Below are 115,343 nucleotides of genomic sequence, written 5' to 3' on the forward strand. Positions count from 1 at the left end.
ACTTATTACGAGTCACATACCAATCGTTGTAGAAATTGGCTCCAGAGTATAGGTACACAGTGCCCCACTCTGACAAGAGCCCTGCACCAATTCGTCGCTGAAAATGATTACCTGATGATGATGGGGTAGCACCTAAGCCATCAAAATTTGCATTAGTTAAATCCCTTACCGTCACAACTTTATAACCTCCTATTTTTTTACACAACGCACTTAATTCATCCAGTTTATTAACCCCATCACCGTTATTAACAAACCACTTATTTAACACAAAACCATACTTAACAACTTCGTTACCTCGACTGTCACGACCAATTAACTCGAAGGTCTGGGGTAGAGTCGGCTTAGCTATACGATTAGGATTCTTAGAATGCCATTGAGATGGCGGGATTACTGGACCGGTTAATGTAACGCGTAGAGTGGTATTGTTTAAATAGTACATATTCGCGGTTATACCCTCTCGTGAAACAGGCGCCCATGACAGCGGACCCACACCACCAATATCCAAATCAAAGTAAAAACCATGAGCACCCGTTGTAGGAAAATTTAAGTTATAAGATGATGGGGATGTTGACTGAATCCGAAAACCTTTATTACTGTCCCACAACCAATCTGGACCATTGTACTCTCTTCTCTCATGAACCACATTTGGCTTAACAAAACAAATCGCTGGCGGTAAATTAGGTTTAACATAATATGTTACACTTCCAGCACCATAGAAACGGCTATTAGGAACACCATAACGTGAACTCAATGTACTGAATGTATTACTTAATACAATTCGGTAGGGTGCATTACAAATATCCAGTACAGTATAACGTGAAACAGGTTGGTCGTTTTTATCAAAAATAGATAAATTTAAACTGCCTGTCGCAGAAATATCACCATCACCATCATCATCGCCCCAATAATTATACGGCCAACCGATAACGGTACTGAGCGCAACTGAATTGGTATTAGTTGGCACAAACATACTGATATCTGCAAAACTTTGCCCTACTATCGGTAGCACTATTGGAAAATTTGATGAGCTATTCGTTGACGGGGTATATCTCATTCCATTTGATAAAGTAATCCCTAGCAAACCGTCGGTATTAATTGCACGTGTGCGACCGCCATCAAATGTTAAATACGGAACATTACCATTAACAACATTTGATGTTTTAGATGTTAATGCATGGCCAGGAAAAGGATGAAAAGTAACCACCATTAACACTAAGAAGATTTGCCGGGATAATTTGGAACCACGAAAGAAGCATTGAAAAGCACTTCGCAATGAACAACGAAGCGCTCTTAAATTTTCGTGGATGAATAAACTGAAATGGAAAAATAAGCGTTGAATGCTTAAATTAAATGAATTTAAATGATAAATTGGCCTGTTTTGTCCATGTTTGAAATTATAATGCATAACTGCCATCCTTGCTGATTAATATTTTGATTTATATATCGTTTTACTCTTAACTGTTAAGTTTTATTCGTTTATCTAAAACAACTTAAAATGAATTGGTACTGTAAAAATACGGCTCATTAAAAATAAATCAGCCTCTATTTATGCACTCCACAACATCACTTTTTTGACATATTTTTCACTCTTTGAGTTAACTATCCTTTTAACGAGTTAATACTATTTTTACTATCTCTAACACCCGCTCACTAAATCAAAAGCGAAGGTTTAAGAACTAATCTGAAATGCAAAGACCTTTAATTTCATTTCCATCACGAGCAGGAAGAAGGGTTAAACTTCCTTGAGCCGCGTACACGGAAACATTGGCACTATCATAAACGTCACTAGTCCAATAAAAATTATTGCTGAAATTAGCTCCAGTGTAGTAGCTCATCATCCCCCACTCGCTAAAGAATCCTGCAGCAACTCGTCGCTGATAATAATCTCCTGATGATGGAGGTGAAGCACTAGCCACTATCACATCTGAACGAACAGCATTAGTTAAATCTCTGACAAGGGGAATTCGATAACCGAGACTATTACACCAAGAGACTGTATTAGAATAAGAGTAATTATCAGTGCCACGGTTGACAAACCACTTCCTTAATGTAAATTCATATTTGGCAACTTCGTTACCTCGACTGTCACGAGCTACTAACTTAAATTCTTGCGGCAAAACAGGTTTAGCAATACGCCCAGGGTTATCAGAATTCCATTGAGATGATGTTGCAACTGGACCTGTTAATCTAACAACAGCTTCATCAATTGATAAACCGCTTATAGTAGCCGTAATACCACTATGCGAAACAGGTGCCCAAGACAATACTTCACTACTACCTTCAATATTTAGTTTAAAGGACAAATTATTAGCGCCAGTTGTAGGAAAATTTATAGCATTGACTCTAGCTGTTCGAGTAAAAAAACCTTTTTTAGGATCCCATAAAGAAGCAGGACCAGCATATTTATTTGTACCATTTCTCAAGTTAGGAGTAACTAAACAAATCTCTGGCGTTCTCTTAGGAGTTATATAATATGTCACATTACTAGCATTAAAATTACGACTGCGAGGAACACCATAATTTGTAGCCAATGTACCATCTGTATTGCTTAGTTCAACCTTATAAGGTGCGTTACATATCGTTAATATAGTTTTACGAGATATAGGATTATTGTTTTTATCAAAAATAGATAAACTTATATTACCGGCTGCTTTAATATCATCATCACCATCATCATCACCCCAATAATTATAAGGGGGTTTGATCAGCGTACTTAAAGTGATTGAATAAGTATTAGTTGGTACAAACATACTAATATCGGCAAAACTTTGACCCACAACTGGTAGCTCAATTGGCGTTGTTGATGAATTATTAATTGAAGGTGTGTATTTAACTCCATTAGACAAAGATATCCCGAGCAAACCATCAGCGTTTACAATACGTGTACGCCCAGCATCTAAGGTTAAAAATGGAGAGTTACCATAGATAACATTCGATGTTGTAGATGTTAACGCATGGCCAGGAAAAGGATGAAAAGTAACCACCATTAACACTAAAAAGATTTGCCGGGATAATTTGGAACCACGAAAGAAGCATTGAAAAGCACTTCGCAATGAGCGGCAAAGCGTTCTTAAATTTTCGCGGGTAAATAAACTGATATGGAAAAATAAGCGTTGAATGCTTAAATTAAATAAATTTAAATAATAAATTGACCTGTGTTGTCCATGCTTGAAATTATAATGCATAGCTGGCATCCTTGCTGATTAATATTCTAATTTATATATTTTTCTATGCTTACTCATTAACGTAACTAAGGTGAAACACAAATACCTGTGCCTCCAGCATTCGAATTAACAACCATGCCATCGACAGCGCTCACGACAAAAAATACAGATTGTTTACTACTATCATAGAGGTCACTAGTCCCGTACCAATGATTGATGAAATTAGCGCTGGCGTAAGTGGTCGTATCGCCCCATTCCGTAAACAGCCCGGCACCAATTCGACGCTGATAATGATTATTCAGTGACGGAGGCGTCGCACCAACTACCCCTTGACACAAATTGGGAGAAGAATCCGCACCCTGACAAGATGCATTAGTTAAATCTTTAACCTTAGGCATCCGATAACCAAGGCTATTACACCAAGATAATGTATTTGAATAATCGTAATAGCTGGTACCTCGATTGACGAACCACTGTTTTAACTCAAATCCATACTTAACGACTTCATTACCTTGACTGTCTCGTCCAATTAACTCGAAAATCTGAGGTAAAGTAGGTATAGCAATACTACCAGGGGAATTAGATGCCCATTGGGATGAACTGGCAACAGGACCGGTTAAGGTAACGCGCACGCTTGTACGTTTGGAATTGGTCATCGTCGCGGTAATACCACCATGCGAAACCGGTGCCCAGGACAATGCCTCATTAATACCACGAATATTTAAATCAAAGTACAGATTATTAGCACCGGTTGTAGGGAAATTTAAACCATAAGATGACGACTCAAAAGACTGAGGGAGGAAACCTTTATTAGGGTTCCATATCGAAGCTGGGCCGGCATATTCATCAAAACCATCATCCAATTCAGGTTTTGCAAAGCAGACCACCGGTACCGCCTTAGGGCTTACATAATAAGTGACTTTACTTTCACTAAAAGTACGACTTTGAGGAACGCCATAGCGTGTGGTTAATGTGCCTTTTGTACTGCTTAATTTAACCTGATAAGGCGCATTACAAATCGTTAATACCGTGTCACGTGATACAGCTTGTTTGTTTCTATCCACGATAGATAAATGTAGACTACCCGTAGCTGTAATATCATCATCACCATCATCATCACCCCAATAATTATAAGGGGATTCAATGAGCTTACTCAATGTGATTGAATCAGTATTAGGTGGCACTAACATATTAATATCAGCAAAACTCTGACCTACATCAGGTAACTCTATTGGCGTTTTGGATGAAGTATTCGTTGATGGTGTATATTGCGTTCCATCTGATAAGGATATCCCTAGTAAATCGTCAGTGTTAACTACGCGTGTACGACCTCCATCGAAGGTTAAATACGGCGCACTGCCATGAATAATATTAGTTGTTTTAGAGGTTAATGCATGACTTGAAAAAGGGATCAAAAAAAACACCCCTAAAAAGATCGGCTGCGATAAATTAGATCGATAAAAGGATCGTTGAAATGATCCTAAAAAGGATCGCGCGAAAATTTTGGAAATTTCGCTGACTCTGGCGAAAAAATGAACTTTTGTAAAAAAAGAAGATTGAGTGCTTAACTTTAGCGAATTTAAATTAGAGGTTGGCCAAGTTGCCTGTTGCCTGTTGCCTGTTGAAAATTATAGAACATCTGCGACAATCCTGTCAAGTATATTTATGATTTATTTACTATTTTTCTATTTATTGTTTTAGCTATCCCGCTAAAATTATGTAAAAAGTATAGTGACTGAAAAAAACAGGTGCAATACTTTTTTTACTTTAGATCGTTAACTTTCGTAAAGATGATCATGAAAAAACATGATTAAAAAATAACTAACCATTGTTTTAATTAAAAATATAGCATTTACAAAACTTTAACAATTATAATTATTGATCCTGAAAAATTTTATCTTAGTATTTAAAATTAATGATCTTGATCATTAAATAATTTTTAAGTGAAATTTAGAAGATCCCATCTTCTCTTCAATTTTTTTACGATAAAACACTTAAAAATAACCCCATACCAGTGAAAGGATGGGCTACTTGTACAAGGCTTAATGACTTAACGCGGTCTTTCTTCTCCCTACTTATGGTCCTAAGGATTAAAGACAAAAAATAAAAACTAAGGATAGGCGCAAAGTCCATATTGGAAGCCATGGCTCCAAACCACATGACCGTTGTAGGCTTCCACAATAAACGGGGTCCTAACATTTAAGTCACTAGTCCAGTACCAACCACTTCGAAAGTCTGCTGAGTAATAATGATCAACAGAGCCCCATTCGGTTAAAAAACCTGCACTAATCCGTCGCTGGTAATGATTACCTGATGATGATGGGGTAGCACTAGGTATTACCACATCTGCATCAACAGCATTAGTTAAATCTCTAACCCGAGAAAGACGATAACCTATACTACTACACCAATACGATGTATTAGAATGACCATCTTGTTTATTACCACGGTTGACGAACCATTGCTTTAATCTAAACCCATATTTAACGATAGCATTACCATTACTATCTCGACCTATTAACTCAAAGGTCTGAGGTAAAGAGGGTTTAGAAATACGACCAGGATTGCTAGAATTGCGTTGGGATTGAGTTGCAACAGGACCTGTTAGTGTAACTCGAACCCTATTACTTGTAGAATAGCTCATAGTAGCGGTTATGCCACCACGAGAAACAGGCGCCCAAGACAATGTCTGATTACTACCACCAATATCTAAATCAAAGTATAAACCATGTGCGCCAGTAGTAGGAAAGTTTTGATAATAAGATGATGATCTAGTGGATTGAGTGAGAAAACCATTACGAGAGTCCCATATCTCAGCTGGACCTGCATATTGCCTTGTACTGTAATCCATATCTGGCCTAGCAAAACAAACCACAGCCGATGCTTTAGGATTTATATAATATGTTGCATTACTAGCGTTAAAATTACGACTACGAGGAACACCATAGCGTGTGGTTAATGTACCATTAGTACTAGTTAATTTAACCTGATAAGGTGCCTTACAAATTGTTAGCACAGTATTACGAGATACCGGTTCATTGTTTTTATCCACGATAGATAAACTTAACGTACCTGTGGCAGTAACGTTAGTATCACCATCATCATCCCCCCAATAATTATAAGGTGAACCAATAAGCGTACTTAATGCCACGGAGTTGGTATTGGTTGGCACTAACATGCCAATATCAGCAAAACTCTGACCGGTAACTGGCAACTGGATTGGTGTAGTTGATGAATTATTAGTTGATGGTGTATATTTAGTTCCGTTAGATAGCGTTATCCCTAGCAAACTGTCAGTATTAATGGCTCGAGTACGACCACCGTCGAAAGTTAAATAAGGCGCACTACCCTGAATATGATTTTTTGTAGTTTGTGAAGTTAATGCATGACTGGAAAAAGGAAAAAAAAACGCCACGGAAAAAACAATCTGCCAGGATAATTTGGAAAAACGGAAAGATCGAAAAAAGTATCCGAAAAAGGATCTGAAAAACGATCGCGGAAGCGAACGCTCGAAAATTCGCAGAATTTCACTTGATTGCGTGGAAAAATAAGCGTCAGTGAAAAATTTAAGTCGGGAGTTGAACTTAGACGAATCTAAAAGATAGGTTGGCCAGGTTGCCTGTTGCCTGTTGCCTGTTGAAAATTATAATGCATATGTGACAATCCTGTCAAGTAATTTTTTGATTAATTTAAAATTTTATACTTTTCTGCTAAATTTTAGCCTAGTAGCTAAAACCGTGTAAAAAGTATAGTGATTGGAAAAACACGATGCAACACTTTTTTTCACTCAATTACGTTAACTTTTGTAAATAGGATCTAAAAAGGATCTAAATTATAATTGATTATCTATTGTTTTAATTAAGTATACCATCATTACAAATCTTTAAAATTAGAGCAATTGATCCTCGAAAATTTTATTTTAAGGCTTTGGATTAGAAATTTAGTGATTTTGATTATTTAATAATTTTTAAGTGACATTTAAAACCTCCAAAACCCCGCTCCTCAACTTTTTTTGATGAAAAAACAGGGTTTCTAAAAAGCGCCACAGTTTAAAGCCGAATTATTTATTTGAGACAATATTTCAAAGCGAGATTTTGAACCCCAAAAACCCCGTTCCTCAACTTTTTTGATAGTTTTTTAGGATTAATAAAAAAGGTCGCAATTGCGACCTTTTGCTTTTAAGGTTAATTTTATCTAGCTTGTTTAACGGCTAATCCCAATTGCCATACAGCCATTGCATAATGTGTGCTATGGTTGTAGCGGGTGATGGCGTAGAAGTTCGGTAGTCCATACCAAAATTGGTAACTATCCCCCATGTCTAAACGTAATAAGCTGACTTCTTTATGACCGTCGATTGAGCTTTTTGGTTTTAATCCTGCTTTAGCTAAATATTCAATTGTATATTTGGTACTAAAGCCTGTATCGAGTTCGATCGCTTGACCATCAGCAACCACAGCAACTTTTTTGTTTCGTTGCCAGCCGTGTGCTTTGAAATAGTTTGCTACACTACCGATTGCATCAACCGGATCCCATAAGTCGGTATGACCGTCATGGTTGAAGTCGATAGCATGATTTCTAAAGGCTGATGGCATAAATTGTCCGTAGCCCATTGCTCCAGCAAATGATCCATTTAAATCAAACGGATCAACACCTTCATCACGACACATAATTAAGAAGTCTTCAAGTTCCTTAGCAAAGTATTGTGATCGTCTTGGGTAATAAAATGCTAGAGTTGATAGTGCGTCGATAATTTTGGTTTTGCCCATTACTCTTCCCCACCCGGTTTCAACGCCTATAATTCCGACGATAATTTCAGGTGGTACACCGTACTCTTTGTAAGCACGTTGTAGATCTTTGTCATATTTATTCCAAAATTCGACACCTTTAGGTAAGTTACCTGGGGTGATGAATTTATTTTTATAACGAATCCATGCGCCATTAGGTACGTTTGACGTCCCTGATTTTGGCGCTTGTTTGTCCATTAAACCAATAACCCAATCAAGTTTGTTGGTTTGTTCTAAAACATTGCGAAGTTGTTGGCGATTAAAGCCATGCTTATTTACCATCATTGTGATAAATTTTTCTTTATCGACCGATAAAGGGGCACTATTGGCTTTTGGTTCTTCGTGTTGTTTTTCTAGATAAACGCCACCCTTTACATTCGAATGTCCTCGATGCTGCTGCATTGGCGATTTCGATGATCCCCCACTCGAACAAGCTGTGAGCCATAAAACCATCATGACACAAATAACGATACGTTGCATAAATCATCCATATTCATTTAGTTAAAAAACGGCGACATATTAAATTATTTATTGTTATTTAACAATATTTTGACACTCTTTTCCTGCTGCTATTTGCGCTATATTATTTAAGGTTGTGTCAGAGATATTTAATAGTGCTTCTTGGGTTAAAAACGCTTGATGACCAGTAAAAATCACGTTATGACAGGCTGATAATCGACGGAATACGTCATCTAATATGACATCATTAGATTTATCTTCGAAAAATAGGTCTCGTTCGTTTTCATAAACATCCATACCTAGTGCACCGATTTTGGTCTGTTTTAACGCTTCGATTGCAGCGGTTGCATCCAATAAACCACCTCGGCTTGTGTTGATAATCATCACACCATTTTTCATTTTGTTGAATGACTCTTTATTTAGTAGATGATAATTTTCAGGAGACATTGGGCAATGTAAGGTGATAACATCTGATTTGGCATAGAGTTCGTCTAATTGAACATATTGTGCACCTAATTCAACAGCGATATCATTTGGATAAGGATCATAAGCAAGGATATTCATGCCGAATCCTTTTAAGATGCGGATCACTGCTTGGCCAATTTTACCCGTTCCAATCACACCTGCTGTACGATTATGCATGTTAAAGCCGGTTAGGCCGTCTAACGAGAAGTTAGCGTCGCGAGTACGTTGGTAAGCTTTGTGGGTTCTGCGGTTTAGTGTCATCATCAATGCAACCGCATGTTCAGCCACCGCTTCTGGAGAATAAGCTGGCACACGAACAACGGTGATCCCTAATTTTTTTGCTTCATCAAGATCAACATTATCAAAACCCGCACAGCGTAATGCTAAAATTTTAATACCATAATGAGCTAATTTTTGTAGAACTAATTTATCAACTTCGTCGTTAACAAATACACAAACAGCATCATAACCTTGCGCGGTGACAACCGTTTTATGGCTTAATTTATGCTCATAATATTCGATATCAAAACCAAAGTGTTTGTTGGCGATTTCGAGATGTTCTTTGTCGTAATGCTTACTGCTAAAAACAGCGACTTTGACTGTTTCTTTCATACTGCAATCCCCCTTATAGGCGTTTAATTAATGCATCTTTTAAGTTTTAGTGATGATTGAAACGCATTGTTTACTTGATATTTTTTTGGCGAATGTTGATTAAATGCTTACTTTTGAAAGTTGAGTTAAAAATTAACCTGTATAGTAAAACGCTTTATGTTAGCTTTAGCAATTATTTTTTTTATTAATATGCTATGATAGCACTTTGCTATATAACTGACCGATAATGTTAACTAATGAATAAAAAACAAGTTTCTCTTCTTAGGACTATCTTTTCCAATAAAATGCTTATTTGTATTTTTACTGGTTTGGCTTCCGGTCTTCCTTTTTATTTGTTAATTCAACTTTTACCTGCTTGGTTAACCAGTGAAGGGCTGAATATAAAAGCTATTGGTGCATTTTCATTAACTCAACTGCCCTATATTTTTAAATTTGTTTGGGCGCCATTTATGGACAATATTTCACTGTTTGGGATGGGGCGTCGACGGGGATGGATGTTTCTGTCGCAAATAATATTGCTCTTTTTTATTGCTATATTGGGGTGTTTTTCACCGACTCTGAATATTTGGATTATTGCTACACTCTGTTTCATTATTGCGCTGTTTTCAGCCACACAAGATATCGCTTTAGATGCATTTCGCCAAGAAATTCTTTCTGATGCTGAACTTGGATTAGGAAACAGTATTCATATTAACGTTTATCGTCTTGCCAGTTTGGTGCCCGGTTCATTATCGCTAATCTTATCTCATTTTTTACCTTGGAGTAGCGTTTTTATGGTCACGGCGCTATTTATGTTGCCCGTGATAATTATTACCTTGTTGATAAAAGAGCCAATTAATAAACAAATACCAAAATCCCATAATTTTGAAGATATTATTATCAATCCTTTTTTAGAATTTATTAAAAGAAAAGGCGTTAAATCTGCGATGATCATTTTGGCCTTTATATTTTTATATAAGCTAGGCGATAGCATGGCGACATCGTTAGCGACTACTTTTTATATGAAAATGGGATTCAGCCTACCAGACATTGGTTTGATCGCTAAAAATGCGCAATTATGGCCAGGGATATTAGGCGGGATTATGGGCGGCATTTTGATGATAAAAATAGGGATTAATCGCGCTTTATGGTACTTTGGCTTTGTTCAAGTCTTTTCTATTTTAGGTTTTGCCTGGTTATCAATTGAAGGCCCTTTTAATGATATTGGTGTCAGTGAAAAAATAATGTTAGCCATAGTGATCAGTGTTGAATCCTTGGGGGTTGGTCTTGGTTCGGCAGCTTTTGTTGCTTTTATAGCCAAAACCACGAATCCATTATATACTGCAACACAGTTTGCGTTATTTAGCAGTATCGCTTCTATTCCTCGAACATTGATTAATTCAACAACAGGAATTATGGTTGAATATTTAGGATGGACCAACTTTTTTGGTTTATGTACGCTATTAGCAATACCCGGCATGGTGTTACTGTTGAAAGTGGCACCATGGAATAAGAAATCTTAGGAGACATTATGGACAAACTATCGTTAGCTTTGGAGTTTAGACATGCTTGTAAACGGTTTGATGAATCAAAAAAGATTAGTCATAGCGATGTTGAAATTATTTTAGACGCAGGTCGTTTATCGCCTTCTTCGTTTGGTTTTGAGCCTTGGCATTTTGTCGTTGTCGATAATGCAGATATTAAAGCTGAATTGCGTGCTGCTTGTTATAATCAAGAACAAGTTACTAGCTGTTCACATTTTGTGATTTTACTTTACCGTAAAGCGAATAATTTTACTTTGCGAAGTCCTTATTTACGTCAGTCGATTGCAAGATCATTGCCCGATCAGAACGATCAAACGGCAATTGATAAAGCCAGCCAAGATTTTCTTAACTATATTGCCTATGGTTTACGAGAAGGTTTAAATGCTGATAGCTGGTCAGAAATGCAAGATTATATTGCTGCTGCAAATATGATGACCACAGCGGCTTATCATGGTATAGATTCTTGTGCCCTTGGCGGATTCCAATATGATAAGGTAATTAATATTTTAGAAAAACATATTCCAACATTTAGTCGTGATGTATTTGGTGTTGGGCTGTGTTTAGCGTTTGGTTATCGTATTGATGAGCAACCACCTCATATTCGTTGGTCACTTGAAGATATCACCACTTTCCTATCTTAATTATTATTAGTTTAATGTCGTCAACTGGCGGCATTAAATCTTTTTTTAACAATTATTCAGATGTGTTATTAAGCGTTTGCGCATCTGCTAATAGTGAATCTAAAATAAATTCAACACCCAATAATATATTTGCGATTTTTGGATCGTTATATTCTGCTGAGTTGAGTTTAAAATTTCTTTTACCCACGTAATTTTAGCCGATAGCATTTCCATTTTTTTGAATGGTGGCTTGTCGTATTTCGAGTGAAGGCGTTATCGTCTAATGATTAAAACAGTAATAATTAATTATTAAAACTTATAAAAACTTTAGATAAATAAAATCAATTTGTTAAAAACATAAATTAATTTAACAATTTGAAAATATAAGGAAAAGTAACATTACTCCGTGTTATTTATCACCTTCACCTATTGCTGTAATAAACATTTTTTTTACAAGAAAATAGTTGATAATGTTAGACTTATCATCTATAAATTGCGCTAATCATATTTTATTTAGCCAGAATAATAGGAAGGATACAAAATGAATACCAAACATGCCCGTTTATTAATTTTAGGGTCAGGCCCTGCTGGCTATACCGCAGCGGTTTATGCTGCGCGAGCAAATCTTTCTCCAGTATTAATAACTGGCACTCAGCAAGGTGGACAGCTAACCACCACGACCGAGATCGAAAACTGGCCAGCGGCAAATCCAGAATTAACGGGTCCTGAACTTATGGTGAAAATGCAACAACATGCCGAACGATTTGATACCGAAATTATTATCGACCATATCGATAGCGTTGATTTTAGCCAAAAGCCATTCAAACTATTTGGTAGCGATACGGAGTATAGTTGTGATGCGTTAATCATTGCAACTGGTGCCAGCGCACAATATCTTGGATTGCCTTCTGAAGAAGCCTTTAAAAGCAAAGGTGTGTCAGCCTGTGCTACATGTGACGGTTTCTTTTATCGTAATCAGAAAGTGGCGGTTGTCGGTGGCGGTAATACTGCTATTGAAGAGACCCTTTATTTGGCTAATATTGCCAGTGAAGTCCATTTAATCCACCGTCGCGATAGTTTTAGGGCTGAAAAAATCTTAATGAATCGTTTAGCTGAAAAAGTGCAAGAAGGTAAAGTCATTTTGCATACTCATCAAATCGTCGATGAAATTCTTGGCGATAATATGGGCGTAACGGGTGTAAGATTACGAAGTACTATCGATTCTGATCTAACCGAAGAGTTATCAGTAATGGGGGTATTTATTGCTATTGGTCATAAACCCAATACTGCAATTTTTGAAGGCCAACTTGAACTTGATAATGGTTATATCAAGGTGAAATCAGGTACTGAAGGTAATGCAACTCAAACTAGCGTAGAAGGAATTTTTGCTGCAGGCGATGTGATGGATCATATTTATCGACAAGCCATTACCTCGGCAGGAACAGGCTGTATGGCTGCGTTAGATGCTGAACATTATTTAGATAAATTAAAATGTCACTAGATAAAAAACGTCAAACATATTTACTTAGCTGGTTAAAACAGCACACAAAAATGCATAAGCCTGATTTGCGTGCTTCCGTTTTATTCGGTTTTTTGTTGAGTCTGTTAATGATCGGCCAAGCGGCTTTATTGGCGATTATTTTGCAGAAGTTGATCATCGATCAGACTCCTTTTTCCTCTGTTTTTCCCTATTTTTTATCTTTAATTGTCATCTTATTGGCACGTGGCTTGCTTATTTACTTTCGTGAAAAGATTAACTTTGCTTTAGGCCAAAAAATCCGACAACAAATTCGGCAAAAAATTATCGATCAGTTTGAATTGTTTGGTCCTGCATATTTAAGTCAAAGTACTACAGGAGCTTGGAGTACTTTAGTTATTGAGCAGGTCGATAATTTGCATGATTTTTTTGCTCGATATTTACCGCAAATGCGCCTGGCAAGTATGGTGCCGATATTAATTTGTATTGCTATTTTCCCTTTTAACTGGGCCGCAGCCGTGATTTTGCTTTGTACTGCTCCGCTAATCCCTATTTTTATGATTTTAGTAGGAATGGGAGCCGCGGATATTAATCGTCGTCATTTTAAAGCACTCTCTTATTTAAGTGGGCACTTTTTAGATCGCCTTAAAGGGCTGAGTACTATTCGCTTATTTAATCAAGGCAAACAGCAAACCGAGCAAATTGCCAAGGCGTCTGAAGATTTTCGAATTAAAACGATGCAAGTGTTAAAGATGGCGTTTTTGTCATCAGCGGTTTTGGAATTTTTTACGTCGATTTCGATTGCAATTGTGGCGGTCTATTTTGGTTTTTCGTATTTAGGGGAGTTTGATTTTGGTGCTTATAATGGCACAGTCACGTTATTTGCTGGTTTTTTTGCCTTAATTTTAGCACCTGAATATTTTCAACCACTACGTGATTTGGGGGTCTATTATCATGCCAAAGCCGAAGCCATTGCTGCAGCTGATAATATTGAAACTTTTTTAAATAAAAAATTGCCACTTGATAGCGTTGAGAAAAAAAACGAGTCTAATCAATCATCATCAACCATTCCTTCCGAAATAAAAGTTTTAAAAACAATTGAAGCGAAAGATCTTATCGTGTTATCTCACGAAGGTATGCCTATTGTTGGTCCGCTTAGCTTTTCATTGCAAGCACCATTTAAATTAGCGTTAATTGGTACTAGTGGTGAAGGTAAAAGTTCTATTATGCAAGTTTTGCTTGGCTTTTTACCTTATCAAGGTTCGCTAAAAATTAATGGTATTGAATTTAATCAGCTTGATTTAGTGAGTTGGCAACATCAAATCAGTTGGATTGGGCAAAATCCTTATTTGATTAATGGTTCGATTCGTGAAAATATTCTACTTGGTAAACCAATGGCTAGCGCCAATGAAATTGACGAAGTTATAGCAAAAGCGCAATTATCTGATGTTATCGCCCATTTACCAGAAGGCGTCGATACTCAAGTTGGTGAAGATGCGGTTAGATTATCAGTCGGACAAGCCCAGCGCGTCGCCCTTGCTAGAGCAATGCTGAAACCTTGCCAATTACTGATACTTGATGAACCGACCGCAAGTTTAGATAAGCAGACAGTTCAGCAGTTGGCACCCTATGATATTGCGACAAATAGTATCACTATCACCCATCAACATGATGATATGCATGAATTTGATCAAGTATGGAAATTGTCGAAAGGTCAACTTAACGCCATCAAGGAGAGCTTATGCTAGCGCTATTACGTCCCTATATTGCACTTTATAAGCACTACTTTTGGCAAATTGTTATTGGATTAGGTTTAGCTATTCTTACCTTATTTGCCAGTGTTTTTTTACTTTCTTTATCTGGATGGTTTTTAGCTTCAACCGCGGTAGTCGGTGTGGCGGGTTTATATACGTTTAATTATATGTTACCTGCTGCGGGCGTAAGGGCTGCTGCCATTATGCGAACGGCATCCCGTTATGCTGAGCGCTTGGTTGATCACAATACCACCTTTAAAATATTAGCGTATTTAAGAACATTAGCATTTAAAAAGATCCTTCCTTTAAGCGCTAACCAGTTATCCCAATATCAAAAAGCCGATCTGCTTAATCGTTTTATTGTGGATATTGATGCCCTTGATCATCTCTATCTAAAACTCTTTTCACCTATTGTAACGGCACTGGTAATTATTGTGCTCTTGTTTGTCGGATTAAGTTATATCAACTTTCCTATTGCATTAATTATCAGCATGGTACTAACTACTACTCTACTTGCTATACCGGTGATCTTTTATTATGCAGGTAAACAATTAGGCGAAATACTGGCTAAACAGCAAAGTGAGTATCGCGCATTGTTGGTTAATTATCTACAAGGCCAAGCTGAACTGACTTTATTTAATGCGCAAGATCGTTATCGTTCAAAACTCGACAAACTTGAATCAGACTGGCTTTATCATCAACAAAAGCAGTCTACCTTAATGGCTCTCTCGAGCGCGCTTGTGGTATTAATTGCTGGTTTTTTGACTTTGTTAGTGCTTTGGCTTATCACTCAATATACATTATCGCCTTTAGTTGCCTTATTTGTGTTTATCTGCCTTGCTAGTAGTGAAATTTTAGCACCAATCCCGACCGCATTTATTTTTTTAGGGCAAGTATTGGCGTCCGCAAAACGAACAACCGCTTTATTTGATCAAACACCAGATATCCAGTTTGTCGAGCAAGGCAGATCGATAGATTTGACTACCGCAAAACTGCGGTTTGAAGATGTTTGCTTTAGCTACCCAAATCAACCTTTTGCAGTTTTAAGTCATTTTTCATTAACAGTTGAAGCCGGTAAACATATTGGCTTAATTGGTAAAACCGGTTGTGGCAAATCCACATTACTTAATTTAGTCACGCGTGCGTGGGAACCCACTTCAGGTAATATCTTTATCAATGATATTCCGATTAATCAACTTGACGAGCCGACTTTACGTCAAGCGATTGCAGTGGTTCCTCAAGTGATTACGATTTTTAGTGACTCGCTTAGACAAAATTTGTTAATCGGTAATCCAAACGCTTCTGATCAACAGTTAATCGATATTTTACATCAAGTTGGGCTTTCCAAATTGCTCTCAACCGAGCAGGGATTAGATTTGCCATTAGGGCAAGGTGGCCGATCATTATCTGGTGGAGAAATTCGGCGAATCGGCATTGCTAGGGCTTTACTGCATAACTCACCATTAGTGTTAATGGATGAACCAACCGAAAGTCTTGATCATCAAACTGAACAGCAGATTATTCAACTGTTCAAAAACTACGATAAAACGTTATTGATGGTTACGCATAGATTAACGGATAGTCCCATGTTTGATCAGGTGGTTGAATTGTAAGATTTTGGGTGTCAAAAACCCCGCTCCTCAACTTTTTTTACTTAAAAAAGTGCGCTCCTCACATTTTTTGATATGCATTGATTGAGAGGTGCTAATTTCAAGGCGATTTTGAAAAAATATGCTATACTAGCGCTTTATGTATTTTAGTAGAGAGTATATTTTGCAACAATCACTACAAGACTTTATTATTGATAAAATTGATGATTTAAAAGGCAAGGATATTGTTACCCTTGATGTGCGTGGTAAGTCAAGTATAACTGACTATATGATTATTTGTACTGGAACTTCAAATCGTCATGTTTCGTCAATTGCTGGGCATCTGCTTGATGAAGCTAAAAAGCAAGGACATGTGGTATTAGGCAGTGAAGGCCAAAATGATGCGGATTGGGTCGTGGTTGATATGGATTCTGTGATTGTTCATATAATGCAAGAAGAGAGTCGACAATTATACGAACTCGAGAAACTTTGGAGTTAGTCACGTGAAAATACAGCTTATTGCTGTCGGCAACAAAATGCCAAATTGGGTGGCTACTGCTTTTGATGATTACCAATCTCGCTTCCCCAAAGATATGCCTTTAGAACTCATTGAAATCCCCGCAGGAAAACGGACTAAAAATGCCGATATTGCGCGTATTTTAGATAAAGAAGGTGAGCAGATGCTGGCCTCTTGTGGTAAAGGTAATCGCATTGTAACACTCGATATTCCTGGTAAGCCTTATACGACACATGATTTAGCTAAGCAGTTAGAACGTTGGAAGACTGATGGGCGTGATGTTAGTTTGTTAATTGGTGGACCTGAGGGGCTGTCTCCCGCTTGTAAGGCTGCTGCTGAGCAAAGTTGGTCGCTATCACCTTTAACGCTACCCCATCCACTAGTTAGAGTGATTGTGTCTGAAAGCCTTTACCGTGCTTGGAGTTTAACGGCTAATCATCCTTATCATCGTGAATAGGTTGGTATTTAAATGAATATTTTAGATTTGCAAATTGCCACCGAGCAGCAAGATAATCTGCCAAGTGAGCAACAAATTATGCAGTGGTTAGAGGTAATTTTACCGCAGTTTGTGGAGAATGCTGAAATCACTATTCGGATTGTCGATAAGGAAGAGAGTCAACACCTTAATCATACTTATCGCAATAAAGATAAGCCAACCAATGTTTTGTCGTTTCCGTTTGAATCGCCGGTTGAAATTGATGTGCCATTACTTGGCGATTTAGTGATTTGTAAGCAAGTGGTTGAAGCTGAAGCAATTGAGCAACATAAGTCGTTAACGTCACATTGGGCGCATATGATTGTGCATGGCTGTTTGCATTTATTAGGATATGATCATATTCTTGACGAAGAAGCCGAAGAAATGGAAAATATCGAAATCGATATAATGGCACAGTTAGGATTTGATAATCCTTATTTATTAATTGATTAGGTGACTAATTCTTAATAGTCTGTTTAATATAAAATTATAACTCAAAATACATTTGATATATGAAAGGAAGAGAGCAAATGAGTGATGATAATCACCGGAGACCCAAAAAAGGGTTTACATTATGGTTAAGTCAATTATTCAATTCAGAACCAAAAGATAAAGATGAACTGATTGAAGTGATTCGTGAAGCTGAAGAAAACGAACTTATTGATCCAGATACCCTTGATATGATCGAAGGTGTAATGGATATAGCTGATCAGCGCGTTCGCGATATCATGATCCCCCGCTCTCAAATTGTAACAATCAAAGATAATTTTTCCCTTGATGAATGTTTAGATATTATTTCTGAACACGGTCATTCACGCTACCCGGTTATTAGTGAAGATAGAGACCATATTGAGGGAGTACTTTTAGCTAAGGATTTACTTATTTATATTCGACAAGGTGTTAATGATTTTGACTTGAAGAAGATCCTTAGACCGACTGTTGTTGTTCCTGAAAGTAAACGCGTTGATCATATGTTAAAAGAGTTTCGTATGCAGCGCTATCATATGGCGATGGCCATTGATGAGTTTGGTGGCGTTTCAGGTTTAGTGACTATCGAGGATATTTTAGAACTTATTGTTGGCGATATTGAGGATGAATACGATGAGGTTGAAGATCGAGATATTCGTCGTTTATCACCAACTGTGTACTCCGTTCGTGCCCTTACGCCAGTCGAAGATTTTAATGAGATCTTTGGCACCTCATTTAGTGATGAGGAGATGGATACTATCGGCGGTTTGGTGATGCAACATTTTGGGCGTTTACCAATTCGTGGGGAGACGATTACTATTGATGGCTATCAATTTAAGGTAACCATTGTTGACCGTAGACGAATTATTCAATTGCATGTCACAATCCCTGAAGATGCAGTTGTTCCTAATTTAGAGCAAAATGCTTAAGCAAATTCTATTGAGCCTTTTTTTAGGCGCCATTGCCGTATTTAGTTACGCGCCCTTCCATTTTTGGCCAATTGCCTTTGTGTCTTTTGCTGGGCTTTTATGGTTAGTTGCTGATAAAACAAAAAAGCAAGCTATGCTAGTTGGCTTTAGTTGGGGTGTTGGCTACTTTTTAGCTGGTGTTCACTGGGTTTATATCAGTATTAAACAATATGGCGAAGTGCCAACGTCAGTTGCGATTATTATTTTGGGGCTGTTAGTTAGCTATTTAGCGCTCTATCCAATGCTATTTGCTTGGTTATTGAGAGCCTGTGACCGTTTTGCAACTAAGTGTTCAATGAAACAATTGGTTTTACTGGCACCAATTTTGTGGCAAGTTACCGAATTTTTGCGAGGCTATATTTTAACAGGATTCGCTTGGTTAGAATTAGGTTATAGTCAACTTGATAGCCCTTTACGAAATTATTTCCCGATCGTTGGAATTAATGGGGTAACGTTACTCTTTACTATATGCTGTGGATTGGGTGTTTATTATTTGTACCATTTCAAGCAATCAGCCTTTATAAAGCACACATTTGGTGCAATTGTCGCACTATTTGCGATCATTTTTGCACCAGTTTCACTCAATTCAATTAATTGGACAACCATTGATCATTCCCGGACAGCTAATTTCAGCTTAATTCAAGGAAATATTTTACAATCACTACGTTGGAGCAGAGAGCAGTTAGATAACACTTTACAAACCTACGCTTCATTAACCGAAAAGAATTTCGGTAAAGATAAAATTATTATTTGGTCAGAAGCCAGTGTTACTGATTACGAGATAAATCAGCAACCTTATTTACAGTTTTTAGATAATGAAGCCCGAGCAAATGGTAGTGAAATTGCAGTCGGTATTATTGATTATCGTATCGGAGATAATGATGCAAATCCAGATATTTACAATACGTTACTGGTTTTAGGCGAAAATACGCCATATCAATATCCTAATGCTAATCGATATCAAAAACATCATTTGGTGCCTTTTGGCGAATTTACCCCTTTTAGATTTTTATTAGATCCTATTGCCGATCTCCTTGATATTCCTATGTCGTCAATGCAAGAGGGAGCAGAAAAGCAACCTCAGCTTACAATGAAGGGATTTAAGTTTACTACTGCAATTTGTTATGAGGTGATTTTATCGAATTTGATGTGGAAGAATTTTGCACCTGATACAGATTTTTTATTGACCGTTTCAAATGATGCTTGGTTTGGTGATAGTATTGGGCCAAAACAACATTTGCAAATGGCGCAAGCTAGAGCGTTAGAGTTTGGTCGACCAATGATTCGTAGTACCAATACCGGCATTACAGCAATTATTGACCATCATGGTTATATTATTGAGCAGTTACCGCAATTTCAAACCAATGTTTTAAATTATACGTTATCTCCAACTGTTGGTTTGACTCCTTATGCTAGATTTGGCGATCTAGCTTATTATCTTATTCTTTCTTTGCTATTTATTTTGGTTTTTGTAAAAAAACGTCGATAATCAATTTTCTGGCATAAATATTGCTTGTATATTATTGAAATTCAAAAAATTGTCTGAGTTAAATTTTTGTGAAAATCTAGATAAACCTAGGTTGTAGCTTGTCCTTTTAATCGATAAATATACAGTAAAAAGTACTTTTATGATGAAAAATAAGTTATAATATACGCCCTTTGTAAAAATATTAAATTTATTTAATATGATACAAATTAAACAGTAGGAGATGAGTATGAACAAAAAGACAAAATTAACCAAATTAGTGTTATCATTAGCAATGCTTGGACTAATGAGTGGTGCCGCTGTTGCTGAAGAATTAAGTGGTACATTAGCCAAAATTAAAGATAGTGGTGTGATTGTTGTTGGTCATCGTGAATCTTCTATTCCATTTTCCTACTATGGTGAAAAACAAGAAGTTATTGGCTATTCACAAGATTATTCTAATTTAATTGTCGATGCAGTTAAAAAAGAGTTGAATATGCCGGATCTTAAAGTTAAATATTTACCGGTTACTTCTAAAACGCGTATTCAATTACTTAATAACTATACTTATGATTTTGAATGCGGTTCAACTACTAACAATCTTGAGCGCCAAAAGACAGTAAGCTTTTCTGATAGCATTTTTATTGTTGGTACTCGATTCTTAGTGAAAGCAGACAGCAATATTAATAGTATCGAAGATTTAAAAGGTAAAAATGTGGTAACTACTGCCGGTACTACCTCTGAAGTCCGATTAAATCAAATTAATAATAAAGATAATTTAGGTATTCGTATTATTACGCCTAAAGATCATGGTGATGCATTTAATGCCCTTGAAACAGGCCGTGCTGCTGCATTTTTAATGGATGATGCACTTTTAGCTGGTGAACGTTCACGCGCTATCAATCCAGCTGAATGGAAAATTGTTGGCGAGCCATTATCTTACGAATCCTATGGTTGTATGTTAAGAAAAGGCGATACCCAATTTAAACAATTGATGGATAAAGCTATTGCTGATGCACAAAAATCTGGTAAAGCATTAGAGTCTTATAACAAATGGTTTACTCAACCAGTTCCACCTAAAGGTGCGAATATGGCTCTTGAAATTTCACCTAAAATGGTTGAGCTTTTTGCAAATCCAAATGATAAAGCATTAGATTAATACTTTTCATATCTTTCTAATCCAATGTACTAAATGTTTTTGCATTTAGTACATAATCTAATTTAGTGAAATAAATATATTATGAGTTTCAATTGGACACTATTTTTTGAATCCACCCCTTATGGTGATGGAATTTACTTAAACTGGCTTTTTGACGGTATTATCGTTACCGTTTCATTAGCAGTAACAGCTTGGATTATTGCATTCATACTAGGATCACTAGTAGGGATTTGCAGAACGTTAGAAAATAAATTTCTAAATAGCTTTGCTGCCGGTTATATCCAGCTTTTCCGTAATATCCCATTACTTGTTCAGATGTTTTTATGGTATATGCTTTTTCCAGAAATTTTATCTGGTAGCTTAAAAACATGGTTTATTTCTGGCATTTCGCCTAATGTCAGCGCATTTATTACTGCGGCAATCGCTTTAGGCTTGTTTACTTCTGCTCGTATTGCGGAACAAGTTAGAACAGGTATTCAAACTTTACCTAAAGGTCAACGATATGCGGCAATTGCGCTTGGTTTAACCAATCGACAAGCTTATATGTATGTTTTATTACCTAATGCTTATCGTCGTATTATTCCACCATTAACATCTGAAATGACCAACATCATTAAAAACTCATCAGTGGCTTCGACCATTGGGCTTATTGATTTGATCGGTCAAATCGATCGTATTAATGATGCAACTAATAGTATTATTGAAATATTATGTGGCGTTACCATTGCGTTTATGTTGATAAACTATGCTGTGTTAACGATTATGCGTTTTGTTGAAAAACATACACGCTTACCTAATATGAATCATGGAGGTTAATATGCAAATTTTAAGTTGGATTGCAGATATACCTTCATTGGTTTTAAACAATTATCATTTATTGTTATCTGGATTATGGCTAACAACTAAGATCACCTTTACCGCTGTTGTATTCGGTATTATTTGGGGAACTGTGCTAGCTTTAATGCGTTTATCAAATAATAAAATTTTAAATATTTTTGCTAAATGTTATGTCAATTTATTCCGTTCCATTCCATTACTATTAGTGTTGTTATGGTTCTATTTAGCATTACCACAAGTTATTAAGCATGTATTTAATTTGCCACCATATGCTGATGTTAGGGTTGTTTCAGCAATGATTGCGTTTGCTTTATTTGAAGCAGCCTATTATTCAGAAATCATCCGAGCTGGTATTAATGCCGTTGCTAAAGGTCAGTATCATGCCGCTTATGCGTTAGGTATGACTAAAGGCCAGGCAATGCGTTTGATAATATTACCGCAAGCATTTAGATCAATGGTACCATTGTTATTAACTCAAGGTATTATCTTGTTCCAAGATACATCTTTAGTTTATGTGATGAGTTTAATTGATTTATTTGGTGCAAGTGTGACACAAATTGGTGTCGTTCAAGGTGGCACAGTTAAGTATTCAATGATTATTTTTGCAGCAATAAGTTACTTTATAATTTGTTATACTGCTTCTCGTTTAGTTAATTATTTCAAGAAAGGGATAAGTAGATGATCTCCTTAGAAAATGTATCAAAATGGTACGGAAAATTTCAAGTATTAAAAAACTGTACTACTAAAGTAGGTAAAGGCGAAGTTGTTGTTGTCTGTGGACCATCAGGTTCTGGTAAATCAACATTAATTAAAACCGTTAATGGCTTAGAGCCTATTCAGAAAGGTAAAATTACGATTGATGGTACTGAGATTACTGATCCATCGACTAATTTAGCAAAACTACGTTCTAAAGTGGGTATGGTGTTTCAGCATTTTGAGCTTTTCCCACATCTGACAATTTTGAAGAATCTGACACTAGCTCAAGTTAAAGTGCTTGGCCGATCAAATGAAGAAGCACGTGAAAAAGCCCTTTCTCTTTTAGATCGTGTGGGTTTGTTAGCACATGCCGATAAATTCCCTGCTCAACTTTCTGGTGGGCAACAACAACGTGTTGCGATTGCTCGTGCACTTTGTATGGATCCAATTGTTATGTTATTTGATGAACCAACTTCCGCACTTGATCCAGAAATGGTTAACGAAGTGTTAGACGTTATGGTTGAATTAGCCTATGAAGGGATGACAATGATGGTTGTGACCCATGAAATGGGCTTTGCTCGCAAAGTTGCGCATCGCGTTATTTTTATGGATGCCGGTGAGATCATTGAAGATACTTCTAAAGAACAGTTCTTTACTAATCCACAATCTGATCGTGCTAAAGACTTTTTAGCGAAGATCATCCATTAATATATAAAAAGCACCAGCTATTATTAGTTGGTGCTTGCTTAATCTTTTCTTTAATTCTTTTGCGAATAATTTGCTATTTGCTCAACTAATCCACTTTCCCGATGTATTTGACTTTTAACCACGCGCTCTAATATTTTGGCATCAGCGTAAATGGATACGGACTTTTTCGCCCTAGTGATTGCCGTATAGAGTAGAGAGCGATTAAGTAACGGTGAGAATTCAGTGGGTAGTATTATATTTACATGATCAAATTCAGAACCTTGTGATTTGTGTATTGTCATTGCATAGGCTGTTTCATGTTCAGGTAGTCGATAAGGTGAAAAACCTTTAATGACTCCATCCGAAAATGGAAAATAGACTCGCAATTTTGAAGTATCATGTTCAGCTGTTAGTGTAATTCCTATATCACCGTTGTATAAACCTAACGATGTGCTGTTACGTAAAATCATAACTGGTCGACCGATATACCATTGTTCACGTTGATTTAATTTAATCAATTTATGTTTGGCTAGTAGTAGTTCAATTTGTTTATTTAATCCTTCTACGCCAAATTTTCCTTCACGCACAGCACATAATAAACGGCATTGAGCGAATTTAGCTAAAACTGTAGCGATATCATTATTGGCGTGATGTCTAATGGCATTCAAGTAATCTTTATAGTGTTCAACACAGTCTTCCAATAGAACTTGGTAGATTTGATTTGATGAAAGTTCATAATAACTAACATCTTGTAATGTATTATCAGCAAGTAGCTTTTTAACATTATGATACTGCCCTTCTTTTACTGCATTTGCTAACAATCCAATACCGGACGATTCGTTAAATCGATAACTTTTTTTCAGTAAACAGATGCTATCAGCGATTGTTGTTACAGGTTGATCCGTGATTGGGATGGTATAGCCAGTTAACTTACTTAGCTCATCGGCTCTTGATTGGCTATACCCATTTGAAATAAAGTGACATAAGTCTCCAAAGACCGCTCCAGCCTCAACCGATGAAAGTTGGTCTTTGTCACCTAATAAAATTAATCGGGCAGAAGTTGGTAAGGCTTCAATAATTCTTGCCATCATGTTGAGATCAACCATTGAAGCTTCATCAATTACAAGAACATCGATATGTAATTGGTTGTTCTTATTATAACTAAACGAGCGATTATCAGTTTTTGCCCCCAATAGTCGATGAAGTGTTACCGCTTCGGTTTTAATATTTAATGATTCAAAAGATAGCTGTTCAATTGCTCGCCCTAATGATTCAGTTAATCGTGATGCAGCTTTGCCGGTTGGTGCAGCGGCTACGATTCGTGTTGCTGGGTTGTTTAATACGATTCCAGCTAGAATTTTAGCTACAGTAGTTGTTTTACCTGTTCCCGGCCCACCAGAGATGATGGCAACTTTTCGTGTTAATGCAACAGCAACAGCAATTTTTTGCCAGTCAATACTTGCGCTGTTGTGAGTAAAGAGTTGGTCGAGTATTTTTTTTAAGTCGATGCTCGACGTAATATCCAATTGAGTTTGATTGAAATATTGCGCAACAAAACGTTCATCTAACCACATGCGTTGAAAATAGAGTTTGTTTTCAATAAAAACTAAAGGTGCGAGTTGTTCACCAAAACTGACAACATGTTTATTAGACGCTAACTTAAGTACATTAACCCAATCGTTATTCGTCGGTGAATTAAGTTCTGACCAGATTTGTGGCTCAATATTTTCTAATCGAGTAAGATCAAGGCACACGTGCCCTGCTCTTACTTCCATACTTAAGGATAAAACTAAAAAAGCAAAACGTTTAGCAATGACTTCATCTTCACAATCAATTTTATTAACCAAAAATTGAGCCAAATGAAGATCTAATAAACTGATCTGACTATTTTGCTTAAATTGTTCTAACCACGTAATTAACATACTTTATTCTTTGTTTTATTCGGTTTATAAACCATATATATCTCGTTCTTTACCATCTGGATAAGTGATTTTAAAACTTAGATTAAGGTTTTTACTTTCACTTGGGTTTAAGGTGAATTGCCACGTTAATAATCCGGTTTGTTTGTCATATTTTGCGCCGTCATATTTGGCATCATTAAGTGTTACCGTTTTATTTAAGATAACAGGTAGTTGATCCTTCACCATAATATTTATTGGCAACGCTTTGGTATTTTTGACCTCAATAGTATAAGCATATTTTTCTGAAACATCATTACCAAATAGTGTAGGCGTCGAGGTCTCTTTTATATTACGATTTCGAGAAACTAAGATATTTTTATCACGCCCTAATGAAAAATCCAATGAGCCTTTGGTATTTTTGGTTGAAATGATAGTTTCCCCCATAAAATCACCACTGAAAAAGATATTGGCTTTTCCTGATAATAAATTCAGCTTATCCCAATCATTTATTTGCGCTAGTAAGTATACGCTACTATCAAATTTAGGCATTGAAACATATTGGTAATTTGCTTTAACATCTTTAGTTTGTAATGTGATTATGTTACTTTTACTATCGTTTTTGATTGTATAAGGTAATTTGATATCAAAATGGGTATTGATACCTAATGTATTAACATTGCCAATTTGACTAGGATTAACAAATTGCGATTTGACGTCACGTTCATAGTACTCTTGTTTTTCAGAGCTGGAAAAAAATAAACCGCTTTTTTCATAAACGTCAATGTACCATGGATTAAAATCTGGTGGAGTAATATCTTTGCTCGGATTAGATGTTGATAAACTAAAATCAACATCTTGCCAATCTAAACCCGTGTTTTGGTGGATTTCTGCTTTATATGTTAATTGGAGTGGCGAATTGATATCCGCTACTCGCACATCATAAGCTGGTTCCCAACCTGCTTTAGTTGTGATATATGAAAGCGTGATAGGTAGCGTTATATCTTTGTCAGAAGCAACTTTGACTATAACGGCATTGTGTAATTTTCCATTGCTAGTCTGATTTTCATCTAGTTGTTTTTCATATTCGCTTATCTGCCTGTCTAACTCATCAACTTCTTTTTGTAATCGATTTTGTTCATTTAACGCAGTGGTCAAATTGGTTTTCACAAAATCTAATACATTTTTCATTGCTGTTAAGTCATCAGGTCCCTTTTTAGCTAAAGTATCTAAACGGTTACCTTGTAAAAGCATAATTTGTTCATTAACAGCTTTGAGTTCGATTTCTAATGTATCGCGATCTTCATGTAACTTATTCATTTTTTTAACAGTTAATAGAGTATCTTCGCCGTTACGAATATTAGCCAGATAGTTATCACTAAATGATGTAGATAATACTCGGACGTCACTATTATTACCAAAACCTACATTGATTGTATTTGGTTTAACATCATTAGCAATACCTGTTAATACTATTTCACTTTCACCTTTAGTTAATGAAACAGTTGACTGACCTTGTAATTCTGCTCCCTGAATAAATAATGTCACTTTATTTAATTTAACGTTATTATCTGCCAAAGCACTACCTGAAATTAATGCAATTGCTAATGCAATTTTTTTCATTGAATTATTTCCTTATATCAATCTGATTTTATTTATTAAATTATAGATTTTACTTAAAATGAAGATTGCCCATTTTTTAAGATTATAAAAGTATCCCCTATTTTATATTTAATTACTATTAGATTTAAATTAATTAGATAAAATTATTTTATTCGTTTAATATATTGAACATTTATTAAAAATGATGTAAATTTGGTTCCAGATAAAAAACAAAAGGTAAGGAGGCGATATGAATGGTTTTAGTTATTTGAAAACTGCCATAAAACGCAAAAATTTATCGTTACAGACAGTTGCTGATGCCTGCCAAATGACCAAAGGTTATTTGAGCCAATTAATTAATGATAAAATCAAAAATCCTAGTGCTCAAAAATTACAATCACTACACCGTTATTTGCAAATTGATCCCAACAGTAAACATAAAAAGGTAGGTGTCATTTTTGGTAAGTTTTATCCATTACATACCGGACATATTTATCTTATTCAAAGAGCGATTAGCCAAGTTGACGAACTTTATGTGATTCTTTGTTCCGATACGATGCGAGATATGGCACTATTTAAAGAAAGCGCAATGTCACGCCAACCAACAATTAACGATAGGATTCGTTGGTTATTACAAACGTTTAAATATCAAAAAAATATCCATATTGAACTGTTAGAAGAAGACGGTATTCCTTCATATCCAAATGGTTGGAATGAGTGGAGCGATCGCGTTAAAAAGTTATTCAAGGAAAAAGGCATCAATCCTAGTTGCGTTTATTCGAGTGAACCACAAGATGTAGCGATGTATAAAGATTTATTCGATTTAGATACTGTGCTTATTGATCCTACCCGCCGATTTATGCAAGTTAGTGGTACACAAATTCGTCAAGCGCCTTTAAAAAATTGGCAATATATTCCAACTGAAGTTAGACCGTTTTTTGTACGAACTGTTGCTATTCTTGGTGGTGAATCGAGTGGTAAATCAACATTAGTTAATAAGTTAGCCAATATGTTTAATACCACTAGCGCTTGGGAATATGGTCGTGATTATGTGTTTTCTCAACTTGGTGGCGATGAACGAGCATTGCAATATGCTGATTACGATAAAATTGCATTAGGACATGCACAATATATCGATTTTGCTATCAAACATGCGAATAAAGTGTCGTTCATTGATACTGATTTTATTACCACGCAAGCATTTTGCAAAAAGTATGAAGGTAAAGAGCATCCATTTTTACAAGCCATGATCAACAACTATCGCTTTGATTTGGTTATTTTATTAGGTAATAACACACCTTGGGTTGCTGATGGCTTACGTAGTTTAGGAAGTCCAAAACAACGGAAAGATTTTCAGCAACTACTAATCTCATTATTGAAAAAGAACCATATCAGCTATGTTCAAATCGACTCATCTGACTATGATGAACGTTATTTACGCTGTATTGAATTAGTCAATCAACTTATTAATGATAAGAGTATTAATTATGAATAATTTAAGAGATGTTATCATCGCTATTGGACGAAACAAGTTTTATCCACTATTTTGTATTATCTGCGTCACCCTTGCATTTTTGTATACTGATCCATTTAATAATTTCAATTTACGCTATGCCGTATCGTATGCTGGTGCATTTTTGGGATTATTGTGTGTCATTTTATTAGCTAAACGAAAAAACTTAGGAAATGTGCTGGGAATGCTTGCTGTAGTAGCTGAGTGTTGTGCCAATTTTCTTGGTGGCAATATTGGGGCAGGCTTACCTACTTTTTACTATTTTGGTTCACATATTTATGGATTATTTACTTGGCAAAAAAATCTCGATCAGAATAAAAATGTTAAAGTTCGTTCCTTAAATGAAAGTGCATTTTTATATGCGTTGATATTTTTAATTGTTGCAGCATTTTTTAATATCTATTTAACTAACGAAATCGGTGCGAGCAATACTTCATATCAACTCATTACAAATTGCTTTATATTTGGCTTAGGTGTAGTTGCGCAACTATTATTAATGATGAGGTACGCCTTCAATTGGTATTTGTGGGTATTGTTAAATGTATTAGTGATCGGTTTGAATATTTATACTGACAATATTGTTATTGCAACTCAATATTTAATTTACCTATTTAATGCATTATACGGTATTAGTGAATGGAAGCTTTCAGAAGAAAAAGCAAAAGAAAATAAATTATAGAGAACATTCAATCAAAAAATAGAAAATAATTGATTATTTTCTATTTTTTGCGATTTATTCAACATCCCCATCAACAAGCGGTACAAATTTTACTTCCCCAATATTTGTAGTTATAAAATTGTCTCCATCACGCTCAATTAATTGTAACGTTTGTTTGTTTTTACCAACAGGTAAAACTAAGCGCCCTTTGTCAGCAAGCTGTTCTAGAAGGCTTTGAGGAACTTCTGATGCTGCGGCAGTAACGATTATGCCGTCAAATGGACCTCGTTCAGGCCAACCTTGCCAACCATTACCATGACGAGTTGAGATGTTATGAATATCAAGTTGCTTTAATCGCCGTTTTGTATTCCATTGTAAACTTTTTATTCTTTCTACTGAGCAGACATGATCAACCAGCTTGGCTAGTACTGCGGTTTGATATCCTGAACCTGTACCAATTTCAAGCACTTTGGCTGTCGGAGTTAACCTTAGTAATTCAGTCATTTTGGCAACGATATATGGCTGAGAAATGGTTTGACCGCTACCTATTGGTAATGATCGGTCATCATAAGCTTGATGAGAAAGCGCTTCATCAACAAAATTTTCACGCGGTATTGAAGCTATAGCATCTAAAACACGATCATCTTTTATTCCCTGCTGGCGCAATAAATTAATCATAGCCTGCATTTTTGAATTTTGCATTACTCATTTCCAATTATCAATTCGCGTAAAACACTTGTAGCATAGCAACCAGAAGGTAAGTAGAAATTGATTTCAATATCATTTTCGCCTATCCATTGCCATTCAAGTTGCTCGGGGCGCAATAATATTGAGCGCCTGATTGTTTCCATTCGTTCTTTCTTGAATAATTCCTCAAAGCAAGACCAATGTTTTAAACAATTTGTTTCAAATTCTAATGCAACTGATGTTGTGCCCAGTGGCGAATCACCAACCATTGGTGCAGTAATATTAATTTCGCCATTTTGCAAACGTTGTTGTAAAAGTGATAATTCATCAGTTTTAGACAAAAACCAACTATTACTTTTAGATAGTTGTAATATATCACCATCGAGCACCGTTTGCTGAATATTTTGTTTAATTCTTTGACTGACAATATCATTGAAAATAGCACTACGAGCAGCAGAAAGATAAAAACCTCTTTTTTTACGATCTTTAACTGAAATTTCGCCAGTTGCCCATTTTATTGCTTGGGTTATGTTATTTTGATCTCGTCCAAATCTTTGCTCACCAAAATAATTAGGGACACCATATTGTTTAATTGTGTTTAATTTAGGCTCAATATTATCGGTTAAGTTTCTTAAAATAATTTTAAAGCGATTACCTTTTAAAGCCCCTATTTTTAATTTTTTATTATGACGAGTAATCTGCAATATTCGACAGCCCGTTAAATCAAATTTTGAAAAATCAGGTGTTTCTTTACCTGGCATATGTAAGCTAAACCATTGCTGGGTAACTGCTTGACGGTCTTTAAGGCCAGCATAACTGACATTTCTAGCTGAAATACCGACATATTTAGCTAATTGTTCGGCGACAAAGACCGTATTGCAATCTTTCTTTTCAAGATAAACTAAAACATGTTCACCTTCACCAGTAAGCTCAAAACCAAGCTCTTCAATAACAATGAAATCTTCAAATTGCTGTTTATATAAACCATGAGTTGTCGGTTTACCATAAAAATAATTAAGTTCTGCTAACACTTATTTTGCCTATCGTTTATTTTGTATTTGTTTTTTTTGCTAATAGTACTACTGCCTCACAAGCTATCCCTTCTTTACGGCCTGTAAAACCTAGTTGCTCGGTGGTGGTTGCTTTAACACTAATTTGGTCAAAATGTACATTCAAATCTTCAGCAATATTAACGCGCATTTGATCTACATGAGGTCTCATTTTAGGTTCTTGGGCAATAATAGTTGTATCTAAATTAACTAATTCATAACCTTTAGATTGAACAATTTGGTAAACTTCTTGTAATAACAATCGGCTGTTTATATTTTTGTATTTGGGATCATTATCAGGAAATAGTTTACCAATATCGCCCAAAGCTAATGCGCCAATTAAAGCGTCAGTGATAGCATGTAAAACGACATCACCATCAGAATGAGCAATAAGTCCATATTGATAAGGAATGGAAACTCCACCTAGGATAATTGGTCCTTCCCCACCAAATTTGTGTACATCAAATCCATGACCTATTCGCATAATCTACCTATATTAAATTTGATTAGTTAAATAAAACGTAGCCAAGCTTAAATCTTCTGGGCGAGTAATTTTTATATTATCTCGACGACACTCAATTAATAATGGATGACCACCACAATACTCTATCGCTGATGCTTCATCAGTGATGGCGACATGATTATTTAAAGCCTTACTCAAACATGCTTTAAGTTCAGCTGCATTGAACAACTGAGGTGTAGCAGCTCCCCATAAATATGTACGATCCACAGAGTGGTTAATGATATTTGGATCATCTGTATAAGCTTGCTTGATCGTATCACTGAGTGGGGTTGCTAATATTCCGCCTTTGTTTTCATGTAAGACTCGATTTATTAATTTAGTGATATCTTCATGAGTAACACAAGGCCTTGCGGCATCATGGACTAATGCCCATTGATTTTCAGCAACTAAGTTTAAGCCAGCTAAAACAGAGTCAGCACGAGTTTCACCACCATAAGTCACTTTAACTTTTGATGCGACATCAAGTGTTTTAAAAAGCTTATCTTCTTGGTTTATCACCACTACTACTTGACTGATTTTAGGGTGGGTTAATAATTTTTGTAGGGTGTGTTCTAAAATGGTCATTGGACCAATTTTTAAATATTGTTTAGGTAATTGACTATCCATGCGACAACCAATTCCTGCGGCAGGAACGATTGCGATAATATCACTATTATTTGCCACGTAATACCTTATTGTTGTGAGTTGGAATCAATAATTATTCGATAAAAATACTCATTAGGTTTAACCATACCCAAATGACTTCGAGCTCGTTCTTCAATTGCTTCATAACCTTTTTGTAAATCTTCAACTTCAGCAAACATCTGTTCGTTGCGAGCTTTTAACTTATCATTCTCTTGATGTAGGTTTTCAAGCATTTGCACATTTTCTTGGTAATCATAAAAATTATTTTTACCATACCATAATGAGTACTGCAAATACCCTAATACAAGAAGTAATATAAATGGGAGTTTCCATCTAATCATGAGTATAATTGTTCTCTTAACTTAAATACATTTCACAGGTTTAGGTAAGCCTGCAAGTTTAGTTGCTTGTTTAGCTGGTCCGTCAGGAAATAATTTATATAAATAGCGACTATTACCTTTTTCTGGACCAAATTTTTTCTCCATTGCTTTAACTAACGCACGGATTGCTGGTGATGTTTTATATTCTAAATAAAAATCACGAACGAATAAAATGACTTCCCAGTGAGCATCAGTTAATTCAATAGACTCTTTAATAGCTAATTCAGGCACCAAATCAACAGACCAATCCTGCCAATTCTTTAAATAGCCTTTTTCATCGGTTTCTATTTGATTTAACATTTTTCAAAACATGGTTTGATATTTGCGGTGTATTATACTCAAATAATAAGATTCCAACACTAATTTTGGTAAGTAAACCATATCAATTTACCTAAATCGCCCCGAATTTGGCGAAAATTAGAGCAGTTGATGAAAAATATTAAATTAGCTATTTACAAATAAGTCCGTCTCCTTTAATATTCACAGCCATTGCGGAAGTGTGGCTGAGCGGTTGAAAGCACCGGTCTTGAAAACCGGCGAGGGGCGACCCTCCCAGAGTTCGAATCTCTGCGCTTCCGCCATCTTTCCTAGAGATTAATCAAATAGTTACAATTCAAAACTCAATAAATAACTCTCTTCCAAAATATATCACTTAGAATTAACTTAGAATATATCTATTTTCCCTAAAATACCTGTTTTACGTACAGTGAAAATCATCATCAATTTTTTTGCTGGGGTAAAACTCATACCATTTTTAGCAAATTTCTGCGATCCGCTTTCCAACTTTTCACTTCAATTCACACTCCAGAAAAATATTAGTTATGATGAATAAAACTAACTAATCTTTCATAACATGATCACAATAAACTACACAAAAACAATTTATATACTAACCGGCCCAGACACCGATTCAATTTACGATTGCGAAAATGATTCGTATTTTATTTTTCCCTCTCTCGATATACACAATGACTGGTAGTGCTTTTATCGGAATAACGGATTAAACAAAATCGGAATTTTTGAATCGTATCAAGATGCCGTAGAGTATGTTAAGTTGAAGATTGAAGATGAATCTTTTAACTGGATATGATTTAATAATCATCTTATTAATTATTGAGATCAACCATGAAAAAAATAATAGCGATATTTTTTATCTTATTTTCGTTTAATGTTTATTCTTATGATATTGATGAGTTAATTAAGAAAGCTAACAACGGAGACGCAGAAGCTCAATATAAGTTAGGTAATATATATTCTGATGTCAACAGTACAATTACAGATTATGAGAAGGCTATAAATTATTATAAATTATCCGCAGAGCAAGGTAATTTATATGCTCAACACAACTTAGGCGTAATGTATTATTTTGGCAACGGAGTACCTAAAAATTTATCTATTGCAAAAGAATGGTTTAAAAAATCTTGTGACCAAAAATTTGTAATTGCATGTGGTTATTATAAAAAATTAAATAAGTTTAATTAATAACTTGACCTGCACCGTCAGTTAAAACTCCCGAAATTTTTGCCATAATTTTAATTTTTCCAGATAATAGAAAACCGCTACTAAAGCGGTTTTTTTATTTTTTTAATGTCATAAGCGTAATGATGTCGGGAATGCTCGTTTTATGATGTTTATCGCTCTCGCGCATACTAACACTAAATGTTGCGTGCGCTGAAATGACAACATAATATGTGTTGCTAGCAATATGATTATAATTTGTTGTTTCCATTGTTTTTACCAAAACAAATCTATCATTAGTGTTATCGAATGTAACAACCAGCATGGTTGTTGATATATTGTCACCAGGTTACTTAACGCTTCTATAGCTAAAGAGTTAATGTTAATCGGACTGATTTTGGACGACTCTGGTTGCCAGAAATGCGGCAAAAAAAGCGATCGCAATAGAACCAGTGGTTATGACAAAATATCCCCACGTTTGAGCAAGATAAAAGCTTAAGGATACAACAATAAAACCAAAGACAAAGCCTATTGCCGTTTGAGCATTGTAGGCTGTAGCAGGTGCTACGCTATTGGCAACGTTATCCATAGTAATGGTAGATAGAGATATAAAAACAAACGGCAAACTAACGAAATATAGGAAAAATGAAGAATAGACTAGCAAGGCACTATTATAGCCAAGCGAGATAGGAATAAATGATAATAAACAGCAAGCATGGAATATAATAGAAAACGATAAGCTTTGTTTCCGGGTCAATCTTTTGAGCAGCCGAGCACCAAGAAAAATAGCTACCAGACTAATCACTGAACCAAATAATTTCAGCAAAATGGCAATGTCAGGTAACGACCAGCCACTATCAAGCAGTGCTGGAGACATCAAATTATAAGAGGGTAAAATGCCAAATGGGATAATAATCAGCAAAGCACACCAGAGTTTTCTTCCTTTCCAGACAGAAACAATATTCTTCCAATAATTTTTGTCAGTAGTCTCAGAAATACGACTGTTCTTGCTAAACTTATACTCATAAAAAAACCATAATTGCCCCCATGTACATGCTAAAATCGCAGAGAGCAAAAGCATACAGCCCTTCCAGTCTATGTAAGGATATAGCAACAAAACAGCACCACCACCGATAATATTGCCGAACATAGAACCGCCACTTTTTACACTAGAAATAAGATATCGCTCATGCTCTTCAAAAATGTTGCAGATTAACCCTGACAATGCCAAATCTTGCGTGGCGGTCATAAATGAAAAAAATAAAATAACCAATAAAACGAGTGAAAAATCATTAACAGGATCAATAAAAGCAATCGCAAATAAACACAATATCATCAAGAACTGTGCAATCAACAGCCAGTTCCGATAATGACCTGACGATGTTTTTAAATATTTATCAATAAACGGCGCCCATAAGACCTTAAAGGCAATTGGCAAAGACATGAGTGGAATAAGGCTTAATTTATCTAGCGCAGTACCGTTATTGCGTAAAATTAAAATCAAGGCAACTGACAAAAAGCTTATGCCAATATACTGCGTAGAATATAAACTAAAAAATAAAAACCAAATCTGTTTGGGGAGATTTTTGATCTTTTTATGGGTCATTTTAATACAAACCTTATCGTGACAACGGTTAATTATGTTTAGAAGTTGCTATTTTTAATCCCGTAGACAGCGGGATTAAGCATATCAATACCAAGATAGCTGAAAAAATAAAGGGGTAGCCATCGCTATTAGGTAAGGGCAGACTCACCGTAAAGTAATACATACTGGTCGCACAAACTGGTCCTAATACAGCCCAGAAATTGGTAATAGACGATAATGCCCCCATTAACTGCCCTTGCTCAGAATCAGCAACCTGCGATGAAAAGATACTTACTATGGAGGAGTTACTGATGCTTGAAAAACTATAAATCATCATCGACATATATATAGCTAAAGTAGTGTTAGAAAGAGCAATACATGTCAACCCCAGCGCAAATAAAATGAAACCTAACAGAGGAACTTGACGATCGCTTAGCACATAGCGAACCAACTTAAGCAAAACTGTTTGGGCAAATAAGGCTCCGAGCCCAAGGATGACAAAAGAGGTTGCGATTTGACTATCATTCCATGTAAAACGATATTTTGTAAAAAATGGCCACAGGGTAATAGAAAACTGAGTCGCAAACATAAAGAGAATTTGCACAATAAACAGGTGATATAAACCTTTATACTTAAGAAAATAGGCTACTGAAGAGAATGGATTATCAAGTTTGAAAGCCCTTCTCTTCTCTTTAGGCAGTGTCTCTTTAAAAAAGAAAATAATACACAGCAACCCCAGCAAGCTAAAGATGGCGGCAACATAAAAAGGCACTCTTATCCCCGACTGAACAGCAACTGCTGAGATAGCCGGACCAATAACTAAGCCCAAACTCATCACACCAAAAATAAACCCATAATTCTGCATTTTACTTTTTTCATCGCTCATATCCGCGACGCTTGCCAGAGAAACAATGACTGAAGATCCAGCAACACCTGCGATAATTCGGGCTAAAAACAAAAGGTATAGATTTTGGCTAATGGCATATAAAAAATAATCAAGGGTAAATGCCGCAAAGCAAACAATTAAAACGGGTTTGCGACCAAATTTATCGGAAATAGCCCCCATCACTGGCGCAAAGATAAACTGCATAATACCAAAGGTCGCTAACAGCCACCCACCGATAAGTGCATTATCAACGACACTCTCGTGAGTTACCGATTCCAACAAAGAGGGAATAATCGGGTAGATAAGAAATAAACCGATTTGGTCTAAAAAAACGGTTATCAACAAACAAATAAACGATAAAGACAATGTCTTCTTTTGCATATCAACCTCACAATAAGGAATTTGCTAAAAACTTACTACCCAATTTCAAAGACGCAAAGCAAACGACTAAGAATGTTGCAATACATTAAGCTGCCTACCCTTTGTAACTCGCAGTGGGCAACAACATTAATGCGGCTGATGGGTTTAATTTTGCTGGAGATGCCAAAACTCTTTATAAATCCCATCTCGCTGCAATAACTGCTGATGAGTACCACTTTCCACAATTTCGCCTTTATCAATAACCACAATTTGCTCAGCGCCGATGATAGTTGAAAGTCGATGGGCGATGACTAATACCGTTTTCCCTTGCACGAGCTTATTAATCACCTTTTGCACTGCCAGTTCATTCTGAGTATCGAGTGCGGCAGTTGGCTCATCGAGGATAAGAATAGGCGCGTTTTTCAAAATGGCTCTGGCAATAGAGATACGCTGTCTTTCCCCACCAGAGAGACTTTTACCAATGTCATTGAGTTGTGTTTGATAACCATCGCGTAAATTCTGGATAAATTCGTGGCAATTCGCCTGTTTACAAACTTCGATGACTTCCTCGTCGCTAGCGGATAATTTTGCCATTCTAATGTTATTAATAATGGTGTCCTGAAACAAATAAACATCCTGAAATACGACAGAGACTAGACTCATTAACTGCCTCTGAGACATATCTCGAATATCGATACCACCAATTTTAATACTGCCTGATATTACATCAGCAAACCGAAGAATAAGCTTGGTTATCGTAGTCTTACCGCAGCCGCTGACACCGACCAAAGCGGTTAATGCTTTTTCTGGAATCTGAAGGGATATATCCTTAAGCACGTACTTGTCTTGACCCCGGTACGAAAAGTTAACTCGTTCAAATTCAATATCGTAGTGCTCAGGCATAATCTCTGCCTTTTTTTCAGGTAATGACGGTGCATTTAACAGTTCCTGCAACTTTTCATACCCGATAACCAATGATTCAAGCATCGATGACAATTGTACAAAAGAGTTTAATACATCCGTGGAACGAGCAACAATTAATAACACAGTGGCTAACAATAGGTAGGAAATGGTCGCAGCATTTACCAAATACGCACCTAACGAGATGATAAGGATCAAACCAACTTGAATCACGATAGTAATTATTAAGTTAGGTTTTTCCCCTTTTTTTGTGCCAATGTGCAGTATATTCGCCACATCTGTTGCCACCTTAATAAAATCTGTCATCTTCTCTTCGGTTTGACCTGTCGATTTCAATACATCAAGCCCTTGTACAAACTCGACAGCTTCACCTTTTAATTTTGCATTGGCTTCTGCCAGAATGCTAAAACCTCTGCGATAGGCCCTTCTACGCCACAGGTAGAGTGGAATTGCCATTGGAAAGACAAAGAGCATCATCAAAGAAAGTTGCCAACTGTAAAATAACAAGGCGATTGCAGCTGACAATGGTATAACCACGCCGGTAATGATGATATTGAGTAGCATAAAGGTAAATACTGCCGCTTCATTTACGCTTTGCATCATAAGGTAATTTATTTCGCCTGATCTAAACTGACTTAAATAATCTAAGGAAATATGCCGTAGCTTGTTGCCTAATTTTTCCCTTAGCTCGGTAACTGCCAGAGTCGAATAACCATCCGCATCATAGCGTTCACAAAGTACCTTAAAAATAAAGCTACCAACCAGCAGAACAACAACAATAATTAAATGAGTGACTGTTGCAGTAACACTTTTGGCTTCTAGCGCAACAAATAAAGGATAGAGAAAAACCAACGAAACGCCAAATAGAGAAGAGGAAATCACAGTATAAATCAGACTGCAGATCAATATTTTCTTTTGCTTACCTGCCGCATTGATTAAGCCAATATACGTTGTCAGCAATGATTTTGTTGTGCGTGTATGTGTATTAATATACTCTTTCATCACTTTTCTCCATCAGCCAAATTATTGGCTGGAATCGACCAACTTTGGGCTTTGTTATACTCTTGCCATAACAATTTATAATCACTTGAATTTTCGATTAAATCATTATGTGTCCCATGAGTTTTAATCATCCCTTTATCCAATAATATTATTTGGTCGGCATTGACAACAGTCGATAAGCGGTGGGTTACCATAATGACAGTTTTATTTTTATCAATTAAACGGTTAAAAGCTTTTAACAGCAACGCTTCATTTCGAGCATCCGAAAAAGCCGTCGGTTCATCTAAAATAACGATCGGTCGATTTTGTAGAAAAACCCGGGCAATGGTGATCCTCTGTTTCTGACCGCCTGATAATAGCTGCCCTCTTTCTCCAACCTGCGTGTTATACTGTTCAGGCAGTGTCATAATAAAGTCATGTATTTCAGCTTTTTTGGCGGCTTCAATGATATCCTCATCAGAGATAGCGTTTAACCCATAGCGTATGTTATCTGCGATTGAACATGAAAATAAAAAGTTATCCTGAAAAACAAATGAAATTCTCGACATAAGTTCAGCGTATTGAATATCTTTTATATTCACTCCACCTAAAGTTATCGTTCCAGAGGTGGTATCAAGAAAGCGTGGAATGAGATTTGTCAGTGTTGTCTTGCCAGAACCAGATGTACCAATAAGAGCAGTAAATGAATTCTCAGGAATTTTGAGATTGATATTGGATAAAACAGTGCCAGAATTCTGGTAAGAAAACCCAACGTTTTTGAAAATGATCTCATTACTGTCAGGTAATAGCGGGTTGGAGGGAGCCGTTAAAATTGGCAGGTTTTCAACTTCAAATATCCTTTCTATTGCTACCTTTGACTTTTGTAATATCTGGAACAGATTCATCACTGGATGAACACTTTCTGCAATACCGATCGCCAGCAATAAAAAACAGAACGTCGTGATAAAAGAGATTTGGTCATTTAGCTGGGCTACGCTCAATCCAACGACTAATATGATACTCATCGGCATAGCAGAAAAAAGGCTGCGGGCAATTTTTGAAGACAATCGCATAGATTGCAACCAATGGAAGACCACCTGACAATAGTTTTCCAGCGCTTTTTGATATTGACCGAATGCCCCCTCCCCAGCATCAAATGTTCTTACCGCACTCATTCCCTGAATATATTCAATGATTTTACCGTTGATTTGAATAGTTGCATTGTTATAGCTTTCCTTTAAAAGCTTGCCTTTTTTCATGATAAAACTCAGCAGCAGAAAAGTAACTAAAGTGATGGCGAATACAATGCTTGCAAAGACCCAATTAAAGATAAATAAAACGAGTAAGGTAAAAATTGGGGTAACGAATGCCTCAGCTTTTAAGGGCGGAGCATCAGCCACAAAAGCATGTAATTCTTTAATATCATCAATTAATGTTTTAACAAGATTCCCGCTGCCCATGTTTCTAACCGTTTCAATTGGCAATTGATTGATCTTTTTGATAAGCCTAGTTCGTAATATTTTTTCTAGTTCAAATGCCGCATAGTGAGACTTATCATGGGCATAAGTTCTCAGCGTATAAAAAAGAATGCTCAGAATAAGCAAAGAAACAATCGGCAGTCCCGGGAAGACACTGGCATCCAACATCAATTGGTGTAGAACCCAAATCAACATTAGCCAGATACTCAGTTTAAGCACCTGAGCAATTGATGCCAAAAATATAGAATAAGATACTTTTTTCTTTACGGGCAGAAATATATCCGTGTAATTCATAATTAAGTGTCTCCTTAGCCTATATCTATCATGCAATGAAAAAGTCCAATGGCTATTACAGTTGACCATCTGTCAACAACCTACTTATATCAACTATCTTTTCCAGTAAATCCTGACGCGCACTTTTATCATTTAAGTAAAAATGTCCGCCTAGATATATGACTACCCAGCCATTGCGTAGTATAGGTCAACCATTTCTCTACTGCCGCCTGTGACACAATCTTTACGTCATTGCGGCCAAACATAACCATTAATTGCTAAATAATTTTCGCCCAGATATCTTTCCTTATGCTCTCCTTCGGCAAGATTAATAACCTCTTGTGTAGTATAGTGCCAAGAGTATCAGACATAGGGAATCGAGTATTATTTGAGTGGCTCATATACTTTAAATCACATTGATAATAATACAGTAACTATCATTCTTAGAATCTCAGCTCTGTAGAAATACCCACCAAACGAGGTTGTTGATAAGTTGTATATCCACCGTCGATAATTTTAGTTTTTTCATTAGAGTTGAATGCATTTTCGGTATAGAGCGTTATACCGCCATGTTTGAAGTTATAGGTTATATGCGCGTTTGCCTGTGAGTATCCGTTGGTTTTCGAATTTTTACTATTGGATACCGATGAGTAATAAGAGTCGGTGTAATTTACATTTGCGCCGATTTCAAAGCCCGCTGGCAATGTATAATTCCCCCCTATATTGAATGTATAACCGGGAGAACGACTGAGTTTATTATTTTCATAACTCGGATTCCCCTTATATTCTTTAATTTTAGTTTTCAGCAACCCAACGCCTGCAAAAAGATTTAAATCATCCGTTGCTTGCCAATTAAGATTAAACTCTACACCATAAGTCACTGCTTTATCGGCATTATCAATTACCGGACTACCAAAAATATTATAATAAGGAAGCTGTAAATTTTTATAGTCATTATAAAAGAGATTGGTTCTCAGTTTCAGGCGATTATTTGGTGAAATCCAGCGATGATACAACTCATAACTCCACACATACTCAGTATCATATTCATATGTTGCAAAGGGTGGAATAAATGAGATTCCGGCACCTCCTGGGTTATAACCTCGCGCTACCTTAGCACCAATGCGATGAGCGTCGCTAAAGAGATAGGCTAGGTCAAGTTTAGGCAGGAATTCCTTTTCTTTACTTTTGTAGTTCACAACAAAGAGATTACCGCCATTGCGTTTATGATCCTCCTGCTCATATCGAGCAGACATATTTACTTCAATATATTCTAAGGGGTTAAATGTCACTTCGCCATATATCGCTTTAGTTTCAGTTTTATCGTGATAATTGTTTTTATTAATTAAAAACACCGCTTCATCTTGCGGTGAGGTGTAGTAAAACAAACCAAATAAACCGCGATAGTCGCCAGTATTAAATCTCAATATCGGTTCAACCTGAACTTCATGGCCTTCTACACGAGCGGGTCCACCGGATCGAAGCGCATAGCGATCCTGAATATAGTTTGAATAAATAACTTTATTTTCAAATTCTAAAACATCATTTATTTGATAACCAATATCCCAAATATTGCTCGCTGAACGTACTTGGAATACTGAACGGTAAGTTTCAGACTTATTACGTGGCTTAAACTCGCCCTGAGGAGCCTGCGAGTCAATATGAGAAAACGTATAGCGACTATAGAAATCAGGGAGTGTTGATGGTAACCAATAAAGCTTGCCTCTCACTGTAGTCGCTTCAAATTTACGCGAGTTACCGGCCGGAGAATAATTAGCAAGATGTTCATATGACTGTCTCTCTTGTCGATCCATGCTCAGCCGAAATAATAATTCATCTTTGAGCACTGGCCCCGAAAGCATCGCTGCGTACTGGCGACGATTTTGATTACCGTAATCAAACTTTACTGCACTTTCGTATTCATTGACTGGGTCGTTACTTTGCATAACCACAGATCCGGCAATAGAATTACGGCCCTGCGCATAGCTTTGCGGACCGCGATACACTTCGATCTGCTTGATATCCCATAGTGATTTAATACCAAACGCCACTTCGTTATAGTTTGAGGTACGGCCATCGATTGAAATGTTAAAGCGAGGACGCGCGCCGGTAAAGAACGCCGTAGAACCGTGCGCGTTCGATCCCTCAATACCACGGATTGTCGGTAATTCATTTCCCAACCCTGTATCTATGATATTGGGTGTTTCCTTTAATACCTGAGTTAAAGAGTGGAGATCTGGACGGCGCTCCAGCTCTTTATTGGTAATAATGTTAACACTTGAGCCGGTTTCAACCTCGCTGCGGTCAACTCTTTCGCCGGAGACAATAATCGTATCGTCAGGTTGTTCTGTTTTATTACTGACCTCATTTGCCATACTAACCGCGCTGTAGCCACTAATCATGCACAAGCTAAATAAACTTAATTTAGACTTTAAACTTTTCATGTACAAATCCTATTATTATTATGTTATTCACATATTGCGGCATATTAATGACCAGCTAGTACCAAATCCAAAATTCCGATTTCTGGTTTGTTAGTGTGTTCGTTTTATTGAATAAAACAGGATAACCGTAGACTCCAATCAGTCGAAAATAAGTGTGAAACTCTCGCTGAAATATTTTAGTCAATTCTGAATTATCACCAACTTCCCAAAAACATCATCCTCAAAGGTTTGATTTGTCGTTTTTATGCAATAACATTCTGTTAAACAGCCATTTTTACTTTTTAAACAAAATTTTATTTACTCATACATAGATAAAATTGACTATCGATGATATTGATAATCATTATCAGTTAATGATCTTATATCATATTGCAAACTTATTGTCAAAACTATCAATTGTTTACTTTTTAATCACGTTAAATTAATTTAATACATTGATATTAAATAAATTAATTCAAAAAACATTTATATTGGCCGATTTTCTAAAAGATATGCATTCCCTTTATTACCCAAGGTTAAGATTGTTTTTTGCGCAAAATTGAATTATTAATGGGAATACTAAATATTTTGATCACTTATTTGCATATTTCCGTCCATAAATCTGTTGATGCAGGACGTACTGTCAAAAACGTTTGTCGTGAGGCAGGTATATTAGAGGCCTGTTATTACAACTGGAAAGCCAAGTACGGCTGGATGGAAACCTTTGATATCAAAAGGCTTAAAGAATTTGAAGATGAAAATCGCCGCCTGAAGCCATGCAAAACCATCATCAGACACCTGAATATGTGTCATATTCATATTTGGAAATACCTTGCATGTTTTTGATAAGTTAGCGCTTCCACCATGGATTATAAATATTAATCAATTAGTTACAATTCAAAAATTAATAAATTATTCTTCTTAAACTATATTACTTAAAATTAGCTTAGAACATACAGTTAGAATAAATTGTAACTTTTAAACTTATTACCTCACCCAACATATTAGATTATTATAGATAAAAACGAATAACCTTAAAGTGATTATAATAAACTCTACCAATACCTACTTGTATACTTAGTGCCTATTCAACAAGTCTGACACTAAATTAATGGTATCTTGTTCAATCTGATCATTAAGATCCCTATCATTTTTATACACTACACTAATATTAATTAATCCTTCAAAAATCACCATCAGTTTATTTGTCAAAGACTCTTTATCTGAATAATCTTCAAGTTTTGAATAAATTAGATGTCTAACAAATTCTTTATGCTCCATAAGTATATCTGATACGCAAGGCAAGGTTTCACGCATTTCCTCAACTGCTCGCATGAATAAACAGCCATTATAATCCACTTCAGAAAACCAATTTTTATGCCATTTGAATATTTCCAAAATAGCATTTTTTCCATTGAGTCCTTTAATAGAATCCTCAAGCTTTGAACGAAATATTGAGTCTCTATGTTTTAACACTTCTACGATAAGTTTATCTTTGCTTCCAAAGTGATTGTATAAAGTTGTTTTAGAACATCCTGATATATCCCTAATATCATCTACTCCTACACTAGAAAAACCAGTTCGATAAAACAGTTTTTCTGCTGTCTTAATAATTAATTCATTTGTTTTTTTCAAAATAAATCACCTAAATAAATTGCAAAGTGAACAGATCTGTACTACTATCAATTTTGTGTACAGATCTGTTCATATTTTCTATTCATATATTATAACTTATAAGGAAAACAATTAATGAAATTCTTTCTTTGGGGTAGTGAAAAACTACCTAATAGACCTAAATTACTTGATTTATTTCAAGGACTGTTAGGCGGAACTTTGGCAATTTTAACTCTGGAATATCTGACTATCTATTCTGGTAGCTATTTTATTATGGCTCCGTTTGGAGCTTCATGTGTCATCTTATTTGCTGTTTCTCAGTCTCCTCTTGCACAACCAAGGAATGTAATTTTTGGGCATCTTATATCAGCATTTATTGGTCTTATATTTTTGAAATTATTTGGTGATTCAATTTTTATTACTGCTTTAGCGGTGGGTTGTGCTATTGCAGCAATGCAATTCTTAAGATGTGTACATCCACCAGCAGGTGCTAATCCGTTGGTTATATTATTAACAGCAAGTCAGGTTAATTACGATTTCAGCTTTTTATTGTTTCCCGTGCTTTCAGGCTCCATCTCTCTGGTAATAATAGCCTATGCTGTTAACAATCTACTATCTAAAAACCAGTGGCCAATTTATTGGTTAGCATTTTTTAATGATAAAAAGGAGAAGTGATTAAATTAGATGCAAAGTAATAATTTTATGAGAACATTCAAAATGTGTTGCTATATGAAATAGTGTTGAACATTGTGTTATGATTTACAGTCACATCCATAAAAAAAGCCATTAAACAACGATATAAAAAATCAATATTATTGAATTAACTTGTTTCTTATTAGAATTGAATAACTAATATTCATAATGAAATTTGAGAGATATAAGAGAAAAAACCCTAGATAATCTAGGGTTTGATAGTAGAGTTGATAAGTTAATCAGTATGATTATCTATTTTTTATTAGCTTTACCTTGGTACTCTGCATAATACTCTTGTGCCAGTTTACGCATAGATAAACCAATCGCTGCATATTGATATTCATTTAAGTTAGCTAATGAAGCCCGAGCAGATGGATGTTGCACTGCAAACCCTTTACCTGGTAATAAAACTACACCAGCTTCATCAGCAATTCTAAATAACATTTCAGACGGATTTTTATTTTTTAAGATCCATTTAGCAAACTTATCATCATAAAGTTCACGACAAATATGTTCTAGATCAATTAAGGTATAATAATCGACACTATTTTCATCAGTATGATGCTCAAGTCCTAAATGTTGATACAGTGATGCTGCTCGGCGACGAATTAACGATTTTAATGCGGCTTTATAACTTTGATCGGTATCCATCATCTCACATAATGCAAATAACACCATTTGAACCTGTTGTGGCGTAGAAAGACCAGCGGTGTGATTTAACGCAACCGCACGGCTATCTGCTACTAAACGATCGATAAATTTAAGATTTTCAGGATCGGTCACAATTGAGCTGTAACGTTTATCTAAAATCTGTCTAGCCTTGCTTGGTAATGCTTTAATTTTGTTATCTAAAATATTATCGTGTGCTATTGCAATCACACCTAAACGCCAACCTGTTGCACCAAAATACTTAGAGAATGAATAAACTAAAATCGTATTTTTAGGGCAAATAGCAAATAAGGATTGGAAATCATCAGCAAATGTACCGTAAACATCATCAGTTAAAATAATTAAATCTGGACGTTTTTTCACAATATCAGCAATGATTTTCAAACTTTTATCATCAATTTTTACTGATGGTGGATTAGATGGGTTAACTAAATAAAATGCTTTGATGGAAGGATCTTCTAATTTGCGCAATTCGGCTTCTGGATATTGCCAATTTTTATCAGGATCAGAATTAACTAACACTTCAACCAATTGATAATCATTAAGCTCTGGAATTTCCAAATACGGCGTAAAAATAGGTGCACCAATTGCAATTTTATCACCTTTTTGGATTAAGTTATTTTCTTTCATTGAATTGAAAATATAAGCCATTGCAGCAGTACCACCTTCAACAGCAAATAGATCAAGATCATCTCGTCTTAAATATTGCGCACCCATTTGAGAAAGAACATAGGCTTTAACCACCTCTTCACTAAAATGCAGCATTCTATCAGGTACTGGATAGTTACAGCCCAAAATACCTTCCACCATCTCTTGTAAGAAGGCATTTTCATCTAGACCAAGTTGATCGCGAATATATGAAAACGCTTTACCTAAAAATGACACGCCAGGAGTTTGATAATTTTGACGGACAAAATGTTCAAAACGACCTGTTAAACCAGCCTTAATTGGCATTCCTCCTATACCTTCATTCATATATGAAAAAGACATTTCAGACTCTTGCAAAGCAAAAACACCAAGTTGGAAAAAAGCTTGTCGTGGCCATGTTGCCAAGAAATTAGGATTACCACGCCCCGCATTTAACATTACACGGTCAGTATGGCTTTGTGCTAGTTTAATTAAATTATCTTTCAATTCAAAAGGACTTAAATTCGCATATTTTGCATATTCATTATTACTTTTCATAACCATGTATCCTTAATTTGAGATGTCAATTAAACAAAAGCAACAACTAATGGCCCTAATAAAGTTAGGAAAACATTAGCTAAAGCATAGGTAATAGCAAAAGAGTTAGTAGGTGTTGAGTTACCCGCTTTATTTAGTACTTCACCAAAAGCTGGATTTGCACTACGAGAACCCGCCAAAGCACCAGCGAATACTGCAGAATTTTTATAACCCAGCACATACTTACCAAAGTAAATACCAAGCAACATAGGCAATAAAGTAACTACAACGCCAATTAGAAATAAAGAAATACCTTGATCTTTAATGGTATCAATAGCTTGCAATCCAGAGCTTAAACCAACTACTGCTACGAAGCCAGCTAGACCAAAATCTTTAAGTAATTGCACCGCACCCGTTGGGATGTTTCCAACAGTTTGATGCAAAGATCGATACCATCCAAATAATAAGCCTGATAACAAAGCACCACCACCAGCACCTAAGGTAATTGGAATACCACTAACACGAATTACAATAAGACCAATAATAAGGCCAACGACAAGACCTAAACCATGGAATATCCAGTCAGTTTTTTCGCTCTTTGTTATCGGCGCACCAATTTTATCAACTACTCGCCTTAAGTCACCATCAGTACCATAAACCGTAATAATGTCACCTAATTTGAACACCATATCATTATTTAATGGCAATGGTTGCCCATCGCGATGGACAGCAATTAAATAAATACCATGTTTTAGTTTCATTACTTCATCAGATGAAAGCACTTGCGTTAAGTTTTGACCAACATAACGTGTATTGCGCATTTCGACATCTTGAGTATTCATAACCACATCCATACCCTGTGCCGAATTCACCTCTTCACCTAATAAATCAGTGGCTTTAATCATGGCATCACGATGGCCGACAACTAAAATAATATCTTTGGCCTTTAATAAAGTTTCTGGTCCAGCTTCAATAATACGATTACCACGTTTGATTCGTTCAATGCTTATACCGTTAATCACCTTTTCTAAACTTTCAACGGTCTGATTAACTTTATTGGTAATACGATATAAACGACCAGTTACATCTGATAAGGCAAAGTTCTGACCACTACCTAATAAAAGTGAACCATGTAATTGTTCTGCTTCTGCCTGAATTGCATCATCGTTAATTTCACGACCCATAATTTTAGGTAAAATATTAACACAGACAATTATGGCTCCGAGTGAACCAAAAATATAAGTTACGGCATATCCAATAGTCACATTACCTTGTAATCGGCTTAACTCTTCAGGGCTTAAACCTAACTGAGTAAGAGCATCTGATGCCGTCCCCATTATTGCTGATTGGGTTAATCCTCCTGCAGCTAAACCAGCAGCAAGACCTTTATCTAAATGGAATAATTTGGCTAAAACGAGCACTGTAACAAAGCCAGCAACGGCAATAAATAATGCTAAAAAGATTTCACGAAGGGTTTTAACCCCCAATGAACGAAAGAATTGTGGTCCACTTTCGAACCCTACTGCATAAATAAATAAAGCAAAAAGTACAGCTTTGACACCAGCATCAACCGTAACACCAAACACGCTTAATGCGACAGCAACTAGTAGGGAACCAGCCACTCCACCTAATTGAAATTTACCAATTCGAATACCACCAATCAAATACCCTAAGCTCAGTGAGAGAAATAAAAGTATTTCTGGTGAATGTTTAAGTCCATCTAAAATCCAATTTGAAAGCCATTGAAACATAATAATTGTCCTCAAGTGCTAAAATTTATGAAATAGAAAAAGATAGAAAAGAAAAGATTGGAACTTGAACTTTAATATTCATCACATTTTATGAATACTGTTATATATTAAACTTCAATGCAAAGAATAGATAGTTAATTTTAACGATTAATACTATTGTTAGGAGATAACAAATTATTAAAAAAGTAACATATTGTCATATTACAATATCTATAAATTGTTCTTAAAAAGAAGCCCAAACAATTTTTGGGCTTAAAGGTGGTTTAATTAAAAAATAAATTTCATTAAGTTCAAAGCGTTATTTTGCTCTGAAAATATTTTCTCTAATTTTAGCATCAAGATTATTTATCCAACGATTGTAGTTGCGATGAACTTTTCCATTACTACCTTGTAAGTTTGAACTAACTGAAACATACTTAATTGAATACCCTGTTGCAGAGTAAGGGATATCAACAACAACTTCAAATTTACGATTGAATAATTGACCTCGGATAGTATCATTATTTAATGCTTGCATTTTCCAAGTACCAAATGCTGCTCTACCTTTAGTACCACTATCTAAAATAGCTTGTTTAACTTGTGCTTTAGTCAAACCATTAACTGGGGTACTAATACTATTTGGCGCTTGATATTTACTTGCACAACCAAATAATATTGAAACTAAAAAGAATGCTGCAATATATTTAAAAAATCTCATTGTTTACTCCTTAAGGATAATTTTAATTAACGTTTTTTACATATTAATAAAGTGTGTCCAAATCCAATCCCATCAATATCTTCCTCAACGTGAAACCCTGCTTCATTTAGACATTGATAAAATACTTTTGAATGGTAAAAACGGCTATTACCATTTGCTAAACAAGTAAAATAGAGAGAAGAAGCATTTAAACTTAATGCTCCTGCCTCAAAGTTTTGGCGATCCCAAAAAAGATCCATAATACAAACAGAAGCATCATCATTCATACTACGGTGTATTGTTTTCAAAATATGGACAATTTGATCTGAACTAAAACAATCTAAAAACTGGCTCATCCACCAGATATCAGCTTGGTTAGGGAAAATATCAGTTTCCAGTACATTTACACCAATACCATCAATACGATCTTCAAAGCCCGATTTTTTAATATTTTCTTTTGCAACTGAGATTTGTTCAGGTAAATCTAAGATTGTCACTTGAATTTCAGGTAAATGTTTAGCCGAAAAAATTGCCCATTTACCTGTATTACCGCCTATATCATAAACATGTTTAGGGTTCAATTTCATGATGTGAGGTAAAACAGCAGGAAAAGCGTGATCTGAATAAAAATGGTCGAAATCAAACCAACTTTTTTTTGCTTGTTCAGGCAGAGACTGCAACATGGGGTAAATCGTTTTACCATCACCAAAAACTTTGAGGCCACTCGGTTCGCCTTTTTCAAGTGCTTCTTGAAGAAAAAACATACTTTGGTAGCAGATATCTTGGGAAAAATTAAGGTTAACTTCTGTCATTTTATCATGCAATAAAAAATGACCAATTTTACCTAAAATATAGTTGGAGTCTTGCTGATAAATGACACGCATACTAAGTGCAACATCCAGCAGAAGTTCAATTGCATAAGGTGATAAAGAAACTTTTTTAGTTAAATCCTCTAAATTAATACCAATCTTACCAGACTGATCAATAGAAGATAAAATTCCTTTGTTTTTCATGCACATTATGGCTTGGAATAATATAGGAGCAAAGGCAATTTTTTGAGCTTCAGTAATTGCTTCTAATGCTGTATAAATTTCCTTATTGAATCCATACTTGATGTTTTCTTGTCCAGTCAATGTATTGCCTTTTTATTGTTTTACTGTATTGTATAAATAAATCAGATTTTTTCAGTATTATCGAATTAATAATATTACAAAAAGTTGCTAAGTAAAGAATTAATTAAAAAATATTAATATGAGACTTTCTTTTTCAATCGAAAATTGGTTTGCTTTATCTGCTGGTTTATCCTCCAAATCTGACTGGCAATTATGGTCAAAACAGATTAATCACAATTGGGATTTACACATACCCAAACTCAATAAACTGCCTATGATGCAAGCAAGAAGAATGAGCATTTCTTCACGCCTTGCTGTTGAAGTTGCTTTAGAGCTCATAGAAAATAATAATGTGGATTTAGCGATTTTTTCAAGCCAACATGGTGAACTTGAAAAAACATATAAAATACTAGTTTCACTTAATCAAGCTAATGACATTTCACCAACCGATTTTGCATTATCGGTCCATAATACTGCTTCAGGTTTATTCACAATTATTGCCAAGCAAGCTATCCCTATCACATCGATTAGTGCAAATAATGATGGTTTTCAACAAAGTTTGATTGAGGCACTACCAACACTACAACAAAAAGATAAAAAAGTACTATTGATTGATTTTGATGGAATGGTTCCTGAATCTTACCAAACAGAAATTCATCAAATAATTCCATATTATGCGATAGGTTATATCTTAACAAATGGCAATCAGTTAACATGCCAAAGTATTAATAAAACATCACAGAAAAATCCAATCAATTATCCTCAATCATTGGCTTTTTTACATGCTTATCTAAATAAAAAACAAAATTTCATCATACAAGGATTATCTCAAGACTGGCAATGGACGATAAATACATAAATAAACAAAAATTCTATACTATAAACCAGTGGTGGCGATTATTTGCAACCGCACTGGGTTTTATTATATTTGGTCTTTTTGGATTATTCGTTTTATCGTTGATATGGTTTAGTTTATTGAGATTATTTGTTTGGAAGAAACAAAAAAGAATTATTATTGCTCAATACAGCATAAGTATTAGCTTTAAAGTGTTTTTATGGATCGTAAAACTATTATGTATTTTCAACTATCAATTTAATGAAGTTGAAAAATTAAAGCACGATGACGGATGTTTAATTGTTGCTAACCACCCATCTTTGCTAGATGTTGTTCTTCTCGTTTCAGTTATGCGTCGATGTGATTGCTTAGTTAAGGGTGCGTTACTCAATAACCTTTTTATTAGTCGTATTATAAAAACAGCAGGTTATATACTAAACGGTGAATCAGGCCAAATACTACCACAATGTAATGAAATCTTATCAAACAAAGGAAGAATTTTGATATTTCCCGAAGGAACTAGAAGCATACCTAATCATCCTATAACGTTACAAAGAGGAGCTGCTAACATAGCATTAAGGTGTCATGCTGATATCCGAATAATACATATTCAATGTAATCCACCATGGTTGATAAAAAAACAAAAATGGTATGACATCCCTGAAAAAAAGGCATTGTTTAATATTACAGTAGGTGAAAAAATCAAAATAGATGATTTTCTAGAAGAAAATACAACTGTTGCAGCGAGAAAACTTACCAGGCATCTCACAACATTATTAACGCTGGAACCATAAAAAAGAATAATAGATAAAAGGGAAATTAAATGGAAAAATTACATCATGATATAAAATCATTAATAATCGAAGTGCTTAATTTAGAAGATATCACATCTGAAGATATCGATACCCAAGCTCCATTATTTGGTGATGGTTTAGGTTTAGACTCAATAGATGCATTAGAACTAGGTCTTGCTATCAAAAATCAATATGGTATTGTTTTATCGTCAGAAAGTGAAGAAACCAAAAAAGCATTTTACTCAGTTAAAACGCTAGCTGATTTTATTAATTCTCAACAGTAATAAGGAAGATTTTTAATGGATAAGCAACAAATTTTTCAACAAGTACAATCAGCACTAGTTCAGCTTTTTGAATTATCTGCCGATGAGATTAAGCCAGAATCTAAACTTTTTGAAGAATTAGACTTAGATAGTATTGATGCAGTAGATTTAGTTGTACATTTACAAAAAAAGATAGGCAAAAAAGTTGATCCTGAAACGTTTAAAGCAGTAAGAACTGTTCAAGACGTGGTTGATGCAGTGTACAATTTGCTAAATGCTAAATAGCATAATGAATAAATTTAAGTTAATAATAAAAGCAATGACAGGAATAATCCTGTTTTGCTATCCGATAGTTATTTACTTATCTTTAAAATATCAAATTATTAATATCGCTGTTTTATGCATTGCTGCATTATTAGTGTTAAGGCTAATCGCCTTACCTAATTTATTTTCAAATATTGGTTGGTTAGCAAAAGTAACAACTTGCTTTGGTTTGCTTTTAGCATTAACCAGCTGGATATTTAACAAATTTCAATTTTTGCTCTATTACCCCGTTGCAACAAATCTTCTATTCTTAATATTTTTTGGATATTCATTGTATCAGCCACAAAATATTATCGAAAGATTCGCCAGATTAAAACATGATAATTTACCAGCAAGTGCAATTAACTATACAAGAAAAGTAACTATATGTTGGTGTCTATTTTTCATACTAAATGGTTTAATCGCACTAATAACTTGTCTTATTAATAATATTTATTGGTGGACAATGTATAACGGATTAATAAGTTATATTCTTATCGGATTATTAATGGGGGGAGAATGGATTGTTCGTCAAAAAGCAAAACATTAGTTTTATTATCCGAGCAATTATTACGACCAGATAATGAAATAATTGCATTCAGAAAGCAACTAGCTTTAACTGTTGGAGATCTAAAACAACAAATTAGCATAATTGTTAATGAATTAGACAATCATACTGAAGAAAATTGGGTTTTATTCATGGATGATAGTTTTAATTTTGTTGCAGGATTTCTCGCTCTCTTATATTCAGGAAAGCATCCACTTTTACTAAATCCTAGGCATGTCGAATTATTACACTATTATCAAGCTGTATTAACCGATACACATCTTACAAATATTAATTTGCCAACTAATTTGCCAATTATAAACATCAGCAATATTAATCAACATCAATCAGTTAAATCAGTAAAAAATAATCCGGATTTTAAACAAACATCATTTACATTATTCACCTCTGGCTCAACAGGTTTGCCAAAACCAATTAAAAAATCTATTTCTCAACTTGAGCGAGAAATTAATATATTAATAGATAATTTAAAAGTTTCACCTTGTGACTTACTTATTGCTTCTGTGTCACATGAGCACATGTATGGATTAACCTTTAAAATAATGCTTTCTTTAAGCTCCAAAATACCTTTTGTTTGTGAAACAATACTCTATCAAGAACAATTAGCAACTTACCAATCTAAAAACATTACTTACATCACAACGCCATCAATTATCAAAAATTTAGATCATAATTTATCTACTATTAACTGTACTTGTGTATTTTCATCTGGTGGTGAGCTTAGTTTTGAAAATGCCCAATTTTGTTTACAGAATTTCAAAGTGTTACCTTATGAAATTTACGGTTCAAGTGAGACAGGTATTATAGCCAAAAGACAACAAAAATCGCTTAATACACCTTGGGAACTCTTTTACCCATTACAATTAAAATATACCCCCAATCAACAATCATTATTAATATCACCTTTATTACCACAAGCTGAATTACTAAATGATAAATTACAAAAAATAGATGACATTAAATTTTATTTAAAAGGCCGGATGGATAAAATAGTCAAAATTGCAGAACAACGCCTATCTTTAACCTATATAGAGAACCAGATCAATAAAATTACAGCCGTTGAAAAAGCAATTGTTATTCCCTTAGAAAAAAACAATAGAACAATATTGGCCGCCATCATTAAAATAAAACCATCTCATAGTAAGGAAATAGATAACTTTAATTATTTCAAACTTACACAATATTTTCGACATTTACTTAAAGATACATTATCATTAGTTGAAATACCTAAGAAATGGCGTTTTATTGAAAGTTTTCCGGAAAATTTGCAAGGAAAATGCACATATACTGACTTAAAAGCATTATTCGATACTCCAAATAAGATATGAAAAAAGAGTTTCCCAACGAAATAAGCATTAGTAAAACTGAAACAGAAGCTAATATTGAAATCACAATACCGCCAGATCTTTTTTGGTTTAAAGGACATTTTCCTACACAACCAGTGTTACCAGGTGTGACTCAGGTTAATTGGGTAATTGGTTATGCCCAAAAATTAATTAATCCAAACTTATCAATATCGTCCATCGAGGTGGTAAAATTTCAATCGCCAATATTACCTAATGATCGCCTAAAACTAACGCTACTCTGGAATGAAAATAAGCTAAAATTCACTTATAGTTTTATTACACAGCATGGCAACATAGCAAGTACAGGAAAGCTTACACTATGTCAGTAATTGAGCCTTCGCTATCAAAAAACTATTGCTTTATTATACCTTGTTACAATCATAGTGACGCTTTACCGCGTGTTTTACAAAATATTGAACATTATCAATTGACTTGTTTTCTAATTGATGATGGTAGCTCGTATGAACATGTACAAAAACTGACAGAAATAGCAAAACAATATGCATGGGTCAATTTAGTGCGTTTAACTAAAAATGAAGGTAAAGGTGCGGCAGTAATGTGTGGTTTTAGTCACGCATTAGATCATGGTTTTGCTTATGCCATTCAGATAGATGCTGATGGCCAACATGATAGCCAAATTGTCAAACAGCTTATTGAACAATCACAATTAAATCCCAACACTTTAATATCTGGTTGTCCTATCTATGATGATTCAGTTCCTAAACACCGACTTATTGCGCGATATATTACCCATTTTTGGGTATGGATTGAAACCTTAAGTTTTAATATTAAGGACAGCATGTGTGGGCTTCGTGTCTATCCATTAAAACAGACTTGTCACCTCATCAGTCAACAACAAATTGGTAAAAAAATGGATTTTGACACCGACATAATGGTTCGACTATATTGGCAAGGTACTGATTCTATTTTTGTACCAACACATGTCACTTATCCCGCTGATGGTGTTTCTCACTTTAACGCATTCAAAGATAACCTATTAATTACTTGGATGCATACTCGACTATTTTTTGGCATGTTGCCACGAATTCCAGCATTAATAAAACAAAACCGACGTAAGAAAAATAAAGATAGTCACTGGTCTCAAACTGACGAACGCAAAGGTTTAATGGGGATCAAGTTAATTTTAATGCTTTATCGCCTTCTAGGAAGACGTGTTGCTCAAATGTTCATGTTCCCAGTTATCAGTTATTTCTGGTTAACAGGGAAAAAACAACGACAAGCATCCAAAGCATATTTAGAAAAAATCCTTAAACAATATCCTAATGTGCCATTGATTGAAAAGAAAAAATTAACCTCTTTCCGACACTTTCAACAATTTGGTGAGTCACTGTTAGATAAACTAGCCAGTTGGCAAGGCGATATTAAGCTTGATGATATCTATTCACCAAACAAAGGCGAATATTTAAGACTAATTTCTGAAAAAAAGGGGATTATCTTAATTTGTTCACATTTAGGTGATATTGAAATGTGTCGAGCACTAGCAGAATTATCCCATAATGTGACAATAAATGCTTTAGTGCATAAAGGTAATGCTGTACGATTTAACAAAGTATTAAAACAGGTTAATCAAAATTCAATAATCAATCTAATAGAAGTTGCTACATTAGGAGCGGATACTGCCATAATACTGCAACAAAAGCTAGAAGCTGGTGAATGGGTAGCTATCATTGCTGACAGAACATCAATTAATCCTTACCAAAGAGTGCCAGAAAATGCTATTGTTTGGGCCAATTTCCTTGGTAAACCTGCACCTTTTCCTAAAGGGCCATTTATACTATCTTCTGCATTAAAGTTCCCCGTTTACTTTTGTTGGGGATTAAAACCCAATGGTCGATTCCAAATATATCTAGAACATTTTACTGATGAGCTAAAGTTATCTAGAAAAAATAGACAAGCGGAACTAGAACAAACTATTGAGTATTATGCCAATCGATTAGAATATTATTGTTTACAATCACCACTTGATTGGTTCAATTTTTTCGATTTTTGGCAATTTAATCCACCTGAAATAACGAATAATAAAAATGAATAATTTTAATCACTGTCATATCACCATCGACTATAAACCATCTTTCCATGACACAGACGCCATGGGCGTGGTTTGGCATGGTAATTATCTTAAATTTTTTGAAAAAGCTCGCGAAGCATTATTTCGAAAATTTAATTATGGTTATAAAGAAATGGTTGATTCGGGTTATATTTGGCCTATTGTCGATGCAAGAATAAAATATACAGCACCCGCCCTTGCAGAACAAACTTTAGAAATCTTTGCCAAACTAGAAGAATATGAGCATCGCATAAAAATTAGCTACCTAATAAAAGATAAAAAAACTGGTAAAAAAACAACTTCTGGCTACACAACTCAAGTTGCGGTCTCTACAGATACCAAGGAAATGTGTTTTGTTACACCTGATATATTTTTGAATTGCTTTGGATTAATTAAATGAACAAATGCCTAGTTGCTTTCGCAACAACACTATTATTAACTTTCTCAACAATAACGAGTGCAATCACGCTAAGTGATATACAGCTGCTATTTAGCAAAAACCAAGTTGTTCGAGCTGATTTTACCCAAGATCGCTATATTAATGGTTTAACATCACCCATCCATTCAACGGGAAAGATGATAATATCTAAGGAATTAGGTCTATGGTGGCAACAAAATACACCATTTGCTATGACATTGAAAATGAATCAACAGCGAATGGAACAACGCATAGAAGACCAAACTCCAGAAATAATAACTGCAGAAAAACAACCTCAGCTATTTCAGTTCAATCATTTATTAACGGCAATTTTCACTGCAGATAAAGAGATGCTTGAAAATAATTTTGATATAACAGTCACCGAACAAAATAATATTTGGACATTAACGCTAAAACCTAAATTAGCACCGCTAAATAAAATTTTTAAACAAATTATTCTTAGTGGAAAATCCTATTTAGAAAAAGTCACTATTAATGATATGCAAAATGACAAAACAGAGCTTACATTCAAAAATCATAAAACGACAAAATTAAATCAAGATGAACAATTGCTATTCAGATAATCAATTAACATTAAAAAGAAGAGCAATCTTATGGTTGATGATGGTCGCTTGTCTGATTCTTGCTGCTTATTACCTTTTAGCTAATAGTAAAATCAACAGTAGTGTTTTATCTCTATTACCTAAAGAGCAAACCAACAATGTTCCTACTGAACTTATTGATGGTTTTCAAAAACGATTAGATAGGCAACTTGTCTGGTTGATTAAGCCCACTAATGGCGAATTAGAACCAGTTAATTGGTGGTATCAAACCCTAAAAAAACAATCTTTTATTAGCCAAGTAAACGGTTATTTTGATGAAACATTTCAAAAAAATTGGGGAAGGTTTGCTTTTCAATATCGTTATCAGCTACTGGACTCAAAAACTAGTGAAAGATTAAAAAATGGCACTCAGCTGAATTGGATAAAAAGCCAGCTATATTCTCCTTTTAGCGGAATAAGTGCAACTGAATTGGAAAATGATCCATTATTATTAACTCGTTCATCTCAATTAAATCAACTGGCTAACTCAGGTGGGTTGACCATTCAAAATAATTGGTTATCAGGACAAGATAACCAAGGCAATCAATGGTACATGATTTTTGCTGAGTTAAATAATTCATCATTTAACATGAGCCAATCTCACCAAATTACCACACAATTAAATGAACTTACCAAACAATTACATGAAAAGTGGCCAAATGTTGAAATTTTAAAACGAGGCGTGCTTTTTTATAGTGATTACGCAAGCAGTGAAGCTATAGATGATATAACAACCATCGGTAGCTTATCAATTATAGGCATTATCATATTGATAATTAGTGTATTTCGATCGATAAGACCAATTATTTTATCGATACTATCAATTTTTGTTGGAATTATTTGTGGTTTAGTGGCTGTTTTAAGCCTATTTGGTGAAATTCACATAATGACAATTGTTATGAGTACTAGTGTAATAGGAATAACTGTCGACTATTCACTGCATTACTTAACTGAACGACTGCTACATGGTAATCAAGAATCACCTTATGCAAGTTTAAAAAAACTCATTTCAACTTTGACGTTAGCGTTATGCACAAGTTTTATTGCTTATCTAATCTTATTAATTGCGCCGTTCCCGGGCTTAAAGCAATTATCAATATTTGCAGTTTTTGGTCTACTCGGTGCTTTTTTAACTGTAATATGCTGGTATCCTCTGCTCGTTAACAAATTACCAGTACGTGAAGATGTTGGTTATAAGTTACTAAGTAGCTGGCTAAATTTATGGAAAAATAAACAGATGCAATTGATAATGGTATCAATCGCTCTATTATTTATCGGTTATGGGTTTATTAATTTAAAAGTTGATGACGATATTGCCAAACTACAAGCATTGCCAGAACAATTACAACTACAAGAACAAAAAATTATCAGTATTACCCGTCAAACAACAGATCAAAAATGGTTTGTTGTTTTTGGTGATACAGCTGAACAAACCTTACAACGACTTGAACACTTTTTACCTAAACTTGAACATGCAAAATCAGAAGGTTATTTTGAACAATATCAGAGCATAAACTTACCTTCATGCCAAAAACAGCAAGAAAATATCGAATTTGTTAAACAATATAGTCCTGAAATTATATCCTCTTTAACACAAATGGGAATTAAGGCTAACTTACCTACTTTTGAACAACCAATTATTACACCAGAACTATGGCAACAAAGTGAACTTAGCCAAGGTCGAAAACTACTTTGGTTAACCTTACCAACGGGAAAAAGCGCGACTTTAATTCCAATAAATGGAATTAAAAATATCATTGAAATAAAAAAATTATCGGAAGTAGATAAAGGAATCTATTGGCTTGATCGCCGTGAAGAATTTAACACTATGTTTGCCCATTACCGAATACAATTATCCCAGCTGATTGCTGGTGCTGTGATTCTTATTTGCTCTTGCTTTATCTTCTATCATCGCAAATATGGTTTAAAAGCTGCATTAAAAAGCACATTACCTACATTATTATCAACAGGTATAGCATTAGCTATTAATGGCATAACCAATCAAACTCTTAATTTATTCTCAATGTTAGCACTAATTCTTGTTATTGGTATTGGTATCGACTATAGTCTATTTTTGAGCAACAATAAAAGCCAAAACCAAAGTGCATTATTAGCAGTAAGCATGGCGGCATTGACTACTATATTATCTTTTGGGTTATTAATAATAAGCCATACCGTTGCCATAAAAGGATTTGGATTAGTATTAACTGGCGGTATTTTTACAGCATTTTTATTTGCACCACTAGTCATCAATAATAGACAAGAAATATTAGGGACAAAAGGATGAAGAAATATTTATATTTAACTTTTTTATTATTAAGTATGTTGATTTCAGCCTGCTCGTCCCAACCTAAATCAGAAGCTTGGTTAACCAAAGAAACCAAAGTTAACTTGCCTAAGATAAATCTAACTCAAGACTATCACGATCAACAACTATTAACCTTTAAATATAACAATCAAGAAAACTCGGTAATAGTAATCGTTGATATCAAAGATAACCAATTGAAAGTAATTGGGTTATCCACTATAGGTATTCGTTTGTTTGAAATTGAATACGACGGTAGTAAAGTTAAAGCAAAACAACATATATTTGTTAAGCAACTTCCTCCTCCTGAGCAAGTATTATCAGACATAATGCTAAGCATATTACCAACAATTTCATGGCAAAACGTATTACCGGCAAATTGGCAACTCATTGATAACGACTTACTTAGGACCCTTGTCAATGATAAAAAACAAACAATCATTAAGATAACTTATAACCAAAAATCTTCAACAGACATTAGAAAACCAATTAAAATTCAACATGCTATATTTGGTTATCAAATTACAATTAAGAGTATGGAATAGATGATTTATGTTGCTGCGCTTGGCGCGATAAACACATTAGGACACGACAAACAACAGATAATCGATAATTTATCCCAAAATTATTGTGCAAAGCACTACTTGACTCAAGAAAAGGGTTGGTTATTAAATGGCCAAAATACTTGGTTAGGTAAAGTAACGGGGGAGCTTCCCTCCATTCCTCACAATTTGACGCAATATGCGACAAGAAATAATCAATTACTTTATGCTGCATATTTACAAATTAAACAGCAGATACAACAAGTTATCGAAAAATATGGACCAAAAAGAATTGCGGTTATAATGGGTACTAGTACTTCTGGAATACACGAAGGCGACGTTAACATTGAGCACTATTTAAAGACACATCATTGTCAACCCCATTTCTATTATCACCAACAAGAACTTGGTAATCCATCGTGTTTTTTAACAGAATTACTCAATTTACAAGGTCCTAGCTATACCATTTCCACTGCTTGTACATCTAGTGCAAAAGCCGTAATAAGTGGCCAACGACTGATTGAATCAGGATTAGTTGATGCTGCCATTGTCGGTGGTGCTGACAGTTTAAGCAGAATGCCAATAAATGGTTTTAATGCGCTTGAAGCACTATCGAATAATCCCTGCATGCCATTTGCACAAGACCGTAACGGCATAAACATTGGTGAAGCCAGTGGATTAATGTTAATAACTAAAGAAGAATCAAGTGATATTGCATTATTAGGTGTAGGTGAATCATCCGATGCTTATCATATCTCCTCCCCTCATCCAGAAGGAATAGGAGCACAAGTTGCGATGGAAATGGCATTAGAAAATGCAAACTTAAAACCAAATCAGATTGGCTATCTTAATTTACATGGCACGGCAACGGTGCTTAACGACCAAGCTGAAAGTAGAGCTGTTTATCGATTATTTCAGCAAAACTTACCTTATTGTAGTTCAACAAAACATTTAACAGGACATACATTAGGTAGCGCAGCTATTACTGAATTGGCAATTAGTTACTTATTACTTAAACAAAATATTAATTTACCCCAGCAAGATTTTTCAGTATCACCTTATGATAAAAATCTAGATAAAATTAATATTGTTACAGAAAAAATGATGCTACAAACACCAATCATTATGTCAAACTCTTTTGCTTTTGGTGGCAATAATGCATCTCTTATTATTGGAAAAGTATAATGCAATATCAATCAGCAAGTTACTATTTGCCACACAGAACTCCCATGATCATGATTGAGAAAGTTCATTTAGTCGATGAAAAACAATGCATTTGCAGTGTTCAAGTTACCAAAGATGGCATACTTTCTCCATTTTTAACTGATAATTATCAGCTACCCAATTTTTATGCTATCGAATTAATGGCACAAACTATTGGTGTTTGGAATGGATATCATGATTCCAAAAAAAATCACTCACCACAATTAGGCATGTTACTTGGAGGGCGAGCAATAAAAACCAATTTACCTTCATTTGAGCTTAATAGTGAATTAATTATAACCGCCAATTTAGTTCTTTTTGATTCTAAACTGGCTAACTTTGATTGTGATATCAGTATAAATCAACAATGTGTTGCATCAGGTAAATTAAATGTTTATGAACCTGATCCTAGTGAATTAGAACAACTTTTTGGTTCCCAGCGATTAAAAGGATAACAATTATGAGTCGAACAGTACTTGTAACTGGAGCAAGCAAAGGAATTGGTAAAGCAATTGCCTGTAAACTAGCGTCCGATGGTTTTGATATCGTCATACATTATCATAGTGACAAAAAAGGGGCGATTGAAACTCAAAAAATTATCGAACAAACCGCCCAAAAAGCTAGACTAATTCAATTTGATGTAAGCAACACTGAGCAATGTCAGCAAATGATAGAAGCAGATACTGAACAATATGGAGCTTATTACGGTGTTGTTAATAACGCAGGTATTATCCGTGATGGTGCTTTCCCTGCTTTAACACAAGATGATTGGAAAGCTGTAATTCATACCGATCTTGATAGTTTTTACAATGTATTACATCCTTGTATTATGCCCATGATTGGACTACGTAATGGTGGAAGAATTATAGTTATATCATCAGTTTCTGGCATCGTTGGAAATCGTGGTCAAGTCAATTACAGCGCGGCCAAAGCAGGCGTAATTGGTGCAACCAAAGCGTTGGCACTTGAATTAGCTAAACGAAAAATTACCGTCAATTGCATTGCCCCGGGTCTAATAGACACGGGTATTTTAGATATGGAACCAATCGCTTTAAAAGAAGCAATGAACATGATCCCTCTTAAACGAATGGGACACGTTGACGAAGTCGCAGGACTTGCAAGTTATTTAATGTCAGATAATGCGGGATATATAACAAGACAAGTCATTTCTATTAATGGAGGAATGGTATGACAAAACGAGTAGTCATAACTGGCGCAGGTGGCGTCACCGCATTTGGTAATGAATGGGATGATGTTGAGCTCAAACTAAAACAACTTCAAAATGCTGTTCGATATATGCCAGAATGGGAAATTTACGATGGATTACATACCAAACTTGGTGCCCCAATTGATGATTTTGTTTTACCAGATCACTATACACGGAAGAAGATTCGCTCAATGGGAAGAGTATCATTACTCTCAACTAAAGCAACTGAAATCGCATTAGAAAAAGCAGGATTACTAGATGAGCCTGAGCTAACCAATGGTGATACAGGTATTGCGTTTGGGTCATCAACAGGTAGTACTCAACCCGTTGCATCATTTGCAACCATGTTAAATGAAAAGCATACTAACAACATCACCGCAACGACCTATATTCAAATGATGCCACATACAACTGCAGTTAATACAGGTTTATTTTTTGGTTTAAAAGGTCGATTAATTACCACATCAAGTGCTTGTACATCTGGAAGTCAAGCTATAGGTTATGCATATGAAGCTATAAAATACGGTATGCAAAAAATTATGGTAGCAGGTGGAGCCGAAGAGTTATGCCCTTCGGAAGCAGCTGTTTTCGATACCTTATTTGCTACAAGCCAACTTAATGACACACCAAAGTTATCACCAAGACCATACGATCGGGATCGCGATGGGTTAGTTATTGGTGAAGGAGCCGGTGCATTAATTTTAGAGGAATATGAACACGCCATGGCTCGAGGAGCAAAAATTTATGGTGAGATTATAGGCTTTAAAACTAACTGTGATGCGAGTCATATTACCCAACCAAGGCAAGAAACAATCCAATATTGCATTGAACAATCACTCAAAGATGCAGGTTTAGATCCAAGCCAAATTGGTTACATCAGTGCTCACGGTACCGCAACTGCTCGTGGAGATATTGCTGAAAGTAATGCTGTTGCCAATATCTACGGTAATAAAACCCCAATATCATCTTTAAAAAGCTATTTTGGTCATACTCTTGGTGCATGTGGCGCGATAGAGGCATGGTTAACATTAGAAATGATGCATACTGGCTGGTTTAATCCAACTATCAACTTAAATAATGTCGATCCTCAATGTGGTGATTTGGATTATATCGTTGGTTCAGGACGAAATTTAGATATTGAATATTTTCAAACTAATAACTTTGCTTTTGGCGGAATTAACACCTCAATTGTGATTAAAAGAGTATAATTTTTGTCATCAGAATAACTAAAAAAAGTTGAGGAACGGGGTTTTTTAAGCTCTAAAAGCTTTTTTGTGGTTTGAAAATAACCTCAAAAACCCCTCTCCTCAACTTTTTTTGACTTAATGGTGGATAAAAAAATAGCGCTATATAGCGCTATTTTTGTGAAATTTATTTATTTTTTTCGCGTTCAATAGCTCGATAGCCAATATCATGACGATAGTAACAACCATGCCAATAGATACTTTTAATTTGTTCATACGCACGTTTTTGAGCGTCTGAAACACTATCGCCTAAAGCTGTAACACATAGAACTCTCCCACCATTGGTATAGACTTGACCGTTTTCTAAACAGGTGCCGGCATGGAAGATTTTGCAATTAGTATCTGTTTCAGTAGGTAGACCTAATATAACATCTTTGGTGTTGTAATCGCCTGGATATCCGCCAGCAGCAAGAACTACACCTAAAGCAGGCCTTATATCCCATTTTGATTTTACTGTATTTAGTTCGCCCTTTGTGGCAGCCAAGCAGAGCTCAACTAGGTCTGATTGCATTCGCATCATGATTGGTTGAGTTTCAGGATCGCCAAATCGACAATTGAATTCGATTACTTTAGGATTTCCTTGTTTATCAATCATTAATCCGGCATAAAGAAAACCAACATATACATTGCCTTCTTTTGCCATGCCATTGACGGTTGGGTAAATGATTTCTTCCATAACTTTATTGAAGACGTCATCGGTTACTACTGGCGCTGGAGAGTAAGCGCCCATTCCACCAGTATTCAAACCAGTATCACCATCACCAACACGTTTATGATCTTGGCTGGTTGCCATTGGTTCGACATGTTTACCATCGACCATTACGATAAAACTGGCTTCTTCGCCATCAAGGAACTCTTCAATTACGACTCGATGACCGGCATCACCAAAGGCATTTCCCGCTAACATATCGTGTACTGCCTCTTCGGCTTCCTTTTGTGTCATGGCAACAATCACGCCCTTTCCTGCCGCTAAACCATCAGCTTTTATCACAATTGGTGCACCTTTTTGACGAATATAAGCAATGGCTGGCTCAATTTCTGTGAAGTTTTGGTATTCAGCAGTTGGGATGTTATGTCGAGCTAAAAAATCTTTAGTGAAAGCTTTTGATCCTTCTAGCTGAGCAGCCGCTTTTGAAGGACCAAAGATAGTTAATCCAGCTTTTTGAAAACTATCGACAATACCAATCACTAATGGCGCTTCTGGTCCAACAATAGTTAAGTCTATTTGTTGCTCTTGAGCAAAGTTGAGTAGACCAGCAATATCTGTTGCTTTGATGTTGATATTTTCTAAATTTGGCTCAAGTGCGGTACCTGCATTACCTGGTGCAACAAACACTTTAGAAACTAATGGCGATTGTGCTGCTTTCCAAGCTAAAGCATGTTCGCGCCCACCATTACCAATTACTAATACTTTCATACAAGGTCCTTTCAATACTTTTATAATTAATGCCTAAAATGACGCATATTGGTGAAGATCATGGCAATATTATGCTCATTAGCGGCTTGAATTACTTCGTCATCACGGATTGAACCACCCGGCTGAATAACACAAGTGACACCAACCGCAGCCGCGGCATCAACACCATCTCTAAACGGGAAGAATGCATCAGAAGCCACCACTGAACCAGCAACTTCTAGATTCTCATCTTGTGCTTTTATTCCAGCAATTTTGGCCGAATAAACACGACTCATTTGCCCTGCACCAATGCCAATAGTCATCTTATCTTTAGCGTAAACAATAGCATTAGATTTCACAAATTTTGCCACTTTCCAACAAAATAGTGCATCAGATAACTCTTTTTCAGTCGGTTGTCGTTTGGTAACTACCGTTAATTGGTCTTTGGTTACCATACCTAAATCACGATCTTGTACAAGCAATCCGCCATTAACGCGTTTTAAATCTAAACTGGCTTTTGTGCTCGCTGGCCATTCGCCACATTCTAATACTCGAACATTTTTTTTCGTTTGTGTAATGGCCAAAGCGTTTTGATCAACCGATGGTGCAATAATTACTTCAACAAATTGTTTATCAACAATAGTTTGGGCTGTTTTAGCATCTAATGGGCGATTAAAAGCAATAATGCCCCCAAAGGCAGAAGTTGGGTCGGTTTTAAAAGCATTAAGATAGGCATTTAAGATGTTATCACTCACCGCAACACCACATGGGTTAGCGTGTTTAACTATTACACAAGCTGGTTCATCAAATGATTTTACACATTCTAATGCAGCATCGGTATCGGCAATATTGTTATAAGATAGCTCTTTACCTTGTATTTGTTTGGCAGTAGCAATAGAACCTTGCTCAAGATGTTCTTCCACATAAAAAGCTGCATGTTGATGTGAGTTTTCGCCATATCGCATATCTTGTTTTTTAACAAATTGTAGATTTAAAGTGCGAGGGAATTCACCAGCAGGCTTTTCAGTATCGCCATAATATGGAGGTACAAGTTTACCAAAATAGTTAGCGATCATACCGTCATATTGAGCAGTATGTTCAAATGCTTTTATTGCTAAGCTAAATCGATACTTGAAAGAGAGGCAATTTTGCTGTTTATCTAACATATCAATGATTGTGCTATAGTCCTGACAATCAACAACAATGGCGACATCTTTATTATTTTTAGCTGCAGATCGCACCATAGTTGGTCCGCCAATATCAATGTTTTCTATCGCATCTTCTAAACTACAATTTGGGTCAGCTACCGTTTTCGCGAAAGGATATAAGTTGACAACCACCATATCAATCGGTGCGATCTGATGTTGTTGCATCACTTCGTCATCAATCCCTCGACGCCCTAAAATACCACCGTGTATTTTAGGATGTAACGTTTTGACTCGACCATCCATCATTTCAGGGAATCCCGTATAATTCGATACTTCGGTAACAGGAATGTGGTTGTCGATTAAAAGTTTGGCGGTGCCACCAGTAGAAAGGAGTTCAATATTACGTTCAGATAAAGCTTTAGCAAATTCAATGATTCCTGTTTTATCAGAAACACTGAGTAAAGCACGACGGATAGGACGAAACTGCTGCATGAAAAAGCTCCGAAATTGATATTCTAAATCCAAGTCTGTGAGCGGCTATTATATATAAAACGAGGAGCGATGTTTAGTATTAACTTTCTGAAAAAATAATTACCTAATAATTTGTATTTATTCAATGATATGGTCATTTTGCTTATCATAAAAGTAAAGCGAGTTGACACTTTGGATTTTTCTTTCATTTTGTTCTCGAGTGCTATTGCGATATTTTTGAGGACATAGACCAATTCTTTTTTTGAAGATTCGCGAAAAATAAAGTTGATCATCAAATCCGATTGAACGGCTAATTTCTGCGATACTCATATTAGTGGTTTGCAATAACAGTTTTGCACGATTTACCCGTTGCTCTTGTCGCCATTCTCCAATAGACATACCAATCTGGTCTTTAAATATATGAGCAATTCGTGATGTCGACAAACACACTTTCTGCGATACGATATCAAGCGTAAAATTATTTTCATCCAGAGTATCAATTAAATAGTTGCAAACTTGTAGTACTCGGGTATCTATTTTAGGAGGATTAGTGCAAGAAGTCTCTTGTGCGCAACGTATCAAGAATTGCTCTAACATGCTCATAGCTAAATTTTCAGAATATATCGTATTTGATTGCCCTACCTCGACAATTTTTATAAATAGCTGTTCTAGTTCATCTTTTACTTGGGTATTAGGGCGATAAAATCCCGTTTCTTTTAATCGGTTTTCCCAACTTAATAAATATTTCCATGTTGATTTTGGTCTGAAATATACCCAAAAATGAAACCAATTATTCTCATCTTCTTTACGTCCGTATAAATGGGGTTCTTTGGGAGGAAAAAGAACAAAGTCACCGGGATAACAATTAAATGATTCATCATCACGATAAATAGTACCTTGGCCTGCATAAGTGAGGTTAATAATGTAACCATTTAATCCATTAGGACGATCAATGAAAAAATCAAATTTTCCTTCTTTTTCGATCGGTGTTAAACCAGATACAAGATGGACATTAAATGAATAACCAGGTAACAAAGGGTTATTTTGTTGTTTATTGCTCATTTGTCATCACCAATTTTTTGAAACTATTTTATTTTTACATAAAAATATTTTTTGAATAGTGATAATTGTGAGATCTACATCACAAAACAAATTAGGTGTGCAGAATCGTCTATATTTATAGCAACAACATACCTACTTGTTTTATCGATAATTATTTATTCTTCCCAAAAACTCCATTTAATTAGTCTTTGAGGTGTTAGCGGATGAATAAAAAAATAACCATTGGATTGGATTTTGGTAGTGATTCTGTCAGAGCTTTAGCGGTCGACTGTCAAAATGGGAAAGAGTTAGCTACAGCAGTAGTTTATTACCCACGCTGGTCTAAGGGCCAGTTTTGTGATCCGCAAAAAAATCAGTTCAGGCATCATCCCCTTGATTACATTGAGTCAATGACTCAATCAATACAATCTGTTGTCAATCAACTTAGATCTGATGCACAAAATATAGTTGCTATTGGTGTGGACTCAACAGGTTCTACCCCAGCACCTATTGATGAAAATGGCGATGTGTTAGCTTTAAAACCAGAATTTATGAACAATCCTAATGCAATGTTTATTTTATGGAAAGATCATACCTCGGTACACGAAGCTGAAGAAATTAATAGAGTGTGCAAAACTGAACCATACTCTAAATATTTGGAATATTGTGGTGGAGTTTATTCTTCAGAATGGTTTTGGGCGAAGATTATGCATATTTTTCGTCAAGACAGTGCTGTAAAAAATGCTTCGGCTTCTTGGATTGAACTCTGTGATTGGGTACCCGCTTTACTTTCAGGAACGACAGCGCCAAATGCAATAAAGCATGGTCGATGCGCTGCCGGTCACAAATGTTTTTGGAGCGAAGAATGGAATGGTTTACCCCCTTATGAGTTTTTTGAAAAACTCGACCCAAGTTTAGTTAATAACTTACCTTATCCTTTATTTGAAAAGACTTATACCGCAAATCATAAAGTGGGCACTATTACCCAAGAGTGGGCAGAAAAATTAGGATTACCAACATCGACCGTAATTTCTGGTGGTGCATTTGATTGTCACATGGGTGCGGTTGGTGCAGGCGCAAAACCTTATACATTAGTTAAAGTAATTGGCACCTCTACCTGCGATATTTTATTGGCAGAACAAAACGTTATAAATAATCGTTCAATTAAAGGCATTTGTGGTCAAGTAGATGGTAGTGTAATACCAAACTTTATAGGCCTTGAAGCCGGGCAATCAGCTTTTGGAGACATCTATGCATGGTATAAAAAACTCTTGTGTTGGCCTCTTGAAAAGTTAGTTTCAATCTCACCAGAATCTCAACCAATAGTGAAGGAGTTAAAACATAAATTATTAAATGATATTGCTCAAGCTTGGGCAGAAAATCCAAATCTAGACACAATCCCTATAACGCTTGATTGGTTTAATGGTAGACGAACCCCTTATGCCAATCAACGAATCAAAGGTGTTATAACCAATTTAACGATTTCAACGGATGCTGCAACATTATTTGGAAGCTTGGTTTTATCAACGGCCTTTGGTGCTAGAGCAATTATGGAATGCTTTATTAATCAAGATGTGCCCGTTAATGAAATTGTCGCTTTAGGAGGAATAGCTAAAAAATCCCCGGTTATTATGCAAGCTTGTGCAGATGTAATGAATAAACCGCTGACCGTTGTGAGTTCAGAACAATGTTGTGCATTAGGTGCAGCAATCTTTGCAGCTGTTGCAGCAGATGTTTATGCCGATATTTCCACCGCTCAAAGTAGTATGTCTAGTAAGCTTGAAACCACCTTTATCCCTGATGATAACAAGGTCCCTATATATGAAGAATTATATAAAAAGTATTTAGTTTGGTCAGCCTCTAGTGAACCCAACTATAACGCTTAATTTAATTTACAAAATATGAATAAATTATAAAGGAGTCCATTATGTTTGTTTATTCAGAAGCTGAAATTTGGTTTGTTGCAGGTAGTCAACACCTTTATGGGCCAGAAGCACTTGAACAAATTAAAAGAAATATTCAAGAGGTAACAGATTATTTTAATCATGAAGCAAATCTACCCGTTAAAATTGTTCTTAAACCACTCGCAACAAAACCTGAAGATATATATGACCTTTGTCAGGAAGTAAATTATTCTTCAAAATGTGTTGGATTAATTACATGGTTACATACATTTTCACCAGCTAAGATGTGGATTAATGGATTAACTCATCTACAAAAACCTCTTCTACAACTTCATACTCAATTTAATAAAGTCGTTCCGTGGGATTCAATGGATATGGATTTTATGAATCTTAACCAAACTGCACATGGAGGACGTGAATTTGGTTTTATCGGTTCTCGTATGCGCCAACCTCATTCTCTGGTAACTGGTTACTGGAAAGATAAAGATGTTCATGAGCAAATTGGGAAATGGATGCGAGTTTGTGTGGCAATTAATGCAGAAAAAACCATGAAAATCGTTAGATTTGGCGACAACATGCGCGAAGTTGCTGTAACAGAAGGGAATAAAGTTTCTGCACAAATTAAATTTGGTTATTCAGTCAACACTCATGCAGGTGGTGATTTGGTTTCAGTCATTAACTCAATTGCTGAAGGTGATGTCAATCAGCTAATTGATGAATATGAAACACTTTATAAACTTGCTCCCGTCGCCCAAATTGGTGGAGAGAAAAGACAAAACTTAATTGACGCAGCGAGAATCGAATTAGGTATTGAGCAATTCCTTAAACAAGGTAATTATGGCGGATTTACCACAACATTTGAAGATCTATACGGTATGGCACAATTACCAGGACTTGCTGTCCAACGATTAATGGCTAAAGGTTATGGCTTTGCTGGTGAAGGTGATTGGAAAACCGCAGCATTACTAAGCACCATGAAATTAATGGCCAAAGGGCTTTCAGGTGGTACCGCTTTCATGGAAGATTATACCTATGATTTTACTGAAGGTAATGAATTAGTTGTCGGCTCACATATGTTAGAAGTTTGCCCATCTATTATAGACGATGACATCAAACCTTTACTTGATATTCAACATTTGGGCATTGGTGGTAAAGCCGATCCTGCTCGACTTATTTTCCCTGCAAAACCTGGTTTAGCAATCAATGCCAGTTTAATTGATATTGGTAACCGCTTTAGACTAGTTGCGAATGAACTCGAGACAATCAAACAGCCTTATGCACTACCAAAACTACCTGTAGCATGTGCAGTTTGGAAACCAAAACCATCGTTAAAAGTATCAGCTGAAGCCTGGATTCTTGCTGGTGCTGCACATCATTCTGTTTATACCCAAGCACTTTCTATGGATTATTTCAGACTTTATGCACAACTGCATAACATTGAGTTGTTAGTTATTGATGAAAGTACCCAAATTAATGATTTCAGGAATGAATTGCGTTGGAATGAGATTGCGTATTGTAATCCTTATGCTTGATAAATTTATTTTAGTTCAATAATTGGAAATATTATTTCCAATTATTATCAAAATTACAGAATAAAGGGAATAAAGAGGTGGATATGAATACGTCTTTAACAACGAATAAAATGGAAATAAATTCTGCAAAAAAAATGACCTTTCTAATCGGCTTTTCAGCTGCAATGGCCGGTCTACTATTCGGTCTAGATATAGGTGTAATTGCGGGAGCTTTACCGTTTATTACTATTCAGTTTGAACTAACTACTCAGCTACAAGAATGGGTAGTGAGTTCAATGATGTTAGGAGCTGCTTTGGGGGCTCTATCCAATGGTTGGTTATCTTTTTATTTAGGTAGAAAATATAGCTTATTAGCGGGCGCCTTATTTTTTATTATAAGTTGCTTTGGATCAGCTTTAGCACCTAATGTAGAAGTTCTTTTAGTCTGGCGAGTTATTTTGGGGTTTGCTGTTGGTATTGCATCCTATACGGCGCCACTTTATCTTTCTGAAATGGCGCCAGAAAACATTCGCGGTAAGATGATTGCTGCTTACCAACTTTTAGTCACAATTGGTATTTTAGTTGCATTTTTATCAGATACTTATTTTAGCTATACAGGTGATTGGCGAATGATGCTTGGTATCATTTCTATACCTGCAATCATATTGTTTATAGTAGTGATTTTCCTGCCTAATAGTCCTAGGTGGTTGGCATCAAAAGGACGATTAAATGAAACTAAGAAAGTTTTAAAATCAATTCGTAGCGATCCTGTAAAAATTCAACAAGAATTTAATGATATCAAGGATAGTTTACAGGAAAAACAGGAAGGCTGGACACTGTTTAAAGCAAACAAAAATGTACGCAGAACAGTTTATCTTGGTATGGCATTACAAGCGATGCAACAATTTACCGGTATGAATATTATTATGTACTATGCACCAAAAATCTTTAGCCTTGCAGGATTTGAAAGTACCCAGCAACAAATGATTGCTACAATTATTGTTGGTCTTACTTTTGTGTTAGCTACATTTATTGCAATTTTTACTGTTGATAAATTAGGACGAAAACCAATTCTAAAAGTTGGTTTTGGTATTATGGCTTTAGGTACATTAGTACTAGGTATTTGTTTGCAACTTATCGAAAATGGTAATCCATCATCATTTACATCCTATGCAGCAGTTGGAATGGCAATTATGTGTATTGGTGGTTATGCAATGAGTGCAGCACCAGTGGTGTGGATTTTATGTTCTGAAATTCAACCTTTAAAAAGCCGTGATTTTGGTGTGACTTGTTCAACTGCGACCAATTGGATTTCAAATATGATAATTGGTGCAACATTCCTTACATTATTAAATCATATAGGTGTTGCTCAAACATTTTGGTTATATACCGGCATGAATGTTTTATTTATCTTCATTGTAATTTTCTTTGTACCTGAAACCAAAAATATTTCATTGGAACGTATCGAAAAAAATCTGATGTTAGGTAAAAAACTTCGTCATATTGGAGATGATCATTGAGGTTTATATTAGAACAATTGATATTGTTTTATGTTTATTCCTGATGTTTTATTTATTATCAAACAGGATGTTAATATGTTTACTGAATTAAAAGAACATGTTTTAGCAGCAAATTTATTATTACCTTATTATCAGCTTGTGACATTTACTTGGGGGAATGTATCTGCAATTGACAGAAGTAACGGTGTTATTGCTATCAAACCGTCAGGAGTCGCTTATGATAAGTTGCAAGTGAATGATATTGTTATTGTCGATCTTGATGGTAAAAAAGTCGAAGGTAAACTTAATCCTTCAAGCGACACACAAACGCATATTGAGCTTTATAAGGCTTTTGAACAAATTGGTGGAGTTATTCATACTCATTCAAGAAACGCAACAATTTGGTCTCAAGCAGGGTTAGATATTCCAGCTTTAGGTACAACTCATGCAGATTATTTTTATGGAGATATTCCTTGCACTCGCCAGTTAACACCAACTGAAATAATTAACAATTATGAACTCAATACAGGTAAAGTGATTATTGAAGAGTTTACTAAACGATCCATTGATGTATTGGCAATACCTAGTGTATTGGTATCCGGACATGGTCCTTTTAGTTGGGGAAAAAATGCAGATGATGCTGTTCATAATGCTGTTGTCTTAGAAGAAGTCGCTGCTATGGCATTAGCTACACGCAATCTAAATGTCGGCATAAAAATCCAACAAGAATTATTGGATAAACACTATTTCCGTAAGCATGGACAAAATGCTTATTATGGGCAGGGTTAGATATTTTTGGATAATATCAATCTACTGCAAGTAGATAAAAAAAATCAGGCAAACTTTTGCCTGATTTTTTAGAGAGTTAGATTAATCGTCACTATAACCTAAACTACGTAATGCTCGCTCATCATCAGCCCAACCAGCTTTGACTTTAACCCATAATTCTAAATGCACCTTGTTATCAAAGAAAAGTTGCATATCTTTACGGGCTTCAATACCGATTTTTTTGATTTTTTCACCTTTGTTGCCAATGACCATTTTCTTTTGTCCATCGCGTTCAACTAGGATTAAGCCATTAATGCGGTACATGCCAGTACGTTCATCAACTTTAAATTGTTCAATTTCAACCGTAACCGAGTAAGGTAATTCATCACCTAAAAAACGCATTAGTTTTTCTCGGATGATTTCTGAAGCCATAAATCGTTGTGATCGGTCAGTGATATAATCTTCAGGAAAATGGTGTTCACCAACGGGTAAATGTTTTTTGACAATATCTTTGATGATGTCAATCCCTTCACCTTTTTCTGCACTAATTGGCACAACATCTAAAAAGTTAATTTTTTGGCTAATTTCTTGGATATGTGGTAACAGTTGGGTTTTATCTGTTACATTATCAATTTTGTTTATAACTAACAGTATAGGTGCCTTGCAATCTTTGAGTTTGCCTGCAACCATTTCGTCATCTTCAGTCCAGTGGGTTCCTTCCACGACAAAAATAACTAATTCAACATCACCAATTGAACTGCTAGCAGCACGATTCATTAAGCGATTAATCGCTCTTTTTTCTTCAATATGTAAACCTGGTGTATCAATATAGATAATTTGATCATCGCCTTGGGTATCAATTCCGACAATACGGTGACGCGTTGTTTGCGCTTTACGTGAGGTGATTGATACTTTTTGACCAAGTAGTTGGTTTAATAGTGTTGATTTGCCGACATTTGGTCTACCGACTATGGCAACAAATCCACAATGTTGTTTTGATTCTGTCATTTTATTCCTAATTGGTTTAATGCTTCTTGAGCTGCGGCTTGTTCAGCTTTGCGACGGCTTAAACCTCGCCCTAAGTATTGGTGATCATCGTTTTCAATTTTACATTGAATTAAGAACTCTTGCTCATGATTGTCGCCAGTAACTTCAAGAATTAAATAACATGGTCTTTCATGTCGTATACCTTGCAAATATTCTTGTAAACGTGTCTTAGCATCTTTTTGCTTAATACCAGGTTGAATTTCATCTAAGCGTTTTTGATACCAAGATAAAATTATGCGGCGAATGTTTTCAATATCACTATCTAGATAAATAGCACCAATGATAGCCTCTACTGCATCAGAGATAATGGATTCACGGCGAAAACCACCACTTTTTAATTCACCTTGACCTAAAATTAGGTAATCACCTAATTTGAATTCTTTACCCATTTCAGCAAGTGTTTGTCCACATACTAAACTTGCTCGCATTTGACTAAGATCACCCTCATCTTGCTTGAGAAATCGATGATAAAGTTCATCAGCAATGACAAAACTTAATATCGAATCACCTAAAAATTCAAGGCGTTCATTATGCATTTTATTAGCACTACGATGAGTTAGTGCTAACTGAAGTAAAGATGTGTTTTTAAACTGATATCCAATAGCTTGTTGTAGTTGATTCAAATTTTTCATCACAGTTAGTGGATTCCACCTATACGGCTAAAACGAATTCCTGTTGGCCATTTATCAGGTTGTTTTTCAAAACTGATCCAAATAGTTGTAGCTCGACCAACAAAGTTTTTTTCAGGGACAAAGCCAAAATATCGACTGTCACCGCTGTTATCACGGTTATCACCCATCATAAAATAGTTATCTTGTGGAACAACCCATGTTGCTATCGGTTGACCATTTTGATGATAAAAATAACTTGTATCTTCCATTTTTCCAGGCGTTGTTAGAACATCGTGAGTAATTTCACCTAAGGTTTCTTGTTGAATTTTCATATCTAATGTAATTCTAGAGTTAGAATCAACAATACCTTTGTCTTTATATTGTTCTATTGTATAAAAGCCTGGGTTTTTCCCCATTTCGTTCACTTCTTTCCAATTACTTGGTTGTGGTTGAGTGTAATGTAAATCTAATGGTTCAGAACGCTGACCAACACAATTATTATCGGTTGATTGGCAAGCTGGATAAATGAGAATTTTCTTTTCATTAGACAAATAGACAATTTTATCGCCAGGTAAACCTACAACGCGTTTAATAATATCTATATTAGATCCATTGGGGTGTTTGAAAACCGCAATTTCACCACGTTTTGGATGACCGGTTGAAATTAAGACAGTATTGGTGATCGGATCACGTAATCCATATGAAAACTTTTGAACAGCAATAAAATCACCAACTAATAGTGTTTGCATCATTGACCCAGAAGGAATTTGAAATGGTTCATATATAAATGATCGAATAACAAAAACCACAAAAAGAACAGGGAAAAACGATGCTAAATTTTCAATCCAGCCTTTAGGTTTTCCAACTTCTGCCAAAATTTTACCATCAATTTCACCATTAGCTTGCTTACGAATCTCTTCAACTTTACGTTGTCTAGCAGGTTTCCATCGGTACTTCTCTAAAAACCAAAAGATCGCAGTAATGAATGTTGCTATTGTTAATATGATGGCGAATAAGTTAGCCATTTTTTATCCTCTTTAACTGATTAATCTTTACCAACATGTAGAATAGCTAAAAACGCTTCTTGCGGTAATTCTACATTACCTACTTGTTTCATGCGCTTTTTACCTTCTTTTTGTTTTTGTAAAAGTTTTTTCTTACGACTTACATCACCACCATAGCATTTAGCTAAAACATTTTTACGAAGTTGTTTAACTGTTGAACGAGCTATGACGTGGTTGCCAATTGCAGCTTGAATCGCGATATCAAATTGCTGACGCGGAATAAGATCTTTCATCTTTTCGACTAGTTCACGCCCACGGTATGGTGCATTGTCTTTATGGGTAATGAGTGCTAATGCATCAACACGCTCACCATTAATTAATACATCAAGCCTAACCATGTCTGCGACTTGGAAACGTTTGAAGCTGTAATCTAAAGAGGCATAACCACGTGAAGTTGATTTCAGTTTGTCAAAGAAATCTAAAACAACTTCAGTCATTGGAATTTCGTAAGTTAATGCAACTTGATTACCATGATAAACCATATTGGTTTGTACACCGCGCTTTTCAACACATAGAGTAATTACATTACCTAAATACGTTTGTGGAACTAATATGTTACATTCAGCTATAGGTTCACGAAGTTCTTGAATGTTATTCACCGCAGGTAATTTTGCTGGGCTATCAACATAGATAATTTCATTTTGAGTAGTCAAAACCTCATAAACTACTGTTGGTGCAGTAGTAATTAAATCAAGATTATACTCTCTTTCTAATCGTTCTTGAATGATTTCCATATGCAATAAACCAAGGAAACCACAACGGAAACCAAATCCTAACGCACCTGAATTTTCAGGTTCATAAAAAAGCGAGGCATCGTTAAGGCTTAGTTTTCCTAATGCATCACGAAATGCTTCGTAATCATCAGAACTAGTTGGAAATAATCCTGCATATACTTGAGGTTTAACTTTTTTAAATCCTGGTAGTGGCTTGTCTGCTGGAGATTTTGCTAAAGTTAACGTGTCCCCTACAGGTGCTCCTAATATATCTTTGATTGCACAAACAACCCAACCTACTTCACCACAATGCAAGCAGTCTTTATCTATTTGTTTTGGAGTAAAGATCCCTAGGCGATCAACATTATAAGTCATTCCTGTACTCATAACTTTGATTTTATCACCTTTATTTAACTCACCATTCTTGATACGAATTAGTGATACAACACCTAAATAGTTATCAAACCATGAATCAATAATTAGTGCTTGTAGTGGTGCATTCGAATCACCTTCTGGCGCAGGGATATCATGAACGAGTTGTTCAAGCACATCAACCACACCTACTCCGGTTTTAGCCGAGCATCTTACTGCATTGCTAGCATCAATACCAACAATGTCTTCAATCTCTTCTGCCACTCTTTCAGGTTCGGCTGCCGGTAAGTCGATTTTATTAAGTACTGGTACAACCTCAAGGTCCATATCAAGTGCTGTATAACAGTTTGCAAGAGTTTGCGCTTCAACACCTTGCCCTGCATCAACAACAAGTAATGCACCTTCACATGCAGCAAGTGAACGAGAAACTTCATATGAAAAATCCACATGTCCTGGTGTATCGATGAAGTTTAGCTGATATGTTTGGCCATCTTTAGCATGATAATCTAAAGTAACACTTTGTGCTTTAATTGTAATACCACGTTCACGTTCCAGATCCATTGAGTCTAAAACTTGAGCTTCCATTTCACGATCAGAAAGTCCTCCACAGATTTGGATAATACGATCAGAAAGCGTTGATTTACCATGGTCAATATGAGCAATAATTGAAAAATTGCGGATATTTTTATTCATATCAATAAGTTATATTTTAGTTATGTACTGTTAATTATCGTTAGTGTTATTGGCTATAAATAACAAGTCAAATAATCACGAAAATAGAAGCAAACATTCTACACATTAATGGTCAGTAAGCATAGTGTTATCGAGAGGTTTACGGCGATTTCTCAACAATATTTTGGGCAATTCTTTCAATTGTCCCTTCAGGTAAATTACCAATAATAATAATATTTTTGTTACCCAGATTAGTTGAGAATATTGTTCTTCCGCCCTGCTGAATAAGTTGATTAGGTTGACTTGCTTGCTCTAAAGAGACATTCACTGTAAAAGAAAATACGCCATCAGAAAACAATTTAGTTGCAATATCAGAACTATAAAAATTGACATTATACGCTGCTATTTCTTTAAATCCTTTTGGCAACCATGCTAAGCGCCAAGCATCAAGTAAATTATTCTGTTTTTCAATTGATAATAAAATTGGGTAAGTTCGATTATCAATATAATTTTTGAATTTTTTAACATCGAAATCAACATCGATATCAACAACTTTTAATTGATTAACAATATCATTATCATCATCAATTAAGTCTATTCGTAATGGTAAGAAAGTCTCATCATCGATCCATATAACATAGCTATAGCGATCTTTGTCTTTTGCAATTATTTTAACTAATTGAGCACCACGATTTGCCGTTCTAGTTTTACCTAATAAAATAAAATCATAAATATTCGCTAATGAATTAAAGTCATTATAAATTACATCAGGAAATGCCTCTGTTATGCGAGAACTAGCAATCGAAAATGAAGGGCTATCAGGTTGAAAATAACTGGTGGTGTTGTTATGCAAGATAATCTCTTTTGCTGGACCTTCAAGATAAAGCAATTGCGCATTAATATTTTCTTTTTTAGCTGCGCCTAAGTGATTATATTCAAAAGTTGAGCCAAATTGTTCTCTATCTTGTGATACAAAATGAATTTGATAATCATTGATTTGTACCGCTTTACTCATTTTATTTAATAAATTTAACGCTTCATTTGTTTCTGTTGCCATGGTTGAGGCAGAAAACAATATAAAAAACAGAGTAATAATAAAATTATTACTCTGTTTTAGCTTTATTTTTATTAAAGAAAATAGAAAATTCATTTTTATTTAACGGGCATTTAACCTTTTTTGTAATTCATAATCTTGAACGAGCAATCTAATTTTATCGTATTGTCTTTTTTCAAGTAATTGCTTGTCATTATGTTGTATTCCACCAACAGGTGCTACATTAACACCCATAGGAACAGTATTAAGCGTTGGAGCACCACTTGCATCGTCCGATTGACCTTGATGATATTGAACACCAGCAATAATTGCTAATGTAACACAAGCAGCAAGTCCAACTTGGCTAACTTTAGCCACAACATCTTTAATTCGCACCCAAAATAGATTTTCAGCTTTAGGAATTGAAATCTCATCTTGAGAAGGTTGCTCTGTTAATTGTGGGTATAAATCATCATCCGCAATCGCCATAGCAACTTGATTGCTAATATCTAATGTTAATGAACTACCGTGCAATTCTCCTCGCATTGCTTCTCTTGCGATATGATAGCGATGCCAGCAGGATTGCAAACTTTCATCATGGCTAACGACATCAACAAAGTTATCGTCTGTAAACTCACCATCCATCAATAATGAAAGTTGCTGCTTCTGTTCTATTTGCATAGTAGATACCTTAATTTCTTGCTACCTATTTTAATTTGTTCAAACCACTAACTAATTAATGGTTTTATTTTTTCATCAATAGCATCACGTGCTCTAAAAATACGTGATCTCACAGTTCCGACTGGTGTACCCATAATTTCAGCTATTTCCTCATAACTTAATCCATCAATTTCACGTAGTGTGATGGCGGTTCTTAAATCATCAGGTAATGCTTCAATTGCTTCAAATACTACTCTTTCAACTTCTTTAGAAAGAACTAAACTTTCAGGGTTATCGACATCTCTTAATGAGTCTGCACCTTCGTAACTTTCCGCTTCACTTGCATCAATATCCGAAGATGGTGGTCGCCTGCCTTGCGAAGTTAAGTAATTCTTTGCAGTATTAACCGCGATCCGATACAACCAAGTATAAAAAATACTTTCACCTTTAAAAGAGCTTAATGAACGATAAGCTTTAATAAAAGTTTCTTGCACAACATCAGGTATTTCAGAAGGTAAAACATAACGTGATACCAAATGAGCTAGCTTATTTTGATAACGTACCACAAGTAAATTAAACGCATTTTTATCTCCGTTTAAAACGCGATCTACTAAAACTTGGTCTGTTATTTGCTCCCCCATTAAAGGCCATCCCTCATTATATTATCACTATTAGTGTGGCCCAAAATTGTGCACTCTAACAGTTAGATTCGTAAATTTAAAAAAAGTTCCCATTATTTTAATAGAAATTTCATTTTCATTGCTAATTCTTTTATTTTTTATCATGTTGCATACTAAAAAAGTACGTTCCTCAACTTTTTTAATATACTTTTTGAACAAAACTAATTTAGTAAGAAGATTTCGCGTTCACCAGCATCGTTGTATGTAATTTGGTAAAATTGCGGTAAATTAAAATTAACAGAGCTACTGGTGGTAAACGTAAAGCGGTCATCAGATAATACATAAAAATCATTAATATCCTTGACCATGTTCTCTTTGGTACCGTTACAATTACGGTAAATTTCGATCTGATTATGCTCGTTTAAAATGTATAAATCAAATCCATTTGCGGTATCTTCAAAAAAGAATTGAATAATACCTTCATAAGCGACGCTATCTATCTCTTTAGGTAATTCATTACTTTCATCTAAAATATTTAGCGGTCTACCTTGAACTTTGTTGTTTGATACTGCACCATAAAAATCAATAGCACTTTCAAATTGATGGAATGACACGCCAAACCGTTCGAAGAATAGATACCAAGACGCCCCATCAATTCTCAATGGCTTAACTTGTGTTGAATTATTTTTAGTTGTCGATAATCTCAAATCAACACAATTGTACATCAACCTTTTCATTTGATTTTTAATTTCATTACTTAGCTGGTTACTATAACAAAAGATTTCGACCGAATTGGGTAAATCAGCATCTTTGTGCATACGATTGAGTAAAGCTTTTATAGCTTCTAGCACGCACAAAGTACCACTAAAATGCAAGACCCGAATTTCATTCCATGAATTACGATAAAGCAAATCAATTGAGCTAACCAAACTTAATTCTTGCTTACCATAGTTTAGAACATTAGTGCTGATTTCATCTTCTAACTTTAAATTAACCGTTGGATCGTTTTCTAAATTCAATATGATTGCTAAATGGCGTATTTCACACGGACCATATAATTGTTCTTCTGTTGCTGTTGGAACATCAATTGGAAAGTAATTTTTCAGATCTTTAATCAGTTTGGTGATTTTTTTGTTATCACGGTCATCACCATCATAATAGTAAAATTGAGTTGAATCTGAAATCAAACCATTAAAGTAACACCAACCAACTAATTTGACTAAGTATTTACTATATTCTAGATATTGATGTCCAACAATCGAATTGAGTTTAGGTTTTTGGTTATAAACATACCAACCAGCTCGGTTAATCCGGTCTTCTTTAACATGGATAAAAGTTAAAACATCTTCCTGTAAATTATCAGAAATATTCAATTTCAATGTAGAGATTTTACCAGGAAGAACTTCAAAAGATGCATATAATTTGCGAGTCAGTATTGCTAGATCTTGTGGGCTAATCAATGAATCTAAATTGTTACGACGGCCAAAATTGAGCAAATTTCGATAACCCGTCATCATAGTATGTAGTAATATTTCGTGTATTTCACGAACTTGTTCTATTTTCCAAGTTTTACTAGCATCTAATTTTTCCAATAATGATTGTTGCCACCCCCAATTTTGTACAAATTCATTTAATATGTCACGTCGCCATGACGATGAATTTGCTTTTTGTGACAATTTTTCATTCACTTTTAAATAAAAGCAATGTCTAACTAATTCCAGTCGTTGAAAATCTCTAATCTTTGTTAAATAGTTTGAGATCCTATCCAATAACATCGAGTATGAATCAAGATAGTGATGGGAATGGATTTCTCCTTTTTGAATTAATTCCCGCATATCAAACGCGATAGGCCTATTTTTTGGATAGATCGAAGAATAAGCTTCAAGTAATAATGTTTTTAATACTGCTTTGAATGGTGAATCGATACTTTTATACAGTTGCCATAAACTTGCACCAAAGTACTCTTCAGCAGATAAACCCGTCAAAGGTCCAAAATCAATCCATTCTTCGCGTTTGATGATATTCGATACAACTAATGCCTGGACACATTTTTCATAGGTTGGATAAGTGACGTCATTGACTGTAAAATCAGAAGGAATCGCAAACCATAACAGACGTTTACCTGCTAAAAGGTTGGCTGAACGGTAAAATTCTTCGAGTAGTAATATGTGCTGTGCAGATCCACAGTTTTCACCCATTAGACATTCATGATGTTGGTTAATAAACCGATCGACGTCAACAACAAATAAAGTAAGTTTAATGCCGAGATCTTTAGCCCAAGTTTCTATTAATCTGCACTTCTTTATTAATGCTTGCTTTTTAACATCAGATAAACTATTTTCGATACAGATCCATATATCAAGATCTGATGAGGTAGATTGCCCGATGGAACATGTGCTACCCATTGAATATAATGCTGAAATATTGGCGTGATTTTTTTTATTTACCTCACTGAAATTGAACTCATTTTTTAACTGTTCAACAATTTCATTGGATGGTTGATAATACGCAATACCTAATGGAGTCTCTTCGCCCGCATAACCTGGCAGATTGGGATGGTTAAAATGAAAAAGAACTGGCAATAATGAAAAGACACGCTGAAATTCCAGAGACATACCACTTTGAGCACGTTCGTGTTTTAGTATTGCAAGATCATCAAGTTCTTTTTTTATATTATTTATATCGTATTGCATAGCATTATTCAGGTGAAACAGATGTACTATTGACGAACAATTTCTCCAATAATTTTCTATTATAGCGTAAAAAGAATGTAAATTTACAAATAAATGAAATAAATATTATGATCACCCTAGAAAAAATATCACAATCTTTGAAAAATACCAAAAACCAATTTCAATTCATGAATAAAGCTGCCGTGTTAATCCCTATTATCACTATTGAAAACCAATTGCACCTGCTTTTTCAGGTACGTTCAAAAAAACTTAAATGGCAACCAGGGGATATTTGTTTTCCTGGAGGACGAGTTGAGTTATCGGATATCAGCCCTGAATATACCGCCAAACGTGAAACTTTCGAGGAGTTGGGTATTACGCTTGATCAAATTACCCTATTAGGACAATTACCTAAATTTTATGCCTCATTAGGCATGATAATTTATCCTTTTGTTGCAAAAATTGAGCATGTAGATAAATTGGATAATTTACAAATTAATCATGATGAAGTTGAGTCGGTTTTTACGGTTCCATTAGAATGGTTTATTGAGCATTCCCCCAAAAAAGCAACTATGTTTGTTGGCTTTAAACCTGATGATAATTTCCCTTTTGAATTAGTTCCAAATCGCACAGCAAATTGGCAAAAGAAATCGCAACATGATGTACACTTTTATCAGTATGGTGATTATGTCATTTGGGGATTAACTGCACAGATAATTAATTGTTTTATTAGCACCATAAATATAAATGCTTAGCTGTAATATGATGATTTATTACAAAAATACTATTTTTAATATCGTAATATTTCTTTAGCATAAAATGCTTAAAAATATATTCTTTACAAAAATTTAAAGTGATACCTACACAAATATTCTAATTGATATATACTATTTAACGGTTATTTTTCTTTTCCACAATTTCCACATTGTTTTATCTAGCTGTTTGAAAGAATTAGTAAAAGATAGATCCCGAGAGCGTTTTTCGTTTTCATACTCTCATGCAATACCCTCATAGAATAAGCGTTACAGATTGTTTTTTTATTTTTATAACATAAATACAAAGGACATTATTATGAAACGTTATAATAAATCATCTATTGCATTAGCTTTACTATTATCTCTACCTATTGCCAATATTTATGCGGCTTTACCATTAACAGCAGAAGAAAGTAATAATTTAATACCCTTCAAAGAAGTCTCTGTAACCGGTAGCTACTTACAAGCACAAAATGCAGCAGATGATATATCAAAAGCTGCGGACGAAGTTGGTGCTAAATATTATCATATAACTGGTATTGAACAACCTTCTACAGGCACATCAACTGATCGTGCAATTGTTTATGCCGATGTTTATAAATCAAATGCACCTATAGCGGTAAGCAAAGAAGAAGTTACTCACAACGGTGTTGTGCTTTATCCTCGTTCAAAAGCCCTTTATTATTTACCATTTGCAGTCGTAAAATTTAAAGGCGATTATAATAACACTTCTGAAATTTTAGATGCAGCGAGTAAAATCGCTTCTGAAAAAGATGCCTATGCGTTTTATGTTTACTCAATTATTGCTGATGATGTAAAAAATCGTGAACAAGATGTTGATGTTGCATTATACAAAAAAGAGGCGCCAGTTCGTGACTTTATCATTTCTAAAGCAATCGCAGGTCAAGATGCTTATGAAATTACTAGCGAAGCATTCAAAATCATGAAGCCATATAAAACAATCGTTTTCCATGGAACATTTAATAATACCAGCGAAGTTAGCGCAGCAGCACAAAAATATGCTATCGCTAACGATGCACACTTCTACTATGTAAAAGAAATATCTAATAACCGTGCTGAAACAGCGCAAACTGTTTATGTAAATTTATATAGATAATCATTTTTTCAAGGCTGTCCATGCGTAAAACTCTTTTTCCCGCATGGATAGTTTTTATTCAATTTTTGCATGTCAGTAATAAAAAATATCTTTATCAATAAATTAATTTTCCCACATTTTTAACATTGAAATAAGTATCAACTTAATTGAAACGTAATGATTGTATCTTTCTATTAAATTTAAGAATAATAAGGTAAGGTAACATGATGTTATTGAAAGGATTTAAATTTAAAAAGTTTTCTCAATTTTCAATAAGGTTTATAGTTTTATTAACAAGTTCGATATTTTTAATGAGTAATTTAGCTTTTGCACTGGTAGCAGTCACAGCACAATCTATTAATGGCAATCGCCCATATTTTATCGATCCTGATGCGGTTGGTGTTAATGGTTCCCGAGAGTATGATCAACAAAACTTCCAATATTTTGGGATAAAATTCCAATCTCAGGTTTTTACAGGAATCGATGACCTAAATCGTCAACTAAAAAATATCAATTTCCCTCAAGTTGATCCCAATGCCACCACTCCAAATCAATTATTGACATCGTTAAAATCTAATTATGGTCTTGATGGTACAATGATACCTTTTTCCATGTCTAATCCGGTTGACAGTCAATTGGTTGCTGATGATGATGGAGACAGTATAACTCAAATAACCCCACCCGATGGGGGATTTAAAATAGACTGGTTCTATCGCTATGATAATAAATCCTATTTATTACTTGAATCAGATAGAAACAGAACTTTTTGTGAGTTGGCAAGATTAGGTTGGAGCCCTTATATTAGAATTTCAGGCTCTATTGCTTTAGTAACGCAATATGGTGTTCCAAATTATAAAGTTTATCCCGAAGCTAAAAAAGATTTTTTGATTTACAATGCAATCAAACCAACTGTTTGTGCCAATCGTCCATCAATTGTGCATTCATTCCTCTTCGAAAATCGGGATTATACTGGTGATTGGGTCTATTTAACTTGGGGGGATGCTAATCAACACGTTATTGATTCTGGTTTCGTCAATAAAGTAAGTTCTGGTGGGTTTCCAACAACGGGATTTGATCAAGCCCGATTCCTTATGTTTATAGCTGGAGCACCATTTGATTTATCGACGATAACATCATCAAATAGTTCAAAAGGCGTGAATATAGAAATAAACCAAATTACCGTTGGTGATATAGATAGTCATCTAATTAATACAGGGCTTCAAGTAAAATTGACAGGTGAAGCAACGGATGTAAATCCTACCTTTACCATAAAATCTGATGGCGAAGATATATACACGTTTACGATTAAGAAATGGTTCACATCGCCAAGCCAAGATGTTTACCATTACAACCAAAGCGCAAGTGTTTGCAATGGTAAATATGTTGTTCCTACTATTGAGGATTTGACCAATAGCGACCAAAACCTTATAACCAATGGTCCATGTAAGTCAGATAATAATTCTGATAACTGTTTGGCTATTACAACTAATCACTATTATCGTAGGATTGGTAATAGCCTTCTAGGAGAATGGGGTAATGTAACAAACGAAGGAAAACTTTATCACCACACCTACCCAGGTAACCATTTTCCTAAAGGTCATCTATATTGGACATCTGATGAACGAGATGCTACCAACCAATATACTGTTGGTACAACTATAGGAGCGATTGAGTGGCAACCCAAAAATAATGAATTAAATTTCGTCTGTGTACTTAAATAATAATTGTTCTAATCATTGCGCTTGTAGATTAAAGTGCGATGATTATTACTTTTAAGTTTGACTGCACATTAATTCATTTCTCGACAGCAAACTAAAGTATTAAGTTAGGTCTTAATGGCTGGGGTACCAGGATTCGAACCTGGGCATGGCGGGATCAAAACCCGCTGCCTTACCGCTTGGCTATACCCCAATTATAAAGGAGAAAAGATATCTGGTACGGGTAGTGAGATTTGAACTCGCACACCTTTCGGAACTAGAATCTGAATCTAGCGCGTCTACCAATTCCGCCATACCCGTGAAAAGGAATAACTAAGAATGTAAAAAGCAAAACAGATTAGCTAATAGATATCAAAATTTGCAGATTGGAATGGCTGGGGTACCAGGATTCGAACCTGGGCGTGGCGGGATCAAAACCCGCTGCCTTACCGCTTGGCTATACCCCAATAAAGGATAGATATTAAGATTAAATGGTGCGGGTGAAGGGACTTGAACCCCCACGCCTCGCGGCGCCAGAACCTAAATCTGGTGCGTCTACCAATTTCGCCACACCCGCATAATATACTTTCGGTTAAAGTATAACTTAATCTTAATGGTGGCTACGACGGGATTCGAACCTGTGACCCCATCATTATGAGTGATGTGCTCTAACCAACTGAGCTACGTAGCCATTTCATTCGCAACGTCATAACCAACACTGCGAGGCGCATTATGCTTGTGTTACGGCAAATCGTCAACCCTTTTTTTTAGATATTTTGAAAAAAAGTGACAATTGATTAAGATGCAATCAAATACCGTTTAATAACGCTTCAATTCGCCTTTTTTGTAACTCATCTTGAATCAACTTTCCTTTATAACCTTCAGCAATAATATTTTGAACATTGACGCCATGAGCTAATTTATATGCCCTTTCTAGGTACTTTGCTTGTGGAAATGATTCTGTTTTAGCATAAGATTGGCTAGCAATAATTAATTGATTAAGATGATGAGGATTACGCCAAACATCTATTCGATTGAATAAATCAATAATTTGTTCAGCTGTTAATTGTGTCACGTTTTCAACTTTAAGACGGTATTGCTGCACCATTATCGCTAAATTTGTATATTGATTTGGTGCTTTAATTTGTGAACAAAGTTTTTCTGCTTCAGTTGTTAATTCACCAAATAATACTGCAAAACGAACCGTTAAATCATCGGTTAATAAAGTTGATTTCTTTAATGCATCTGCAACAGTATAAGAAAGAGTTAATGATGGAAATAATATCGCCAAAGCACCACATTGTTTTAACACTTGAAAATAAACTTGTGGATCGGAACTTGCTAATGCCTTCTCGGTCTCTTTCCAAACACGCTCTGGAGTTAGAGTATTTATTTCACCAGCTAAAACCATCTCTTCCATTAACTTTTGAGTTTCAGATGCGATTCTAAAACCTAAATGATAATAACGAGCAGCAAATCGAGCAACTCGTAACACTCGTAAAGGATCTTCTCTAAACGCAGGGGAAACATGACGCAATAATTTAAGTTTGATATCATCAATACCATGATAAGGATCGACAAGATTACCATCTTCATCCATGGCAATAGCATTAATAGTCAGGTCTCGGCGGATAAGATCTTGCTCTAAGGTAATATCCTTACTAAAGTCACAAATAAATCCAGTATAGCCTTTACCCGATTTTCGCTCGGTTCGAGCTAAGGCATATTCTTCTTTAGTTATGGGATGTAAAAAGACAGGGAAGTCTTTACCAACTTGTTGATAACCTAGAGCTAAAAGCTCATCGGGTGTAGAACCAACTACAACCCAATCTCGATCAACAAGAGGAAGATGTAATAATCTATCTCGAACAGAACCGCCAACAAGATAGAATTTGCTCATTTAGCGCATCCAGCGATCTTTTTTGCGGCGCCCCGGCATAATAGCTGGCAAAATTAAACCTAATAGGAATCCACCACCAGCTACTAAGCCACCATAAGTAAACCAAGTAACAATAAGGTCTCGTCGCTTATCATCAACTTGATTTAGCATTGATTCAAGTTTAGTGTCTTGTGATTTATTGATTTGTTCTAATTCTTTATTTCTAGCTTGTAGGCTTTCAATTGTTTGTTCGGCTTGTTTTAATTTTTCGGAATAATCATTGATAGCATTTTGTCTATACTGCTCTGCGTTATCAACCTTATCTTTATATTCCGCAAGTTTTGACTCTAACGTTGGGACAAGTACTTTAAGGCTAGGTTGATCTTTTAGTTTATTTGATTCAATCCAAGCCGAGCTACCGTTAGGAAGTTGTATCCGGGTGTATTTACCGTCAGCGCTTTTCTCTAGTTCTGCAACTTTTTCCCCTGCTTTAACTGCATTCGTATAGGCATATTGAGAACCTGGACCGCGGCGAAGATAAATATCAACATTTTCAGTCACATATTTATCTGCTGCTTCAACACTAAAAACCAGCGTAATTAAAGAAAATAAAGTAATAATATTTTTCATAAAATTTTAAAATTTCACCCATGATTAAAAATCATAATAACACAAAATACTGCCTTTTCGCACAACCATTTGCAATAAAAATTGCTTAATTAACCATTTTAGAAAAACAAAATGGAAACGATTACATTAATTGAGATCTTAATCACAAAATTAAAAATTAATCATATTAATTAATGAAAATTATTATTATTCTATATCGGAAAAGTGATTAACCTTTGGAGAGAATATGAATTGCCATCTTAGAACCCGCGATATAGATATTATCTTACGCACCCAACCTTATGCTGAACTATGCTATTTTGGTAAACGATTACAAAACGTAAATCTTGATGATATCGATATGCTTATACCTGCTGTACCCAATTCACGTATTGATATCGATGTCCCGTTCACCCTTTGTCCTGAGGAAGGAGTAGGAAACTTTAGCACTCCAGGACTAGAAGGTCATCGAAATGGTAAAGATTGGTCACCAGTTTTTGTTACCAAAAAAGTAACCAAGAAAAAAAATGATATAACTATAATTAGTGAAGATAGTATTGCAAAACTTCGTTTGACTAGTAAGCTGATTTTAGATGAAACCGGTGTATTACAATGTCAAAATAGTCTGACTAATCTAGGTAAAGAACCATATCAAGTCAACCGTTTATCTGTAACATTACCAATTCCTGAACGTGCACAAGAATTAATGGCATTTAGTGGTCGTTGGATTAAGGAGTTCTTCCCTCACAGAACAAAAATCGAACATTGTGGATACCTGCAAGAAAACCGCCGTGGTCGTACTTCACACGAATACTTTCCGGGTATGGTAGTTGGTACCGATGGATTTAAAGAACAAACTGGTGAAGTTTGGGGTATCCATTTAGGTTGGAGTGGTAATCATCGTATCCAAGTTGCAGTGAAAAGTAATGGTAAGCGCTTCATCCAAGCCGAAGCGCTTTATCTTGCTGGAGAAATATCATTAGCTAAAGGTGAAACTTTAAGTACTCCTTGGCTTTATGCAACCTATAGTAATGAAGGCTTAAATAAGATGAGCCAGCATTTCCATCAATTTTTACGCCAAAATATTATTCATTTCGCAAACGATAAACCTCGTCCTGTCCATCTTAATACTTGGGAAGGAATCTTCTTCGATCACAACCCAGATTACATCATGAAAATGGCGACAAAAGCAGCACAACTGGGTGTTGAACGTTTTATCATTGATGATGGTTGGTTTGGCAAACGTGATGATGATTATCAAGCATTAGGCGATTGGTATTTAGATAAACGCAAATATCCAAAAGGACTTGAACCAGTTATCAAACATGTAAAAAAACAAGGAATGGAATTTGGTATCTGGGTTGAGCCAGAAATGATCAGTAAAAACTCTGATCTTTATCGAGCACATCCTGATTGGTTACTTGAATTACCTGGCTACAATCAACCTGAAGGCCGTCATCAATACTTACTTGATTTACAAAATCCAGCGGTATTTGATTATCTACTCGAAAGATTAAATTGGCTACTCGGTAGTTATGATATTGACTATATTAAATGGGATATGAATAGAGAAATTGTTCAGGCAGGCCACGAAGGTCACCCAGCTGTAGTTGGACAAACTAATGCGGTTTATCGTTTAATGGATATTCTGCAAGAAAAATATCCTAATGTTGAAATTGAATCATGTTCTTCTGGTGGTGGTCGTATAGATTTTGAAGTGTTAAAACGTACTCAACGTTTTTGGGCCTCAGATTCGAATGATGCATTAGATAGACAAATCATACAACGAGGTATGAGCTACTTCTTCCCACCTGAGGTAATGGGTGCTCATATCGGCGGCAAAACTTGTCACACCACCTATCGTGAATTAGATATGAATTTACGAGGTTTAACAGCATTATTTGGACATATGGGTGTTGAGCTCGATCCCGTGAAAGAATCGGCAGAAGAACAAAAAGGTTTTACACATTATATCCGTTTACATAAACAGCTACGCCCATTATTGCATAGTGGTAATAGTGTTCGTTTAGATGTTGATGATAGCGCAGCTATGCAAAGCTATGGTGTGGTCAGTCAGGATAAAAAAGAAGCAGCATTTATTATAGCGCAATTGGCATTACCGACTTATGCATTAAGTGGTAACTTACGCTTAGTTGGATTATTAGCTGATAAGCAATACAAAATCGAAATTCTAGATCTACCTGATCACATTGATCCGAAAGTAAATAGTCACGCCATGAAATCATTTCCAAAATGGATGACAACCGATACCACACTGTCAGGAGATTGGTTAATGAATATCGGCTTACCATTACCTGTACTCGATCCTGCTACCGCAATGTTAATAAAAGTTACGGCAAAATAGTACGAACTGGTTAAAATTTAACTAATTTGAGGGGAATTTAGTCAATTAATCATTCCCCTTATTAATAAATTACAACTGAAACGATTCAGGCGTCAATGCTTTGTTGGCAAAGCCAAAATTTTGCTTTATTATCATACATTAAGTCATAAAAGTGAGCAGATATCTGTATCAACTATTTAAGATAAGTAAGAACGTATTCTGTAATATTTCATAACTTCATTATGAATCATTTTTGGCTTAGTTATTAACAGTTCTACTTAACTTGATACCAACACAAAACTAATAATAAACTTTAAAAAAGTTACGGTAATAATTTAAAAGGTTTTTTTTATGGCGACAATAAAAGATGTTGCACATTTAGCTAAAGTTTCTGTTGCGACAGTCTCGCGAGTGATTAACAACGCCGAAAACGTTAGTGATACCACACGCGAAACCGTAAAAAAAGCCATGGAAAAATTAAGTTATTATCCTGATGCTAATGCTCGTGCATTATCACAACAAAACTCTAATACTATTGGAATTGTTGTGGCTGACGTATCCGATCCATTTTTTGGTGCTATGGTTAGCACGGTAGAAAGAGTTGCATCCAAAACAGGACATTTTTTGCTAATTGGTAATGGTTACCATAATGAACAACAAGAATATAATGCAATAACTCACTTAATAGAGCATCGCTGCTCATCACTAGTTGTTCATGCAAAAATGTTACCCGATAGCAGATTGATAAAATTAATGGAGCAAGTGCCAGGGATGGTATTAATCAATCGGCTATTGAAAGGTTTTGAAAAGCGTTGTATTGCTCTAGATGACCGTTATGGTTCATATCTAGCCGTAAAACATTTAATCCAGCATGGACATACTAAAATTGGATATTTATGCTCTAACCATGAAATTTCTGACTCGTCCGATCGGTTACAAGGCTATAAAGATGCATTAATTGAACACAATATTGATGTTAATGAAAACTTTATTGCCTTCTCCTCACCTAATGAAGAAGGAGGAGAACAAGCAATGATGTCACTATTGGAACGTAATCGAGAAATTACCGCAATTGCCTGTTATAACGACTCAATGGCCGCTGGTGCAATGTCAGTGTTATATGATAACGACATAAAAATTCCAGCAGAAATTTCCATTATTGGATTTGATGATTTGCTACTTGCGCGCTATTTACATCCAAAATTAACCACCATCCGTTACCCACTTCATACAATGGCTGAACAAGCTGCGGAACTGGCATTATGCTTGGCAAAAGGCGAAGCACCTTCAGCAAATTTAATTAATATATATACGCCCACCCTCTCTAAACGGTATTCAGTCTATCCAATTGAATAATTGATACAAAATATAAATTAATCAAAGTATACCTACCAATGTAATCGCATACATAAAAAATTAAAAATATAAAAATAAAATCAATCAAATAAAAATGTATTCGATTACACAAATGTTAACTTGATCACTGTTTTCAATAATTGAATCATTATAATTAAAAAGTCAAAAAAGATTTTAGACATTATCAGATATACTTGAACAAATGGAGAGGCTTATGAATCCGTCCCTAGATGATATTATCAACAGACAAGATTGGAATAATCTATCTGTATTAAGCATGAACAAACTTGATACCCATCCAAAATTTCATAGTTGGCGAAACAAGCAAAATGCTAAAAATAATGCTGATTCAAGTGCCATTATTTCACTTAATGGTGACTGGTTTTTTAGTTATTACCAAAATCCTAAACAAGTACCTGTATCATGGTTAAAAAAAGAAATAGATAAAAATACTATTCCAGTTCCATCAAATTGGCAATTACATGGCTATGATGCGCCTGTTTATACTAATATCCGATATCCATTTCCTTATAATCCCCCATTTGTTCCTGAAGATAACCCAACTGGTTGCTATTCTCGCTATTTTAAAATTGATAAAAAATGGTTAAATAAAGGGGACACAAGAATTATATTTGATGGTGTCAGCTCAGCATTTCATCTTTGGTGTAACGGCAATTGGGTTGGCTATTCACAAGACAGTCGCATCGCTGCTGAATTTGATTTAACGCCTTTTTTAAAAGAAGGTGAAAATCGAATTGCTGTATTAGTATTGAAATGGTGTGATGGTAGTTATTTAGAAGATCAAGATATGTGGCGATTAAGTGGTATTTTCCGTGGAGTTTCACTACTTAACAAACCAAAATCACATTTGAGTGATATTCATGTTAAAACGGAGCTTGACGCTTGCTATCAAAATGCAATATTAACATTGCAAGTTAACGTAAAGCATGACAGTGAAATGGACATGCTAAATGTCGGTATTGAGTTATGGCAAAAAGACAAACTCATTCTTGAACAAACGCAACCAATCGGAGTATCTTTTGTTGATGAAAAAGGTGGATATAATGACCGAATGACATGCCATATCCCCGTCAATAAACCACAATTGTGGAGTGCCGAAACCCCAAATCTTTACCGACTAGTTGTTAGCTTAAATCATAAGAAAACCGGCTTGATTGAATCAGAGGCTTATAATATTGGTTTCCGAACTGTTGAAATCAAACATGGGCAACTCTGTTTAAACGGTAAACCACTTCTTATTAAAGGAACTAACCGTCACGAATTTTATCCTGATATGGGCTATGCTGTTACCGAACAAGCCATGTTGCACGATATAAAGTTAATTAAACAGCACAACTTCAACGCTGTACGTTGCAGCCATTACCCTAACGATCCTCGTTGGTATGAACTTTGTGATGAATTTGGACTATACGTAGTTGATGAAGCCAATATTGAATCGCACGGCATGTTTCCAATGTCTCGATTATCTGACGATCCTCGTTGGTTAGCAGCTTATAGTGAACGAGTAACTCGCATGGTTCAACGTGACCGAAATCATCCTGCCATAATTATTTGGTCATTAGGAAATGAATCAGGGCACGGGGCAAATCATGATGCACTATATTCATGGATAAAAAGCAATGACCCAACTCGTCCAGTGCAATATGAAGGTGGTGGTGCCAATACTAAAGCTACTGACATTATTTGCCCTATGTATGCCCGAGTTGAACAAGATCAATCTCATCCTAATGTGCCTAAATGGGCGATAAAAAAATGGATATCCATGCCAGATGAAGAACGGCCACTTATTTTATGTGAATATGCTCATGCAATGGGAAACAGTCTAGGTGCATTCTATAAATATTGGCAAGCCTTTAGACAATATCCTCGATTACAAGGAGGATTTATTTGGGAATGGGCTGATCATGGTATTCGTTGCCATACCAAATCTGGCGAAAGTTATTGGGCTTACGGTGGTGATTTTGGTGAAGCGTATCATGACAGACAATTTTGTTTAGACGGTTTAGTGTTTCCTGATCGCCAAGCACACCCAAGTTTAATTGAAGCTAAAAAAGTACAACAACCTTTCCAATTTAAACTTGTAAACCAAAAACCATTAGTTATTAAAGTAAAGAGTGAGTATTTATTCTATACTACTAACAATGAAACATTAGAATGGGAATTGTTGGTTGATGGTAAAATCCAACTGAGTGGTAAAGTTAAACTGACTATTTCACCTAATAACCCTATTGAACTCAAACTTATAGATGACATTGATAATAACTTTGATGGTGAAGACTTACACTTATCACTCAGAGTCATCCAAAATAGAGCTACTACTTGGTCTCCAGCAAAACACGTTGTGGCTTGGGAACAATTTAAATTAACCAATAGTTTTATTCCACAATTAGCATTTAGTAACAACAAAACATCACTAAAATTAACTGAAAATAAAACCGAATTTGTTGTTAATTGGAAGAACCAGAGTTGGCAAATCAACAAAAAAACTGGCCAACTTAGTCAATGGAGCAAAAACAAAAAACCACTATTAGCCAGCGCTATTGCAGATCAGTTTATACGAGCACCAATCGATAATGATATTGGAATTAGTGGTGACTTTGACAGTAATAACAATCCATATGCATGGGTCGAACAGTGGAAGGCGGCAGGTTACTTTGATTTAAGCCACAAATGTTTAGCAATAAGAGCATCACAAACTGAGAATTATGTGATCATTGAAGTTTTGCACAGCTACTCGGTAAAAAAACGCAAAGTTATTCAAAGTAAGTGGGTACATCAGTTTGATCAAGATGGTATCTTAACTATCTCAGTTGAAGTGGACATTGCCAATGACATGCCAGCACCAGCTCGTATAGGTTTGACGTATCAATTAAAAGGGATACCAAAACAGGTGAAATGGCTTGGCTTAGGACCACATGAAAATTATCCAGATCGAAAAACTTCAGCGATTTTTGGTGATTGGTCATTACCATTTTCTGAACTTTACACACCTTACATTTATCCATGTGAAAACGGCCTACGCTGTGATGTAAAACAATTAACACTTAATGAGATGACGATTACTGGTCATCATTTTAAATTTAACATCAATCAATATGGAACTAAACAATTGATGGAAAAAAGCCATAGACACTTATTAGAACCACAACAAGACGCCTATGTCAGTATTGATGCTTATCATATGGGAATAGGCGGTGATGATTCTTGGACACCAAATGTTCACAGTGAATATTTACTAACCGATAAACATTATCGATATCAACTAAAATTTAAATGTTGATTTACATAATTTCTTTAAAAAATTAAAGGCACAACTATTTGTGCCTTTTTTATTTAAGCTAAACTCTCACCATCAAACAATTTATCAAGCTTCTCAATAAACTCTTGTTTTGGTAGATGGTAAAAAACGCCTTTATCCGGAAGCCCACGTAAGAATAGATAGTAAACTCCGCCAAAATAAGTTTCATATCGATAGTCGGGTAAACGACTTCGCAAAAATCGATGCAACGCCAAACAATAAAGTTGATATTGCAATTCATAACGATGCTCACACATTACTTGATTTAATGCTTGCTCAGTATAGGCCTCTATACCATCACCTAACCAATTTGATTTATAGTCAACAATATAATATTTACCTTGATACTCAAACACTAAATCGATAAATCCCTTTAACATGCCTTGTACCGTTTCAAAATCTAAAGGTGGACACTGTTTAGATAAATCATCGTATTGTTTGCATAAACTATCTAGTTGCGAGCTAGTCACGGCATGGCGAATAGGAAAATAGAATTGTAGTTCATTAATGCATTTGCTATTTAAAATACTGGCTAATGTCGAACAATCTTGATGTAGCTTAGTTGTTAATACTTGTTGAAGCCAATCATTTAGTACCCTTAACCAAGGTTCATCTAAACCCAATTTTTTAATCGTAGTTGTACATAATTCATCGGCATTACTTGGCGTTAAATTTTCCATAATGGAATGTAACAATGTACCAACATAAGCACCTTTGGGGAAATGATGAATGTCATATTGCACCTCAGATAATAAAGAAGCATCTGGCGGTACACGACTCTCACTCCAATCACTAGCTAAATTAAAACCATTGTTATGTTTTTGTAACTCGGTATAGCTTGTCACTCGCCAACTATTAGATAATTTACGTTTAAATTCATTAGCAGCCAGTAACATATTAGGAGCTTCTGTGGCAGTATACTGCTCCCCCAATATAGGTAATTGTAGTTCAACCAAATCAGCAAATTTACCAATCGAGCGTAATTGGCCTTTTAATAAATAATCAATTGCTGATTGACTCTTTTTCAATGATGCTAAGCCAACACTACAATGATAGATTGAGCGCGTCATCGCCACATAAAGTAATCGTAGATCTTCAGCTAAACGTTCATCTTCAATTTGTTGTTTGACATCATCGGTTAATAACCAAGCATAAGTGGGTTGATAATCATTATTTTTATCATGATAAAACTGACTATCTGAATTACGAAATTGGGCAGCAAATGGTAACCATACAATAGGAAACTCTAAACCTTTTGATTTATGGATCGTAATAATTTTTACTAAATTTTCATCGCTTTCTAAGCGTTGTTCATGATTTTCTATATTAGAGTCAGGGCTGACAATTTGCCTAGATAACCAACGAACCAAAGCATGTGGGCTATCTAGTTCATCAGCGGCTTCTTGCAGCAATTCGCCTAAATGCATAAAGTTAGTTAATGTACGTTCACCATTTGGGCTAGCTAGGATATTTTCAGCTAACTTACGCTTTTTCATCATCCGCCGCAACATTACTAACACACCATAATATTGCCAAATAATCTGGTACTGTTTGAACTCCTCTATCAACCCTTCCCATTTATCTTGATCATCGATAATTTGCTCCAGCTCGGCCATTGTTTGCCCTAATAGTGTCGTCATTAAAGCTAAACGCAAAGCCGCTTCATTTTCGGGCATTAAAACAGCTTGTAATAGATAAAGAATCTCTTGTGCTTCTTTAGATAGAAATACGCTATTACGATTGGATAAATAAACGCTTTTAACCCCAAAAGCAGCCAATTTTTGTTGGATGATTTCGGCTTCGCGCCCAGTTCGGACTAAAATCGCAATATCAGCAGTGGTGATTGAACGATGCTCATCTTTATCCTTTATCAAAATTGTTGGATCTGTCAACCAAGTCACAATTTGCTTAGCGCAACAGCTAGCAATATGTTCTTGATAATCTGTTTTTGTGGTAACTTCATCAGGTAATAAATAGGCTGTTAACGCATTAACTTCACGTTGATTGATGATCAATCCTTTATGCTGATTTCTTTCAGCACTTTCCATTGGAAAAAAAGAAATATTTTCAAAAATAAAAGGATTATCATGATTGCTAAATAGTGCATTGACTGCATCAACCATAGACGATGAGGAGCGATGATTAACCTGCATAGTAAAATTATTTTCACCGGTTGATAATTTCGCTTTTAAATAAGTAAAAATATCCGCACCACGAAAACTATAAATAGCTTGCTTCGGATCACCAATAAACAGTAAACCGGTTGATTCAGGATAACGATCATAGATACGATCAAAGATTTTATATTGCACAGGATCAGTATCTTGAAATTCATCAATCAAAGCCACGCAATATTTTTGCGCAATACTTTGTGCTAATCGCTTTCCATTTCTAGCTCGTAAGGCGCGATTTAACTGGGTTAATAAATCGTCAAAACTCATCTTACCAAGTTTAACTTTTTGCGCATAAATACCTTTTTGAATGACGCTAACGATATCCATTAAAATTTCGCTACGTAAATCAATAGCACTATTGCATAACCGATCGATCTTTTCAAAAACAACATGAACAGGAGGATCTTTATCTTGCTTAGTTTTTTCAATTAAAATCGATTGGCTAAATTTAGTTAATTCACTAGGTATTTTGAATGATTGGGTGGGTAATTGGGCCCAAGCAGTCACTTTAGCAAACCAATTCGGTAAAAAGCGGTTATTATAAGATTGTTTATTAACTCCTGATCGAGCAATGATTTCAGGAAGATCTGCAACAGAATCTAACCACAGTTTTTTAACTAATTCGATCTGCTCAAGATGTTTTCGATAAAACTGCTCGATCTTTTTAGTAATGTCAAAATTCTCTTCTTGCGATTGATCAAATTCAAAATTTAAATAAGGATTAATATCTGATAATAATGATTTTGGATCTTGCCAATAATCAAGAATTAAATAAACTAACGCTCTATCAAGCGGAACAAAATAGTGACGCCAAAAATCTTGGACAACTTGTAACTTTAGGTCTTGCTCATCAGTAATTAGCGTCTGCTCAAACAGTACCCCAGATTCAAAAGCATGGCTAGTTAAAATGCGTTGACAAAAACCATGGATAGTATAAATCGCTGCATCATCCATTGATTGTTGAGCTTGAGTTAGTCTTTGGATAGCATCATCTGTATCTTCAACTAAATCAATTAGCTGTTGATAGATAGGATCTTCATGACGACCTTGTAAAAGTCCTAAACGCAGTTCTTGGATATTTTGTCTTATTCGCGATCTAAGTTCTTGAGTTGCAGCTTTTGTAAAAGTCACAACTAAAATTTGATTAACCTCGAGCGGTGTAGGATAGTTATTTTTACCAATCCCAAGTAATAACCGGAGATAAATGAATGCGAGCGAATAGGTTTTACCAGTCCCAGCCGACGCTTCGATCAGCGTTCGACCTGTTAACGGTAAATCAAAAAGATTAAGTTTTTTTATTCCACTACATGAAACCATTCTAACTTTCCTGCCGCATTGGATGATAGTTCAACACAAGCAATAGCAGCTGTAGGAAACATTGGTGGTGAAACATCTGGACATAATTCATTAACCAAATAACCAACTAAAGGAAGATGGGAAACAATAATTACATTCTCGATCCCACGAGCGGGAAGTGTCATTAATAAATCGGCAATATGGGAAGGACTTCCACCTGGCACCAAAAAATTATCAGTTTCAACTTTAGGTATGTGGCAGTATGAAGACAATTCAGAGAAAGTTTGTTGTGCTCTTAGATAAGGACTAACTAACCCTAAATCAAATTTGAAATCTTGCTGATTAAGCCATATACCAGCCAAACTGGCTTGTTTTCTACCAAAATCAGTCAATGATCGACTTGCATCAGATGAAGCAGAAAAACCTGCTTCACCATGCCTCATAATACAAATCTTCATAAAACAGGAATTAACGTAATTTTAATTGGAAGATCATACATTCTGCACCACAACAGAAAGTAAATTTAGCTGTCAATTTATAGCCATTTTCTACTTTATCGATGCTGCTATTGATTTCGCAAGGTTCTGTTTCAACATCTTTAGCTGCTTGTGTCAAAGAGGCTAATTTTGCTTTTGCTTCTGATTCAGTTGTGAAAATATTTTCATATTCTGCACTACAATCTTCATTATCAATAATTGTGCCGACATCAACACAACAACAAGCTGGTGTTTCATTAGCTTTACATTTATTTAGAGAATCTGTCATCCTATACCTCTGTTCACCGATTGAATTGGTATTAGTATACTCTGAATAAACACCAAGGGCAAAATGTAAAAAAGCTTTACCACGGCAAAAATTTTTAGCGTATATTAGTTCCTAATTTTTATATTTTTGAATTAATTTGTAATATTATGGAACACTATAATCACATTCGTAAAATGGCTATTTTAGTAGCGGCAACCTTCTTCATGGAAAATCTAGACGCTACGGTGATAACCACAGCAATTCCCGCAATGGCGAAATCATTTTTAACTAATCCACAAGATTTATCTATCGGTATTAGCGCCTATATGTTAGCACTTACAATTGGCCTTCCCGCGAGTGGCTGGATCGCAAATCGATTTACAGCTTATCGTGTCTTCTCGATTTCAATTATATTATTTATGTTGGCATCAATATTGTGTGCTTTATCAACTAACCTAACCATGTTTACTATCGCAAGATTGATTCAAGGTTTAGGGGGATCATTAATGGTGCCAGTAGGTAGAACAGTAGTACTAAGTCGAACTGAAAAACAGCATCTTGTTAGCACAATATCAATTCTCGTTTGGCCAGGTTTAATTGCACCATTGATGGGACCCATTATTGGTGGATTTTTTGCCCAATATCTCACTTGGCATTGGATATTTATCCTCAATATTCCATTAGGCTTTATTGCATTATTTTTCGCTCATCACCTATTACCTAAAGAACTACCTGAAAAACGCTCATTTGATATTGTTGGATTTATCGCTTGTGGCTTAGGCTTATTATTGTTTGTGTATGGACTTGAAATGGTTTCCCACTCAAATAGTCGTTTATGGCTAGCTCTCGGCACTTCCTTTGCAGGTTGCCTAATATTAATCTTCGCCTATTATCATCTCACGCACACACAATACCCATTAATTAGCTTATACGCATTTTCAAAACGCACATTTAGAATGACCTTCTTTGGAGGCTCACTAATACGGATGGGCTTGAACAGCGCTCCATTTATTTTACCACTAATGTTTCAAGTCGGTTTTGGATGGTCACCATTAACAGCTGGTTCCTTATTACTTTCACTATTCGCAGGAAATATCATTTTCAAAACCATTAATACACCTTTAATTCACAAGTTTGGGTTTCGTAAAATTCTAATCGTTAATGGTCTATTATTGTCATTTAGTTTTGTATTGTGTGCGCTCTTCACACCAAAAACACCAATCATTTGGATTATATTGGTTCTATTCTTTTCTGGTGGTACACGTTCGATCCAATTTACTACAATAACAACCTTAAGTTTTTCAGAAATTGAAAAAAACGAAATGCAAAGCGCTAATATTTTATCAACCCTTTTTCAACAACTAAACAACGTGCTAGGCATTGTTTTAAGTGCCTTATTTCTATTTATTGCGTCAAGCTATAATAAACATAATCAGATAATGATTGAAGATTTTCGGTTAGCATTATTTATGGTGGCAGGAATGACTTTATTGGCGATGATTGATTTTATCATGTTACCCAAAAATGCTGGCAACAATTTAAATGAAAAAAAACCTCTGCCATAAGATGCAGAGGTTTAAGATGAATTAAAGTTCTAAAACTTAGGTGCTGATGGGCGACCCCGTTTTTTCGCAAAACCTTTATCCTTAGACTCAGGTTTACTACTTCTACTTCCACGCTTAGCTTCAGATGGTTTACCTGTAACTAAACTCATTTTCATCGGTTGATTTAGCACTCTAACGCGCTCAAAGTGCTTAAGGATATCTTTAGGCATACCTTTTGGTAATTCTACTGTTGAATAAGTCTCGTAAAGTTTGATATTACCAATATAGCGACTACTAATATCAGCTTCATTGGCAATTGCACCAACAATATGGCGCACTTCAACACCGTTTTCTTTACCAATTTCAATACGGTACATATCCATCTCACCAACATCTCGACGCTCACGACGTTTTGGAGACTCACGATTATCGCCTCGTAAACGGCGCTCACCACTTCGACCATCACGATACTCTCTTGTTGGTTTAAAGACCGGATCAGGAGGAAGAATTAACGGACGATCACTTTGTGCTAAACGTAACAGTGCAGTTGCAATCGTTTCAAGATCTGCACCACTATCAGCTTGGATTTGAGTTAATAACGATTGATACTGATCTAAATCCGCACTCTCAAGTTGTTGTTGAACTTGCTGAGTAAATTTAGCCAAACGACGTTTTTCAAGCAATTCTTTAGATGGTAGTGCCACTTCCGGAATGGGTTTCTTGATAGTTTGCTCAATATTTTTTAGCAAACGACGCTCACGACTATCCACAAACAAAATCGCTCGCCCTGCTCGTCCAGCGCGCCCAGTTCGTCCGATACGATGAACATACGATTCAGAATCAAGTGTAATATCATAGTTAATTACTAAGCTAATACGCTCAACATCTAACCCTCGCGCTGCAACATCGGTTGCAATTAAAATATCTAACCGACCATTACGTAAACGATCGAGTGTTTGTTCTCGTAGTTGTTGCGTCATATCACCATTTAAGGCTGCACAACTATAACCGTGTTTTTCTAATACTTCTGCTACTTCTAAAGTTGCAGTTTTAGTACGCACAAAAACAATCGCAGCATCAAAATCTTCAGCTTCTAAGAAGCGCACAATTGCTTCATTCTTACGCATACCGCGTACTAACCAATAGCTTTGATCAATATCAGGAGCCGTTTGATTAGTCCCTTTGATTTGCACTTCTTTTGGATTATGCATAAAACGTTTAGTAATCCGACGAATTGGGGCTGGCATAGTTGCTGAAAACAGCGCCGTTTGATGATCTTCTGGAATTGAAGCCATAATGCTTTCAACATCATCAATAAAGCCCATTCTTAGCATTTCATCAGCTTCATCTAATACTAAACCTTTAAGATTAGAAAGATCTAAAGTCTTACGGTTTAAATGATCTAATAAACGACCAGGCGTCCCCACAACAATTTGAGGGCCTTGTTTTAATGCACGCAATTGCACATCATAACGTTGACCACCATAAAGAGCTAATACTTTAACCCCTTTTACATATTTAGAATACTCAGCACAAGCATCAGCAACTTGAATAGCTAGCTCACGTGTTGGTGCTAAAACCAATAATTGTGGCGCTTTCAAATTAGCATCAATATTCATTAAAAAAGGGATTGAAAAGGCTGCAGTCTTACCACTACCTGTTTGAGCCATACCTAATACATCATTACCCTCTAAGAGTAAGGGAATACATTCAGCTTGGATTGGTGATGGTTTGGTAAAACCAAGATCATTTAATGCATTAAGGATTTCCTCAGATAAACCAAGGTCAATAAAAGATATTTCTTTTGTCATGTAAACTCGCTTATAAATTTGCCTATATACGCTTAATATTTGGTTAGGATTACATTTGATCGTTATTAATCAAGATAATTCATGAGGATTACTGCATACATCACAAATTATGACTATACCAAAATAAAGAAGCCTATATAAATTTATGCCAGCTCACTAAATTGAAAATTTACAACTCACCCCAATAACTAACAACCAATACTTACTCAATCAAATAGCCATTTATTCTAATACAATTGATATTTGAAAAAATACAATTGATAAGAAACATGTAAAGAATCGAGAATATATTTTGGGCAAATCAGAACTACGCTATAACAATATTTTCACTTTTAAACTGGCATGACCCTTGTTACTTTTCGTCAAGTAACTTAATTTCATAGAGCGCCTGTTGATGTTCAACAAAGTTATAAATATTATTTGCTAAAGCATATTTAAATAACATTTTGGCACGCTCACTGTTACCTTTACTTTGGTAATATTTACCTAAATAAAAGTAAGCTTCACAAAGGCGCTCGGCTAATTGCCGATCATTTTCAACACCTTGTTGAAGGTTTTGCATTAATTTAGATTCGCTTATCTTACCTAAATAAAATGCAATGATATTACTGCCATAACTCGATTTATCGTTAATAAGATCGTAACGTTTTTGTAGCTGAGTTAAGGCAGCTTGTTTATCTATTTCTTTTTCAATCAAATAAAGCCATAAAATCCGAATAGGCTCATTGACATCATATTTATAAAATTTTTCTGCATCAAGCTTTGCAGCTTGATAATGCCCTGTACGATACAGAGTTACTGCACGATTGAAATAGGCATAAGCATAAGATGAATCCAGCTCTAATGTTGTATTAAAAGCCATCATCGCATTATCGAAATCACCGTCTCTTAACGCATAAGTACCCAGAAAATTATATACATCTGGAATTTCTGGGTTAAAGCTTAAAAGATGGTTAAAATCGCTTTGTGCAAATGCTTTAAAACCTAATGAATCGTAAATAATTCCTCGTTCAAAAATAAGCTGCATCCTAGATGGGGTATCAAGATCGCGACTTGATAACTGCTGACTAATTTGCGCTATTTTCAATTCATCGTCATAGGTAACTTGCTCAGGAACAACAAGTAACGGCTGAGAATTTGAACAACCTGACAAAATAATGACTGCAAGAATACAGCACAACATCCTCAGGTTGAATAATCTCATTTTTTAACTCCTGGTGAATAATATCTTATTCAGCTGCTGGCTCAACATCAGAATTCGGCTCAACAGCATCTTTCATACTTAAACGAATTCGACCTTGGCGATCAATTTCAAGTACTTTAACATTCACTTCTTGACCTACTTTCAAGTAGTCTGCAACTTTCTCAACACGGTGATCAGCAATTTGAGAAACATGAACAAGTCCCTCTTTACCACCAATAATTGATACAAAAGCACCAAAATCAACAATACGGGTTACCTTACCAGTATAGATTTTACCAATTTCAACATCAGCAACTAAATTATTAATACGTTCGATTGCATCTTTAGCCTTATTGCCATCAGTTGCCGCAATTTTAACTGTACCATCATCAGTAATTTCAATGGTAGTACCAGTCTCTTCAGTTAGTGCACGAATCGTAGCACCACCTTTACCGATAATATCGCGTATTTTATCTGGATTAACATTCATCGTATAGATACGAGGAGCAAATTCAGAAATTTCCTGACGAGGTTTATTAATTGCTTGTTCCATCACCCCTAAAATATGCAAGCGAGCACCTTTAGCTTGATTTAATGCAACTTGCATAATTTCTTTAGTGATACCTTCAATTTTGATATCCATTTGAAGCGCACTCACACCTTCACGGGTACCGGCTACTTTGAAGTCCATATCACCTAGATGATCTTCATCACCTAAAATATCAGATAACACCACAAAGTTATCGCCTTCTTTCACAAGCCCCATTGCGATACCTGCAACAGAAGACTTAATTGGCACACCAGCATCCATAAGCGCTAACGAAGCACCACAAACTGAAGCCATTGAAGAAGAACCATTAGATTCAGTAATCTCTGATACCACACGAACAGTATATGGGAACTCTTCTTTACTTGGCATTACAGCAGCAACACCACGCTTAGCTAAACGACCATGACCAATTTCACGACGTTTTGGCGAACCAACCATGCCAGTTTCACCTACTGAGTATGGAGGGAAGTTGTAGTGTAATAAGAATCGCTCAGTATACTCACCTGTTAACTCATCAATAATCTGAGCGTCACGTTCAGTTCCCAATGTTGCTGTCACTAGTGCTTGAGTTTCACCACGCGTAAATAAAGCACTACCATGCGTTCTTGGTAATACATTGGTACGAATATCAAGCGCACGAATCATATCTTTTTCACGACCATCAATGCGTGGCTCACCAGCAATAACACGTTGACGAACGATTTGACTTTCTAAATCAACAATAATATTGATAACTTCGTTTTCATCAAGCTCTTCGTCTTTCTCTTTAAGTACCGCTAACACTTCTTCTTTAATCAAATCGATTTGTGCATAACGAGCTTGTTTTTCAGTGATACGATAAGCCTCACCTAAACGAGCTTTAGCTAAGTCAGAAACAGCATTAAACAGCTCTTCATTTTTAGCTGGTGCAACCCAATCCCATTTTTCACAGTTCGCTTTCGCTACAAACTCATTAATATTATCAATAACAACTTGTTGTTGATCATGACCAAAAACCACCGCAGCTAACATCTGATCTTCAGTTAACAAATCAGCTTCTGATTCAACCATTAACACGGCACTTTTGGTACCTGCAACAACCAAATCTAAACGGCTTGATGCTAGCTCTTTAACTGATGGATTTAGCACAAACTCATCATTGATAAAACCAACACGTGCTGCACCAATTGGACCATGGAACGGTACGCCAGATAAACAAAGCGCAGCCGATGCACCAATCATCGCCACCAAATCAGGGCTAACATCTGGATTTACAGACACCACAGTTGCAATGATTTGAATCTCATTAACAAAACCTTCTGGGAATAAAGGACGAAGTGGACGGTCAATTAAACGAGCAATTAACGTTTCGCCTTCGCTCGGACGACCTTCTCGTTTAAAGAAACCACCAGGAATACGGCCTGCTGCATAAGTACGTTCTTGATAGTTAACGGTTAAAGGAAAGAAGTCTTGCCCTTCTTTCACTTTCTTATTAGCTACTACAGTCACAAAAACCGCAGTATCGTCCATATTGACCATAACCGCAGCTGTTGCTTGACGCGCCATAATACCCGTTTCTAATGTAACTGTATGACGACCATATTGAAATTTTTGATATGTCGGATTAAACAAAATAAATTCCTCTTGTTATAAATCATGTTGAAGTTTGATATTTCGACAGGAAGCAGCACAATGCTGGAACATATTGATACACACTTCAACCATGTGGGGGATACTCAACAAAAAATTATTTCACTGTCACGACTAATGACAAATCTATAAATTATAGAGCTCTCATTAGTCGCGCGAAACATGAGACATAATCTTCTATTTTTATTAATTTTTCTCTACAAAGCAATTAAACATGCTTTTCGAGCTCAGCATTATAGCAAAGCCCTAAATTTATACAACGAAAAAGAGGCCTAAGCCTCTTTTCAAGTAGATAAATATTAGCGACGTAAACCTAGTTTTTGAATCAATTGGTTATAACGGTCAAAGTCTGTACGACGTAAATAATCTAATAATTTACGTCGGCTAGAAACCATACGTAATAAACCACGACGGCTATGGTGATCTTTCTTATGCTCAGAAAAATGACCTTGTAAATCATTAATACGCGCAGTTAAAAGAGCGACTTGAACTTCAGTTGAACCAGTGTCGTTAGTACCACGACCATATTCAGCAACGATTTTCGCTTTTGCTTCTACAGTTAGAGACATAATAAACCTCTTAAAATAAATAAAAAAATGGAATGACCGATCTCTAATTCAGACATTCCTCGGTATTCATATAATCAATATATGAATTGTGCGCAATTATACTGGAATTTATTGAAATAGCAATTTGATTTAGTAATTTAAAACGCTTATTTAAGTTTAAAACCATATTCTTCTTGGATAAGCTTTTTCAACGCTTCAATATAATTTTGCGCCGACAAACTTAATTGCGCTTTTTGCGAAGTTATCCAACCGATTAAAATCTTCTCATCAACGGCTAAAGGAATAGACAAAATATCCGAACCATTCAAATCAGTACTGAGCACACCAGTACTAATTGTATAACCATTTAACCCATGCAATAAATTAAACAACGTCGCTCTATCACTTACATGAATACTTTTCTTATGATAGACGGTACTTAAAATCTCTTCCGAAAAATAAAAAGAGTTATATTCACCCTGTTCAAAAGAGAGATATGGAAAATCCTCCAAATCTTCAAGCGTCAACGACTTCATAGCAGCTAAAGGATGATGAGTGCTAATAAACACATGAGGATCGGCTTCAAACAAAGGATTAAAAGTAAGACGATGCTCTTTAAGCAGTCGCAAAATAACCTTTTGATTAAAATCGGTCAGATACAAAATACCCACTTCACTACGCAAATTGGCAACATCAGTAATAATGTCGTAAGTCCGCGTTTCACGTAAGGTAAACTCATATTCATCTGTATGATTCTTCTTGATTAAATTAACAAACGCATTAACTGCAAACGCATAATGTTGCGTTGAAATACTGCATAACTGCTTAGAGGGTTCTTTTTTTGAAAAATGTTGCTCCAACAATTGAGCTTGATCTAAAACCTGCTTAGCATACCCCAAAAATTCCACACCATCAGCCGAAAGTGAAACCCCTTTTGATGTTCTTACAAAAATCTCGATACCGAATTCGGCTTCCAAATCCTTAACCGCAGTTGAAAGACTAGGCTGAGTAATATAAAGATTCTTAGCAGCCTCATTAATCGAGCCTGAGCGAGCTATTTCTAAAATGTAACGTAATTGTTGAAGTTTCATGGCATCACTTAATGGATTGTTATAAGCAAATCATTTTGCAATATAAATTTAACTATATATTAAATATAATTATATGTGCAGTAAAAACTATAGCTCAAAAAACCAATTTAACAAAATAGATAGACTAGTTTAATTTAATATAGCACTTTGTTTACAGTATAATTCATTGCTGTTATTCACCTTTGGATCGTCGATAATTATCATACTCATCAATTATCTAGTATCAATATATCTTACCAGTTTCCTATATAGATACCACAATGATAACAAATCACTTCTTCAATTTAGTAACTAAATAAATTTTTACTGAATTTTGTACGATTTATCCCTATGTATATAGGGAACACTCTTATTATAACCAATTGTTTTATAATTAAAATATTAACCTGGATTTTTCTACCAACTTTTTTGTGTTTTTTTATGTCTAAGATAATAATCATAACAACAAAGATATAGTGCTACAGTTTTGTACAAGAAATTTAATAAATATTTATGGTTTAGAAGAAGATAGTTAATATGAAATTATTCAATATCAAATAATTTTTGTAAAAAAGATTGAGGAGTGTATACCGTTTCATTTTTGTAGTCTTTTAACTTCAACTACAAAACAACAACAAGTTTGTTATGAAAATCCTACTTATTAGTATAAAACGGAATAACTAAAAGAAGTTTTCATAGATGAGTTTGATACTCATAATAGTGGAAACGGTAATAAGCATTGGCCTTATCAATTTTCGCCCTTTAGCGATAACCATTTTTGCCCCTAATCTTGCGCCAATAAATTGACCAACAAGCATAACGAGACCAATTGACCATACCACTTCTCCACCAACAATAAAAAAGATTAAGCCCGCTAAGTTAGAAGTAAAATTGAGTACTTTGGTATGTACAGTGGCTTTGGTTAAATTAAAACCGGCAAGGGTGATATAGGCAAGCGCGTAAAATGAGCCAGCTCCGGGCCCAAAAAAACCGTCATAAAATCCGATAGCTAATGCTGGTAATAAGGCGAATTGGATTATGGTTAGGCGACTTTTACGGTCATTTTCCCCAATGGTCGGGGAGAGTAAGAAATAGAGCCCAACACTAATAGTTAAGATCGGTAAGAGTAATTTTAAGAAGTCAGCTTGTATATGCATGACGGATAATGTGCCAAGCGCCGAGCCAATAAAGGCACAGGTAATTGCGAATTTTTGCTGTTTTAAATCAACCATGCGTTCACGAATAAAGTAAAGGCTGGCAGAAAAAGATCCCCCAGTACTTTGTAATTTATTGGTGGCTAAAGCGCTGGCTGGCGGTAAGCCTACCGCCAAAAGTGCCGGTACTGTTAATAGCCCACCGCCACCAGCAATAGAATCAATAAAACCAGCCAACATGGCAATAAAAAAAAGTAAAGCCAGTAATTCGTAACTCATGATTATTTTACATCACTACATTGTGCTCGATGTCGAAGATAATGATCCATTAAAACAATTGCAACCATTGCTTCAGCAATTGGTACTGCTCGGATCCCCACACAAGGATCATGTCGACCATGCGTCGATACTTCAACGCTATCACCATTAACATTAATCGACTGCCCGGCAATTTCAATACTTGGCGTAGGTTTTAAAGCAATACTTGCCAAAATGGTTTGCCCGGAGCTAATACCGCCTAAAATACCGCCAGCATGATTAGATAAAAAACCTTCAGGGGTAATTTCATCACGATTTTCACTTCCGCGTTTGTTGACAGTAGCAAATCCGTCGCCTATTTCAACGCCTTTGACAGCATTGATGCTCATTAGCGCATGGGCAAGATCGGCGTCGAGTTTGTCAAAGACTGGTTCACCTAACCCTACTGGCACATGCTCAGCCACTATACAAACTTTAGCACCGATAGAATCACCCTCTTTTTTTAGTTTTCTTAGTAATTCATCAAGAGCTTCCAATTTGCTTTCATCAGGGCAAAAGAAAGGATTTTGGTCTACTTGTTGCCAATCTTTTAGTTGGCACTCGATATCACCCATTTGAGCTAAATAGCCGCGAATAGTGATACCCAGTTTTTCATGTAAATATTTTTTAGCAATAGCACCTGCAGCAACTCGCATGGCGGTTTCACGAGCTGATGATCGACCACCGCCACGATAATCACGAATTCCGTATTTTTTTTGGTAGGTGTAGTCAGCATGACTAGGTCTGAAGATATCTTTTATTTTGCTATAATCTTGCGAACGTTGGTCAGTATTTTCAATAAGTAATCCAATGCTGGTTCCTGTAGTTACCCCTTCAAATACGCCTGAAAGAATTTTTACTTGATCCGCTTCGCGACGCTGAGTTGTGTAGCGAGATGATCCTGGGCGACGACGATCAAGGTCATGTTGCATATCGGATTCGTTTAAACTCATTCCTGGTGGTACACCATCGACAATGCATCCTAATGCAATGCCATGTGATTCACCAAAGGTAGTGACTTTAAATAATTTACCAATTGAATTTCCTGCCATAGTTCTCTATTCCGATTTTTTTATATTTAATTTATTTAAAATAGTGTTGATAAGATTTTAGGTCATTATAGTTCAGTGAAAATACACCAAGTCCACCATGTTCAAAAGTTATCCAGTTAAATGGTACGTCTGGATACTGTTCTTGTAAAGATACCCAGCTGTTGCCGACTTCACAAATTAATAAGCCTTCTGGTGTTAAATAGTTACTTGCATCATGTAAAATTCTTTTCACTAAATCTAACCCATCAAACCCAGCTTCAAGCGCCAATTTTGGTTCATATAAAAATTCATCTGGAAGATCATTCATGTCTTCATCATCGACATAAGGCGGATTAGTGACGATTAAGTCATATTTGTTATCAGGTAATCCATTAAATAGATCAGATAGAATTGGGGTGACTTGATATTGCATATCGTGCATTTCAATATTGGTTTGAGCAACATCAAGAGCTTCAAGTGAGATATCGGTAATATCAACTTGCGCCTCAGGGAAGGCATAAGCACAGGCAATCCCAATACAGCCACTACCGGTACAAAGATCTAAGATTTTCTTTGGTTGACTAATAATTAAGTCTTTAAATTGATTGTTAATCAATTCGCCTATCGGAGAGCGAGGTATTAATACTCTTTCATCAACATAAAAGCAGTGACCACAAAACCATGCTTGATTGGTTAAGTAAGGTGTTGGTAAGCGATCAGTAATTCGCTTATTGATGATCGCATTTAATTGTTGTTTTTCATCGCTAGTTAGATTTGATGCATAAAACTCAGGGGGAATAAATAATGATAAGCCTAACGTTGCTAAGATAAGTTGTTTAGCTTCATCTATAGGATTATCTGTTCCATGCCCTAGAAAGATATCTGATTGACTAAGTTGTGACGTGGTCCAGCGTATATAATCCTGAACGGTGCGTAAATTTTCCATATTAACTCCGGAAGATCAAGGAGAAGATGAGGTTACTCGTCAGGTCATTAACCTTGTGCGAATATGTCACCAGTAATGAGATAGAACCTCTGGGTTCTTTGCTGCAATGACTAAATAAATTTTAATGGCGGTGAGGAAGGGATTCGAACCCTTGATACGTTGCCGTATACACACTTTCCAGGCGTGCTCCTTCAACCACTCGGACACCTCACCTTAATTTAGCACCCGCTTTAAAAAAGCAGGGTGCATACTATAATTATCTGGACCAAATTAATCAAGTCTTAATTCATGCAAACAACAACGCCAAAAGCTGCAATAATGGATAAAATTAATACGGTTGCAACTAAAGCATATTTTAAGTCAGTACACATAGTCTTTTCTCCTTACTTTCGTTTTAACACTATTCAATTGGTTTATCTAAAGATAAAAATCCACCTAAGTTTTTGCTTTCTTCAATACTTGGATAATTAGGTATTAAGTCAAACAAGATCTCTACCGATTCATCTAAGAATGGATCTGGCTGTTTATAATCTTTAGGAAGTTCCTTTAAATTTTTAATAGGTGCTAGACCTGCACGGTTTAAGCGTTCATTCATACGCTTAAGGTCTCGCTCTTCTTTAGTTTTTTGCTCTGTTTCACGTTCATTTTTATTTAATGAGACAGTGAGATTGTCATTTTTTTTGCTATTAAATTCTTTAATGTCTTCTTCGATATAGTTGAATTCTGGGTTTTTAGCAATTCGAGCTTCATGTTGCGATTTTAAGTTTGCTAATAGTGGTTTGATGTTTGCTACAGTTAAATAGTCTGCAGAAGGAATTTTATCCCATGGCATAGCATTATCTAAGAATCGTTCACCAGTTTCATCAACATATTGGCTTTTGGTCATTTCAATATCAGGATCAACACCCTTTAATTGGGTACTGCCACCATTAATACGATAGAATTTTTGGACAGTATATTGAGCACCACCAAGTTCAGGCCAGCTTGGGTGTAAACGGGCATCAACTGGGTATGAGATACCTCGTGAAGTTTGTACTGTTCCCTTGCCATAGGTGGTTTCACCAACAATTACTGCCCGACCATAATCTTGCATTGCTGCTGAGAAAATTTCTGATGCTGAAGCACTATAACGGTTAATCATCACAACAATTGGACCACTGTAGTCAATACCTTTATTTTTGTCATCATAAGTCGTGATTTTTTGAAGATTATCACGCACTTGTACGACTGGACCATTGTCAATAAATAAACCTGTTAACTCAATAACTTCAGCTAAGGAACCACCACCATTATTGCGCAAATCAATAACTAGACCTTGTAATTTTTCGCTGTTAGCTTCCATTAATAATGATTGAACCTTTTTGCTTAACCCAATATAAAAGCTTGGTATTTCAATAATACCGACTTTGCCTCGGCTATTATTGATAACTTTTAATTTTGCTTCTCGATCTTCAAAATGAATTTTGTCACGTTTAAGTTCAATGATTTTAGGTTTGCTGTTGTTGCCCGCTGGTAAAATTTCTAATTTTACTATGGTGTTTTTAGGACCGCGTATTTTGTCAACAATATCCTCTAATCGCCAACCGATTACATCTTCTATAGGAGAATTGCTTTGCCCTACCCCGATAATTTTATCGCCAACTGTTAATAATTTACTTTTTTCGGCTGGACCGCCTGTTACAAATGACATGATTACGGTATAATCATCTTGTTGACTAAGTGTGGCACCGATTCCTTCGAAAGATAAACTCATTTCAGAATCAAAATCCCGTTTTTTACGCGGCGCTAAATAGCTAGTATGAGGGTCAATTTCGCGTGCAAATGCATTCATAAAGACTTGGAAACAATCTTCATTATTAGATTGTTCAATAGTTTTTAATACGCGTTTATATCGTTTAGTTAATACTTCACGAATCTGAGTCTCGTTTTTACCCGTTAATGCTAAATTTAGCTCGTCATATTTAACGCGTTTTTCCCAATAGTCATCAAGTTCTTTTTCATTAGTTGCCCATGCTAGGTCTTCACGCTTAAAATTAATTTCGTCTTTAGCGCTAAAGTCCATTGGACGTTGCAATACTTCAAGCGCATATTGATATCGGTTGTAGCGTTTTTGTAAAAAAAGGTTGTAGATATCGTAAGCTGTTTTTAGATCGCCATCTCTTAATTCTTGACCTAATTGTTCTTGGTAATTACGGAATTTGTTTACATCATCTTGAAGAAAGATAGTTTTATTACCATCTAATAATTTGAAATAGCGATCGAAAATTTTAGCTGAAAATGCACCATCTAAGGAAAAATCACGATAATGTGATTGAGTAAAGAAATTAGTTACTCGTTTGGCGACGACTTGATGAACTTCATCTTGTTTTAAAACTGGAATTTGTTCCGTTGCAGGAGCTTTGGCCTGAGCCGTTGTACTAATAATACATATAATGAGACCGAATTTAACAAAACCTTTCAGTAACTTATTCATATAAATTCTCTATCGATTAATAATATGCTCAGGTTTGACTGTTAGTTCCATTCCTGTTCCTACTTTGACTTTGATGTGCTCTTTTTCAATAGTAATGATCTGTCCTTTAACTGGTTTTTGACCAACATTGACTCGAACAAAATCACCAATTTTCAAAGCTCTAGGTTTTCGAGAAGGTTTAGGGGCTGCTTTACGTTTTTGTTTTGCCCTTTCCTTAGCTTGCTCCTTGCTTTCTTTTAAT

The 115,343-nt window shown here is 35.5% G+C and carries 96 protein-coding genes, 7 tRNA genes and 2 pseudogenes (1 of these 105 running past the window's edge); 47 read left to right on the forward strand and 58 right to left on the reverse strand.

Annotated elements, in window-relative coordinates; genetic code table 11:
- The 6 genes from A9G08_RS02200 to A9G08_RS02225 form a co-directional block, all read right to left on the reverse strand.
- Positions 1-1,405, reverse strand: a 1,405-nt coding sequence (locus A9G08_RS02200) for a hypothetical protein (RefSeq protein ID WP_218058378.1), incomplete at its 3' end; no start/stop codon positions are given.
- Positions 1,406-1,676: 271 nt separating this feature from the next.
- Complete coding sequence (locus tag A9G08_RS02205) at positions 1,677-3,185, reverse strand: hypothetical protein (RefSeq protein ID WP_065562119.1); 1,509 nt, start codon at positions 3,183-3,185, stop codon at positions 1,677-1,679.
- Between the two features lie 65 nt (positions 3,186-3,250).
- Positions 3,251-4,579 (reverse strand): hypothetical protein, encoded by a 1,329-nt coding sequence (locus tag A9G08_RS02210; protein ID WP_065562120.1) that lies wholly within the window; start codon positions 4,577-4,579, stop codon positions 3,251-3,253.
- 695 nt (positions 4,580-5,274) lie between these two features.
- Positions 5,275-6,579 carry a hypothetical protein gene (locus A9G08_RS02215; protein WP_065562121.1) on the reverse strand — a complete coding sequence of 435 codons (1,305 nt, stop codon included), beginning with the start codon at positions 6,577-6,579 and terminating at the stop codon, positions 5,275-5,277.
- A 775-nt stretch (positions 6,580-7,354) separates the two neighbouring features.
- Positions 7,355-8,428: a lytic murein transglycosylase B gene (gene mltB, locus A9G08_RS02220; RefSeq protein WP_065562122.1), complete on the reverse strand. Its 1,074-nt coding sequence runs from the start codon at positions 8,426-8,428 to the stop codon at positions 7,355-7,357.
- Between the two features lie 54 nt (positions 8,429-8,482).
- Positions 8,483-9,484, reverse strand: a complete 1,002-nt coding sequence (locus A9G08_RS02225; protein ID WP_065562123.1) for a 2-hydroxyacid dehydrogenase — start codon at positions 9,482-9,484, stop codon at positions 8,483-8,485.
- Positions 9,485-9,720: 236 nt separating this feature from the next.
- Between A9G08_RS02225 and A9G08_RS02230 the strand changes: the two genes are divergently transcribed.
- From A9G08_RS02230 to A9G08_RS02295, 14 genes are all read left to right on the forward strand, one after another.
- Positions 9,721-10,986 carry an AmpG family muropeptide MFS transporter gene (locus A9G08_RS02230; RefSeq protein ID WP_065562124.1) on the forward strand — a complete coding sequence of 422 codons (1,266 nt, stop codon included), beginning with the start codon at positions 9,721-9,723 and terminating at the stop codon, positions 10,984-10,986.
- An 8-nt stretch (positions 10,987-10,994) separates the two neighbouring features.
- On the forward strand, positions 10,995-11,648 hold the full coding sequence (locus A9G08_RS02235) for an NAD(P)H-dependent oxidoreductase (RefSeq protein ID WP_065562125.1): 654 nt from the start codon (positions 10,995-10,997) through the stop codon (positions 11,646-11,648).
- Between the two features lie 520 nt (positions 11,649-12,168).
- Positions 12,169-13,128, forward strand: coding sequence for a thioredoxin-disulfide reductase (trxB, locus tag A9G08_RS02240; protein WP_065562126.1), 960 nt, complete (start codon positions 12,169-12,171; stop codon positions 13,126-13,128).
- Positions 13,119-14,852 (forward strand): heme ABC transporter permease/ATP-binding protein CydD, encoded by a 1,734-nt coding sequence (cydD, locus tag A9G08_RS02245; RefSeq protein ID WP_065562127.1) that lies wholly within the window; start codon positions 13,119-13,121, stop codon positions 14,850-14,852. Before trxB ends, cydD begins: the two co-directional genes overlap by 10 nt.
- Positions 14,846-16,471, forward strand: coding sequence for a heme ABC transporter ATP-binding protein/permease CydC (gene cydC, locus A9G08_RS02250; RefSeq protein WP_065562128.1), 1,626 nt, complete (start codon positions 14,846-14,848; stop codon positions 16,469-16,471). The genes cydD and cydC overlap by 7 nt, the downstream gene beginning before the upstream one ends.
- Positions 16,472-16,628: 157 nt before the next feature.
- A complete protein-coding gene (gene rsfS / locus A9G08_RS02255; RefSeq protein WP_065734345.1) occupies positions 16,629-16,946 on the forward strand; it encodes a ribosome silencing factor in 318 nt (105 codons plus the stop codon).
- Positions 16,947-16,950: 4 nt separating this feature from the next.
- On the forward strand, positions 16,951-17,421 hold the full coding sequence (gene rlmH, locus A9G08_RS02260) for a 23S rRNA (pseudouridine(1915)-N(3))-methyltransferase RlmH (protein ID WP_065562130.1): 471 nt from the start codon (positions 16,951-16,953) through the stop codon (positions 17,419-17,421).
- A gap of 12 nt (positions 17,422-17,433) precedes the next feature.
- On the forward strand, positions 17,434-17,892 hold the full coding sequence (ybeY, locus tag A9G08_RS02265; protein ID WP_065562131.1) for an rRNA maturation RNase YbeY: 459 nt from the start codon (positions 17,434-17,436) through the stop codon (positions 17,890-17,892).
- Positions 17,893-17,969: 77 nt separating this feature from the next.
- Positions 17,970-18,836 (forward strand): CNNM family magnesium/cobalt transport protein CorC, encoded by an 867-nt coding sequence (corC, locus tag A9G08_RS02270; protein WP_065562132.1) that lies wholly within the window; start codon positions 17,970-17,972, stop codon positions 18,834-18,836.
- Between the two features lie 10 nt (positions 18,837-18,846).
- The gene (lnt, locus tag A9G08_RS02275; protein ID WP_176701507.1) at positions 18,847-20,364 is read left to right on the forward strand and encodes an apolipoprotein N-acyltransferase; all 1,518 of its coding nucleotides are present in this window, start codon (positions 18,847-18,849) and stop codon (positions 20,362-20,364) included.
- 226 nt (positions 20,365-20,590) lie between these two features.
- On the forward strand, positions 20,591-21,499 hold the full coding sequence (locus A9G08_RS02280; RefSeq protein WP_065562134.1) for a glutamate/aspartate ABC transporter substrate-binding protein: 909 nt from the start codon (positions 20,591-20,593) through the stop codon (positions 21,497-21,499).
- Positions 21,500-21,580: 81 nt separating this feature from the next.
- On the forward strand, positions 21,581-22,315 hold the full coding sequence (locus tag A9G08_RS02285) for an amino acid ABC transporter permease (RefSeq protein ID WP_065562135.1): 735 nt from the start codon (positions 21,581-21,583) through the stop codon (positions 22,313-22,315).
- A gap of 1 nt (position 22,316) precedes the next feature.
- Positions 22,317-23,018, forward strand: a complete 702-nt coding sequence (locus tag A9G08_RS02290) for an ABC transporter permease subunit (protein WP_065562136.1) — start codon at positions 22,317-22,319, stop codon at positions 23,016-23,018.
- On the forward strand, positions 23,015-23,740 hold the full coding sequence (locus A9G08_RS02295; RefSeq protein WP_065562137.1) for an amino acid ABC transporter ATP-binding protein: 726 nt from the start codon (positions 23,015-23,017) through the stop codon (positions 23,738-23,740). Before A9G08_RS02290 ends, A9G08_RS02295 begins: the two co-directional genes overlap by 4 nt.
- Positions 23,741-23,790: 50 nt before the next feature.
- Here A9G08_RS02295 and recD read toward each other — a convergent pair whose 3' ends face one another.
- A complete protein-coding gene (gene recD, locus A9G08_RS02300) occupies positions 23,791-25,641 on the reverse strand; it encodes an exodeoxyribonuclease V subunit alpha (RefSeq protein WP_065562138.1) in 1,851 nt (616 codons plus the stop codon).
- A gap of 24 nt (positions 25,642-25,665) precedes the next feature.
- Entirely contained in the window at positions 25,666-27,240 is a 1,575-nt protein-coding gene (locus tag A9G08_RS02305) for a mucoidy inhibitor MuiA family protein (RefSeq protein ID WP_065562139.1), read from the reverse strand.
- 229 nt (positions 27,241-27,469) lie between these two features.
- On the opposite strand from A9G08_RS02305, the gene nadR reads away from it, so the two are divergent.
- Both nadR and pnuC read left to right on the forward strand, forming a co-directional pair.
- The gene (gene nadR / locus A9G08_RS02310; protein ID WP_065562140.1) at positions 27,470-28,714 is read left to right on the forward strand and encodes a multifunctional transcriptional regulator/nicotinamide-nucleotide adenylyltransferase/ribosylnicotinamide kinase NadR; all 1,245 of its coding nucleotides are present in this window, start codon (positions 27,470-27,472) and stop codon (positions 28,712-28,714) included.
- A complete protein-coding gene (pnuC, locus tag A9G08_RS02315) occupies positions 28,707-29,411 on the forward strand; it encodes a nicotinamide riboside transporter PnuC (protein WP_065562141.1) in 705 nt (234 codons plus the stop codon). Before nadR ends, pnuC begins: the two co-directional genes overlap by 8 nt.
- A 54-nt stretch (positions 29,412-29,465) precedes the next feature.
- Here the strand turns inward: pnuC and A9G08_RS02320 are convergent, their stop codons facing one another.
- The 6 genes from A9G08_RS02320 to A9G08_RS02345 are packed head-to-tail and all read right to left on the reverse strand — an operon-like array spanning position 29,466 to position 32,953.
- A complete protein-coding gene (locus A9G08_RS02320; protein ID WP_065562142.1) occupies positions 29,466-30,092 on the reverse strand; it encodes a protein-L-isoaspartate(D-aspartate) O-methyltransferase in 627 nt (208 codons plus the stop codon).
- On the reverse strand, positions 30,092-31,108 hold the full coding sequence (truD, locus tag A9G08_RS02325) for a tRNA pseudouridine(13) synthase TruD (protein WP_065562143.1): 1,017 nt from the start codon (positions 31,106-31,108) through the stop codon (positions 30,092-30,094). Before truD ends, A9G08_RS02320 begins: the two co-directional genes overlap by 1 nt.
- Before the next feature lie 16 nt (positions 31,109-31,124).
- On the reverse strand, positions 31,125-31,610 hold the full coding sequence (ispF, locus tag A9G08_RS02330; protein WP_065562144.1) for a 2-C-methyl-D-erythritol 2,4-cyclodiphosphate synthase: 486 nt from the start codon (positions 31,608-31,610) through the stop codon (positions 31,125-31,127).
- Between the two features lie 12 nt (positions 31,611-31,622).
- Positions 31,623-32,324 (reverse strand): 2-C-methyl-D-erythritol 4-phosphate cytidylyltransferase, encoded by a 702-nt coding sequence (gene ispD / locus A9G08_RS02335; RefSeq protein WP_442902901.1) that lies wholly within the window; start codon positions 32,322-32,324, stop codon positions 31,623-31,625.
- Complete coding sequence (gene ftsB, locus A9G08_RS02340; protein ID WP_065562145.1) at positions 32,321-32,614, reverse strand: cell division protein FtsB; 294 nt, start codon at positions 32,612-32,614, stop codon at positions 32,321-32,323. The genes ispD and ftsB overlap by 4 nt, the downstream gene beginning before the upstream one ends.
- Positions 32,615-32,635: 21 nt before the next feature.
- Entirely contained in the window at positions 32,636-32,953 is a 318-nt protein-coding gene (locus A9G08_RS02345; RefSeq protein WP_065562146.1) for a TusE/DsrC/DsvC family sulfur relay protein, read from the reverse strand.
- A 193-nt stretch (positions 32,954-33,146) separates the two neighbouring features.
- Here A9G08_RS02345 and A9G08_RS02350 point away from each other — a divergent pair.
- Positions 33,147-33,234: transfer RNA gene (locus A9G08_RS02350), tRNA-Ser, on the forward strand.
- A 544-nt stretch (positions 33,235-33,778) separates the two neighbouring features.
- Positions 33,779-34,135 carry a tetratricopeptide repeat protein gene (locus A9G08_RS02355; protein ID WP_065562147.1) on the forward strand — a complete coding sequence of 119 codons (357 nt, stop codon included), beginning with the start codon at positions 33,779-33,781 and terminating at the stop codon, positions 34,133-34,135.
- A gap of 94 nt (positions 34,136-34,229) precedes the next feature.
- Here the strand turns inward: A9G08_RS02355 and A9G08_RS11645 are convergent, their stop codons facing one another.
- From A9G08_RS11645 to A9G08_RS02380, 6 genes are all read right to left on the reverse strand, one after another.
- Positions 34,230-34,382: a hypothetical protein gene (locus A9G08_RS11645; RefSeq protein WP_176701508.1), complete on the reverse strand. Its 153-nt coding sequence runs from the start codon at positions 34,380-34,382 to the stop codon at positions 34,230-34,232.
- Positions 34,383-34,493: 111 nt separating this feature from the next.
- Complete coding sequence (locus tag A9G08_RS02360; RefSeq protein ID WP_065562148.1) at positions 34,494-35,717, reverse strand: MFS transporter; 1,224 nt, start codon at positions 35,715-35,717, stop codon at positions 34,494-34,496.
- Positions 35,718-35,745: 28 nt separating this feature from the next.
- Positions 35,746-36,963 carry an MFS transporter gene (locus tag A9G08_RS02365; protein WP_065562149.1) on the reverse strand — a complete coding sequence of 406 codons (1,218 nt, stop codon included), beginning with the start codon at positions 36,961-36,963 and terminating at the stop codon, positions 35,746-35,748.
- A 144-nt stretch (positions 36,964-37,107) separates the two neighbouring features.
- Positions 37,108-38,865, reverse strand: a complete 1,758-nt coding sequence (locus tag A9G08_RS02370; RefSeq protein ID WP_081299454.1) for an ABC transporter ATP-binding protein — start codon at positions 38,863-38,865, stop codon at positions 37,108-37,110.
- Complete coding sequence (locus tag A9G08_RS02375) at positions 38,865-40,616, reverse strand: ABC transporter ATP-binding protein (protein ID WP_065562150.1); 1,752 nt, start codon at positions 40,614-40,616, stop codon at positions 38,865-38,867. Before A9G08_RS02375 ends, A9G08_RS02370 begins: the two co-directional genes overlap by 1 nt.
- 422 nt (positions 40,617-41,038) lie before the next feature.
- Entirely contained in the window at positions 41,039-43,039 is a 2,001-nt protein-coding gene (locus A9G08_RS02380; protein WP_065562151.1) for a TonB-dependent receptor, read from the reverse strand.
- A gap of 549 nt (positions 43,040-43,588) precedes the next feature.
- On the opposite strand from A9G08_RS02380, the pseudogene A9G08_RS11480 reads away from it, so the two are divergent.
- Positions 43,589-43,792: pseudogene (locus A9G08_RS11480) on the forward strand (transposase); the annotation flags it as partial.
- 303 nt (positions 43,793-44,095) lie between these two features.
- On the opposite strand, the gene A9G08_RS02385 reads toward A9G08_RS11480, so the two are convergent.
- Positions 44,096-44,653: a TetR/AcrR family transcriptional regulator gene (locus A9G08_RS02385; RefSeq protein WP_065562152.1), complete on the reverse strand. Its 558-nt coding sequence runs from the start codon at positions 44,651-44,653 to the stop codon at positions 44,096-44,098.
- A 114-nt stretch (positions 44,654-44,767) separates the two neighbouring features.
- Here A9G08_RS02385 and A9G08_RS02390 point away from each other — a divergent pair, with 114 nt between their 5' ends.
- Positions 44,768-45,307, forward strand: a complete 540-nt coding sequence (locus A9G08_RS02390) for an HPP family protein (RefSeq protein WP_065562153.1) — start codon at positions 44,768-44,770, stop codon at positions 45,305-45,307.
- Between the two features lie 270 nt (positions 45,308-45,577).
- On the opposite strand, the gene A9G08_RS02395 is transcribed toward A9G08_RS02390, so the two are convergent.
- From A9G08_RS02395 to A9G08_RS02410, 4 genes are all read right to left on the reverse strand, one after another.
- Positions 45,578-47,179 carry a bifunctional aspartate transaminase/aspartate 4-decarboxylase gene (locus A9G08_RS02395; protein WP_065562154.1) on the reverse strand — a complete coding sequence of 534 codons (1,602 nt, stop codon included), beginning with the start codon at positions 47,177-47,179 and terminating at the stop codon, positions 45,578-45,580.
- A gap of 29 nt (positions 47,180-47,208) precedes the next feature.
- Positions 47,209-48,909: an aspartate-alanine antiporter gene (gene aspT, locus A9G08_RS02400; protein ID WP_065562155.1), complete on the reverse strand. Its 1,701-nt coding sequence runs from the start codon at positions 48,907-48,909 to the stop codon at positions 47,209-47,211.
- Between the two features lie 298 nt (positions 48,910-49,207).
- Entirely contained in the window at positions 49,208-49,606 is a 399-nt protein-coding gene (locus tag A9G08_RS02405; protein WP_065562156.1) for a hypothetical protein, read from the reverse strand.
- 26 nt (positions 49,607-49,632) lie between these two features.
- On the reverse strand, positions 49,633-50,700 hold the full coding sequence (locus tag A9G08_RS02410) for a methyltransferase (RefSeq protein ID WP_065562458.1): 1,068 nt from the start codon (positions 50,698-50,700) through the stop codon (positions 49,633-49,635).
- 136 nt (positions 50,701-50,836) lie between these two features.
- On the opposite strand from A9G08_RS02410, the gene A9G08_RS02415 reads away from it, so the two are divergent.
- From A9G08_RS02415 to A9G08_RS02490, 16 genes are read left to right on the forward strand one after another with little or no spacing between them, the layout of a single operon-like run.
- Complete coding sequence (locus A9G08_RS02415) at positions 50,837-51,556, forward strand: beta-ketoacyl synthase chain length factor (RefSeq protein ID WP_065562157.1); 720 nt, start codon at positions 50,837-50,839, stop codon at positions 51,554-51,556.
- Positions 51,538-52,326 (forward strand): lysophospholipid acyltransferase family protein, encoded by a 789-nt coding sequence (locus A9G08_RS02420; protein WP_065562158.1) that lies wholly within the window; start codon positions 51,538-51,540, stop codon positions 52,324-52,326. The genes A9G08_RS02415 and A9G08_RS02420 overlap by 19 nt, the downstream gene beginning before the upstream one ends.
- A 29-nt stretch (positions 52,327-52,355) precedes the next feature.
- Positions 52,356-52,610, forward strand: coding sequence for a phosphopantetheine-binding protein (locus A9G08_RS02425; RefSeq protein ID WP_065562159.1), 255 nt, complete (start codon positions 52,356-52,358; stop codon positions 52,608-52,610).
- 15 nt (positions 52,611-52,625) lie between these two features.
- The gene (locus tag A9G08_RS02430; RefSeq protein ID WP_065562160.1) at positions 52,626-52,874 is read left to right on the forward strand and encodes an acyl carrier protein; all 249 of its coding nucleotides are present in this window, start codon (positions 52,626-52,628) and stop codon (positions 52,872-52,874) included.
- Positions 52,875-52,908: 34 nt separating this feature from the next.
- On the forward strand, positions 52,909-53,442 hold the full coding sequence (locus tag A9G08_RS02435) for a hypothetical protein (protein WP_176701509.1): 534 nt from the start codon (positions 52,909-52,911) through the stop codon (positions 53,440-53,442).
- Positions 53,412-54,788, forward strand: a complete 1,377-nt coding sequence (locus tag A9G08_RS02440) for an AMP-binding protein (RefSeq protein ID WP_065562162.1) — start codon at positions 53,412-53,414, stop codon at positions 54,786-54,788. Before A9G08_RS02435 ends, A9G08_RS02440 begins: the two co-directional genes overlap by 31 nt.
- Positions 54,785-55,135 carry an ApeI family dehydratase gene (locus A9G08_RS02445; RefSeq protein ID WP_065562163.1) on the forward strand — a complete coding sequence of 117 codons (351 nt, stop codon included), beginning with the start codon at positions 54,785-54,787 and terminating at the stop codon, positions 55,133-55,135. Before A9G08_RS02440 ends, A9G08_RS02445 begins: the two co-directional genes overlap by 4 nt.
- Positions 55,126-56,859 carry a glycosyltransferase family 2 protein gene (locus tag A9G08_RS02450; RefSeq protein WP_065562164.1) on the forward strand — a complete coding sequence of 578 codons (1,734 nt, stop codon included), beginning with the start codon at positions 55,126-55,128 and terminating at the stop codon, positions 56,857-56,859. The genes A9G08_RS02445 and A9G08_RS02450 overlap by 10 nt, the downstream gene beginning before the upstream one ends.
- Positions 56,852-57,274 carry an acyl-CoA thioesterase gene (locus A9G08_RS02455; RefSeq protein ID WP_065562165.1) on the forward strand — a complete coding sequence of 141 codons (423 nt, stop codon included), beginning with the start codon at positions 56,852-56,854 and terminating at the stop codon, positions 57,272-57,274. The genes A9G08_RS02450 and A9G08_RS02455 overlap by 8 nt, the downstream gene beginning before the upstream one ends.
- Positions 57,271-57,876 (forward strand): outer membrane lipoprotein carrier protein LolA, encoded by a 606-nt coding sequence (locus A9G08_RS02460; protein WP_065562166.1) that lies wholly within the window; start codon positions 57,271-57,273, stop codon positions 57,874-57,876. Before A9G08_RS02455 ends, A9G08_RS02460 begins: the two co-directional genes overlap by 4 nt.
- Complete coding sequence (locus A9G08_RS02465; RefSeq protein WP_065562167.1) at positions 57,854-60,181, forward strand: MMPL family transporter; 2,328 nt, start codon at positions 57,854-57,856, stop codon at positions 60,179-60,181. The genes A9G08_RS02460 and A9G08_RS02465 overlap by 23 nt, the downstream gene beginning before the upstream one ends.
- Positions 60,178-60,744 carry a DUF3261 domain-containing protein gene (locus A9G08_RS02470; RefSeq protein WP_065562168.1) on the forward strand — a complete coding sequence of 189 codons (567 nt, stop codon included), beginning with the start codon at positions 60,178-60,180 and terminating at the stop codon, positions 60,742-60,744. The genes A9G08_RS02465 and A9G08_RS02470 overlap by 4 nt, the downstream gene beginning before the upstream one ends.
- Positions 60,745-61,926: a beta-ketoacyl-[acyl-carrier-protein] synthase family protein gene (locus tag A9G08_RS02475; protein ID WP_065562169.1), complete on the forward strand. Its 1,182-nt coding sequence runs from the start codon at positions 60,745-60,747 to the stop codon at positions 61,924-61,926. It abuts the gene before it with no gap.
- A complete protein-coding gene (locus A9G08_RS02480; protein ID WP_065562170.1) occupies positions 61,926-62,399 on the forward strand; it encodes an ApeP family dehydratase in 474 nt (157 codons plus the stop codon). Before A9G08_RS02475 ends, A9G08_RS02480 begins: the two co-directional genes overlap by 1 nt.
- A 5-nt stretch (positions 62,400-62,404) precedes the next feature.
- Entirely contained in the window at positions 62,405-63,136 is a 732-nt protein-coding gene (locus A9G08_RS02485; RefSeq protein WP_065562171.1) for a 3-ketoacyl-ACP reductase FabG2, read from the forward strand.
- Positions 63,133-64,359, forward strand: a complete 1,227-nt coding sequence (locus A9G08_RS02490; protein WP_065562172.1) for a beta-ketoacyl-ACP synthase — start codon at positions 63,133-63,135, stop codon at positions 64,357-64,359. Before A9G08_RS02485 ends, A9G08_RS02490 begins: the two co-directional genes overlap by 4 nt.
- Before the next feature lie 163 nt (positions 64,360-64,522).
- On the opposite strand, the gene purD is transcribed toward A9G08_RS02490, so the two are convergent.
- The 3 genes and pseudogenes from purD to araC all read right to left on the reverse strand — a co-directional run.
- Entirely contained in the window at positions 64,523-65,812 is a 1,290-nt protein-coding gene (gene purD, locus A9G08_RS02495; protein WP_065562173.1) for a phosphoribosylamine--glycine ligase, read from the reverse strand.
- 26 nt (positions 65,813-65,838) lie between these two features.
- Complete coding sequence (gene purH, locus A9G08_RS02500) at positions 65,839-67,431, reverse strand: bifunctional phosphoribosylaminoimidazolecarboxamide formyltransferase/IMP cyclohydrolase (protein ID WP_065562174.1); 1,593 nt, start codon at positions 67,429-67,431, stop codon at positions 65,839-65,841.
- A 195-nt stretch (positions 67,432-67,626) separates the two neighbouring features.
- A pseudogene (gene araC / locus A9G08_RS02505) lies at positions 67,627-68,472 on the reverse strand (arabinose operon transcriptional regulator AraC); the annotation flags it as partial.
- Between the two features lie 203 nt (positions 68,473-68,675).
- Between araC and A9G08_RS02510 the strand changes: the two are divergent.
- From A9G08_RS02510 to A9G08_RS02525, 4 genes are all read left to right on the forward strand, one after another.
- A complete protein-coding gene (locus tag A9G08_RS02510) occupies positions 68,676-70,337 on the forward strand; it encodes a ribulokinase (RefSeq protein WP_065562176.1) in 1,662 nt (553 codons plus the stop codon).
- Between the two features lie 41 nt (positions 70,338-70,378).
- Positions 70,379-71,887, forward strand: coding sequence for an L-arabinose isomerase (araA, locus tag A9G08_RS02515; RefSeq protein ID WP_065562177.1), 1,509 nt, complete (start codon positions 70,379-70,381; stop codon positions 71,885-71,887).
- An 83-nt stretch (positions 71,888-71,970) separates the two neighbouring features.
- A complete protein-coding gene (locus A9G08_RS02520) occupies positions 71,971-73,386 on the forward strand; it encodes a sugar porter family MFS transporter (RefSeq protein ID WP_065562178.1) in 1,416 nt (471 codons plus the stop codon).
- Positions 73,387-73,461: 75 nt separating this feature from the next.
- Positions 73,462-74,154 (forward strand): L-ribulose-5-phosphate 4-epimerase, encoded by a 693-nt coding sequence (locus A9G08_RS02525; RefSeq protein WP_065562459.1) that lies wholly within the window; start codon positions 73,462-73,464, stop codon positions 74,152-74,154.
- 81 nt (positions 74,155-74,235) lie between these two features.
- Here A9G08_RS02525 and era read toward each other — a convergent pair whose 3' ends face one another.
- From era to A9G08_RS02565, 8 genes are all read right to left on the reverse strand, one after another.
- Complete coding sequence (era, locus tag A9G08_RS02530) at positions 74,236-75,141, reverse strand: GTPase Era (protein ID WP_065562179.1); 906 nt, start codon at positions 75,139-75,141, stop codon at positions 74,236-74,238.
- Entirely contained in the window at positions 75,138-75,812 is a 675-nt protein-coding gene (gene rnc / locus A9G08_RS02535) for a ribonuclease III (protein ID WP_065562460.1), read from the reverse strand. Before rnc ends, era begins: the two co-directional genes overlap by 4 nt.
- Positions 75,813-75,817: 5 nt before the next feature.
- Positions 75,818-76,816, reverse strand: coding sequence for a signal peptidase I (gene lepB, locus A9G08_RS02540; RefSeq protein ID WP_065562180.1), 999 nt, complete (start codon positions 76,814-76,816; stop codon positions 75,818-75,820).
- Positions 76,817-76,836: 20 nt separating this feature from the next.
- On the reverse strand, positions 76,837-78,633 hold the full coding sequence (gene lepA, locus A9G08_RS02545) for a translation elongation factor 4 (RefSeq protein ID WP_065562181.1): 1,797 nt from the start codon (positions 78,631-78,633) through the stop codon (positions 76,837-76,839).
- A 139-nt stretch (positions 78,634-78,772) separates the two neighbouring features.
- Positions 78,773-79,669, reverse strand: a complete 897-nt coding sequence (locus A9G08_RS02550; protein ID WP_065734314.1) for a MucB/RseB C-terminal domain-containing protein — start codon at positions 79,667-79,669, stop codon at positions 78,773-78,775.
- Positions 79,670-79,768: 99 nt separating this feature from the next.
- Positions 79,769-80,326 carry an RseA family anti-sigma factor gene (locus tag A9G08_RS02555; protein ID WP_065562183.1) on the reverse strand — a complete coding sequence of 186 codons (558 nt, stop codon included), beginning with the start codon at positions 80,324-80,326 and terminating at the stop codon, positions 79,769-79,771.
- A 47-nt stretch (positions 80,327-80,373) separates the two neighbouring features.
- The gene (rpoE, locus tag A9G08_RS02560; protein ID WP_065562184.1) at positions 80,374-80,946 is read right to left on the reverse strand and encodes an RNA polymerase sigma factor RpoE; all 573 of its coding nucleotides are present in this window, start codon (positions 80,944-80,946) and stop codon (positions 80,374-80,376) included.
- Positions 80,947-81,146: 200 nt separating this feature from the next.
- Positions 81,147-83,618: a class I adenylate cyclase gene (locus tag A9G08_RS02565; protein ID WP_065562185.1), complete on the reverse strand. Its 2,472-nt coding sequence runs from the start codon at positions 83,616-83,618 to the stop codon at positions 81,147-81,149.
- A gap of 107 nt (positions 83,619-83,725) precedes the next feature.
- Here A9G08_RS02565 and A9G08_RS02570 point away from each other — a divergent pair, with 107 nt between their 5' ends.
- The 3 genes from A9G08_RS02570 (at position 83,726) to A9G08_RS02580 (ending at position 87,169) form a co-directional block, all read left to right on the forward strand.
- Positions 83,726-84,352, forward strand: a complete 627-nt coding sequence (locus A9G08_RS02570) for an NUDIX hydrolase (RefSeq protein ID WP_065562186.1) — start codon at positions 83,726-83,728, stop codon at positions 84,350-84,352.
- Positions 84,353-84,668: 316 nt separating this feature from the next.
- A complete protein-coding gene (locus tag A9G08_RS02575; RefSeq protein ID WP_065562187.1) occupies positions 84,669-85,469 on the forward strand; it encodes a YdgH/BhsA/McbA-like domain containing protein in 801 nt (266 codons plus the stop codon).
- 290 nt (positions 85,470-85,759) lie between these two features.
- Entirely contained in the window at positions 85,760-87,169 is a 1,410-nt protein-coding gene (locus A9G08_RS02580) for a hypothetical protein (protein ID WP_141673907.1), read from the forward strand.
- A 115-nt stretch (positions 87,170-87,284) separates the two neighbouring features.
- On the opposite strand, the gene A9G08_RS02585 is transcribed toward A9G08_RS02580, so the two are convergent.
- From A9G08_RS02585 to A9G08_RS02615, 7 genes are all read right to left on the reverse strand, one after another.
- A tRNA-Gln gene (locus A9G08_RS02585) sits at positions 87,285-87,359 on the reverse strand.
- 22 nt (positions 87,360-87,381) lie between these two features.
- Positions 87,382-87,466: transfer RNA gene (locus A9G08_RS02590), tRNA-Leu, on the reverse strand.
- Between the two features lie 71 nt (positions 87,467-87,537).
- Positions 87,538-87,612: transfer RNA gene (locus A9G08_RS02595), tRNA-Gln, on the reverse strand.
- 25 nt (positions 87,613-87,637) lie between these two features.
- Positions 87,638-87,722, reverse strand: a tRNA-Leu gene (locus A9G08_RS02600).
- A gap of 37 nt (positions 87,723-87,759) precedes the next feature.
- Positions 87,760-87,836, reverse strand: a tRNA-Met gene (locus A9G08_RS02605).
- Positions 87,837-87,953: 117 nt separating this feature from the next.
- Positions 87,954-89,045, reverse strand: coding sequence for a hypothetical protein (locus tag A9G08_RS02610; RefSeq protein ID WP_065562189.1), 1,092 nt, complete (start codon positions 89,043-89,045; stop codon positions 87,954-87,956).
- The gene (locus A9G08_RS02615; protein ID WP_065562190.1) at positions 89,046-89,654 is read right to left on the reverse strand and encodes a TIGR04211 family SH3 domain-containing protein; all 609 of its coding nucleotides are present in this window, start codon (positions 89,652-89,654) and stop codon (positions 89,046-89,048) included. It abuts the gene before it with no gap.
- A 226-nt stretch (positions 89,655-89,880) separates the two neighbouring features.
- On the opposite strand from A9G08_RS02615, the gene A9G08_RS02620 reads away from it, so the two are divergent.
- From A9G08_RS02620 to A9G08_RS02630, 3 genes are all read left to right on the forward strand, one after another.
- Positions 89,881-91,998, forward strand: a complete 2,118-nt coding sequence (locus tag A9G08_RS02620) for an alpha-galactosidase (protein WP_065562191.1) — start codon at positions 89,881-89,883, stop codon at positions 91,996-91,998.
- A 330-nt stretch (positions 91,999-92,328) separates the two neighbouring features.
- Positions 92,329-93,333, forward strand: a complete 1,005-nt coding sequence (locus A9G08_RS02625) for a substrate-binding domain-containing protein (protein WP_065562192.1) — start codon at positions 92,329-92,331, stop codon at positions 93,331-93,333.
- Between the two features lie 202 nt (positions 93,334-93,535).
- Positions 93,536-96,634: a beta-galactosidase gene (locus tag A9G08_RS02630; RefSeq protein ID WP_065562193.1), complete on the forward strand. Its 3,099-nt coding sequence runs from the start codon at positions 93,536-93,538 to the stop codon at positions 96,632-96,634.
- 53 nt (positions 96,635-96,687) lie between these two features.
- Here the strand turns inward: A9G08_RS02630 and recB are convergent, their stop codons facing one another.
- Genes recB through A9G08_RS02645 form a run of 3 tightly spaced genes read right to left on the reverse strand, consistent with a single transcriptional unit; the run spans position 96,688 to position 100,887 of the window.
- Complete coding sequence (gene recB / locus A9G08_RS02635) at positions 96,688-100,143, reverse strand: exodeoxyribonuclease V subunit beta (RefSeq protein WP_065562194.1); 3,456 nt, start codon at positions 100,141-100,143, stop codon at positions 96,688-96,690.
- Entirely contained in the window at positions 100,122-100,565 is a 444-nt protein-coding gene (gene sixA, locus A9G08_RS02640) for a phosphohistidine phosphatase SixA (RefSeq protein WP_218058379.1), read from the reverse strand. Before sixA ends, recB begins: the two co-directional genes overlap by 22 nt.
- A 25-nt stretch (positions 100,566-100,590) precedes the next feature.
- Positions 100,591-100,887, reverse strand: a complete 297-nt coding sequence (locus A9G08_RS02645) for a YfcZ/YiiS family protein (protein ID WP_065562196.1) — start codon at positions 100,885-100,887, stop codon at positions 100,591-100,593.
- A 146-nt stretch (positions 100,888-101,033) separates the two neighbouring features.
- On the opposite strand from A9G08_RS02645, the gene A9G08_RS02650 reads away from it, so the two are divergent.
- Complete coding sequence (locus tag A9G08_RS02650) at positions 101,034-102,431, forward strand: MFS transporter (protein ID WP_065562197.1); 1,398 nt, start codon at positions 101,034-101,036, stop codon at positions 102,429-102,431.
- 29 nt (positions 102,432-102,460) lie between these two features.
- Here the strand turns inward: A9G08_RS02650 and A9G08_RS02655 are convergent, their stop codons facing one another.
- From A9G08_RS02655 to proQ, 12 genes are all read right to left on the reverse strand, one after another.
- The gene (locus A9G08_RS02655) at positions 102,461-104,221 is read right to left on the reverse strand and encodes a DEAD/DEAH family ATP-dependent RNA helicase (RefSeq protein WP_081299458.1); all 1,761 of its coding nucleotides are present in this window, start codon (positions 104,219-104,221) and stop codon (positions 102,461-102,463) included.
- Positions 104,222-104,573: 352 nt separating this feature from the next.
- Positions 104,574-105,425, reverse strand: a complete 852-nt coding sequence (gene nlpI, locus A9G08_RS02660; RefSeq protein WP_065562198.1) for a lipoprotein NlpI — start codon at positions 105,423-105,425, stop codon at positions 104,574-104,576.
- 25 nt (positions 105,426-105,450) lie between these two features.
- Positions 105,451-107,565 (reverse strand): polyribonucleotide nucleotidyltransferase, encoded by a 2,115-nt coding sequence (gene pnp, locus A9G08_RS02665; RefSeq protein WP_065562199.1) that lies wholly within the window; start codon positions 107,563-107,565, stop codon positions 105,451-105,453.
- Between the two features lie 317 nt (positions 107,566-107,882).
- Complete coding sequence (gene rpsO, locus A9G08_RS02670) at positions 107,883-108,152, reverse strand: 30S ribosomal protein S15 (protein ID WP_065562200.1); 270 nt, start codon at positions 108,150-108,152, stop codon at positions 107,883-107,885.
- 146 nt (positions 108,153-108,298) lie between these two features.
- Positions 108,299-109,222: a LysR family transcriptional regulator gene (locus A9G08_RS02675; protein ID WP_065562201.1), complete on the reverse strand. Its 924-nt coding sequence runs from the start codon at positions 109,220-109,222 to the stop codon at positions 108,299-108,301.
- Between the two features lie 659 nt (positions 109,223-109,881).
- Positions 109,882-110,634 (reverse strand): TSUP family transporter, encoded by a 753-nt coding sequence (locus A9G08_RS02680; RefSeq protein WP_065562202.1) that lies wholly within the window; start codon positions 110,632-110,634, stop codon positions 109,882-109,884.
- Positions 110,635-110,636: 2 nt separating this feature from the next.
- Positions 110,637-111,704, reverse strand: coding sequence for a chorismate synthase (gene aroC / locus A9G08_RS02685; RefSeq protein WP_065562203.1), 1,068 nt, complete (start codon positions 111,702-111,704; stop codon positions 110,637-110,639).
- A 31-nt stretch (positions 111,705-111,735) separates the two neighbouring features.
- A complete protein-coding gene (gene prmB / locus A9G08_RS02690) occupies positions 111,736-112,629 on the reverse strand; it encodes a 50S ribosomal protein L3 N(5)-glutamine methyltransferase (protein ID WP_065562204.1) in 894 nt (297 codons plus the stop codon).
- A 125-nt stretch (positions 112,630-112,754) separates the two neighbouring features.
- Positions 112,755-112,842, reverse strand: a tRNA-Ser gene (locus A9G08_RS02695).
- 68 nt (positions 112,843-112,910) lie between these two features.
- Positions 112,911-113,000, reverse strand: a complete 90-nt coding sequence (gene cydH, locus A9G08_RS11580) for a cytochrome bd-I oxidase subunit CydH (protein WP_141673908.1) — start codon at positions 112,998-113,000, stop codon at positions 112,911-112,913.
- A 29-nt stretch (positions 113,001-113,029) separates the two neighbouring features.
- Positions 113,030-115,102 (reverse strand): carboxy terminal-processing peptidase, encoded by a 2,073-nt coding sequence (gene prc / locus A9G08_RS02700; RefSeq protein ID WP_065562205.1) that lies wholly within the window; start codon positions 115,100-115,102, stop codon positions 113,030-113,032.
- A gap of 9 nt (positions 115,103-115,111) precedes the next feature.
- On the reverse strand, positions 115,112-115,343 hold the end of the coding sequence (gene proQ, locus A9G08_RS02705; protein WP_065562206.1) for an RNA chaperone ProQ. 305 nt of this gene lie beyond the right edge of the window; only the last 232 of its 537 coding nucleotides appear in the window; its start codon lies off the right edge, out of view; it ends in the stop codon at positions 115,112-115,114.

The sequence above is a fragment of the Gilliamella sp. wkB195 genome, from assembly GCF_001690445.1.
GTDB classification, from domain to species: Bacteria; Pseudomonadota; Gammaproteobacteria; order Enterobacterales; family Orbaceae; genus Gilliamella; species Gilliamella apicola_E.

Coding starts and splice junctions, on each gene's coding strand:
- A9G08_RS02575 (WP_065562187.1), top strand. CDS start 84,669: ATGAAACGTTATAATAAATCATCTATTGCATTAGCTTTACTATTATCT.
- rnc (WP_065562460.1), bottom strand. CDS start 75,812: ATGAAAAATTTGAATCAACTACAACAAGCTATTGGATATCAGTTTAAA.
- araA (WP_065562177.1), top strand. CDS start 70,379: ATGTTTGTTTATTCAGAAGCTGAAATTTGGTTTGTTGCAGGTAGTCAA.
- A9G08_RS11645 (WP_176701508.1), bottom strand. CDS start 34,382: ATGGAAACAACAAATTATAATCATATTGCTAGCAACACATATTATGTT.
- cydD (WP_065562127.1), top strand. CDS start 13,119: ATGTCACTAGATAAAAAACGTCAAACATATTTACTTAGCTGGTTAAAA.
- nlpI (WP_065562198.1), bottom strand. CDS start 105,425: ATGAGATTATTCAACCTGAGGATGTTGTGCTGTATTCTTGCAGTCATT.
- A9G08_RS02430 (WP_065562160.1), top strand. CDS start 52,626: ATGGATAAGCAACAAATTTTTCAACAAGTACAATCAGCACTAGTTCAG.
- A9G08_RS02455 (WP_065562165.1), top strand. CDS start 56,852: ATGAATAATTTTAATCACTGTCATATCACCATCGACTATAAACCATCT.
- rpoE (WP_065562184.1), bottom strand. CDS start 80,946: ATGGGGGAGCAAATAACAGACCAAGTTTTAGTAGATCGCGTTTTAAAC.
- sixA (WP_218058379.1), bottom strand. CDS start 100,565: ATGAGGCATGGTGAAGCAGGTTTTTCTGCTTCATCTGATGCAAGTCGA.
- lepB (WP_065562180.1), bottom strand. CDS start 76,816: ATGGCTAACTTATTCGCCATCATATTAACAATAGCAACATTCATTACT.
- A9G08_RS02550 (WP_065734314.1), bottom strand. CDS start 79,669: ATGGCAACAGAAACAAATGAAGCGTTAAATTTATTAAATAAAATGAGT.
- A9G08_RS02680 (WP_065562202.1), bottom strand. CDS start 110,634: ATGAGTTACGAATTACTGGCTTTACTTTTTTTTATTGCCATGTTGGCT.
- A9G08_RS02280 (WP_065562134.1), top strand. CDS start 20,591: ATGAACAAAAAGACAAAATTAACCAAATTAGTGTTATCATTAGCAATG.
- A9G08_RS02320 (WP_065562142.1), bottom strand. CDS start 30,092: ATGCAAAATTCAAAAATGCAGGCTATGATTAATTTATTGCGCCAGCAG.
- A9G08_RS02445 (WP_065562163.1), top strand. CDS start 54,785: ATGAAAAAAGAGTTTCCCAACGAAATAAGCATTAGTAAAACTGAAACA.
- A9G08_RS02565 (WP_065562185.1), bottom strand. CDS start 83,618: ATGCAATACGATATAAATAATATAAAAAAAGAACTTGATGATCTTGCA.
- trxB (WP_065562126.1), top strand. CDS start 12,169: ATGAATACCAAACATGCCCGTTTATTAATTTTAGGGTCAGGCCCTGCT.
- A9G08_RS02235 (WP_065562125.1), top strand. CDS start 10,995: ATGGACAAACTATCGTTAGCTTTGGAGTTTAGACATGCTTGTAAACGG.
- A9G08_RS02675 (WP_065562201.1), bottom strand. CDS start 109,222: ATGAAACTTCAACAATTACGTTACATTTTAGAAATAGCTCGCTCAGGC.
- A9G08_RS02370 (WP_081299454.1), bottom strand. CDS start 38,865: ATGAAAGAGTATATTAATACACATACACGCACAACAAAATCATTGCTG.
- A9G08_RS02420 (WP_065562158.1), top strand. CDS start 51,538: ATGGACGATAAATACATAAATAAACAAAAATTCTATACTATAAACCAG.
- A9G08_RS02655 (WP_081299458.1), bottom strand. CDS start 104,221: ATGACAAAAGAAATATCTTTTATTGACCTTGGTTTATCTGAGGAAATC.
- aspT (WP_065562155.1), bottom strand. CDS start 48,909: ATGTTTCAATGGCTTTCAAATTGGATTTTAGATGGACTTAAACATTCA.
- A9G08_RS02205 (WP_065562119.1), bottom strand. CDS start 3,185: ATGCATTATAATTTCAAGCATGGACAACACAGGTCAATTTATTATTTA.
- A9G08_RS02465 (WP_065562167.1), top strand. CDS start 57,854: ATGAACAATTGCTATTCAGATAATCAATTAACATTAAAAAGAAGAGCA.
- corC (WP_065562132.1), top strand. CDS start 17,970: ATGAGTGATGATAATCACCGGAGACCCAAAAAAGGGTTTACATTATGG.
- ispF (WP_065562144.1), bottom strand. CDS start 31,610: ATGCGAATAGGTCATGGATTTGATGTACACAAATTTGGTGGGGAAGGA.
- A9G08_RS02510 (WP_065562176.1), top strand. CDS start 68,676: ATGAATAAAAAAATAACCATTGGATTGGATTTTGGTAGTGATTCTGTC.
- rpsO (WP_065562200.1), bottom strand. CDS start 108,152: ATGTCTCTAACTGTAGAAGCAAAAGCGAAAATCGTTGCTGAATATGGT.
- A9G08_RS02380 (WP_065562151.1), bottom strand. CDS start 43,039: ATGAAAAGTTTAAAGTCTAAATTAAGTTTATTTAGCTTGTGCATGATT.
- nadR (WP_065562140.1), top strand. CDS start 27,470: ATGAATGGTTTTAGTTATTTGAAAACTGCCATAAAACGCAAAAATTTA.
- A9G08_RS02225 (WP_065562123.1), bottom strand. CDS start 9,484: ATGAAAGAAACAGTCAAAGTCGCTGTTTTTAGCAGTAAGCATTACGAC.
- cydC (WP_065562128.1), top strand. CDS start 14,846: ATGCTAGCGCTATTACGTCCCTATATTGCACTTTATAAGCACTACTTT.
- A9G08_RS02610 (WP_065562189.1), bottom strand. CDS start 89,045: ATGAGCAAATTCTATCTTGTTGGCGGTTCTGTTCGAGATAGATTATTA.
- ybeY (WP_065562131.1), top strand. CDS start 17,434: ATGAATATTTTAGATTTGCAAATTGCCACCGAGCAGCAAGATAATCTG.
- A9G08_RS02365 (WP_065562149.1), bottom strand. CDS start 36,963: ATGCAAAAGAAGACATTGTCTTTATCGTTTATTTGTTTGTTGATAACC.
- A9G08_RS02230 (WP_065562124.1), top strand. CDS start 9,721: ATGAATAAAAAACAAGTTTCTCTTCTTAGGACTATCTTTTCCAATAAA.
- A9G08_RS02520 (WP_065562178.1), top strand. CDS start 71,971: ATGAATACGTCTTTAACAACGAATAAAATGGAAATAAATTCTGCAAAA.
- A9G08_RS02375 (WP_065562150.1), bottom strand. CDS start 40,616: ATGAATTACACGGATATATTTCTGCCCGTAAAGAAAAAAGTATCTTAT.
- pnuC (WP_065562141.1), top strand. CDS start 28,707: ATGAATAATTTAAGAGATGTTATCATCGCTATTGGACGAAACAAGTTT.
- A9G08_RS02470 (WP_065562168.1), top strand. CDS start 60,178: ATGAAGAAATATTTATATTTAACTTTTTTATTATTAAGTATGTTGATT.
- A9G08_RS02405 (WP_065562156.1), bottom strand. CDS start 49,606: ATGAGATTTTTTAAATATATTGCAGCATTCTTTTTAGTTTCAATATTA.
- A9G08_RS02570 (WP_065562186.1), top strand. CDS start 83,726: ATGATCACCCTAGAAAAAATATCACAATCTTTGAAAAATACCAAAAAC.
- A9G08_RS02555 (WP_065562183.1), bottom strand. CDS start 80,326: ATGCAAATAGAACAGAAGCAGCAACTTTCATTATTGATGGATGGTGAG.
- purH (WP_065562174.1), bottom strand. CDS start 67,431: ATGCAGCAGTTTCGTCCTATCCGTCGTGCTTTACTCAGTGTTTCTGAT.
- A9G08_RS02440 (WP_065562162.1), top strand. CDS start 53,412: ATGGATTGTTCGTCAAAAAGCAAAACATTAGTTTTATTATCCGAGCAA.
- A9G08_RS02390 (WP_065562153.1), top strand. CDS start 44,768: ATGAAATTCTTTCTTTGGGGTAGTGAAAAACTACCTAATAGACCTAAA.
- A9G08_RS02645 (WP_065562196.1), bottom strand. CDS start 100,887: ATGACAGATTCTCTAAATAAATGTAAAGCTAATGAAACACCAGCTTGT.
- recB (WP_065562194.1), bottom strand. CDS start 100,143: ATGGTTTCATGTAGTGGAATAAAAAAACTTAATCTTTTTGATTTACCG.
- prmB (WP_065562204.1), bottom strand. CDS start 112,629: ATGGAAAATTTACGCACCGTTCAGGATTATATACGCTGGACCACGTCA.
- A9G08_RS02485 (WP_065562171.1), top strand. CDS start 62,405: ATGAGTCGAACAGTACTTGTAACTGGAGCAAGCAAAGGAATTGGTAAA.
- mltB (WP_065562122.1), bottom strand. CDS start 8,428: ATGCAACGTATCGTTATTTGTGTCATGATGGTTTTATGGCTCACAGCT.
- A9G08_RS02490 (WP_065562172.1), top strand. CDS start 63,133: ATGACAAAACGAGTAGTCATAACTGGCGCAGGTGGCGTCACCGCATTT.
- A9G08_RS02450 (WP_065562164.1), top strand. CDS start 55,126: ATGTCAGTAATTGAGCCTTCGCTATCAAAAAACTATTGCTTTATTATA.
- A9G08_RS02415 (WP_065562157.1), top strand. CDS start 50,837: ATGAGACTTTCTTTTTCAATCGAAAATTGGTTTGCTTTATCTGCTGGT.
- A9G08_RS02425 (WP_065562159.1), top strand. CDS start 52,356: ATGGAAAAATTACATCATGATATAAAATCATTAATAATCGAAGTGCTT.
- A9G08_RS02460 (WP_065562166.1), top strand. CDS start 57,271: ATGAACAAATGCCTAGTTGCTTTCGCAACAACACTATTATTAACTTTC.
- A9G08_RS02580 (WP_141673907.1), top strand. CDS start 85,760: ATGAGTAATTTAGCTTTTGCACTGGTAGCAGTCACAGCACAATCTATT.
- A9G08_RS02285 (WP_065562135.1), top strand. CDS start 21,581: ATGAGTTTCAATTGGACACTATTTTTTGAATCCACCCCTTATGGTGAT.
- A9G08_RS02345 (WP_065562146.1), bottom strand. CDS start 32,953: ATGTTAAATCAAATAGAAACCGATGAAAAAGGCTATTTAAAGAATTGG.
- recD (WP_065562138.1), bottom strand. CDS start 25,641: ATGTTAATTACGTGGTTAGAACAATTTAAGCAAAATAGTCAGATCAGT.
- A9G08_RS02480 (WP_065562170.1), top strand. CDS start 61,926: ATGCAATATCAATCAGCAAGTTACTATTTGCCACACAGAACTCCCATG.
- prc (WP_065562205.1), bottom strand. CDS start 115,102: ATGAATAAGTTACTGAAAGGTTTTGTTAAATTCGGTCTCATTATATGT.
- A9G08_RS02360 (WP_065562148.1), bottom strand. CDS start 35,717: ATGACCCATAAAAAGATCAAAAATCTCCCCAAACAGATTTGGTTTTTA.
- A9G08_RS02650 (WP_065562197.1), top strand. CDS start 101,034: ATGGAACACTATAATCACATTCGTAAAATGGCTATTTTAGTAGCGGCA.
- aroC (WP_065562203.1), bottom strand. CDS start 111,704: ATGGCAGGAAATTCAATTGGTAAATTATTTAAAGTCACTACCTTTGGT.
- A9G08_RS02395 (WP_065562154.1), bottom strand. CDS start 47,179: ATGAAAAGTAATAATGAATATGCAAAATATGCGAATTTAAGTCCTTTT.
- A9G08_RS02525 (WP_065562459.1), top strand. CDS start 73,462: ATGTTTACTGAATTAAAAGAACATGTTTTAGCAGCAAATTTATTATTA.
- ftsB (WP_065562145.1), bottom strand. CDS start 32,614: ATGATTAGATGGAAACTCCCATTTATATTACTTCTTGTATTAGGGTAT.
- A9G08_RS02620 (WP_065562191.1), top strand. CDS start 89,881: ATGAATTGCCATCTTAGAACCCGCGATATAGATATTATCTTACGCACC.
- purD (WP_065562173.1), bottom strand. CDS start 65,812: ATGAAAGTATTAGTAATTGGTAATGGTGGGCGCGAACATGCTTTAGCT.
- A9G08_RS02290 (WP_065562136.1), top strand. CDS start 22,317: ATGCAAATTTTAAGTTGGATTGCAGATATACCTTCATTGGTTTTAAAC.
- A9G08_RS02305 (WP_065562139.1), bottom strand. CDS start 27,240: ATGAAAAAAATTGCATTAGCAATTGCATTAATTTCAGGTAGTGCTTTG.
- era (WP_065562179.1), bottom strand. CDS start 75,141: ATGACAGAATCAAAACAACATTGTGGATTTGTTGCCATAGTCGGTAGA.
- A9G08_RS02435 (WP_176701509.1), top strand. CDS start 52,909: ATGACAGGAATAATCCTGTTTTGCTATCCGATAGTTATTTACTTATCT.
- A9G08_RS02625 (WP_065562192.1), top strand. CDS start 92,329: ATGGCGACAATAAAAGATGTTGCACATTTAGCTAAAGTTTCTGTTGCG.
- A9G08_RS02615 (WP_065562190.1), bottom strand. CDS start 89,654: ATGAAAAATATTATTACTTTATTTTCTTTAATTACGCTGGTTTTTAGT.
- A9G08_RS02355 (WP_065562147.1), top strand. CDS start 33,779: ATGAAAAAAATAATAGCGATATTTTTTATCTTATTTTCGTTTAATGTT.
- cydH (WP_141673908.1), bottom strand. CDS start 113,000: ATGTGTACTGACTTAAAATATGCTTTAGTTGCAACCGTATTAATTTTA.
- A9G08_RS02475 (WP_065562169.1), top strand. CDS start 60,745: ATGATTTATGTTGCTGCGCTTGGCGCGATAAACACATTAGGACACGAC.
- lepA (WP_065562181.1), bottom strand. CDS start 78,633: ATGAATAAAAATATCCGCAATTTTTCAATTATTGCTCATATTGACCAT.
- A9G08_RS02295 (WP_065562137.1), top strand. CDS start 23,015: ATGATCTCCTTAGAAAATGTATCAAAATGGTACGGAAAATTTCAAGTA.
- A9G08_RS02630 (WP_065562193.1), top strand. CDS start 93,536: ATGGAGAGGCTTATGAATCCGTCCCTAGATGATATTATCAACAGACAA.